Annotated in this window: 75 protein-coding genes, 3 tRNA genes and 3 rRNA genes (1 of these 81 only partly in view); 61 read left to right on the forward strand and 20 right to left on the reverse strand. The window is 42.6% G+C overall.

The window, feature by feature from the left end:
- Positions 1–201 precede the first annotated feature (201 nt).
- A tRNA-Met gene (locus tag HMPREF9009_RS06980) sits at positions 202–274 on the reverse strand.
- 237 nt (positions 275–511) lie between these two features.
- On the opposite strand from HMPREF9009_RS06980, the gene HMPREF9009_RS06985 reads away from it, so the two are divergent.
- The 4 genes from HMPREF9009_RS06985 (at position 512) to HMPREF9009_RS07000 (ending at position 5,036) form a co-directional block, all read left to right on the forward strand.
- Positions 512–1,102 (forward strand): TetR/AcrR family transcriptional regulator, encoded by a 591-nt coding sequence (locus HMPREF9009_RS06985; RefSeq protein ID WP_004299903.1) that lies wholly within the window; start codon positions 512–514, stop codon positions 1,100–1,102.
- Between the two features lie 16 nt (positions 1,103–1,118).
- The gene (fabG, locus tag HMPREF9009_RS06990; protein ID WP_004299904.1) at positions 1,119–1,865 is read left to right on the forward strand and encodes a 3-oxoacyl-[acyl-carrier-protein] reductase; all 747 of its coding nucleotides are present in this window, start codon (positions 1,119–1,121) and stop codon (positions 1,863–1,865) included.
- Between the two features lie 9 nt (positions 1,866–1,874).
- Positions 1,875–2,546, forward strand: a complete 672-nt coding sequence (locus tag HMPREF9009_RS06995) for an RluA family pseudouridine synthase (RefSeq protein WP_004299905.1) — start codon at positions 1,875–1,877, stop codon at positions 2,544–2,546.
- Between the two features lie 219 nt (positions 2,547–2,765).
- Positions 2,766–5,036 carry a GH92 family glycosyl hydrolase gene (locus HMPREF9009_RS07000; RefSeq protein WP_049701785.1) on the forward strand — a complete coding sequence of 757 codons (2,271 nt, stop codon included), beginning with the start codon at positions 2,766–2,768 and terminating at the stop codon, positions 5,034–5,036.
- Positions 5,037–5,337: 301 nt separating this feature from the next.
- Here HMPREF9009_RS07000 and HMPREF9009_RS07005 read toward each other — a convergent pair whose 3' ends face one another.
- The 5 genes from HMPREF9009_RS07005 to HMPREF9009_RS07025 form a co-directional block, all read right to left on the reverse strand.
- Entirely contained in the window at positions 5,338–6,498 is a 1,161-nt protein-coding gene (locus HMPREF9009_RS07005; protein WP_049701786.1) for a glycoside hydrolase family 130 protein, read from the reverse strand.
- Positions 6,499–6,976: 478 nt separating this feature from the next.
- A complete protein-coding gene (locus tag HMPREF9009_RS07010; protein WP_083444155.1) occupies positions 6,977–8,422 on the reverse strand; it encodes a glycoside hydrolase family 125 protein in 1,446 nt (481 codons plus the stop codon).
- 59 nt (positions 8,423–8,481) lie between these two features.
- A complete protein-coding gene (locus HMPREF9009_RS07015) occupies positions 8,482–9,639 on the reverse strand; it encodes a glycoside hydrolase family 76 protein (protein WP_049701788.1) in 1,158 nt (385 codons plus the stop codon).
- 52 nt (positions 9,640–9,691) lie between these two features.
- A complete protein-coding gene (locus HMPREF9009_RS07020) occupies positions 9,692–10,642 on the reverse strand; it encodes an endonuclease/exonuclease/phosphatase family protein (RefSeq protein WP_008645241.1) in 951 nt (316 codons plus the stop codon).
- A 53-nt stretch (positions 10,643–10,695) separates the two neighbouring features.
- On the reverse strand, positions 10,696–12,978 hold the full coding sequence (locus tag HMPREF9009_RS07025) for a GH92 family glycosyl hydrolase (RefSeq protein ID WP_008645242.1): 2,283 nt from the start codon (positions 12,976–12,978) through the stop codon (positions 10,696–10,698).
- A gap of 210 nt (positions 12,979–13,188) precedes the next feature.
- Between HMPREF9009_RS07025 and HMPREF9009_RS07030 the strand changes: the two genes are divergently transcribed.
- The 7 genes from HMPREF9009_RS07030 to HMPREF9009_RS07060 all read left to right on the forward strand — a co-directional run bounded on the left by HMPREF9009_RS07030 (position 13,189) and on the right by HMPREF9009_RS07060 (position 28,895).
- The gene (locus HMPREF9009_RS07030) at positions 13,189–17,229 is read left to right on the forward strand and encodes a hybrid sensor histidine kinase/response regulator transcription factor (protein WP_049701789.1); all 4,041 of its coding nucleotides are present in this window, start codon (positions 13,189–13,191) and stop codon (positions 17,227–17,229) included.
- Positions 17,230–17,417: 188 nt separating this feature from the next.
- The gene (locus HMPREF9009_RS07035) at positions 17,418–19,391 is read left to right on the forward strand and encodes a LamG-like jellyroll fold domain-containing protein (RefSeq protein ID WP_049701790.1); all 1,974 of its coding nucleotides are present in this window, start codon (positions 17,418–17,420) and stop codon (positions 19,389–19,391) included.
- An 18-nt stretch (positions 19,392–19,409) separates the two neighbouring features.
- On the forward strand, positions 19,410–20,657 hold the full coding sequence (locus HMPREF9009_RS07040; protein WP_049701791.1) for a SusE domain-containing protein: 1,248 nt from the start codon (positions 19,410–19,412) through the stop codon (positions 20,655–20,657).
- Between the two features lie 14 nt (positions 20,658–20,671).
- Positions 20,672–22,063, forward strand: a complete 1,392-nt coding sequence (locus HMPREF9009_RS07045) for a glycoside hydrolase family 76 protein (protein ID WP_004299916.1) — start codon at positions 20,672–20,674, stop codon at positions 22,061–22,063.
- 36 nt (positions 22,064–22,099) lie between these two features.
- Positions 22,100–25,345, forward strand: a complete 3,246-nt coding sequence (locus HMPREF9009_RS07050) for a SusC/RagA family TonB-linked outer membrane protein (RefSeq protein WP_004299917.1) — start codon at positions 22,100–22,102, stop codon at positions 25,343–25,345.
- Between the two features lie 13 nt (positions 25,346–25,358).
- Positions 25,359–27,287 (forward strand): RagB/SusD family nutrient uptake outer membrane protein, encoded by a 1,929-nt coding sequence (locus HMPREF9009_RS07055; protein ID WP_004299918.1) that lies wholly within the window; start codon positions 25,359–25,361, stop codon positions 27,285–27,287.
- A gap of 36 nt (positions 27,288–27,323) precedes the next feature.
- Positions 27,324–28,895: a LamG domain-containing protein gene (locus HMPREF9009_RS07060; protein ID WP_004324632.1), complete on the forward strand. Its 1,572-nt coding sequence runs from the start codon at positions 27,324–27,326 to the stop codon at positions 28,893–28,895.
- A gap of 119 nt (positions 28,896–29,014) precedes the next feature.
- Here the strand turns inward: HMPREF9009_RS07060 and HMPREF9009_RS25900 are convergent, their stop codons facing one another.
- From HMPREF9009_RS25900 to HMPREF9009_RS07075, 3 genes are all read right to left on the reverse strand, one after another.
- Positions 29,015–29,281, reverse strand: coding sequence for a hypothetical protein (locus tag HMPREF9009_RS25900; RefSeq protein WP_004299920.1), 267 nt, complete (start codon positions 29,279–29,281; stop codon positions 29,015–29,017).
- 274 nt (positions 29,282–29,555) lie between these two features.
- Entirely contained in the window at positions 29,556–31,112 is a 1,557-nt protein-coding gene (locus HMPREF9009_RS07070) for a sulfatase (protein ID WP_049701792.1), read from the reverse strand.
- Positions 31,113–31,327: 215 nt separating this feature from the next.
- On the reverse strand, positions 31,328–32,701 hold the full coding sequence (locus HMPREF9009_RS07075; RefSeq protein ID WP_004304936.1) for a sigma-54-dependent transcriptional regulator: 1,374 nt from the start codon (positions 32,699–32,701) through the stop codon (positions 31,328–31,330).
- Positions 32,702–32,788: 87 nt separating this feature from the next.
- On the opposite strand from HMPREF9009_RS07075, the gene HMPREF9009_RS07080 reads away from it, so the two are divergent.
- From HMPREF9009_RS07080 to rodA, 23 genes are all read left to right on the forward strand, one after another.
- Complete coding sequence (locus HMPREF9009_RS07080) at positions 32,789–33,628, forward strand: peptidylprolyl isomerase (RefSeq protein WP_049701793.1); 840 nt, start codon at positions 32,789–32,791, stop codon at positions 33,626–33,628.
- A gap of 5 nt (positions 33,629–33,633) precedes the next feature.
- The gene (locus tag HMPREF9009_RS07085; protein WP_004299932.1) at positions 33,634–34,872 is read left to right on the forward strand and encodes a M16 family metallopeptidase; all 1,239 of its coding nucleotides are present in this window, start codon (positions 33,634–33,636) and stop codon (positions 34,870–34,872) included.
- Positions 34,873–34,956: 84 nt separating this feature from the next.
- Positions 34,957–36,315 (forward strand): MATE family efflux transporter, encoded by a 1,359-nt coding sequence (locus HMPREF9009_RS07090; protein ID WP_049701794.1) that lies wholly within the window; start codon positions 34,957–34,959, stop codon positions 36,313–36,315.
- 34 nt (positions 36,316–36,349) lie between these two features.
- Entirely contained in the window at positions 36,350–38,680 is a 2,331-nt protein-coding gene (locus HMPREF9009_RS07095; protein WP_008997863.1) for a hybrid sensor histidine kinase/response regulator, read from the forward strand.
- Positions 38,681–38,745: 65 nt separating this feature from the next.
- Positions 38,746–39,321: an RNA polymerase sigma-70 factor gene (locus tag HMPREF9009_RS07100; RefSeq protein WP_004304929.1), complete on the forward strand. Its 576-nt coding sequence runs from the start codon at positions 38,746–38,748 to the stop codon at positions 39,319–39,321.
- A 33-nt stretch (positions 39,322–39,354) separates the two neighbouring features.
- The gene (locus HMPREF9009_RS07105; RefSeq protein ID WP_049701795.1) at positions 39,355–40,527 is read left to right on the forward strand and encodes a FecR family protein; all 1,173 of its coding nucleotides are present in this window, start codon (positions 39,355–39,357) and stop codon (positions 40,525–40,527) included.
- Between the two features lie 16 nt (positions 40,528–40,543).
- Positions 40,544–43,888, forward strand: coding sequence for a SusC/RagA family TonB-linked outer membrane protein (locus tag HMPREF9009_RS07110; protein ID WP_004304927.1), 3,345 nt, complete (start codon positions 40,544–40,546; stop codon positions 43,886–43,888).
- 20 nt (positions 43,889–43,908) lie between these two features.
- Positions 43,909–45,324 (forward strand): RagB/SusD family nutrient uptake outer membrane protein, encoded by a 1,416-nt coding sequence (locus HMPREF9009_RS07115; protein ID WP_004324639.1) that lies wholly within the window; start codon positions 43,909–43,911, stop codon positions 45,322–45,324.
- Positions 45,325–45,337: 13 nt separating this feature from the next.
- Entirely contained in the window at positions 45,338–45,793 is a 456-nt protein-coding gene (locus tag HMPREF9009_RS07120) for a hypothetical protein (RefSeq protein ID WP_004304925.1), read from the forward strand.
- Positions 45,794–45,805: 12 nt separating this feature from the next.
- The gene (locus HMPREF9009_RS07125) at positions 45,806–48,607 is read left to right on the forward strand and encodes a M16 family metallopeptidase (protein ID WP_004304924.1); all 2,802 of its coding nucleotides are present in this window, start codon (positions 45,806–45,808) and stop codon (positions 48,605–48,607) included.
- Positions 48,608–48,655: 48 nt separating this feature from the next.
- Positions 48,656–50,158 carry a hypothetical protein gene (locus tag HMPREF9009_RS07130; protein WP_225450265.1) on the forward strand — a complete coding sequence of 501 codons (1,503 nt, stop codon included), beginning with the start codon at positions 48,656–48,658 and terminating at the stop codon, positions 50,156–50,158.
- 100 nt (positions 50,159–50,258) lie between these two features.
- The gene (locus HMPREF9009_RS07135; protein ID WP_049701796.1) at positions 50,259–51,782 is read left to right on the forward strand and encodes a calcineurin-like phosphoesterase C-terminal domain-containing protein; all 1,524 of its coding nucleotides are present in this window, start codon (positions 50,259–50,261) and stop codon (positions 51,780–51,782) included.
- A gap of 269 nt (positions 51,783–52,051) precedes the next feature.
- Complete coding sequence (locus tag HMPREF9009_RS07140) at positions 52,052–56,563, forward strand: translocation/assembly module TamB domain-containing protein (RefSeq protein WP_049702292.1); 4,512 nt, start codon at positions 52,052–52,054, stop codon at positions 56,561–56,563.
- Positions 56,564–56,565: 2 nt separating this feature from the next.
- Positions 56,566–58,908 (forward strand): translocation and assembly module lipoprotein TamL, encoded by a 2,343-nt coding sequence (locus tag HMPREF9009_RS07145; RefSeq protein ID WP_009040283.1) that lies wholly within the window; start codon positions 56,566–56,568, stop codon positions 58,906–58,908.
- Positions 58,909–59,432: 524 nt separating this feature from the next.
- Entirely contained in the window at positions 59,433–60,344 is a 912-nt protein-coding gene (locus HMPREF9009_RS07155; protein WP_004304919.1) for a nucleotidyltransferase family protein, read from the forward strand.
- A 142-nt stretch (positions 60,345–60,486) separates the two neighbouring features.
- A complete protein-coding gene (locus HMPREF9009_RS07160) occupies positions 60,487–62,442 on the forward strand; it encodes an ABC-F family ATP-binding cassette domain-containing protein (RefSeq protein WP_049701797.1) in 1,956 nt (651 codons plus the stop codon).
- A 209-nt stretch (positions 62,443–62,651) separates the two neighbouring features.
- On the forward strand, positions 62,652–64,688 hold the full coding sequence (locus tag HMPREF9009_RS07165) for a M13 family metallopeptidase (RefSeq protein WP_004299939.1): 2,037 nt from the start codon (positions 62,652–62,654) through the stop codon (positions 64,686–64,688).
- A 151-nt stretch (positions 64,689–64,839) separates the two neighbouring features.
- Positions 64,840–66,363, forward strand: a complete 1,524-nt coding sequence (gene purH, locus HMPREF9009_RS07170) for a bifunctional phosphoribosylaminoimidazolecarboxamide formyltransferase/IMP cyclohydrolase (RefSeq protein WP_049701798.1) — start codon at positions 64,840–64,842, stop codon at positions 66,361–66,363.
- A 95-nt stretch (positions 66,364–66,458) separates the two neighbouring features.
- On the forward strand, positions 66,459–67,481 hold the full coding sequence (locus HMPREF9009_RS07175; protein WP_004299941.1) for a rod shape-determining protein: 1,023 nt from the start codon (positions 66,459–66,461) through the stop codon (positions 67,479–67,481).
- 7 nt (positions 67,482–67,488) lie between these two features.
- The gene (mreC, locus tag HMPREF9009_RS07180; protein ID WP_049701799.1) at positions 67,489–68,334 is read left to right on the forward strand and encodes a rod shape-determining protein MreC; all 846 of its coding nucleotides are present in this window, start codon (positions 67,489–67,491) and stop codon (positions 68,332–68,334) included.
- Positions 68,331–68,828 carry a rod shape-determining protein MreD gene (gene mreD, locus HMPREF9009_RS07185; protein WP_004299943.1) on the forward strand — a complete coding sequence of 166 codons (498 nt, stop codon included), beginning with the start codon at positions 68,331–68,333 and terminating at the stop codon, positions 68,826–68,828. The genes mreC and mreD overlap by 4 nt, the downstream gene beginning before the upstream one ends.
- A 2-nt stretch (positions 68,829–68,830) precedes the next feature.
- Entirely contained in the window at positions 68,831–70,693 is a 1,863-nt protein-coding gene (mrdA, locus tag HMPREF9009_RS07190) for a penicillin-binding protein 2 (protein WP_004324644.1), read from the forward strand.
- Complete coding sequence (gene rodA / locus HMPREF9009_RS07195; protein WP_008024621.1) at positions 70,674–72,131, forward strand: rod shape-determining protein RodA; 1,458 nt, start codon at positions 70,674–70,676, stop codon at positions 72,129–72,131. Before mrdA ends, rodA begins: the two co-directional genes overlap by 20 nt.
- A gap of 2 nt (positions 72,132–72,133) precedes the next feature.
- Here rodA and gldH read toward each other — a convergent pair whose 3' ends face one another.
- The 6 genes from gldH to HMPREF9009_RS07225 all read right to left on the reverse strand — a co-directional run bounded on the left by gldH (position 72,134) and on the right by HMPREF9009_RS07225 (position 79,220).
- On the reverse strand, positions 72,134–72,607 hold the full coding sequence (gene gldH / locus HMPREF9009_RS07200; RefSeq protein WP_004299946.1) for a gliding motility lipoprotein GldH: 474 nt from the start codon (positions 72,605–72,607) through the stop codon (positions 72,134–72,136).
- Positions 72,585–74,084 carry a PSP1 domain-containing protein gene (locus HMPREF9009_RS07205; protein WP_049701800.1) on the reverse strand — a complete coding sequence of 500 codons (1,500 nt, stop codon included), beginning with the start codon at positions 74,082–74,084 and terminating at the stop codon, positions 72,585–72,587. The genes gldH and HMPREF9009_RS07205 overlap by 23 nt, the downstream gene beginning before the upstream one ends.
- 15 nt (positions 74,085–74,099) lie before the next feature.
- Positions 74,100–75,224, reverse strand: coding sequence for a DNA polymerase III subunit (locus HMPREF9009_RS07210; RefSeq protein WP_004304908.1), 1,125 nt, complete (start codon positions 75,222–75,224; stop codon positions 74,100–74,102).
- 1 nt (position 75,225) lies between these two features.
- Positions 75,226–76,179, reverse strand: coding sequence for a methylenetetrahydrofolate reductase [NAD(P)H] (gene metF, locus HMPREF9009_RS07215; protein ID WP_004314397.1), 954 nt, complete (start codon positions 76,177–76,179; stop codon positions 75,226–75,228).
- 186 nt (positions 76,180–76,365) lie between these two features.
- The gene (locus HMPREF9009_RS07220) at positions 76,366–76,878 is read right to left on the reverse strand and encodes a ferritin-like domain-containing protein (RefSeq protein WP_004304906.1); all 513 of its coding nucleotides are present in this window, start codon (positions 76,876–76,878) and stop codon (positions 76,366–76,368) included.
- Positions 76,879–77,123: 245 nt separating this feature from the next.
- Positions 77,124–79,220: a BT4734/BF3469 family protein gene (locus tag HMPREF9009_RS07225; protein ID WP_049701801.1), complete on the reverse strand. Its 2,097-nt coding sequence runs from the start codon at positions 79,218–79,220 to the stop codon at positions 77,124–77,126.
- 138 nt (positions 79,221–79,358) lie between these two features.
- Between HMPREF9009_RS07225 and HMPREF9009_RS07230 the strand changes: the two genes are divergently transcribed.
- The 12 genes from HMPREF9009_RS07230 (at position 79,359) to der (ending at position 92,044) form a co-directional block, all read left to right on the forward strand.
- The gene (locus HMPREF9009_RS07230) at positions 79,359–79,796 is read left to right on the forward strand and encodes a DUF6078 family protein (protein ID WP_004304904.1); all 438 of its coding nucleotides are present in this window, start codon (positions 79,359–79,361) and stop codon (positions 79,794–79,796) included.
- A gap of 495 nt (positions 79,797–80,291) precedes the next feature.
- Positions 80,292–81,845, forward strand: a complete 1,554-nt coding sequence (locus HMPREF9009_RS07235; protein WP_049701802.1) for an ATP-binding protein — start codon at positions 80,292–80,294, stop codon at positions 81,843–81,845.
- 562 nt (positions 81,846–82,407) lie between these two features.
- Positions 82,408–83,936: ribosomal RNA gene (locus tag HMPREF9009_RS07245) — 16S ribosomal RNA — on the forward strand.
- A 205-nt stretch (positions 83,937–84,141) separates the two neighbouring features.
- A tRNA-Ile gene (locus tag HMPREF9009_RS07250) sits at positions 84,142–84,215 on the forward strand.
- A gap of 77 nt (positions 84,216–84,292) precedes the next feature.
- Positions 84,293–84,369, forward strand: a tRNA-Ala gene (locus HMPREF9009_RS07255).
- A gap of 157 nt (positions 84,370–84,526) precedes the next feature.
- A 23S ribosomal RNA gene (locus HMPREF9009_RS07260) occupies positions 84,527–87,406 on the forward strand.
- A gap of 120 nt (positions 87,407–87,526) precedes the next feature.
- Positions 87,527–87,637 (forward strand): 5S ribosomal RNA (rrf, locus tag HMPREF9009_RS07265).
- Together the 16S, 23S and 5S rRNA genes with 2 tRNA genes alongside form the textbook arrangement of a ribosomal RNA operon.
- Before the next feature lie 205 nt (positions 87,638–87,842).
- Positions 87,843–88,421 carry a YceD family protein gene (locus HMPREF9009_RS07270; RefSeq protein ID WP_004313594.1) on the forward strand — a complete coding sequence of 193 codons (579 nt, stop codon included), beginning with the start codon at positions 87,843–87,845 and terminating at the stop codon, positions 88,419–88,421.
- A 12-nt stretch (positions 88,422–88,433) separates the two neighbouring features.
- Entirely contained in the window at positions 88,434–88,619 is a 186-nt protein-coding gene (rpmF, locus tag HMPREF9009_RS07275) for a 50S ribosomal protein L32 (protein WP_004296852.1), read from the forward strand.
- An 87-nt stretch (positions 88,620–88,706) separates the two neighbouring features.
- Positions 88,707–89,714: a beta-ketoacyl-ACP synthase III gene (locus HMPREF9009_RS07280; protein ID WP_049701803.1), complete on the forward strand. Its 1,008-nt coding sequence runs from the start codon at positions 88,707–88,709 to the stop codon at positions 89,712–89,714.
- An 86-nt stretch (positions 89,715–89,800) separates the two neighbouring features.
- Complete coding sequence (gene era / locus HMPREF9009_RS07285; RefSeq protein WP_004308624.1) at positions 89,801–90,682, forward strand: GTPase Era; 882 nt, start codon at positions 89,801–89,803, stop codon at positions 90,680–90,682.
- Positions 90,683–90,730: 48 nt separating this feature from the next.
- The gene (gene der, locus HMPREF9009_RS07290; protein ID WP_004308625.1) at positions 90,731–92,044 is read left to right on the forward strand and encodes a ribosome biogenesis GTPase Der; all 1,314 of its coding nucleotides are present in this window, start codon (positions 90,731–90,733) and stop codon (positions 92,042–92,044) included.
- A gap of 138 nt (positions 92,045–92,182) precedes the next feature.
- Here der and lptB read toward each other — a convergent pair whose 3' ends face one another.
- Complete coding sequence (gene lptB / locus HMPREF9009_RS07295) at positions 92,183–92,944, reverse strand: LPS export ABC transporter ATP-binding protein (protein WP_004308626.1); 762 nt, start codon at positions 92,942–92,944, stop codon at positions 92,183–92,185.
- A gap of 75 nt (positions 92,945–93,019) precedes the next feature.
- On the opposite strand from lptB, the gene HMPREF9009_RS07300 reads away from it, so the two are divergent.
- Together HMPREF9009_RS07300 and HMPREF9009_RS07305 are read left to right on the forward strand one after the other, a co-directional pair.
- A complete protein-coding gene (locus HMPREF9009_RS07300; RefSeq protein ID WP_004308627.1) occupies positions 93,020–93,763 on the forward strand; it encodes an MlaE family ABC transporter permease in 744 nt (247 codons plus the stop codon).
- A complete protein-coding gene (locus HMPREF9009_RS07305; RefSeq protein WP_004308628.1) occupies positions 93,760–94,530 on the forward strand; it encodes an ABC transporter ATP-binding protein in 771 nt (256 codons plus the stop codon). The genes HMPREF9009_RS07300 and HMPREF9009_RS07305 overlap by 4 nt, the downstream gene beginning before the upstream one ends.
- 66 nt (positions 94,531–94,596) lie before the next feature.
- Here the strand turns inward: HMPREF9009_RS07305 and HMPREF9009_RS07310 are convergent, their stop codons facing one another.
- Positions 94,597–94,842: an RNA recognition motif domain-containing protein gene (locus HMPREF9009_RS07310; protein ID WP_004297160.1), complete on the reverse strand. Its 246-nt coding sequence runs from the start codon at positions 94,840–94,842 to the stop codon at positions 94,597–94,599.
- Between the two features lie 675 nt (positions 94,843–95,517).
- On the opposite strand from HMPREF9009_RS07310, the gene tig reads away from it, so the two are divergent.
- The 12 genes from tig (at position 95,518) to HMPREF9009_RS07370 (ending at position 112,112) form a co-directional block, all read left to right on the forward strand.
- The gene (gene tig / locus HMPREF9009_RS07315; protein ID WP_009038956.1) at positions 95,518–96,873 is read left to right on the forward strand and encodes a trigger factor; all 1,356 of its coding nucleotides are present in this window, start codon (positions 95,518–95,520) and stop codon (positions 96,871–96,873) included.
- 143 nt (positions 96,874–97,016) lie between these two features.
- The gene (gene clpP / locus HMPREF9009_RS07320) at positions 97,017–97,679 is read left to right on the forward strand and encodes an ATP-dependent Clp endopeptidase proteolytic subunit ClpP (RefSeq protein WP_004297164.1); all 663 of its coding nucleotides are present in this window, start codon (positions 97,017–97,019) and stop codon (positions 97,677–97,679) included.
- 2 nt (positions 97,680–97,681) lie between these two features.
- A complete protein-coding gene (gene clpX / locus HMPREF9009_RS07325) occupies positions 97,682–98,926 on the forward strand; it encodes an ATP-dependent Clp protease ATP-binding subunit ClpX (protein ID WP_008641838.1) in 1,245 nt (414 codons plus the stop codon).
- Between the two features lie 167 nt (positions 98,927–99,093).
- Positions 99,094–101,274 (forward strand): DNA helicase RecQ, encoded by a 2,181-nt coding sequence (recQ, locus tag HMPREF9009_RS07330; RefSeq protein WP_008020386.1) that lies wholly within the window; start codon positions 99,094–99,096, stop codon positions 101,272–101,274.
- A gap of 86 nt (positions 101,275–101,360) precedes the next feature.
- Positions 101,361–102,839 carry an IMP dehydrogenase gene (guaB, locus tag HMPREF9009_RS07335; RefSeq protein ID WP_008020388.1) on the forward strand — a complete coding sequence of 493 codons (1,479 nt, stop codon included), beginning with the start codon at positions 101,361–101,363 and terminating at the stop codon, positions 102,837–102,839.
- A gap of 142 nt (positions 102,840–102,981) precedes the next feature.
- On the forward strand, positions 102,982–104,526 hold the full coding sequence (locus tag HMPREF9009_RS07340; RefSeq protein ID WP_083444185.1) for a peptidylprolyl isomerase: 1,545 nt from the start codon (positions 102,982–102,984) through the stop codon (positions 104,524–104,526).
- Between the two features lie 54 nt (positions 104,527–104,580).
- The gene (locus HMPREF9009_RS07345) at positions 104,581–105,426 is read left to right on the forward strand and encodes a peptidylprolyl isomerase (RefSeq protein WP_009038960.1); all 846 of its coding nucleotides are present in this window, start codon (positions 104,581–104,583) and stop codon (positions 105,424–105,426) included.
- Positions 105,427–105,435: 9 nt separating this feature from the next.
- On the forward strand, positions 105,436–106,818 hold the full coding sequence (locus tag HMPREF9009_RS07350; protein WP_004314388.1) for a peptidylprolyl isomerase: 1,383 nt from the start codon (positions 105,436–105,438) through the stop codon (positions 106,816–106,818).
- 22 nt (positions 106,819–106,840) lie between these two features.
- Positions 106,841–108,607 (forward strand): OstA-like protein, encoded by a 1,767-nt coding sequence (locus HMPREF9009_RS07355; RefSeq protein ID WP_008020395.1) that lies wholly within the window; start codon positions 106,841–106,843, stop codon positions 108,605–108,607.
- 1 nt (position 108,608) lies between these two features.
- Positions 108,609–108,908, forward strand: coding sequence for a hypothetical protein (locus HMPREF9009_RS07360; protein ID WP_004314386.1), 300 nt, complete (start codon positions 108,609–108,611; stop codon positions 108,906–108,908).
- A gap of 17 nt (positions 108,909–108,925) precedes the next feature.
- Positions 108,926–110,821, forward strand: a complete 1,896-nt coding sequence (mutL, locus tag HMPREF9009_RS07365) for a DNA mismatch repair endonuclease MutL (RefSeq protein WP_049701804.1) — start codon at positions 108,926–108,928, stop codon at positions 110,819–110,821.
- A gap of 103 nt (positions 110,822–110,924) precedes the next feature.
- Positions 110,925–112,112 (forward strand): OmpA family protein, encoded by a 1,188-nt coding sequence (locus HMPREF9009_RS07370; protein WP_049701805.1) that lies wholly within the window; start codon positions 110,925–110,927, stop codon positions 112,110–112,112.
- 168 nt (positions 112,113–112,280) lie between these two features.
- On the opposite strand, the gene HMPREF9009_RS07375 is transcribed toward HMPREF9009_RS07370, so the two are convergent.
- The 3 genes from HMPREF9009_RS07375 to HMPREF9009_RS07385 form a co-directional block, all read right to left on the reverse strand.
- The gene (locus HMPREF9009_RS07375; RefSeq protein WP_049701806.1) at positions 112,281–112,694 is read right to left on the reverse strand and encodes a hypothetical protein; all 414 of its coding nucleotides are present in this window, start codon (positions 112,692–112,694) and stop codon (positions 112,281–112,283) included.
- A 166-nt stretch (positions 112,695–112,860) separates the two neighbouring features.
- Positions 112,861–113,562, reverse strand: coding sequence for a hypothetical protein (locus HMPREF9009_RS07380; RefSeq protein WP_004314382.1), 702 nt, complete (start codon positions 113,560–113,562; stop codon positions 112,861–112,863).
- 37 nt (positions 113,563–113,599) lie between these two features.
- Complete coding sequence (locus HMPREF9009_RS07385) at positions 113,600–114,058, reverse strand: hypothetical protein (RefSeq protein ID WP_008641854.1); 459 nt, start codon at positions 114,056–114,058, stop codon at positions 113,600–113,602.
- 281 nt (positions 114,059–114,339) lie between these two features.
- Between HMPREF9009_RS07385 and HMPREF9009_RS07390 the strand changes: the two genes are divergently transcribed.
- Positions 114,340–115,343: the start of a DUF2339 domain-containing protein gene (locus tag HMPREF9009_RS07390; RefSeq protein WP_049701807.1), read on the forward strand. Its footprint extends 1,420 nt past the window's final position; 1,004 of the gene's 2,424 nt are visible here — the first part of the coding sequence; it begins with the start codon at positions 114,340–114,342; the stop codon falls past the right edge of the window.

Here is a 115,343-nt window from a genome sequence, read left to right on the forward strand (position 1 = left end):
TCAGCCGGCTTTTGTATGGTGAATAACTAAATACTGCCTTGTTGATAGAAAAGGAATCTATATAGTTAATTGCTTTATTATAAGTAAATTAACCTGTTGATATCCTTGTTGATAACTGAAATTAGGTTGTGAATAAAGTCAGTAAAGAAGAGTCGTCATAAAAAAGAAGAACCGCATTTCTGCGATTCTTCTTATCTTTAGTTGCGGAGATCCGACTCGAACGAATGACCTTTGGGTTATGAGCCCAACGAGCTACCAACTGCTCCACTCCGCGATGTTTAACGGGTGCAAAGGTACGGCTTTTTTTGAAACAAACAAATAATTAGCTGAATATTTTTCGAGTAAATCATCATTTTTTTCTTATTTGGTTGAGAATGAATGAAATAATGATGAAACTTTTTCTTAGCACCTATTAATATACAAATGTTAATATTCTCTCTATTTTCTTGTATGGTCTAAAGAAAAGAATTACTTTTGCTCAAAATATTCAGCAATGTGCAATTTGTAACCTATGACCGTATCCAAGACAAAAGCCAAATTAGTAGATGTAGCCCGTCAGCTTTTTGCGAAGATGGGAGTAGAAAACACAACTATGAATGATATCGCTCTTGCTTCTAAAAAAGGTAGACGAACGCTCTATACTTATTTTAAAAGTAAGGATGAAATTTATTTGGCTGTTGTGGAATCGGAATTGGATATTCTGTCGGATATGATGAAGCGGGTGGCCGAGAAAAATATCTCACCGGACGAGAAATTGTTGGAGATGATATATACCCGGTTGGACGCGGTAAAAGAGGTGGTCTATCGAAACGGAACATTGCGTGCTTATTTCTTCCGTGATATATGGCGGGTGGAAAAAGTTCGCAAGAAGTTTGATGCAAAGGAAGTCCAGCTCTTTAAAGCCGTTCTTCTGGAAGGACAGGCAAAAGGAGTTTTCCATATTGACGATGTGGAGATGACTGCCGACTTGATACATTATTGTGTGAAAGGAATTGAAGTTCCTTATATTCGAGGCCATATAGGTGCACATCTGGATGAAGATACAAGAAATAGATATGTGTCCAACATTGTGTTTGGCGCACTGCATAGAACAGAAATTTAATTAAATAACTTTTAGTATGGGATTATTAGACGGAAAAACAGCCATTGTAACCGGTGCTGCTCGCGGTATTGGTAAGGCTATCGCTCTTAAGTTTGCTGCCGAAGGCGCGAACATCGCATTTACTGACCTTGTCATTGACGAAAATGCAGAAAATACAGCTAAAGAATTGGAAGCAATGGGCGTGAAAGCCAAAGGTTACGCTTCTAACGCGGCTAACTTTGAAGATACTGCAAAGGTCGTTGAAGAAATCCACAAGGACTTCGGACGGATCGATATATTGGTAAACAATGCCGGTATCACTCGTGACGGTTTGATGATGCGCATGAGCGAACAGCAATGGGATATGGTAATCAACGTGAACCTGAAGTCTGCATTTAACTTCATCCATGCTTGTACACCTATCATGATGCGTCAAAAAGCTGGTAGCATTATCAATATGGCCTCTGTTGTAGGTGTTCACGGAAATGCAGGACAGGCTAACTATGCTGCTTCCAAAGCAGGTATGATTGCATTGGCTAAGTCTATCGCACAAGAGTTGGGCTCTCGCGGCATCCGTGCCAACGCTATCGCTCCGGGATTCATCCTGACAGACATGACAGCTGCTCTTTCTGACGAAGTAAGAGCTGAATGGGCAAAGAAAATTCCTTTGCGTCGTGGTGGTACTCCTGAAGATGTGGCAAACATCGCTACCTTCCTGGCTTCTGATATGTCTTCTTATGTATCAGGTCAGGTGATTCAGGTAGATGGTGGTATGAATATGTAATCGAACAGAATGACTGTTGTATACGAAGACAACCATATCATTGTAGTCAACAAGACCGCTTCCGAGATTGTCCAGGCAGACAAGACGGGGGATACGCCGCTTTCGGAGACTGTGAAACAGTATCTGAAAGAGAAGTATCAGAAACCCGGAAATGTTTTCCTCGGTGTGACACACCGGCTGGACCGCCCCGTAAGCGGTCTTGTTATTTTTGCCAAAACGAGTAAGGCATTAACAAGGCTCAACGAAATGTTTCGCACCAGTGAGGTGAAAAAGACTTATTGGGCGGTTGTGAAAAATGCTCCGCAAGAACCGGAAGGTGAACTGGTACATTTTCTTGTACGTAATGAAAAGCAGAACAAAAGTTATGCATACGACAAAGAAGTGCCGAACAGCAAGAAAGCGATCTTGCATTACCGGTTGATCGGTCATTCGGAGAATTACTATTTGCTCGAAGTCGATTTAAAAACCGGGCGTCATCATCAGATTCGTTGTCAGCTGGCAAAAATGGGATGCCCTATCAAGGGAGATTTGAAATATGGCTCTCCACGCTCCAATCCGGATGGGAGCATTTGTCTGCATGCCCGGAGAGTACGGTTCATACATCCTGTCTCAAAAGAACTGATAGAGCTTGAAGCTCCTCTTCCCGAAGGGAATTTATGGAAAGGATTCGCCATAGATTAACACGGATTTCCACAGATTCATTTATTATGTTATTTAGTAGACGGTACGCAGTTTTTCTGTGGAAAACCGTGTAAATCTGTGGTTGGAACTTGCCAAAAGAGTAAACCTGCCTGCCATTTTTCTTGTAAACTCTAGCGACAGTTAGTTAATTCCTAAATAGGTAGTATATTTGCATCATTCGCTAACTATAATTTTCAATCATACCAAAGAAAAATACGAATGAAGGCATTTAAACTACTTGCACTTACTTCTTGTGTCTTGCTTGCAGCGGGAAATGGAGTAGCGCAACAGAACTATTCAAAAAGTGAAGGATTATTGCAGTACGTCGATCCGTATATCGGATCCGGTTATCATGGACACGTCTTTGTTGGGACGAGTGTTCCGTATGGAATGGTACAGCTGGGTCCTACCAATATCCATAAAGGTTGGGACTGGTGCTCGGGTTATCATTATTCCGATAGTATTTTAATTGGCTTTTCACATACCCATTTGAGCGGTACGGGCTGTACTGACTTATGTGATATTCTCATCATGCCATTGAATGAGATCCGTACTCCCAGAGGCAATCAGGATGATGTACGTGATGGGTATGCTTCCAGATATTCTCATGCGAATGAAATCGCCCGTCCCGAATATTACTCTTTGCTTCTCGACCGTTACAATATCAAAGCCGAGTTGACAGCTACAGATCGTGTAGGCTTCCATCGTTATACTTATCCTGAAGGAAAACCGGCTTCCATATTAATCGACTTACGTGAAGGAAACGGATCGAATGCTTACGACAGCTATATCCGTAAGGTAGATGATTATACAGTAGAGGGTTATCGTTATGTGAGAGGCTGGAGTCCTTCCCGCAAAGTTTATTTTGTGTTGAAAAGTGATAAGAAGATAGAGCAGTTTACTGCCTATGATGATAATAACCCGCAACCTTGGGACCAACTGAAAGTGGCATCGGTGAAGAGTGTCCTCACTTTTGGTAACGTGAAGGAAGTGAAGATAAAAGTCGCCCTTTCTTCTGTCAGCTGTGACAACGCAGCGATGAACCTGCAATCCGAACTTACTCACTGGGATTTTGATAAGGTGGTGGATATGAGTGCCGACCGATGGAATAAGCAACTGGAGAAGATGACAGTAGAGACTGATGATGAGGCTTCCAAACGTGTATTCTATACCGCCCATTATCATACTATGATTGCCCCTACGCTTTTTTGCGATGTGAATGGAGAGTATAGAGGGATGAATGACATGATTTACACAGACCCGAAGAAACCCAACTATACGACTCTTTCTTTATGGGATACCTACCGTGCATTAAATCCTTTGATGACTATTACTCAACCTGAAATGGTTGACCATGTAGTCAATTCGATGATTTCCATCTATCGTCAGCAGGACAAACTCCCTATCTGGCCTTTGATGAGTGGAGAGACCGATCAGATGCCGGGGTATAGCTCCGTGCCGGTGATTGCCGATGCATATCTGAAAGGATTTACCGGGTTCGATGCGGAAGAAGCATTGCAAGCAATGGTAGCTACGGCCACTTACGAGAAACAAAATGGTGTACCTTTTGTATTGGAAAAAGGATATATTCCTGCCGACAAGGTTCATGAAGCTACTTCTATAGCTATGGAATATGCAGTGGATGATTGGGGAATTGCCGCTATGGCTCGTAAAATGGGAAAGGCAGAAGATGCTGATACTTTCTCGAAGCGTGCTCATTATTACAAGAACTATTTCGATTCGTCTATCCATTTCATTCGCCCGAAATTGGAAGATGGTTCCTGGCGTACCCCTTATGACCCGGCACGTTCTATTCATACTGTTGGAGATTTCTGCGAAGGAAACGGATGGCAATATACTTTCTTTGTTCCACAAGACCCGTACGGGCTGATTGCCTTGTTTGGCGGTGACAAACCATTTACGACGAAACTTGATAATTTCTTCACCAACACAGACAGTATGGGCGAAGGTGCATCCAGCGATATAACCGGACTGATCGGACAATATGCGCACGGAAACGAACCGAGCCATCATGTTGCTTATCTTTATGCGTATGCCGGCGAACAATGGAAAACGGCGGAAAAGGTTCGTTTTATCATGAATGATTTTTATACGGACCAACCGGACGGTATCATCGGTAATGAGGATTGTGGTCAAATGTCTGCCTGGTATCTCCTTTCATCTATGGGACTTTATCAGGTAAACCCGTCGGATGGTGTATTTGTTTTCGGCAGCCCTTGTTTTAAGAAAGTAGAAGTGAAGGTACGTGGTGGTAACACTTTTACTGTAGAAGCACCCAATAACAGCAAAGAAAATATCTATATCCAGAAAGTGTATTTGAATGGTAAGCCTTATGATAAGAGTTATATCACTTATCAGGATATAATAAATGGCAGCACATTGAAGTTTGTAATGGGGAAAAAGCCTAATAAGAATTTTGGTAAGGCTCCGGCAAACAGACCGGTTGTTTTGAATAAGATAAATGGATAAAGATGGCTTACTTATAAAAGACAGCTAATTGTTGAAAGGAGGAAGAAGCCTCCGACAATGAAAGAATAAAGCTGGTTCTCAATATTCAATTCAGTTTTCAATAGGTATTATAAGGCTTTCCGATTGTAGCATTTAATTCTGCTTCGGAAAGCTTTATTTTATACTAGAAACGGCTGAAAAGCAAATCCTTAACAAGAACTTACTGTTTTCAGCCGTTTTGGGGAATATAGTTTTAAGAAATAAGTTAGTCCTGATTACATCTTTCCTTTAAAAAAGAATGTAATCAAGACTATTTTTATAACTATGGAAGCGGATCAGCCTTTGCCGGTCGTTTCGGATCATAAACGGCTACTCCTACTTTGGAGTCAGCACAACCATAATACAAATACCATTTGTTTTTGAAGTAGACCATTCCTTCTATAAATACGGTTCCATCCACATATTGCCCGCTCTTTTCAAAGCTATCCATCGGACGGAAGAACGGTTCATCGAGACGGGTGATAAAGCGGGTAGGATTATTGGCGTCGAAGAGTGCTTGTCCGGCAGCATAGACATTGGCGGTATAGCGTTTGTCACCTCTTCCTGAATGGTTCTTACCATTATAAAGAAGGACGATTCCTTTCGGAGTGTAGATAGCCGGAGGTCCACATTCGGTGAGATGGCTGTCAAAGTAGCCGTCACGGGGAGAAAACAACTTCTTTAGGGAACCGTCAATGTTGACAATCGGTGTCCAGTGGATTAAGTCATCGGAAGTAGCTGCGAATACATGCTCTTCTCCCCAGTACATAAAGTATTTCCCGTTGATTTTCTTGATAATCTGCTTCCCTTTAACAACCTCGGTCAGGATAGAGCCGGACTTACAACCCAGGTTGAAGAACTTTCCATCAAATGCTTTGGCAAAAGCAGGACCGTGTTTTGTCCAGTCTTTTAGGTTGCGAGAGGTCGCTACTGCCAGGCGAGGCACATGGCGATTCCATTGGGTGTACATCATTACATATAATCCGTCATCGGTTACGGCAATTCGTGGGTCTTCGCAGCCGCCGGGCCATTCCAACTCTTTTTGTGAATCATTATCCGGATAGAATACAGGAGTCTTTTCCCGTTGGAAATGTGTGCCGTCGGTAGAAGTGGCATAACCGAGGCGGGAAGTCCGGTGTCCGATACCGACACCTGATTTATCCTCTGCACGGTATAACACGACAATCTCACCATTGTAGAGTGTAGCAGCCGGATTGAATGTATCGTTCGATTCCCACGCAATAGAATCTTTGGTCAATGGACAGTAAAACTTGGTGTTTTCTATAGGAGATATTACCGGATTGACATTCTTTGGACGTTCGAAACCACCGAAAGCCCAATCGGGTAATTTGTTCTCTTTATGATTGGAGGACTGTCCGTAGGCAGTACAAGTCATCATGGTTGTAGCAAGTAGGAATAAAAAAGTTGATTTCATGTTGTTCATATTATATGGGTCATTTATTTTTTAGGAGTCATATAACTCCCTACATATAAATTGGAAAATAAATTAAATGCTGTCATCTGTCACCTGACTGGGCATAAATGATTGATTATAAATATACTGCAGTGTGACAGCATGATGTGACGGCAAGGTGACGACAACTTTGCTGTCACCTTGTTGTTGAAAGCAAGGATTTTATTGTTTCTCTGCTATGTGGATACTTATTTCTCTATCCGGATTGGTATTCAAGGATTATCAGCCTATTACAGAAGAGAGAGTTTCAGTACTTGAAACTAAAAGTTCTATTGCTTGAAACTTTTGTTTCGTCAGCGGGAAACTTTGGTTTCACTTACTTGAAACTATGGTTTCAAAGGCGTGAAACTAAAGTTCTTCAACCTTGAAACTACTTTGGAAGCGTAAGCTTCAAGGTTAGAAACAGTTATCTCATAAGCGGGAATACAATAAAAAACATAATAGAAGACTATTGGATACTATTCAGTAAGTCTACTTTTCCTTCATTTACGAGTTTTAGGATTAGTTCTCCGAATAGCGTATTTTGCCATGCAAACCAGGAACGAGTAAAGTTCTTCGGGTCGTTCTTGTGGAAAGATTCATGCATGAACCCTGTTCCGGCATCCGTATCCATTAGCATTTTGATGCAGGTCTTGATTTCTGCGTCGTTTTGACTGGTGAATGCTTTCATCATAATACTCATGGGCCAAATCATGTCATATCCGATGTGCGGACCGCCAATTCCTTCGCCGGCAGTACCTTTGAAGAAGTAAGGATTATCTTCGCTCCATACAAACTTACGGGTATTCTGATAAATAGGATCGTTCACTTTCACATCTCCAAGATAAGGCAGGGCAATGAGACTCGGCACATTGGCATCATCCATTAACAGTTGGTTGCCGAAACCATCTACTTCGAAAGCATAGATTTTGCCATATTTCGGATGATTGTAAACCGCATACTTTTTCAGGGCTGCTTCCACTTCGTTCGACAGTGTAGTACATTCTTTAGCTAAATCAGGTTTCTTGTTGACTGTATTCAGAATTTCGGCAGCTTTGCGCAATGAAGTTACAGCAAAGAAGTTGGACGGAACGAGGAACTGGAAAGTTGTAGCATCATCCGAAGGACGGAAAGCAGAAGCAATCAGTCCGACCGGCTTTACAGGATTACCCCAGCCGTCGTTGGTCATCGTATCGAGTGCACGTTCCGTTTTACGTTGGAAACGATAAGGACCTTTCGGATCTTCTTTTCGTTGCTGTTCCTTAAACGTTTTCAGAACCTTCGCGATGGCTGTAAGCCATTCGTCGGAGAATATACTGGCGTCTCCCGTCGTTTTCCAGTAATGATAAGCAAGACGGATAGGATAGCAGAGCGAGTCGATTTCCCATTTGCGTTCGTGCAGTTCGGGCTTCATGTCCGTAAGGTCGCTCATCCATTCGCCGCCTTCGGAATTCATGTTGAAAGCATTGGCATACGGGTCGATATTGATACACTTGAACTGACGTTTGATAACGCCGGCCAGCATCTTTTTCAGTTCCGCGTCTTTGTTGGCGAGTTGTACGTAAGGCCATACTTGTGCACCCGAATCGCGCAACCACATGGCGTGGATGTCGCCTGTATAAACAAACGTATCATCTTTGCCGTCAAAATGAACAGTAGTATCCAGGGTGTTCGGGAAACAGTTTTCGAACATCCATGCCAAGCGGGCATTCGTCAGCAGTTGCTTGATATGCGCAATCTGTTGTTCCACAGCTTGCGAGACAAACAGACGTTTCGATGCTTCCGGACGGTTCGTCTGATAGTTGTTGATTTGGGTATTATCTTGTTGGATGACAAAATCACTGTTCGTTATAGCCTGCATATTGCTAGCACCCAAGAGTGCTATGGACAAACAAAAGGCTTTAGTTATATTCATGGTAATAGTCTTTTTTTGTTGATTAGTATTGATTATGAAAGTGTTGCGGAGAAGAAGTGTTAAATCTCTGCAAAGAATTCAATCAGACAGGCATTGTCGAGCAGCCATTTATACTGCTCCTTGTTGTGTCCCGACCAATCCCTGCCTAATAATCCGTTTTCATCCCGGTAGTTTTCCCAGGCGTGAAGCGCATTCTCCACCATCGCATTGACATACGCCGGATTCTTGTCAATCTTATACAGAGCTTTCAGTCCTCTGAATAAGATTACGTTAAACCAGGCCATGTCTTTATGCACTTTGACAGTCGGGTCTTTCTTATCGGTTTTTGTGCGGAAAAAGGCATCTGTTCCTGCGGCTGTTTGCCGTGCATCGCGCAAATACTGTTCATCTCCTGTTTCCTCATAGAGTAATACACCCGCCTGAATCATCTGTCCACTGTTGTAGGCGTACTTCTCTTTGGAAACTTTCCCTTTCAGGTTGATGTTATCCCAGTAAAGATGGTCGGTAGGGTCGCATAGATGCTTTTTCGTCCAGGCATACGTCTCTTTTGCTTTTTCGAGGTATTTGGCATCCTTCGTCAGCCGGTACAACTTGACGCCGAGCACAGTAGACGGTGCATTGGAACAAGTATGTTTCGCTTCCTTCTGCTGTTCACACCAAAAGATGCCACCATCTATCTCGTCGCTCCATCCACTGTAGATATATTGATACAATGCAACGGCTTTTTCCAAAGATGTGGGTTTGTGAGTCAGTTGGTAATAATCGCAGTAATCCAGTGCAATCCAGATGTTATCGTCATAATAACGTCCGTGCTGCCCGTACTTGGTGGGGTATGACTGATAACAGGCCGGCAGGCGGCTGTTATCCCAATACTGTTCCATCCCCGGTAGAATTTTTTTCTCGAGAATCTTTTTGTACTTCTTGTTTTCGGTCGCTTTGTATAAAGCCACACAACCCGACATCATTCCGGAATACGGCCATAGAAAAGAAGCCTTCAGCGTTCCGTTCTGCTGCGTTCCGCCCGCCAGATAAGTAATTTTTTGGTCGGGATTGACAGGATACGTTTCTGCTAGTAGTCCGTCATTCGTCTGATAGAGATTCAATACATTAGATAGAATCGAGTCGGCAATAGAAAGATAACGGGTATTTCCCGGTGTCTTTCCCACTGCGGAGGTAAGGCAAAATAACATACAGGCTACAAAACATATATTTCTCATAGGAATATCGGGTTGTGTGGTGAAACTTTCAGGTTATAACTAGATACAAAGATTATTTCTGCTGACGCTGTTCGAACTCCAGTTCCACCTTTACGGGGAAATGGTCTGAAGGAGTGCGCGCCTGATAAGTCTTGATGTCGATTTCTTCCGGGCAATCGTTCGCCTGCTTCTTTTCTCCCTTGCCTACGATGCTGCGGTAAGTATCCGTCAGCACACCATATTTTTTCACATGGAAAGACGGAGAAACGAATACATGGTCGATACGGCTTTCCGTAAAGCTGTTCGGGTCGAAGTCGTTGAACGTGCCGTTGATAGCATAGCGGAAGCCGGCCTTCTCGTAAGAGTCGCATAACACCCCTTTGCTCACAAAAGCATCATAAGACTGGTGGGTCTGGTCGACATTGAAGTCTCCCGTCAGGATGGCTGGAAGCTCTTTGCCTTTGCCAAGTTCTTTCATCTTGTCCTGTACGAGGAACGCACTTTCCACGCGTGCCTTCTTGCCGATATGGTCCATGTGCAGGTTGAAGAAAAGGAACTCGAAGCCGGTATCTTTGCATTTGAAGTGTCCCCAACTGCAAATACGCGGCAACACGGCATCCCATCCTTTGCTCGGCACGTCGGGAGTTTCCGACAACCAAAAATCACCTTTCTCTATCACGTCAAACTTGTCTGTGCGATAGAAAATAGCAGAATGTTCACCTTTCTCTTTGCCGTCGTCGCGGCCTACACCGATATAATCATAACTAGGTAATGCTTCTTTCATATCTTTCAGTTGATGAATAAAGCACTCCTGCGTGCCGAAAATATCGAAATCGTGGTATTGCACTATTTGGGCAATGACCGGGTAACGTTGTCCCCAACCGTTTCCGTTGATTGAATCGCCACCGTTGGCGTTTCTCAAATTGTAGGAGGCAACGGTGATAGAAGTAGGCTGATAGTTACTTTGGCAACCGCAAAAGACGATCGCAACAAGGGCAATTAGTAAAAGGCTTTTCAGTTTCATGTTTTTATAGTTTGTTTGGTAGATAATTCATTGATCTCCAAAAGTACAATATTTTATTCAAACGAAAGAGAGTAAGGTACATCTTTTTCTGTGGTTCCCCGTTGTTTATTGGGCACGGGGCTCATTTGAAATTGAATATTAGCACCTTTAATCAGCTGGTCATGTGTAAGGAAATTGCGGGTTTGTGATTTCCCGTTTACTTTCATTTCCTTGATGTAGCGGTTATCAAGCTGGTTGTTATCTGCCTTGATCGTGATGGTCTTTCCGTTCTCCAGATGTAACTTCGCCGATTTGAAGAGCGGGGTTCCTATGATATATTCATCCGTTCCCGGGCAAACCGGATAGAAACCGAGTGCGGAGAATACATACCAGGCGGAAGTCTGTCCGTTGTCTTCGTCACCACAATAACCGTCGGGACGGGCGGTATATAGTTTGTTCATAATCTCACGTATCCAGTATTGAGCTTTCCAGGGCTCGCTTGAATAGTTGTAGAGATATACCATGTGCTGAATAGGCTGGTTGCCGTGTGCATATTGCCCCATGTTCATTACTTGCATTTCACGCATTTCGTGAATCATGCCGCGGCTTTCCATTCCCAGTTTACCCGGGATGACAAAGACGGAATCCATCATCGCGTTGAATTCTTTCTTGCCTCCCATCAGGTTGATAAGTCCTTGCGGGTCGTGGAATACGCAGAAGCTCCAGTGCCAGCTATTCCCTTCGCAAAATTCACCACTCCAATCCACTGCATCGAAATTCGGATTGAATACGCCTTTGTTATCTTTGCCAACCATCAGTTTGCGTTCCGGGTGATAGACATTTTTGTAGTTCAGCGCGTGTTTCTTATAAATGTCGATTTCGCTCTCCGGTTTACCGAGTTTCTTGCCTAATGTATAAATTGCCCAGTCGTTATATGCATACTCCAGTGTACGTGCAACGTTTTGTCCTATGCCGATATTGTTGGCAACATATCCTAGTTGGTTGTAAGATTCGTAACCGAGACGACCTGAAGCAGTCCCGCGAAGATGTGCATTTGCTCCATGTTTCAATGCTTCCCAAAGAGTTTCGATATCATATCCGCGCAATCCTTTGATGTAAGCGTCGGCCACTACGGAAGCCGAGTTGTTGCCTACCATACAATCCCGATGTCCCGGGCTGGCCCATTCCGGCAGGAAACCGCTTTCCTTGTAAGTATTTACTAGTCCCTCCTGCATCTTTTGATTCATTGACGGATACATCAGGTTGAGGAAAGGGAACAGGCAGCGGAACGTGTCCCAGAATCCGGTGTCGGTAAACATATAACCGGGACGCACTTCGCCGTTGTAGGGGCTGTAATGCATGACTTGTCCCTTAGCATCTATCTCGTAGAAACTGCGTGGAAAAAGCATGGAACGGTATAAACAGGAATAGAAGGTACGTAAATTATCGATATTATCGTCTTCTATCTCTATTTTACTCATTTCACGGTTCCAAATCTCTCTTCCGTTCGCTACCAGTTGGTCGAAACTGTTTTTGCCAAGCTCTTTGAGATTCAACTCCGCCTGTTCGGGGCTGATAAAGGAGGAAGCAACACGTGCGTGTACGATTTCTCCCTTTTTCGTGGCGAATCCGATCACGGCCCCTGTGTGGTTTCCTTTTGCTTCTGTTTCATTCGGAAGAATGTTGTTTTCGAAAACTGTGGAAACGAATGTGAACGGTTTGTCGAATTGAATCACGAAATAGTTTTTGAAGTTTTCCGGCACACCGCCGCTATTCTTGGTTGAATAGCCGATAATCTTGTTTTCTTCCGGAATCACTTTCACATAAGAACCTTTGTCGAAAGCGTCTACAATCACGTAGGCATTCTTTGTCTCCGGATACGTGAAACGGAACATGACGGCACGCTCCGTAGGAGCAAGCTCGGTTGTTACATCATGGTCGGCAAGGTATACCTTATAATAATAAGGTTTGGCAACTTCCGCTTTGTGAGAGAACCAACTGGCACGTCGGTCTTGGTCGAATACCAGTCCGCCGGTGATAGGCATGATGGCAAACTGCCCGTAGTCGTTCATCCAGGGACTGGGCTGATGTGTTTGTTTGAATCCCCGGATTTTGTCGGCATCATACGTGTACGCCCAACCGTCTCCCATTTTACCGGTCTGAGGTGTCCAGAAATTCATTCCCCACGGCAATGCCGTAGCCGGATACGTGTTTCCGGTAGACAGTTCAAACTTGGACTGAGTGCCTACCAGTGTGCTGACATAGTCTACCGGATTCTTAACGGCAGAAGATTGCAGGCTGTACAACACGGCACCTCCAAGAAATAGCAAGTGTTTAAATGAAAAATGTGTTTTCATGAACAAATGAATTTATAGATTTGAAAATAATTTCTACGACGAAAATAGGGAGAAAAGGAATGTGCTTCTAGTAATAGAGGGGCTAAATCGTTTCTTGTCGCTGAAATTAACTACTCTGGCACGGAGCTTTACTTATATTCCGGCCAAAAAAAAGCTCGGAATGTTTTTTTGTTTACCTTTGTCATATAGCAAATCTAAGAATAATACACTATGGGAAAACAGTTGGTTTTTATTCTATTCTTTTTTCTTAATCTGTTGATACATAACGCTTATGCTTATAATTTGAAGCAAGTTGCAGATAAAGAGTATATGTCTAATAGTTCGATTACATCTCTGTGCCAGGATGAGCGTGGATTGATGTGGATCGGGACCTGCGACGGGCTGAATATTTATGATGGACAGGAGATTGAGGAATTTAAGACTCGTGACAAGGAAGATTACTTATCTGGTAATCTGATTGACAATATTGTGTATACGGGCGAAGATATTTACTGGATTCAAACCTACTATGGGCTGAACCGTTTGAACCGGAAAACCAATACAATCACTCACTATAATGAATTTCAGAAACTCTTCTTTATGAATAAGGATAGTCATGGTAATCTGTTCATTATCCAGGATAGTAACTGCATTTATTATTATCATAAAAAAGAAGGAGTCTTCAAGAAAATCAATATCACGGGAATCCCGATTTCCGATATCGTAAACTTCTTTATCGACGGTAACAACCGGATGTGGGTAGTCATGAAAGGATATAACCGCTGTTATGATATACAGCAGGAAGCCGCATCGGGAGATATCACCCTGTTACCCCAGAAAACGAACCTGATTTATCAGACTTCCTTGATTTATTGTTTCAATGACGAGCAATCTCTTTATTACATAGACAAGGAATTTAATTTCTATGCTTTCCATATTCCGACCCAGAAGAATGAGTTTATTGCCAATCTGGGTAAGGAAATACAGGAACGTGGCAAAATTTCGTCCATCGTTCATTATCATAACAGCTATTTTGTGGGCTTTTTGATGGATGGTATTCTGCTGTTGGAGAAACAGAAGGAGACGAATCATTATCAAATTCAGTCGTTACCTATCAACAGCGGTGTATTCTGTCTCAAGAAAGACCGTTTTCAGGATGTTGTTTGGATTGGTACCGACGGGCAGGGTGTTTATCTTTATTCGAACCCGCTTTATTCTATCAAATCAATGGTGCTTAGCAATTATACCGAGAAAATAGAACGCCCCGTGCGTGCCATCTATCTTGATGATGAACGTACTTTCTGGGTGGGAACCAAAGGAAACGGAATTCTTAAAATCTATGATTACGAATTCGATAAAAACATCTCCGACTGTCGGGCGGAGGTGTTGACTACCTCTAATAGTGCTTTGAGTAGTAATGCCGTTTATTGTTTTGCCAAGAGCCACCGGAATTTGCTTTGGATAGGAGACGAAGAAGGATTAACTTATTATTCATATCGGGAAAAACGTATCAAGAGTATACCGATACGGATCGGTAACGAAGATTTTAAATACATCCATGGCATTTACGAAACAGCAGATTCCGAACTGTGGCTGGCGAGTGTCGGCATGGGAGTGGTGAAAGCTCGTATTGCCGGAACACCGGACAATCCGGTGATTGTGGATGCGCAACGTTACATCATCAATGACGGCGAACTGGGATCGAACTATTTCTTTACTATTTATGCGGAGAATGAAGCCAACCTGTTGTTTGGCAATAAAGGATATGGGGTATTCCGCTATAACGAAACGACGAATGGCCTGGAACCGGTGTCTACTCACAAATACGAAAACATGACCCTGAATAATATTCTCGCTATCAGTAAAGACAGCAGCAATAACTATCTTTTCGGAACGAGCTACGGATTGATAAAGTACACATCGGAAACCTCTTATCAGCTCTTCAATGCCAAGAATGGTTTCCTGAATAATACCATTCATGCAATTCTTAGAAACTCGTCCGACGACTTCTGGTTGAGCACCAATCTTGGATTAATCAATTTCGATACGAAAAGGAATGTCTTTCGTTCATACGGTTTTGGAGATGGTTTAAAGGTGGTAGAGTTTAGTGACGGAGCCGCTTTTCGGGATTCCCAGACTGGTACTCTGTTCTTTGGCGGAATCAATGGAGTCGTAGCTATCCGGGCGGATGGCCGTCCGGAGCAGCTTTATATGCCTCCTGTTTATTTTGATAAGCTGTCTATCTTCGGTGAACAATACAATCTGGGCGAATTTCTCACCCGGAAAAAAGAAACTGAAGTCTTGAATTTGCAGTATGACCAGAATTTCTTTTCTGTTTCATTTGCCTCTGTGGATTATCTGAATGGTAATAACTGTACCTATTTCTATAAACTAAAAGGATTGAGTGACCAATGGGTAAACAATGGTTCGGAAAGCGGAGTCTCTTTTACGAATATGGCTCCCGGCGAATATACCTTACTGGTGAAATATTACAATAGTGTCTTTGATAAAGAGAGTGATGTCTATTCTCTGGTGATTCGTATAGGTGATCCGTGGTATGCTTCCTGGTGGGCTTATTTGATTTATGCCCTGTGTCTGCTTTTACTGGCAGCCTTGCTGATACGTTCCTTTATCCTGCGCTCCAAACGTAAAAAGCAGGAATTGCTGAACGAGATAGAGAAACGCCATCAAAAGAATGTCTTTGAGTCCAAACTTCGTTTCTTTACTAATATCGCACATGAATTTTGTACTCCGCTGACTTTGATTTATGGTCCTTGCGGACGAATCCTTTCATCGAAGGGACTTAGTAAATTTGTCGTGGACTACGTACAGATGATTCAGACGAATGCGGAGCGTCTCAACAACCTGATTCATGAGTTGATCGAATTCCGTCGGATTGAAACGGGAAACAGGGAAGTGCGGGTTGAGTCATTGAATGTGTCTTCCATTGTGAAAGGAATAGCCAAAACGTTTGTTGAAATGGCTAAATCCAGAAACATCACTTTCTTGAGCAAGATACCCGAGCAGGTGATGTGGAACTCGGACAAAGGATTCCTGAATACAATTATTATTAATCTGATTTCTAATGCCTTTAAATATACTCCCGACGGACAGAGTATCAAGATTGAAGTGGATACGAGCCGGGAAAATATGCTGGCTCTTCGTGTAGCAAATGAAGGAAGTACCATCAAGGAAAAGGATTTTCAGTATATTTTTAATCGGTATGCCATTTTGGATAATTTCGAGAATCAGGATGAAAAGAACTTTTCACGGAATGGCCTGGGGCTGGCTATTTCTTATAATATGGCTAAGTTGCTGAATGGTACATTGAAAGTGGAAAACACTTCTGACGGATGGGTGATGTTTACATTAACCTTGCCGGTCATGGAGCTGACTACCGGAGTGTCGGAAACCAAACGACTGATGGCGGAATATATCCCCAAGATAGATACTCAACCGATATTGAAACTTCCCCAGTATGAGTTTGATAAGATGCGTCCTACGCTTTTGGTTGTCGATGATGAAATCGAAATGCTATGGTTTATTGGAGAAATCTTCTCGGCTGACTTCAATGTGGTAACCTTGCAAGATCCCGAACGGCTGGATCAGGTGATGAATGAGGTTTATCCGAATGTGATTATCTGTGATGTCATGATGCCGGGAATGGGTGGCATTGAACTGACCAGGCGGATTAAATCGGTGAAAGAGACGGCGCATATTCCTATTATTGTGGTTTCCGGACGACACGAGATGGAACAACAGATGGAAGCCCTTTCTGCCGGTGCGGAAATGTATATCACAAAACCGTTTAGTGCGGAGTATCTTCGTATCTCTGTCTGTCAGGTGATAGAACGGAAAGAGGTGTTGAAAAATTATTTCAGTTCGCCGATCAGTTCTTTTGAAAAGTCGGACGGGAAGTTGACGCATAAAGAGTCGAAGAAGTTCCTTCAGTCGGTTTTGAAGATTATCAATGATAATATAACGAACAAAGATTTGACTCCGCGTTATATCGCCGATCGACTGGCAATCAGTCCCCGGAGTCTTTATCGGAAGATGGAAGAGATAGGAGAGGATAGCCCGACCGATCTGATTAAGGAATGTCGTTTGCACATAGCGAAAGATTTATTGCTGACCACTAAAAAGACGATTGATGAAATTGTATTCGATTCGGGATTCTCGAACAAAGTTACTTTCTTTAAGGTGTTCCGTGAAAAGTATGAGTGCACGCCAAAAGAGTTTCGGATGAAACATTTGGAAGAGGTTCAGCAGTAGCCTGTGGCGGGAATTTTTAAAGAAAAAGAAGAAGTAAATATCCGTGTTAATATAGTAAATATCCGTGCCAAAAGGTAAAAAAGGATAGTTAATTTTCTTTTGGTAGAGTTTAGTGATTTTATCTTTGTCTCATCGAAGTTTTTAAGTAGATAAACTTGAAAAGTATTAATTTATTAATCTTTAATCTAATGAAAAGGAAACTTAGTTTTTTATTTCTTTCAGCATTGACCATTCCATTTTTTATGGGTTCGTGCAGTGATGATAAAGAAGAACAGGAAGTGAAACCGGCAACAGATCTGGTTGTCGATAATAATTCGGTGACACTACTACAAGGAGACGAAATTACGGTGAGTATCACCTCCGGTAATGGCGATTATTATGTGAAGCCATTTGATGAAAACGTGGCGACGGCTACAATCAATGGTAATAAGGTGACTATTAAAGCTACCGAAAATAGCCAGTTGGAAGAAAATAACCGTACGGAAACTACTATATTAATAGTAGATGGACGTAAGAAAGTGGCTAGAGTGCTGGTTCGGGTAGCAAAACTCTGGGATTTGACGGTAGATGCACCGGAAGAAGGTTTTGACCTTTTTATCGGTGAAAAGAGACTGGTGAAGATTTTGACCGGTAACGGAGATTATCAGATTTCCATACCGGAAGGTGCTGATAAGTTTTTGGAAGTGGGTGAACTATCCGGACAAGTTATTCCGTTGACTGCCAAGTTCGAGACTGGAGCCGATCCGGTAAATATTACGATAACAGATAAGAAAGGTAAGACAATCACTATTCCTGTGGTAGTGAACATCGTGGATCTGACACTGAAAAGTAATGAAGCCACTTTTGCCGAACCGGATGCCGAATCTCAATATATCTCTATTGAGAGAGGTAATGGCGGATATAGTTTCACTTATCAGGTGGGAGACGGCGAGCCTATTACGGATGCAACGATTGTGGAAGCTACTGAAAAAGAGAACCTGATTACCTTGAAACCCAAAGCTAGAGGTGATGTGAAAGTGATTGTGACAGACCAGAAAGGTTCTGTGGAGGAGATTGCGGTGAAAGTGAATCCATATAACCTTAAACTGGAAAATGATGCCACTTCTTTAATTATAGGTGGTTATGAAGCATCTACTGAAATTGCTATCGCTAGAGGAAATGGCGATTATAAGTTAGCACAGCTTACTGAGGACAATAAAGTCTATTTGAAAACAGCTGAATTGGTTACGGAAGACGGAACTACGAAGTTAAAACTGACAGGAAAGAAGCTCGGGACTACAACATTAGAGCTATCCGATGCAGCAGGTCAGAAGTTAACCTTACCAGTCTATGTGAATCCGGTATGTTATCGTTTGGAACATGATGTATGTTTCAAAATTGATATTAAAAAGTATGCAGAGTCACATCCGGAGGTGAAAAGTATGAATCAGCTTACTTTTGAGATTGTTTTCTATCCGACTTATACTCGTGCTATGCAATCGTTTATAGGTTTGGAAAGTGTTTTCTTGTTTCGCGCGGAAAATAAAAATGAGAATCCTCGTTTTGAAATAGCTACTAAAATTAATGGTAAAGATGATCCTCGTTTCCGTAGTCAGCAAACTATTCCTTGCGATAATCCAGAGGGTGGACGTAAAACTCCGGGTAAATGGTATCATGTCGCTATTGTATATGATGGAACGAAATCAAGCACCAAAGAGGCGTATAAAATGTATATCAACGGAGAAAGAGAAACGTTGACTCCTGCCGATAATTCCTATGAGGATTGTGCTCCCAACTCGTCTTTAAATCTGACGGATGTGGGTGGAAATGATAAGGCGTTGTTGATAGGACGTTCCGGAGATTCATATCGGGTAGGATATTGCAAAGTCTACCAGGCACGAATGTGGAAAAGAGCTTTGGACGAAAGTGAAATAAAAACGAATATGTGTAAAATACTTGATGCGGAAAAATATCCTGATTTGATGGGATATTGGGTATTTTCGAAAGGTATTGGAGGCACTACCGTTTTTGAGAACTGGGGAAATGGCGGTAACGGACTGGATGCGCAAGTTTGTCTGCAAAATATAAACGAAAATAAACCAGCCTGGGGAGCGGAACTTCCTGCAACTTATAATGGAGATAAGAGCCGCTTTGAACCAATTGAATGTCCTCATTCATACTAAAACTAGGAATATAATAATATGAGAAACAATATGATAACAAAAAAACTAATCAAATTTGCCCTGCTGTTTTTTCTTATCGGACTGACGGCTTGTGACAATAAACTGAATCCGGGATTTGATCCGGATGATTATGAACCGATTGTTCCGCCTGAACCTGTTAGAACAATGGATGCAATGGCTAGTGGCGAGCGGGTAGTACTTTCGGGTGCTTCGTTGACGGATATTGTTCTGAAATGGACGCCTACCGAGAAACACGGAAATACAGTATATCGTTATGAAGTATTGATTGATACGATCGGGGGAGACTTTACCAAACCGGTAGAAACGATTTTTTCTGACAATAACGGTTTGGAATCACAGTTGACTTTGACCCATTATCAGGCAAATACAATAGGTAAACTGGCTAAATTCCGTTGCAATACCAACGGTACACTGCGTTGGAAGGTGCGTGCTTATTGCGGATTGGATCAGGCTCTTAGTAGTCTGGAAGGCTATTTCGTGATCTTCATGATGGATGGCATCGATGATATGCCTGCTGAAAATGACCCGGTTTACATCACGGGTGTGGGTACGGAAGATGATGGTGATGAAGCGGAAGCACAACAAATGCTCCGTCAGAATGAAGGAATCTATCAGACTTTCACTCAGTTGAAAGCCAACCAGCCATTTATATTTATGTCTACTGTAGAAGGTCGCAAATGCTATTATTATGTAGACGACAACGGAGTGTTGCGTGAGCGTAATGATGGTGAAGACTATACAGTTACGGTTCCTCAATCAGGCATCTACCGGATTACCATCAATATGGGTGAACAAACGATCAGTTACGATGAAATAGGAGCTGTATATCTTTATAACCATTCGGGTGGGTATAGACAGGATTTCAACTATCTGGGATATGGCAAATGGGGTGTGAAGAATTATACTGCCCGGAAACAAACGGAAAGTTGGGCAGGAAGCGGTGAAACCCGTCATAGCTTTAAGATGGAAATCAACGGAACAACCTACCGTTGGGGACATAAGGAGAAAGATAAAGGGCAACCGAATCTGACTACCGACAACAGCTATTATAATTTATATCAACTGGCATTGGGCACAGATCCATGGGATTACAGTTTCCGTTTCTGCGACGAATTACTGCAATGGGGCGAAAAGCAGGGAAATGTCTATTATGCTACGGTGAAAACCGATGTAACCCTCTATTTCAATGCAGAGTTTGGAACGTACACCCACCGTTGGGTAGCTTCGGAAACGAATGAAGATTAAAACTGAATAATAATATGAAGAACTATATAGTATCATTATCAAAAAGAGCTTTGTTGTTAAGCGGTGCACTGGCAATATTTACAGCTTGTGACGACGGCGATCTGGGAGACATCTACAAAGGTAATTCATCCGGTGAATATGTGTCGGATGTGAACTGGACAGATGCAGCCGACAAAAGTACGGGAACTTATATCAAATATTTCTATGAGAATGCCAGCGGACGGGATACCTTTTGCGGAAGCATTTACTGGGAAAAACCGAATACACCGGAAACCGGAGAACCGGCAAGCACGGGCGGTAGCGGCGGATGGTCGCAGGGACATGCATTGGACATCGTGATCGATGCTTATATCCGTCACGCAAACAATCCCGAATATCAAGCTCATTTGTATGAAAACATCATGAAACCTTTCCTGCCGGCTTTTGATGACTGGAATGAACATTGCGGTTATGGTGGCAAAGACTTCTGGAATAACTTCTATGATGATATGGAATGGATGGCACTGTCTTGTCTGCGGGTTTATGAATTGACTGGCGATCAGGATTACTACAGTGCGTTGATGAAGATGTGGAACCATATCAAGGGAGCGAAGAATGACTATAAAGGGGTAGGAGGAATGGCATGGAAAACGGATGCGCCGGCTTCACGTATGTCTTGTTCCAATGGTCCCGGTTGCCTTCTGGCTATGAAATTGTATCAACTTACCGTTAAGGAGGCTAAAGACGGCTGGGAAGAGCAGGCTGCTTATTACCTGAACTTCGCCAAAGAGGTATACAACTGGATGACGGCTTATCTGTGTGATATTTCCACCGGACAGGTATATGATAATCTTAGTATTAAAGATGACGGAACACCGGGAGATCCTGATAAAGTAGCCTTGTCTTATAATCAGGGAACATTTATGGCGGCTGCCCTGGAGCTGTACAACGCTACAGGTGAGGATGAATATCTTCGTAATGCGGTTGCTTTCGGCTCTTACCAGGTGAATAAGAAAATGGATTCCAACTATCCGGTATTCAGTGGTGAAGGAAATTCGGGAGATAATCTTTTATTCCGTGGAATATTTGTCCGTTACTTCCTGGATATGGTGAAACAGCCGACTAACAGCCTTTATCCGGAAAAGACCAAGAATAAGTTTATCGCTGCATTGCGCAGCTGTTCTGATGTGCTTTGGACGTTGGCTCATCCCGAAGGCTATTATGTGTGGGAGTACGATTGGGCAAAAGCACCGACCTTCGGTAATCGTGACAACAGGGAAGATCGCCTGACAATTTCCTTGAATGCGGAAGTCCCGGGAGCAACAATGATTGAAATCCGTGCCCGTTATGAAGACTGGGTGCAAGGTAAAGCAACGGAAAAGGCCAACTGGGTCGGACCGGATTTCGGTAAGAAAGCAGAGGAATAAGATTGATTTATTACACATAGAAAATCGAAAAGAAAGATGATACATATAAAAAGAAATATTTGTCTGGTGGCTGTTTCTTGCACTCTTCTTGCAGGTATACCTTTGCAGGGTGTGGCGCAAACGGGAAGAACGGCAAAGGTGCAGGCCACACAAAGTAATAAAATAACAGTGTCGGGTACGGTATTGGACAAGACGACAAATGACCCGTTGATCGGTGTGTCTGTTGTCGTGAAAGGGGTGGCCAATGCAGGTACGATTACAGATATGGATGGTAAGTTTACATTGAAACTGCCTTATGCGGAAGCTCCGTTGGTGTTTTCTTACCTAGGTTACCAGCCGCAGGAAATTGTTCCCGGTGCAAAGAAGGAACTGACTGTCTTACTACAGGAAGATACGAAAGCCTTGCAGGAAGTGGTTGTGGTAGGTTATACCAAACAACGTAAAGAAACGATGATCGGTTCTGTTGCTACCATCACGACAAAAGATCTGACGCAAAGTCCTACTGCCAATATCAACAATGCGCTTGCCGGACGTCTGCCGGGGTTGATTGTAAACCAGTATGCGGGTGGTGAACCGGGTGTGGATCAAAGTGAATTGTTTATCCGTGGTAAGGCAACTTACGGTAACCAGAGTGCCATTGTCATTGTCGATGGAATCGAACGTGACATGAGTTACCTCGCACCGGATGAAATTGAAACATTCACTATCCTGAAAGATGCTTCGGCCACTGCCGCTTATGGTATCCGTGGTGCAAATGGTGTAATCGTTATTACTACCAAACGTGGTAAGGCAGCGGAAAAGGCAACCGTGAACCTGAAAGCCTCTATCGGTATTAACCAGCCGATCGGTTTCCCCGAATATTTAGGCTCTGCCGATTATGCAACTTTATATAATGAAGCCAGATTGAACGATGCCAAGATGACGGGCGCAGACATCAGCAGTTTGAACCTTTTCTCTCAACAGGCGATTGACAATTTCCGCCGTGCGAAAGGAGACAACTCCGATGGTTTGGGATATGACTGGGATTATTATGATTTTGCCTTCAAACCCGGTTTGCAGGAAGATGTCAGCCTCTCCATCCGTGGAGGTACGGACAAGGTACGTTATTATGTATTGGCCAATTACTTTTCACAAGGCGGTAACTACAAATATTCGAATGCCGGTGAATATGACTCGCAAACCAAGTTCACCCGTTACAACTTCCGTTCGAACATCGATATCAACATTAATCGTTATTTGAGTACCCGTTTGGATTTGGGGGCCCGTATTACCGACCGTAATGCACCGGGTACAACAGCCGGTCGCCTGATGACCATCTGTGCTACCCAGCCTCCATATCTGCCCATCCTGGTGGAAGAAAATGCGCATCCGCAGAATGAGGAATACATTCAGCAAAATCCTCGTGGAATGCTTTATGGTGACAATATCTACCGTTACAATCTTCTGGGTGAATTGAGCCGTACCGGTTATCTGAATGAAAAGAACACGTATCTGAATGGTAGTTTTGCCATGAATCTGGATATGGAATTTCTGACGAAAGGATTAAAAGCGGAAGTGATGTTCTCTTATGATGCTTCTGAAGGACGCTGGATTAATCGCAAACTGGATACTTACAAAGACGGTTATCGTGAATATCCGAAATATGCGACGTTTATGCCGATCGAAGGTTCGGATGCTTATATGGCAGGCGGACACTATACGGGTGCTTACAAAACGGGTAACAAATATGATATTGACCAGACTATTGGCAACGGATTCAGTCATAACGCTTCTGACGGACGTACTTATATACAGGCACGTTTGGATTACAACCGTTTGTTTAGCAACCGCCACGAAGTGACCGCCATGTTATTGGCAAACCGTGGTAACCGTACTGTTAACAATGAACTGGCTTATCATAGCCAGGGTATCACCGGACGCTTTGCTTATTATTATAATCAGAAGTATCTGATGGAATTTAACTTCGGTTACAATGGTTCCGAAAACTTCGCTCCGGGCAAACGTTACGGGTTCTTCCCAGCTGGTTCAATCGGTTGGGTAGTCTCTGAAGAGGAATTTATGAAAAAGGCTTCCTGGATTGACTTCCTGAAAGTAAGAGCCTCCTATGGTTTGGTAGGTAGTGACAATGTCAGCAGCCGTTTCCCATATCTGGCTTTCTACGGTGGTGGCAGTGGTTATGATTTCGGTAATAACTTTGGTACGAATGTAGGCGGTACTTCCGAAGGTAATCTGGCTAATGCGAATCTGACTTGGGAGAAAGCCCGTAAACTGAATGTCGGTATTGACTTTACTACCCTGAACCAACGTTTGGCATTGACGATAGATGCATTTTATGAATATCGTTTTGACATTATTACAGATATGAATAGTGACGGTATCATGGGATATCCGGATATTGTAGGTAAAGATGCAGCTTTACAGAATCTGGGTGAAGTAAGCAACCGCGGTGTGGATATCGAATTGAGCTGGAATGATAAGATTGGAAAGGATTTCCGTTACTATATTCGTCCGAACCTGACTTTCTCCCGCAACCGTTTGGAATATAAAGCGGAAGTTGCCCGCAAGAACTCCTGGCGTAAAGAAACCGGTAAACGTTTATACGAAAACTTCGTTTATGTGTTCGATCATTTTGTAGCCGATCAGGAAGAGGCTGACCGTTTGAACAAGATCGGTTATCAGCCGTGGGGACAATTAATTCCGGGAGATGTTGTTTATAAGGATTTGGATCGTAACGGAGTGATTGATGATGAAGACCGTACAGCAATGGGAAATCCGCGTAGTCCGGAACTGATGTTCGGTATTCCTTTCGGTTTCCAGTATAAGAACTTTGATTTTAGTGTATTATTGCAAGGTGCGACAAAATCATCTATTCTGTTGAATGGGGCTGCTGTATTTGACTTCCCGCAATTTGAACAAGATAAGATCGGACGTGTGAAGAAAATGCATCTGGACCGTTGGACACCGGAAACGGCTGCTACTGCCAAATATCCGGCATTGCATTATGGAACACATGATAACAACAAGAATGGAAACAGTAGTTTGTTTTTGTATGATGCTTCCTACCTGCGTCTTAAGAATGTGGAAATTGGTTACAATGTATCACCCAAATTATTACGTAAATTCCATGTGCAACAGGCACGTATCTATGTACAAGGTCTGAATCTGTTGACTTTTGATAAACTGGGTGATGTGGATATAGATCCGGAAACGAAATCCGGAGACGGAGCTTCCTGGTATCCTATTCAAAAGGTATTCAATTTTGGTATTGATATAACATTCTAAATAAGATAGAAATATGAAAAAGTTATATAGATTTTCAGCAATTGCTTTATTGGTCCTGCCGTTGGTCTTTACTTCATGTAGCGATTACCTGGATCGGGACGATGATGATAATATTACGGAAGCGGACGTTTTTGCCCGTTACGAAAAAGTGAACGGACTGGTTTCCGACGTATACGCGGCTGCAAAGAAAGCAGACCGTCCGCTGGTGTTCTTCGAGCACTTCAGCAACAGTGCCATTACGGACGAATGTGAAGGAACCAACGTAGAGGGAAACATTACGAATAACTTCAATAACGGTGCCTGGAACCCGAATTCTTTGCCCGGTAGTGTAGGGCAATATTGGGAAGCTCTTTATGAAGGAATCCGTAAAGCGAACCTGATTATAGAAAATGTACAGAAGTATAACACGCCCGACAACCCACAGCAGGATGGTGATCTTCGCAACCGTATCGGTGAGATGTATTTCATGCGTGGTTATTTCCACATGCTGTTATTGCGTATGTATGGCGAAGCTCCTTATATTGACCGTGTGATTAATGCCGGAGATAATATGGACTTCAAGAAAGAATCTGTTCATTCGATGGTTGAAAAGATTGTGACGGATGCGCAAACTGCTTATGGCATGGTTCCTAATAAATATGTGAAAACTTCCGAGAATTTTGGGCGTGTGGATAAGGGAGCCTGTCTGGGATTGATTTCTTTTGTTCGCTGGGTAGCGGCTACTCCGTTGTGGAACGGTGCTTCTCAATATGGATACAACTTGCGTCGTGTGTTTGAAAATGAGTATGCTTATGATGCTACTCGTTGGAGAAAAGCCAAAGAAGCGGCTAAAGCCGTTCTGGATTTCGAAGTCGGCGGAACCAAGCGTTATTCTCTCTATACGAAACATGATGCAAATGATTTCAAGGATCCGGCTGACGGTAATCTGAATGACAGCCGTGTATATGCTCGTTTGTGGGATATGTTTTATGATATGGATGCCTTTGCCAATGAGTATGTGTTCTTTATGACGAAGAGCAAGGATCAGGCATGGCAGGGTGATATTTATCCGCCCAGCCGTGAGGGAAGTTCGCGCCAGCAACCGGTGCAGGAACAAGTGGATGAATACGAATATATCGTAGGTGATTATGGCTATCCGGTATATTCGGCAGAAGCCCGCAAAGGTGGCTATGATGATACTAATCCGTATGTGAAAGGTACTCGTGACCCGCGTTTCTATCGTGATGTAATTTATCACGGAGCTCCTTACCGTAATAATAAGAACGAGTCGAAAACGATCAATACGGCGAGTGGTTCCGATAAGATTGGTGCTACCAATGCAACTACTACCGGTTATTATTTACGTAAATTCCAACAGGAGTCATGGAACAAATCCGGTAACTTCAGTATCAATGCGCCCGCCATCTGGCGTCTTCCGGAGTTTATTTATATTTATGCAGAGGCTTGTAATGAATTGGGCGAGGATATCGATGAAGCTTATAAATTGGTGAATACGGTTCGTGAACGTTCTTTTATGAAACCGATGCCGCCGGAAGTAAAGACTAATCAACAGTTGATGCGTGAATACATTCAGCGCGAACGTCGCGTGGAACTTTTTTATGAAGGAAAACGTCCGTGGACTTGCCGCTTGTATCTGGAACCCACCAGTAAGGAAGAGCTAGCAAAGGAAAGCCTTTGGAAATCGAGCGGGAGTGACAATTCAAAACGTACACAGAAATACTGGGCTGCCAATAACGGTGCATTGCCCCGTTGCCAGCGAATGATTAACGGAATGCGTCCGGTGCAGGATGAGAATGGGGCCATTACGGTTGACGGTGTGAAATATAGAATGGAGCGTTTCTGCGTGGAAGAACGTACGTTCTCTATTCAGCATTATCTGTTCCCGATTCGCCAGAGTGAGTTGCAGAAGACACCGACCATTGAACAAAATCCCGGATGGTAAACCGGTAGGAATGTATAACTTTAAAAAGAAAATCAGATGAAACGAATCTATACATATATGTGTCTGTTGCTTTTGTCGGTATTATCGTTTGCCGTTACAGGTTGTGATGACGATGATGACGACGATGTGGCTAAAGACTTGATAGAGTTGATTGTGAACAAACCGGTAATACGTATCGGGCAGAATGAGGAAGCCAAAGTGAATGTAGTGGTTGGAAACGGAAACTATACCGTGAGAAGTTTCAACACTGCCATTGCAACGGCTACCGTTTCCGGCGAATTGATAACTGTAAAAAGTGGCTCACAGAATGGGGCCACTACCGTCGAAGTAATGGATGGAGAAGGAGTAGTTGCCAATATTTCTGTGAATGTAGGTGTATTTGAATTGGAAGTGAATGAACCGGAGGTGATCTTGGAAGTTGCCGGTGAAAAGCAACTGATTGTTAGCATGGGAAACTTTTCCAGCAATGATGAATTGTCTTATGAGGTGGAGGATGAAACGGTTGTCAGCATGGTTAATACAGATCAGTTCCGTCCTTTCTATACTTTGACAGGTTTGAAGAACGGACATACAACAGTGACTTTTACAGACCATAAAGGAAAACAGGCAGTGGTTCAGGTGACGGTAAATCCGATTTCTATCGATGTCTCCAACCTGACACCGAGAGTGGGAGTCAACAATAAGATCATGATTACGGTAGAAAAAGGGAACGGAGGTTATAGTCTGACAGCAGAGGATGAAGAGATTGTAGCTATTCAGCAGGTGGATGACACTCGTTTCAATTTAATAGGTAAAAAAGCGGGTATCACTACCGTGTTTGTCAGAGACGAAGCGGAACAGGAATTAAGTCTGACCGTTACGGTGGTACAGGCAGATAAAGTAGCGAACCTAGGTAGCGGTAATTACTTTAAAGTACCGTTTGAATATAATGGTACGGCAGATGAATCGCTAAAGAATTTGAGTACGATCACATTTGAGGCTCGTTTCAATATTGAGTCGTTGAATGGCAATGACAATGGAAATGCCCGGATTAATACGGTGATGGGTATAGAGAAGAAATTCCTGCTGCGTGTCGACGTGCATAAGGGAGGAAGCAATGATGAAGAACGTTTCCTTCAGCTTGCTGCAGATGATAAAGGTAGTATTCGCTATGAGGGCTCTACTAAGATAGAAACCAATAAGTGGTATGATGTGGCTGTGGTATTGGATAATAGTAAGAGCGGAAGCGAACGGATTGCATTGTATGTAAATGGTGTCAGAGAAACGCTTCAATTATCAAACGGTACGCCGGATGATTTGAAAGAGATCAATCTTACTTCTGATTTCTACATCGGCCAGTCTGATGGTAAACGCCGGTTGAACGGAGCTATCAGTTATGCCCGTATTTGGACAAAAGCCTTGTCGGATCAACAGATCTCCGAGCAGAGCGGCAAGTTGTTGAGTGAGGATAAGGATGGAATGGTAGCTAATTGGTTATTCAATAATGGAAATGGTAATACCAAGACATTTGTGTCCTTGGCAGGAAAGAGCTTCGAAGCAGAGGCGGCAAATATTGTTTCAAGTTGGAAAACAGATCCGATATTGGAAACAAGTGCTCCTACAGAATGATTGTAAGAAGATAGGATAATAAAAAAGCCATCCCCGGAATAGACGAAAGTAGGGATGGCTTTTTTTGTAGTGTGCTTACTATTCTTCGGCAGACTATGTCCTGCATGTTGTTGGCAAGGTTATTCCTTGACAGGCTCAGCCGGTTTGTCTTTTGATGTAGTGTCTGTGACAACTGTATCATTGACATTGGCGGCGAGTGCAACCAGTGATGCCTTTGCAGGCGCGTCTTCTTTAGTTACAGTATCTTTTACTACTGTATCATTGACAACTGTTGCATTGATTTCTGTCGGGGCTGTCACAGCTTCTGCAGAACTCTGAGCCTTTACAAGGAATGAACCACCACAAACAAACATAAACATTGCTACTACTAATACTAATTTTTTCATAATCGTTTGCTTTAATGATTATTAGACATATGTTTTCAATTCTCTACCTTTGTGTTAAGGAATCGGTTATTGCTTTTCGCTAACGCCTAATTAAAGATCAAAGCGCGTGCCAAAATTAGATAATGTATGATAAGTGATTGATAAATAAGGGAATGAGGAAGATGATGCCAATTAGGATAGTGGGGAAGTATGTGTGGAGTGTGTGGAAACTGTGGCGGGGAGTGTGGAATTATTCCACACTCCCCGCCACAGTTCTTTTATTTAGGTAATCTATTTACTTAATTTCATCCGGCCAGGGACAAGGTTTACCTGTCGCTTTGAAAGTCGGTCGTTGTGCATCTACTTTTCTTAGAAAGTTGCCCAGCTCTTTAGAAAGTTTCTTCACGATGTCCGGATGCTGTGCACTAAGGTCGTTGCTTTCTCCTATATCATCAGGTATGTTGAATAACTCTTTCTTTCCTGTTCCATAGTAATAAATCAATTTCCAGTCACCGTTTCGAACGGCACAATTAAAGTTGATTCCGGGACCGTCATTTCCCCAGTTGTTAGGCATATTCCAGAAAAGACTCCGACCCTTAGCTGGGTTGCCTGTCTGTTTCAGCAGAGGGATGAAACTGATACCGTCTATCGGTTGAACTGTCTGGTAGTTCTTGACACCTGCTATTTCAAGAATAGTAGGGTAGAAGTCTTCTATCAACAAGTAGTTGTTGCATTTGCTTCCCGGAGCTACTACTCCCGGCCAACTGACAATCATCGGTTCGCGGATACCGCCTTCATAAGTAGAACCTTTACCACTGTTCAATGGATAATTCTGTGTATGCAGCTTGCCGTCACGCCATCCGGATTCGGATGCAAGTCCTCCGTTATCACTCATAAAAATGATAATAGTGTTGTTGGCTTCTCCATTCTTTTCCAGCCAGTTCATTAAATCACCTAAACTTTTATCCATTCCTTCAATCAGTGTGGCATAAGCAGCTTCATGGTCTGTCATTCCTTTTTTCTTGTACTTCTCATAGAAGCGCATATCTTTGTTCAAAGGAATGTGGATGGCATATTGCGACATATACAAATAGAAAGGCTGATTATACTTTTTCGCTTTATCCAGTGCTTTAATGGCTTCCAACGTCAATGCTTCAGTTACAAAGGTTTCCGTTCCCCAATATTTCTCTAATCCGGGAACAGACATCAGTGATACCGCTTTCCCATCTTTGGTATGTCCGTAGTTCTCTTCTCCCAGGTAACTGGCAAGTCCACCGGCCGCATGTCCGGCAATATTTACCTCGAATCCCCAATGATGCGGATCTTCCCCTGGAGTATCTATCGCTCCGAAATGGGCTTTTCCACAATGTATAGTATGATAACCGCTGTTCTTTAGCAGTTGCACGAAGGAGGTTCCTACGAAAGTATGATTAGTGCCGGACACTTGACTTACTCCATTGTAATTCCAGTCAGGGACTGCCAGAATGCTATCTTTACGGTCTGTCATTGTATTCTTTTGCAGAGTCCAGTTAGTTACTCGGTGACGTGCGGCGTTGGTTCCGGTGATGAGGCTGCACCGGGTAGGAGAACTGATACTGTTGGCATACGCTTGAGTAAACATCATTCCCTGTTTTGCTAACCGCTCCATATTGGGAGTCTCGTACAATTCGTTATAGTGTGTCTTCTGTGTCCAGAATGGGAGTGAAGTATCCTGCCATCCCATATCGTCTACCATAAAGAGAATGATATTCGGACGTTTGTCCGCGCGTTCTATTTGCATATTGCTTTGTGCTTGCAGATTGGTTACTGCGAGTGGCACAAATGCAAGGGGTAATAATGTTTTTTTATTCATGGGGGTCATTTTATTCTATGGAATATGCATTAAAATTAATAATATCTGGTAATGCGATAGATTCGGTTAAAGATAAGTTCGAGCACTACAAAAAGGAATCATTTCTCACCGTGATGAGAATAAATACTCATAGTAATGAGAACTTTTTCTCATCGCATTGAGAAAATTTTCTCATAGGCATGAGAACACTTGAGAAAATGCAAGAACGTAACTTGTTACAAATCAATATTGTATAATTTCAATTTATTATATAAAGTCTTTCGATCAATATTCAGTAATTGCGCTGCTTTACTCTTATTGTTTCCTGTTTGGCGTAGCGCCTCCAAAATATGCTCTTTTTCAGTCTCTTCATTGCGTAATGCAATGCTCGTATTGCTGGATGCAGGAGTTTCTAAAAGCTCGGTCCCCAATTCCAATAAAGTAATGAAACTGCTTTGTGCCAATAAAGTTGCTCTTTTGACGATGTTCTTCATTTGGCGCAAGTTTCCCGGCCAATGATAATTCATTAAAGCTTGCGATGCTTTTGCATCGAAACCTATCAGGTGTTTATCCAGTTCCTTGTTTGCCTGATCGAGGAAGAAATTGGCAAAGAGCAGAATATCTTCTTTCCGTTCTTTCAGATCGGGCATACGGAGGGTAAATTCATTGATACGATGATAAAGGTCTTCACGGAAAGTACCTTTTTCAATGGCTTGTTCCAGATTCTCATTGGTGGCAGATACCAGACGAATATCTACCGATATCTCCTGTGTAGAACCTACCGGACGTATTTTTCTCTCTTGCAAGGCACGAAGCAGTTGTATCTGCACTTCATAACTAAGGTTTCCGATCTCATCCAGAAAGATAGTACCACCGTTGGCTGCAACGAAAGCCCCCGTTTTATCTGTCAGAGCACCTGTAAACGAACCTTTCACATGACCGAAAAATTCGGAAGCAGCCAGTTCTTTGGGGATAGATCCACAATCTACGGCAATAAACGGTTTATCGTTTCGTTTGCTAAGTTGATGAATACGGTGCGCCACATACTCTTTTCCTGTTCCGCTGGAACCGTTGATAAGTACGGACATATTGGTCGGAGCTACCAGACCTACATAATTGTAGAGTTGTTTGGCTGCATCACTTTCTCCTTCCAGATAAGCACGATGATTTTCTGTTGAATCTTTAGATGAAGTAGAAGCACCTTTTTTAGAAGAAGATTTAGCAACGTTATGAGTAGCAGGACTCTTTTCAGACTGCAGACATTCAGAAATTTTCTTCAGTAATTCTTCCGGATTTACCGGTTTGGCTATATAATCACGTGCTCCCAGTTTCATTGCCTGTACGGCGGATTGTATATCCGCATAGCCAGTCATGATGATTAAAGGAATGTCCATGCCTTGTTCATTCATCCATTTCAGCAGATCGATACCTTCGTGGTCGGGTAGTCGCAGGTCTGATAAAATCAGATCGACGTTTTGGCTTTCGATATGTTTTCGGGCGCGGGCAATATTACTCACTGATGATACTTCAAAGCCCTTTTTGCCTAGCCAGGTTTTTAGCATCATTCCAAAAGTGATATCATCTTCAACGATCAATATGGAGCTCATCATGTCAGGTTTTGATTCTTTTAAGTCACAAAGGTAAGAGGATTTAGGCGAAAGTGGTATATTTGCAAACTTAAATTAAATAAAAGTGTTATGAAAAAGATTCTATTGATAATATTAACCATATCGTTTAGCGGACTTACTGCCTGCAAAACCGGAACAAAAAAAGGAGGAGACATGGATAAAGAAACGTTGGTAAAGATTGAGACAACTGTAGGAGATATCGAGGTGAAACTATATAATGAGACACCGAAACATCGTGATAATTTTATCAAACTGGTGAAGGACGGTGTTTATGAAGGCACACTGTTTCATCGTGTTATCAAAGATTTTATGATTCAGGCTGGTGACCCGGACTCAAAGAATGCACCGAAAGGAAAAATGCTGGGTACGGGAGATGTAGGTTATACTGTTCCCGCTGAATTTGTATATCCTAAATATTTCCATAAGAAAGGTGCCTTGTCCGCTGCCCGTCAGGGAGATAATGTGAACCCGAAGAAAGAATCTTCCGGTTGTCAGTTCTATATCGTGACAGGTAAGGTGTTCAATGACTCTACCTTGCTGGGTATGGAAAGCCAGATGAATGAGAATAAGATTAATGTTATTTTCAATACGCTGGCACAGAAACACATGAAGGAAATTTATAAGATGCGAAAAGCAAATGACGAAAACGGTCTTTATGATTTGCAGGAAAAGTTGTTTGCAGAGGCACAGGAAATGGCAGCTAAACAACCGGAATTTCATTTCACTCCGGAACAGATTGAAGCCTATACAACGGTGGGAGGAACTCCGCATCTGGATGGCGAATATACTGTGTTCGGTGAAGTAGTGAAAGGTCTGGATATTGTGGCTAAAATCCAGCAGGTGAAAACCGACCGTAGCGATCGTCCCGAAGAAGATGTAAAAATAACAAAGGTGACAATACTTGACTGAAATATATGAAAATCAACAGGCATATTCTTGATAATGGGTTACGTCTGGTACATTCGCAGGACGAAAGTACGCAGATGGTTGCCCTTAATATATTATATAATGTGGGAGCTCGCGACGAAGATCCCGAACATACCGGTTTTGCCCATTTGTTCGAACACCTGATGTTCGGAGGGTCGGTGAATATTCCCGATTATGATATGCCGCTTCAATTGGCGGGTGGAGAGAATAATGCCTGGACGAATAATGATATAACCAATTACTACCTCACTGTACCTCGTCAGAATGTAGAAACCGGCTTTTGGTTGGAATCCGACCGGATGTTGAGTCTTGATTTTAGCGAACGGAGTCTGGAGGTACAGCGGGGAGTAGTAATGGAAGAATTCAAACAGCGATGTTTGAATCAGCCTTATGGGGATATCGGACATCTTTTGCGTCCTCTGGCTTATCAGACGCATCCTTATCAATGGCCTACTATCGGAAAAGAGTTGTCGCATATTGCCAATGCTACGCTGGAAGAAGTGAAGGCATTCTTTTTCCGTTTTTATGCTCCTAATAATGCCATATTAGCTGTGACCGGTAATATCTCTTTCGAAGAGGCGGTTGCTTTGACAGAAAAATGGTTCGGCTCTATTCCTCGTCGGGAAGTTCCTCAACGGAACCTGCCACAAGAACAGGAACAGACGGAAGAACGGCGGCTGACGGTAGAGAGAAATGTTCCTCTCGATTCTTTATTTATGGCATACCACATGCCTGCCCATTGCCATCCGGATTATTATGCATTTGATATTTTGTCGGATGTGTTGAGCAACGGACGTTCCAGCCGGTTGAACCAGCGTTTGGTACAACAGAAACAATTATTTTCGAGTATAGATGCTTATATTTCCGGCAGTGTAGATGCGGGGTTATTCCATATTAGTGGTAAACCTTCGGCAGGTGTCACCCTGGAACAGGCGGAAGCGGCAGTGCGGGAAGAACTGGAACTGTTGCAGCAAGAATTGGTTGACGAACAGGAACTGGAAAAAGTGAAGAACAAATTTGAGTCCACCCAGATATTCGGCAACATCAATTATTTGAATGTGGCAACCAACCTGGCTTGGTACGAATTGCTTGGCCGGGCGGAGGACATGGAAAAAGAGGTCGATCGTTATCGGTCTGTCACGGCTGAACAATTGCGGGCGGTAGCTCAATCTGCTTTCCGTAAGGAGAACGGAGTAATACTATATTATAAGAAACAACAAAATTAAATTCTCCCTTTTTATAATCTATCAGTGAAAGGGGAAAGTCCCTTTGCCTGAAAATGGAGATACGTTTAGGTAACGGAAAAGTAAATGAGACATATTTATAGTACATATAAAGAGCATTATAAAGCACTAATTTTTCTCGGACTGCCGATTGTGATCGGTCAAATAGGAGTAATCGTTCTTGGATTTGCGGATACGTTAATGATCGGGCATCATAGTACGATTGAGCTGGGAGCAGCTTCCTTCGTCAATAATGTGTTCAATCTGGCGATTATTTTCAGTACGGGTTTTTCGTATGGGCTGACTCCCATTGTGGGAGGTTTGTATGGAACCCGCCAGTATGCCCCTGCGGGACAGGCTTTACGCAACAGTTTGCTGGCAAACCTGATGGTTGCATTGCTGCTGACTGTCTGTATGACTGTTCTTTATCTAAATATAGAACGTCTCGGACAGCCGGAAGAATTGATTCCCCTGATTAAACCGTATTACCTTGTTTTGCTCGCTTCACTAGTGTTTGTCATGCTTTTCAATGGATTCAAGCAGTTTACAGACGGAATTACGGATACAAAAACCGCTATGTGGATATTGCTTGGTGGAAATGTCTTGAATATCATAGGAAACTATATCCTGATTTATGGAAAGCTCGGATTGCCCGAGTTAGGTCTGTTGGGAGCAGGTGTCAGCACGCTGTTCTCGCGTATCGTGATGGTGATTATATTTATCATCATCTTTATGCGTAGTCCGCGTTTTGTCCGCTATAAGATTGGCTTTTTCCGTTTGGGATGGTCACGAGCTGTATTTGGGCATTTGAATGGTCTCGGATGGCCGGTTGCTTTTCAAATGGGAATGGAGACAGCCTCCTTTAGTCTAAGTGCGATCATGATCGGTTGGCTGGGTACTATCGCTCTGGCTTCTCATCAGGTTATGCTGGCTATTTCGCAGTTTACATTTATGATGTATTACGGTATGGGTGCTGCTGTGGCTGTTCGTGTCAGTAACTTCAAAGGTCAGAATGATATCATTAATGTACGTCGTTCTGCCTATGCAGGTTTTCATCTGATGATGACATTGGGCGTTGTGCTTTCTTTGATTGTCTTCCTTTGCCGGAATTACTTGGGAGGCTGGTTTACCGACAGTCAGGAAGTGGCTGCTATGGTGACCTCTCTAATCTTCCCTTTCCTCGTTTACCAGTTTGGCGACGGACTGCAGATTACTTTCGCCAATGCTTTGCGTGGAATTTCAGATGTAAAACTAATGATGGTTATCGCCTTTATCGCCTATTTCGTTATTTCGCTTCCCGTAGGATATTTCTGCGGCTTTGTAATGGGATGGGGGATAGTAGGTGTCTGGATGGCATTTCCTTTTGGTCTGACGAGTGCGGGACTAATGCTCTGGTGGCGTTTCCACTACATGACAAAACTCCCCGAACCCCACCCCAAAACCTAATACTTAATACTTAATACTTAAAACTTTTATCCCAATGGCTTCCTTCCGTTTTACAAAGTTGAAAATAACCGCCGGTTACACTTTGTTACTGGCGATCCTCCTTTTCTCGCTGGTGTTTGTACATCGTGAGATGGAAGCATTGTCGGCAGCCGACGATCAGCAGAACTTAAGAACTGATAGTCTATTGACCCTTCTCCACGAGAAAGATCAAAACACGATTCAGATGTTGCGGGTGCTAAGTGAGGCAAACGACAGCCTTCTCTCTGCTTCGGAAATCGAAGAAATCATATCCGAACAGGATTCTGTGATTACCCAGCAACGGGTACAACATCGGGTCATCACCAAACGTGACTCGTTAATCACTACTCCTAAAAAGAAGGGATTCTTCAAACGACTCGCCGAAGTGTTTTCCCCTTCTAAACAAGACAGTGCCGTATTAGTAAATACATCGTTGGAAGTAGCCACTGATACCATTCTCCAACCGACCACTTCTAAAGATTCTCTTCAGCAGAAAATCCGCATGGCTACCGAAGAAAAACGGTTGCAACGGAGGAAAACAATCCGACGTACCAGTACAAAGTACCAGCGGATGAATACGCAGTTGACGGCACGGATGGATAGCTTGATTAAACAGTATGAGGAAGAAATGACCTTGCGTGCCCGTCAGGATGCCGAACTTCAGCAGGAAGTGAGGATGCGGTCGGCACGTATCATCGGCGGTATCGCGGTTGGTGCCGTACTATTATCGGCTTTTTTCCTGATATTGATTATGCGGGATATTTCCCGTAGCAACCGTTACCGCCAGCAATTGGAGGTGGCGAATAAACGGGCGGAAGATTTGCTGATCGCCCGTGAAAAATTAATGCTTGCCATTACCCATGATTTTAAAGCTCCGTTAGGCTCAATTATGGGATATACCGAACTCCTGTCCCGATTGACAGAAGATGAACGGCAACGATTCTACCTCGACAATATGAAAAGTTCTTCAGAACATTTATTGAAGTTAGTCAGTGACTTGCTTGATTTCCACCGGCTTGATCTCAATAAAGCGGAAGTGAATCGCGTAACCTTTAACCCTTCCCAGCTATTCGACGAAATTTATGTCAGTTTCGAACCTTTGACCGCTGCCAAAGGTTTAGCCTTGCAATGTCACGTCGTCCCGGAACTGAATGGAAGATATATCAGTGATCCTTTGCGACTCCGGCAAATTGTGAACAACCTTTTGTCCAATGCCGTAAAGTTTACTCAAAAAGGAGAAATTAGCCTGACAGCCAGTTATGATTCTTCTAAGTTAACCATCGCCATTGCCGATACAGGAAAAGGAATGGCATCAGAAGATCGTGAACGTATCTTCCAAGAATTTACACGTCTTTCCGGTGCGCAGGGGGAAGAAGGTTTCGGACTCGGACTCTCTATTGTGAAGAAATTGGTAACTTTGCTTGAAGGAACCATTGACGTGCAAAGCACATTAGGAAAAGGGAGCTGTTTTACTGTAACTTTACCTCTTTATCCGGTAGGTAAATTCCTTGCAGAGAGCGAATCTCCGGAAAGTGAATCTTCGGAGAATGAAAGTCCATACGCTCCCAAACAGTCGGCTGCCATTCCTCCCATGAAAGTCATTCGTGTGCTTTTGATTGATGACGATAAGATTCAGCTGAATCTGACTGCCGCCATGTTGAAACAGCATGGTATTGATGCAGTGTGCTGTGAACAGCTGGAACAGCTGATTGAACAACTTCGCTCTTCCGTCTTCGATGTATTGCTGACAGATATACAAATGCCTGCCATTAACGGGTTTGATCTGGTAAAACTATTACGGGCTTCTAATATACCACAAGCAAAAACAATCCCTGTTATTGCTGTGACTGCCCGTAGTGAAATGGATAAAGCCGCTTTACATGAACATGGTTTTGCCGGTTGTTTGCATAAACCGTTTACAGTAAAGGAATTGTTGCTAACAGTAAATGAAGGTCAACTTTCGGCCGATGAAGCGCATATAACAGAAGATATGCAACTAAATGTAAATGCCCTCACTTCTTTTTCGGAGGATGATCCTGAAGCTACACATTCCATTATCCAAACATTTATAGAGGAAACACAAAAGAGTGCTGACCGGATGGTGCAGGCATTAAATGCTAAGGAGGTGGATGAAATAGCTGCAATAGCTCACAAACTTCTTCCTCTTTTTACATTGATTGGAGCTGGGAATGCTGTAATTCTACTGAGTTGGTTGGAGGCAAGGCGTGGGGAGGACTTTTCTACGGAAATAAATGAAAAGGTTGAGAGCATTCTTCAAGAAATTCAGAAAATCCTGAAAGAGGTAAACGGTGTAGAGTGTTCGAATATTCTTAATTCTGAAATATGATTTAATGTTTATTTATTGTTTTTTTCTATCGTTTATTTCTATATTTGCTGTCTAAAACTTGCTAAATGATACGTGAACCTGGTTTTTCTATTAATCGGAAAGATATATTTGAAAGATTGTTCAGTGATTATTACGGGATATTAGTATGTTATGCTCAAAAATATACGAAACGTGAAGATATAGCTGAAGATATCGTACAAGATGTATTTGCATCTTTGTGGGAAGAAAATCGTATATTTCCTTCGCAAGCGAATTTTCGTTCATTTCTTTATATTTCGATAAGAAATGCGGCTTTTGATTATTTGCGACATCAAAATGTAGAAAGTCGTTATATTGAAGAAGCTTTGACTGCAAATCGTTTCTTGTCGGATGATTCTTTTCAGAAAGAAGAAGTTTTTCGCTTACTATTTAAACAGATTGATTTACTTCCGGAACGTTGTCGGGAAATATTCTTGTTACATCTGGAAGGTTATGATAATGATGCTATTGCTAAAAAATTATCGTTGTCAATAGAAACTGTTAAAACTCAAAAGAAACGTGCAATGAAAACTCTTCGGAACAATCTGAAAGAGAAATTGCAAAAAAAATATCCAGATACCTCATTTTTTATTCTTTTCTTGTACCTCGATTTATATCTATAATCGTTTGTGTAATACAAATGATAATTAGATAGTATGGAGATTGAAAAACTAATTGTTAAATACTTGGTCGGGTGTTTATCTAAAGAAGAAGACCAAATTCTAAAAAAATGGTTGCAAGAGGATGAATCTCATCTGCGTTTTTTTCAGAAAATCAGCTTGGATAAGACTGCTGTTGAGGATTATCGTCAATATCATCGTTTTGATGCTAAATCGGATGAGGCTTTCCGTAAAGTATGGACCTCTTTACATAAGGGAACTAGAAGGATATCAACGCAAAGAAAAATAGGCTTTTTTTCTCGTCGTTGGTTGAAGATTGCTTGTGCTCTACTGATATTGCTATTTTCTGTAGGGGGAGGACTCTATTTTTACTATGAGGCATCACGAATAACTCCTGGAGAGTCAAAAGCAATATTGACTTTAGAAGATGGTAGTGCTAAACAATTGAAAAAATCAGGGCAAGAACATTGGATTTATATAGGTGATACACCTATTGCAAGAGAGTATGATGGGATGATTGTTTATCATATCCCAGAAACATCAAAAGTGGAAATAAGTCAACAGAATACTTTGTCTGTTCCTCGTGGAGGAGAATTTCGATTAACTTTATCAGATGGAACAAGGGTACATTTGAATTCTTTATCAGAGTTGAAATATCCGGTTAGTTTTAAAGGTATGAATGAACGAACTGTAGAATTGAAAGGGGAGGCCTTTTTTGAAATAGCGAAAGATTCATTACATCCATTTAAAGTAGAAACTCAAGGAATTTTGATACAGCAGTTTGGGACGGCGTTTAATGTGAAGTCTCGTGTGAAAGGAAAAGTTGAAGTTGCTTTAGTGCAGGGTAGCATTGGAATTTATACTCAATCTCAAAAGTTGCATAAACTATCACCAGGACAGCTAGCCATATGGGATGCTTCTACGGATCTTTTATCAGTTGAAAATAAAGATTTGTTATTAAATACCGCTTGGCATTCTAATCGTTTTATTTTTTATGATGAGAGTCTGGGAAGTCTGATGGAAGAACTTGCATTGTGGTATAATGTAGATGTTGATTTCTTAGATAAATCATTGAAAGAACTTCATTTCACAGGCAGTTTATATCGATATGACGATATAGCTGTCATTTTGAATGCTATCGAAGAGACAGTAAATGTTGACTTTAAGATTTCCGGACTTCGTATTAAAATTGATCGGAAGAATAAATAATAATATATAAGTGATTATGAGAATTCTAATTATTATAATGTTGCTATGTACAACATTAGTCCCTAATTACCTGTATGCCATTTCTCATGAAAATTATAGTGAGGAATCGTTCTTGTTCGTTGGTGAAGATTATATGCAAGAGAATTATAAGGTAACGTTACATTTGAGTGGTGTTTCTGTTAGTACATTGTTTAATGAGATCCAAAAACAGACCAAACTGGATTTTGTTTATAATACAGAATTATTGGAGACTATAACACCGATTTCCGTTACGGCAGAAAAGGAATCAGTTTTTGATGTTTTGAATCGTTTGTTTAATGGAACAGGTTTTATTTTTAAAAAGTCTGGCAATATTATCACTGTTAATAAAAAAGAAGAACTACAGCAGGATGATAAATTCTTAGTAACAGGAGAAGTAAAGGATGATACCGGTGAACCATTAGTCGGTGTAACTATACAACAAAAGGATACTCGTAATATTACGATAACGGATATGGATGGACGCTATTCAATTCAAGTGTCTAGTAAGGCAGAGGCTTTTTTAACTTTTTCATTTGTGGGGATGAAAACGAAAACAGTACCCGTTAAGGGAAGAGTACTTAATGTAAAACTTGTTCAGGATGCGATTTCTATTGATGATGTCGTGGTTGTAGGAGCGTATGGTACAGCACAAAAGAGGCTAGACCAAGTCGGTAGTGCTTTTCAAGTGAATGCTGACCAGTTAAAAGCATTACCAGCTTTACGAGTGGATAAAATGTTGGATGGCTTGATTCCGGGAGTGAAAATTGATCCGAATACAGATTCACCGGATAATACACGTGCACGTTACAATGTAAGGGTTCGTGGAGATGCTTCTCTATCTGCTTCGAACGAGCCATTGTGGGTTGTGGATGGGACTCCTATTTATACAGGTGAACATACTAATTTGATTCCTGGAATGAGTACGACTATCAGTCCGTTATCTTTTATCAATCCTGATGATATTGAGTCAATAACAGTATTGAAGGATGCTACGGCAACTTCCATTTACGGAGCGAATGGTGCAAACGGAGTCATATTGATAACAACTAAAAAAGGAAAAGAAGGTGACTTGCGTATTCATTTAACGGCTCAATATGGAGTTGCAAAGATTGATAAGAGTACTAGTCCGAAAGTTCTGAATGCCAATCAATATCTAATGTTAGCTAAGGAAGCTTATCAAAATGCAGGGAACGATTTAAAATACTTTCCCTATACTGATAATGAAATGAACAAATACAGCCTTACAAATACAGATTGGACAGATGTGTTTTATGATACCGCTAATACTTTTCAAACAAATTTATCTTTAATGGGAGGGGCTCGGAATACAGCGTATTATTTATCAGCTTCTTATTTAGAGAATACAGCAACGGTGAAAGGGAATAAACAACAGCGTTTTTCTATTCGTTCTAATTTGGATTTTACTTTTCTTCGAAAGTTTAAGGTCTCGGTTGATCTTGCTACTTCTTATAATGTGAATGATTTGTTTAATCCAGGAAGGGATTATTATGAGTACTTACCGATATTCGAACCATATAATGAAGATGGAACTTTTCGTCTTTACAATAAGGTTATATCCGGAAAAGAAACGGATGGAAGTCCTAAATGGTCGGAGAACCGTTTCTTGAACAGTGTAGCGGAAAGGGAAGAGAATATTTATAATCAAAAGACTTTATATACGAATGCCAATTTAATGTTGAGATATGATATTCTTTCAGGGTTATCTTACACAGGACAATTTGGTGTTGATTATCAGTCAGGTAAGGAAGAAATTTATTATGCTCGTACTAATTGGTCCGGAATGACGAGCGCTGATGGTCCGATAGGTTATTCCACTAGAAACTCATTAAATATGATGAACTGGACTACTGTACATCGCATTAATTATAAGCAGTCTTTTGATAAACATGATATAAGTGGATTATTGGGGATTGAGGCTGGTTCACAGGACTATGTGACACTTGGAGTTACAGGGTCAGGCTTCATTAATGATCATATTCAAGATGTGTCTTATGCAAAAGAGCGTAAAGGGACTAATACTAGTAAGACGAAACGCAAAGCTTCTATGTTAGGGCAGCTTAGTTATTCTTACGATCATCGATATTATGTGACATTAAATGGACGTAGAGACGGAAATTCACAATTTGGGTCAGATGTACGCTGGGCTAATTTTGGTTCTATAGGAGTTTCTTGGAATGTTCAGAATGAGAGTTTTTACAATATTCCATGGATGAATATTTTGAAAATAAAAGCTAGTTATGGGGCAAATGGAAATTCCCGCTTAGGTTCTCAGGAAGCTCTTGGCTTATATTCTTATGGGGAAAGTTATTCTTATGCAGGAGAAATAGGTGGTGTTATGTCGGGGTGTCCAAACAGCCGTTTGAGTTGGGAAACTACTTATATGACAAATATAGGTGTTCGTGTACGCTTGTTCGATCGTTTGGATATAGAAGTTGAAGGGTATCATAATAAGACAACTAATTTGTTGAGTAATTTAGATGTTTCTCGAACGACAGGTGATACTCGTGTGTATAGAAATGTAGGAACAATATTAAATAAAGGGATTGAAGTGACTATAACTAGTCACAATTTCCGGCCGAAGAAAGATGGTGATTTCAGTTGGTTAACTGATCTGAATCTAGCACATAATAGTAATAAACTCTTAGAGCTATATAATGGCATTCAGAAAAATATGGGTGAGATGGTTTGGAGGGAAGGATATGACATACATACATATAACTTAGTGCGCTGGGCTGGAGTTGATCCTCGTGACGGAGCACCTTTGTGGTATGATGCAAAAGGGAATATAACACGGATTTACAGTACGGATAACCGTGTCCCGTATAAGAGTTCAACTCCTGTCCTAGCTGGTGGCTTGACAAATACTTTAACGTACAAAGATTTTAGTTTGCGCTTTATGTTCAATTATTCAATAGGAGGCTACGGATTTACATCTTTCGGTAGGGCAAGTAATTCGGATGGGTTGAATATAATGACGGAAAATCAGTCTATTGACCAGTTGAATCGTTGGCAAAAATCCGGCGATTTAGTGCTGAACCCTAAACCAATATGGGGTGTCTCTACTCAGTCGGTGATGAACTCTACCCGTTATTTGTATAACAAAACTCAGGTTCGTTTGCAGAATCTAGTATTTTCCTATCGAATTCCCCGGACAATTCTACATTCGACTGGCTTAAAAGATTGTTCTATTTCTTTAATTGGAGATAATTTATGGGTCTGGACCCCTTATTCGGGAAAGGATCATAATTCTTATAAAACATGTATGAGTGGTTATCCGATGGAAAGATATTTCTCGATAGCACTAAATGTAGGATTATAATTAAATAGGTTTAAGATAACATGAAAAAAAGAATATATCTACTAGTCGGTGCTTTATGCATCATTATGCAATTGGTTAGCAGTTGTACCAATTTTTTAGAAGTTGAAGAAAAAGGAAAAACAACAATCCCTTCATTCCTTTCAGATCCTGACGGACTTAATGCAGGGCTGGTTGGCGCATATAATAAGATGTATGCTTATTATGACAATGAGTTTACAAAATATCCGGATGTTGCCGGAAATATGTTGTCAATGAAGTATGTCTCTGCAGGAGCAGATATGCTTGATCAGTATAATTTTACTTCTGATGCTTTACAAGAGACAGGAGCTGTAGGGTATATTTGGCGTAAAATATATGAAGCCTTGGCAAATGTGAATAATGTAATTCAATATCAGCCTCAGGTGATTTCAGCTTATCCGAATGCAAAGGATATGTGTCAACGTATTCTCGGAGAAGCTTTATTCTTGAGGGCATTGTGCCATTTCGATTTATGTAGGGTATATGCACAACCTTATAATTACACGTCAGATGCTTCACATTTAGGAGTTCCTATTCTATTAAAAACTCCAGGTCCCGATGATAATGTTTCCAGGGAGAGTGTTAAGAAAGTATATTTACAAATTTTAGCAGATTTGGAACGAGCTGCCGATTGTTTCAGGGGCATTGAATCAAGTGGAATATATTATGCTTCTTTACAAGCGGTCAACGCATTATATTCGAGAGTCTATTTGTATATGGAAGATTGGAATAACGCCCTGAAGTATGCAAAACTGGCAATTGGGACAGGGAAACTGTCTCAAGGAGATACCTATTTAAATATGTACCAGGATCTTTCTACTACGGGAGAAGCTATCTTTCGATTGAATGGAATAGATCAATCAGGAAAATTAAAGGCTTTTTATGATGCTTCCTGTGTTCCTGCAGATACATTATTTACGTTGTTCGATGAAGGGGATATCCGTCTTGGCTTACTTAGAAATAAAGATGGAATAGCTTATTGTTCCAAATATTATTCTCTAAAACAGCCAGATAATCAAGTGAATAGGGATGATCCATTTGTTTTCCGTCTTTCCGAAATGTATATGAATGCTGCTGAAGCAGCTTGGCATCTGAAAGATTATACAGCTGCTTCCGGATATCTTAAATCTATTTTGGAGCGTGCTGTAGATACAGACTATGCAGTCAATACACTTAGTCAATATTCAGACGCAAAACTGATACAACTGATAGAGAAGGAACGTGTAAAGGAACTCTGTTTTGAGGGACATAACTTCTTTGACATTATACGCTGGAAGCAGGATCTTAAACGTGAGGAAAATACGAATTCTTCAGTGGAAAAGATCGTTTATCCTAGTGATTATTTTGTATTGCCTATTCCGCAAGTAGAATTGAATGCGAATACAAATATGCAACCCAATCCGACAGTAAACAATTAAAAATAAATCATTTATGAGATCACTATACTTTATATTACTAATAAGCTGCCTTTGGGCATGTACTACTGATGAGAAAGAGCCTTATGATACGCCTTTTATTCATATTATGACAGATAAAGGTGTATCTAAAGTTATTGTCAAGTCGGATGTGAATAACATTAATACTTATAGTGTGTATCTGAGTTCGAAACCTCTGACTGAGAATCTGGAAGTGAACTATCAAGTCATAGTAGGAGATGGTCTGAAATCCGGTGTTGATTTTGAACTGGTAACAAAGGGTAGTACATTAACTTTTCTACCGGGTATTTATGATATGCCCATACGCATCCGATGGATGCCAAATCATTTAGATGAGAACAAAGACAATACAATAACCATTCGTTTGACTGGCAATAATCAAGGACTGACTATGGGGCTTCCAGGTCCCGACGGTTTACAGCGCGAACTGGTGATAGAGAAACAGAATTAATGAAGGAGTAGAATGAAAAAGTTTTTATGGCTGATTTTTATAGGCTTATTGCTAAGCCCTGTTGTATACGGGCAATCATCGGAGTTCTTACAGTATGATAAGAATCTGATTGTAAGAAAACTGGATAATGGATTAACCTATTATATTTACCCGAATACGAATCCCAAAGGGGAAGCCGTTTATCGTTTGTTTGTGAAGGCTGGTTCCGTCATGGAGAAGGAGAATCAACGAGGATTGGCTCATTTCCTAGAACACATGGCATTTAATGGTAGTTATCATTTCCCCTCTGATGGTATGGTTCGTTTCTTAGAGTCGAAAGGAGCCAAATTCGGGAAAGATTTAAACGCGCACACCTCGTTTAATGAGACTGTGTATAAATTGCAGTTGCCTTCATCCAATCCTCAAATGGTAGATTCAACATTAACTATCTTAGCTGATTGGGCAGGCGGGCTTTCTATCGATTCAATGCAGGTAGAAAAAGAACGTGGAGTTATACTTTCGGAATGGTTGTCGAAGAGAGATGCCAAACGCGATAGTGATACAGCTTTTCTATTGGAGCTTCTGAATAGTTCGCACTATTCCGAACGAATGACTATTGGTGATACGGCTGTCATTAGAAACTGTAAACGAGAGGATATTCTGGATTATTATCAAACATGGTATCATCCTTCACTAATGGCTGTGGCCGTTGTAGGTGATATAAATCCTGAACAGGTTGAGACGCTTATAAAGGAGAAATTCGGGAAACTATCGTCTCTTGCCTCTCCTATTTGGAAGCAATGCCACATTCCTGTTTATAAAAAGGAAGCGGTAAAGATACTTACCAATGAATCGCTGAAAACAATAGAATTGGATATGATTCAGTTGCTGCCACTTTCAAAACCGGTTCAGACAGCAAAGGATTATAAGGCTTATTTGACCCGAACATTATTGAATCGCCTTTTTAAGATGCGAATGAATGCTTGGGCTTTTGAAAATCCTTCTTATAGGAAAGCCAGTATTCAGTACTCAAGTTTTCTGAATGCAACTGGAGTATTGCTATGTTCGGTAGAACTACTACCTGGGAAAATGGAAAAAGGTATTTCGGAGTTTATTGCACAGCAACAGCAAATCTTTCGTTATGGGTTTACTGAGACAGAAATAGAACGTGCCAAAAAGGTTATTTATAATAACTTGGAGAATAAACTTCAAAATCAGCAAAATCCTGCTTCCGTTGAATTAATGAACGATATTTATGCCGATTTTTATGTAGGAAACAGATTTACCTCATTACAAGAAGAGTATCGATTAGTTCAACGATATTTTCCAGAACTAGACTCTGTTGCTTTGGTTAGGAATTTGGCAAAAGTATATTCACCCCAAAAGATGCATTATCTATTGCGAGCAAATGAAAAAGCTAATAAGGAAGTGAATGGAGATGCGACTTTGATGTCAATTATAAAAGAAGCCAGAAAACAATCTTCGAAACGGTATAATAAATATTTTTCTGTACCGGATGAATTATGCCAATTACCGTCGGGGGGACATATTGTCAGAGAAGAAAATATACCAGAGATAGGAGCTGTGTCTCTTTGGCTAAATAATGGCACGCGCATTATATTTAAGTCTTCAGAACTCGATAAGGGGAAGGTGTTGTTGACTGGTTTTCGGAAAGGAGGGCTTTATTCTTTAGATTCTTTACATTATTATACAGGTCTATTCGCTCCCAGTATTATTTCACTTTCTGGAGCCGGAAATTTTTCAAGGGATGCATTGAACTATTTTCTGGCAGGAAACTCTGCTTCTATGCGTCTACTTGTTGATAAGACACGTACTGGGCTAGCTGGAGTATCGCAGGTAAAGGATATGGAAACAATGTTTCAACTACTCTATACCAAATGGATGTACCCCCAGTTGGATACAGCAATTTGTAAACAAACAATAGAGAAGACAAAAGAAAATTATCGTGTCAAGCAAAAAAGTCCGACGGAGTTTTTTCAGGAAGAACTAATGTGGCTTTTGAACGGACGAAATTACACAAATACAATACTTTCTGATTCTTTAATAACACGATATGTAAAGCAAGAGGATATGCTTCCTCTATTCAATCGTTTTTATGGTGCAGCGAAAGATTACACATTTGTTATTTTGGGAGACTGTACTATACAGGATATAAAGCCGTTAATCACTACATATATCGGTGGATTACCTAAAGGATCGAATGATACGGATTGGTGTTATACAGAACGTAATATACCTTATAAATCCTGTTCATTGATACGTCACACGGGGGATTCTCCTAAAGCATCAGTTTCATTGATTTTCCAGCAAGACAGTTTGTTAGAGGAGTTTAGCTCATTCACATTGAAATCGAATGTGATGAAAGCGATGTTGCGCACTTGTTTACTTAACCGTTTGCGTGAGGAAATGGGAAAAGTCTATAGTGTAAGCGTAGCTTCGAGTGCGGGTTTATATCCTTCTTTCTTATCACGAACGATGATTGGATTTGTCTGCTTGCCAGAGGATGTTGATAGTTTGGTTAATGCTACACAAGAAGAATTACAAAGACTTTATGAATATCCGGAATCATTTGACGGTATATTAACGGATGTTAAACGTAATCTTTTGAAAGATTTTGAATTGGATAAACAAAAAAACTCTTTTTGGACTTCTTGGATTCGCAATTCCATATTCAATCAACAGGAGGATTGGAAATATCTGAATAATTATGCACAAACAGTAAATAGTATAACAGCAAAAGATATTTCTTCTTTTGCAAAATCTTTATTGAGCACTACTCCCATGATAAAAGCTGTGCTTTACCCTAAAAATTAGTAATAATATGATTGTATAACAGGACTCCGGTCCACAAATATTTATGGTATGAATAGAATGAAAGATTTATTTTGGATGGCAGTAATTGTTTTGTTTGCTGCGTTTTCATCTTGTTCGGATGACAAGAATGATGGGACAGATGAAGGAGTTGAAGCTAAGCTGTTAACCTTTGGGTTTTATGCTGAAGATAATTCAAGTATATTATCAGATGATTATATAGCTACCCTATCTTCCACAACAGCTAAGGTTACTATGCCTGCATTTATAGATAAAAGTGCACTTGTCGCTCGCTTTACGACGAACGATGGTAATATCGTCTTGGTAGATGGAGTTACACAAGTTAGTGGTGCTACTGCCAATGATTTTACAGCTCCTGTAGATTACATTGTTAGTAATGGAAAACAGAATGTAAAGTATACGATAACAGTTGCTAAGTCTTCTAATATGGCTTGGGTAAGAATGCCGGACTTTACAGCGACATCAGTTTTCAGTGGATCTGTTTTAAAAATAAACCCGGTGGATCAAGTTCCATATCTTGGTTTTAAACTAAAAGAAGAAGAGAAAATGGCTGTCATAAAACTTGTTGATGGTACAACTTGGACAGCAGTTGGTTCTTTAGAAGGCTTTGGAGGAGAAGTTAGTTTGTCAAATTATGATTTTGATATTGACAAGGATGGAATTCCTTATGTCGTTTATTCTGATAACAGTGCTACCACAGTTGCAGGTGCTGCGTCTTTAATGAAATGGAATGGGACTACCTGGAATTATGTAGGTAATCAAGGATTTGTAAATGCTCAATCTCAGCAATTACATTTAAGAGTATTAGATAATGGAGAGACTATTGTTTCACAAGTGAACAATAGCAACAAAGTTTCTTTTCCAAGGCGAGTGTTAGTTATGTCTATTTATCAGAACAGTTGGGCGAGTAGTGAATTACCACTTTTGGCTTCCGGGACTCCAATCTATAATTGTAATCTTGCTAAGACAGAGCATGCTGCCTATCTGTTGGTGGTTAACCGTGGGGCAGTAGCAGGCGTAAATTATGGTCATTCAGTATATGAATATAAAAATGGAACATGGAGTATTCTATTAAATAACTATGTAGAACCAAATGCTACTCAGACTGGTATTGTTGGATTGGATATTGAAGCAGAAGAAAATGGTACACTTTATATCTTAACAAGTGATGATGCAGTGACATCAGGTGTGTATAACTTGAGACTAAAGAAATATGATCCGGTAACAAAACAATGGTCCACAGTAGGAGGAAATCCATTGCCTTTGGATTTTAAAACCTCAACTTCAACTTCAGTGGCCATATCAATAGCTCCTGATGGTACTCCTTTTGTTGCCTACAGAGATGAACAAGATCAAGATTATCCAAAGGTTATTTATTTGGATAATGAAACTAAGCAATGGTCAGATCCTCATAAATTAGCAGATATTGCTTCTAGTAATTTGAATATAGCTTTCTCCTCCACAGGAGTTGGATATATTTCATTTACAGATGACAATAACCATGCTATAGTTTTTAAATATACAGATAAGTAAACGTTATGCTTTTAATAAAATAATGTAAATGCGAGGAAGGGTATAGATGGTTTTTATCTTAATATATCCTTCCTTGTTTTTATATTAATAAGATGAAAAAATGAAAAAGTTCATGATTATATATATATTCTTCTTATTAGGCAGTTTTGTTTCCACAAAATGTTTGGCTCAAGATGTTGCTTGGATAGAAGGTTGTGTCTATGAAGATGGTAATCAAAATGGGATTCAGGACAAAGGAGAAAAAGGTATTTCGGGAATAGCCATATCTAATGGAGATACTGTTCTACTTGCAGATAAACAGGGACATTTCAGAATCAGACTTTCTAAGGGAAACAGTATCTTCCCGATTCTTCCGAATAATTGGACACTATTGTCTAATCAAATAGTAAATTCAGGATTTTATTATTGGAATAGTCATGGGGATACCGAGACGCAACAAATCAATTTTGGATTGAATAAGAAAAAGGTAAATAAGCATTTCTCAATAAACGCAATAGGAGATGTACAAGTCGGTAATTCTCAGGAGTTGGATTATGCTTCCCGTTCTTTATGGCCAGAACTTTTGCAAGCAGATTCGTCTTCGTTCAATATATTTTTAGGTGATTTAGTGAATAACAATTTAAATTTATTTCCCGCTATCAAACAGATGATGGAACTATTGCCTGTACAATCATGGACAGTTATAGGTAATCACGATCGGGATGCTGATTCTATAAGGATTAATCAAACCTTTTCATATAATACAGCTTTTGGATCAGCGACTTATGCTTTTAACGAAGGAAACGTACATTTTATTGTTCTAAATAATGTCTATGGTAAAGGAACACGTTCTTATGTAGGGAAGATTTCTGATAGTCAATTGCGCTTTGTCTCAAATGATCTGAAACTTGTACCTAAAAATGCTCAGATCGTACTTTGTATGCATATTCCATTAGTACATACTACTAATTCATCCGCATTGATTGAAATATTAGAAGGACGAGGGAATGTTTTAGCTTTGACTGGGCACATGCATCAGGTGGAGAGGAATTTTTTACATGGTCAGGATGTTTGTGTACATGAATTAGTAACAGGGGCTTCTTGTGGTTTCTGGTGGGTGGGAGAAAAGGATTGGGAAGGTATTCCGTCTGCTTTGATGCAATGTGGTACTCCTCGTAATTATTTTGTTTTTGATTTTACAGAGAAAGACTATTCTTTCCGGTATAAGGGCATAGGGATGGATGCTTCCCGACAGATGAATATTTGGATTGCAGGTATTGACTCGACAGATGTTTATATCGATGAATTGAGAAACAAACACCAGGGAGAAATGCTTGTAACTGTTTATGGAGCTTCAGATAGTACAATAGTACGTTGTCGTTTGGATAATGGTGAATGGTTATTATGTGAGAGGAAAGAAGAACTTGATGTGAATGTAGCAAGGGTGAGAAGTTGGAATCAGCTAAAAATATATCCAACTCGTTTCAATCGTAGAAATCCGTTCAGAAGGCAATTTTCTCCTCAAATCTGGGGACTACAATTACCTAAAGAGTGCTGCGAAGGTGTTCATTTGATCGCTGTTGAAGCTTCTGATCAATGGGGATTTAAAGCTAGTGGCGAACGCTGCTTTTATTATCAAAGATAGTATTTTTTAAGGAATTCTGTATATCTGTAAATAGAGCCAATATCTGTCTTATTAGACAATCGGATACATTGGGTAATATGACTAACAAGTAACTTCATCTTTTTTATTATGATATAAATGAAGCAATATAAGTCGCTGCTTTTGGTGAAGTCAGAAAAAACAGAATACTTATATTTCTTTTGTTGCAGAACATTTTGCTCCTGTCGTCAACCTTTTTTCGGAATAATTTGTTTACTTTGTGTCACCTTATTTACACTGACACATTTTACATGAAACGAAAATGGATACGTTGGGTAAGCTGGATACTGCTTACTCCTATAATACTCTTTGTAATACTAATGGTATTGCTTTATGTTCCTCCCGTTCAGAATCTTTTGCGTCGGGAGGTTACTGCATACGCCTCTAAAGTAACCGGCATGCAGATTCAGGTGGAGCGGATAGACCTTCGTTTCCCACTTAATCTGTTGGTACGTGGCGTGGAGGTCATTCAACAGCCGGACACCCTTTTGTCTTTAGAAAGCCTCAATGTCCGTGTACAGGCATGGCCGTTGATAAAAGGAAAAGTTGAAGTGGATGAAGTGACTTTGAGCCGGGTAGCCGTTAATTCAGCCGATTTGATGGAGGGAATGAAGATTAAAGGCGTTTTGGGACGTTTCTTCCTGCAAAGTCATGGCGTCGATCTGTCTAATGAACTAGCGGTAATCAATCAGGTCGAACTATCCGACACTCACATGCAGCTACTGATGAATGATACCACAACTACGCCCAAAGATACCACAGCTTCTGCTCCGATCAACTGGAAAGTAGCTCTTCATCAGTTGAAATTGAAAAATGTATCGTTCGGCATGCAACTTCCTGCTGATTCCATGCGTATGACGGCCCATATTGGAGAAGCGGCCATCAATAATGCTCAAGCAGATTTGAAGAATCAATACTACGACTTGAAGAAGTTCTTATTATCGGGAACCTCCGCCAGCTATGATACCGGAACTGCTCAACCGACAGAGGGCTTCGACGCTTCTCATATTGCCGTTCGGGATATTCGCATCGCTCTGGATTCCTTGCTGTATAAAGGGAGGGATATGAACGCAGTCATTCGTGAATTTACCATGAACGAACGCTCCGGATTGAGCGTCACTGCCCTGACGGGTAGAGCCTACTCCAATGATTCTGTTATCTGTGTTCCCAGTTTGAAACTGAACACTCCACATTCTGAAATCGATTTATCTGCACATACCTATTGGGAACTGGTCAACATCCCGACTACGGGCCGCTTATCTGCCCGTCTCAATGCCTATATTGGCAAAGAAGACGTCATGCTATTTGCCGGTGCTCTACCTGAAAGCTTCAAAGAAGCCTATCCATTCCGCCCGCTCGTCATCCGTGCCGGTACGGATGGCAATCTGAAAGAAATGCAGATTTCCCGCTTTACAGTAGACCTGCCAGGGGCTTTTGCATTGGAGGGCGGTGGTCTTTTGGAAAACCTCGCCGACAGCCTCACACGCACCGGAACCATCGGTCTGAAAATGACCACTCAAAACCTAAACTTCCTGACCGCTCTGTCGGGAGAAGCCCCTAATGGCACGCTTGTTATTCCTGACAGTATGAATCTGGTGGCGAAAGTGGATATCAAAGGTCCTGAATATAAAGCAAATCTCCGTTTGAAAGAAGGACAAGGAGCTATGGATGTGAATGCGGCCTTAAATACCGCTACCGAAGTCTATAAGGCTGATCTGAAAATAGACAATCTGCAACTTCATAGTTTCCTCCCGAAAGACTCTATCTATGAACTTTCTCTCTCGGCTGCAGCTAATGGTCGTGGATTAGATGTCATGTCCTACCATTCATTTGCCAAATTGAATCTTGCATTAGATCAACTTCATTATGCTAAATACCATCTTTCCGATCTTGATCTGACGGGAGAACTTAAAGGCGCATTGGTCACTGCACATCTGACAAGCGATAATGCTTTATTGAAAATGATAACAGATGCTGAATATAATCTGGCACACAGTTACCCCGACGGTAAAATAACGATTGATGTTACTCAACTGGATTTGCATGAACTGGGAATTATGCCGCAGTCAATGAAGCGTCCGTTGACTTTTAACTTAGTTGCCGAAGCCCGTCGGGATTTAGTTTCGGCACATTTAATCTCCGGTGATATGAAACTCGACTTGAGCGCACGCTCCGGTGTTAATCCTTTAATTCGCCAATCTACTCATTTTGTGGATGTATTGATGAAGCAGATTGATGAGAAAGCATTGAATCACGCTGAATTGCGTAAGGCGTTACCGACGGCAGTTTTCTCTTTCTCTGCAGGGCAAGAAAACCCCTTGGCGTATTTTCTGGCTACTAAAAAGATTGCTTACCATGATGCTTCAGTGAAATTTGGAACGGCTCCTAATTGGGGAATTAATGGAAAAGCCGCTATTCATGCTTTGAAAGTAGACACCTTGCAACTGGACACGATTTTCTTTACAGTCAAACAAGATACCACACTCATGAAATTGCGTGCCGGTGTTATTAACGGACCGAAGAATCCGCAATTCTCCTTCTCTACTACACTGACAGGAGAGATTCGTGACCGGGATGCAGAACTGCTGGTAGATTTTAAGAATGGAAAAGGAGAAACGGGCGTACTGCTCGGTGTCAATGCACGTCCTTTGTTTGAAGGGCAAGGAAAAGGCGATGGATTAGCTTTCACATTAATCCCGGAAGAACCGATTATCGCCTTCCAGAAATTCCATTTTAATGAGAATCACAACTGGATTTATGTGCATAAGAATATGCGTGTATACGCTAATGTAGATATGTGGGATGATGAAGGAATGGGATTCCGTGTACATTCGGTGCGGGGGGACACTGTTTCTTTACAGAATATTGATGTCGAAATCCGACGAATCAGTTTAGCCGAATTAAGTAAAGTACTACCTTACTTCCCGGAAATAACCGGTTTATTCTCTGCGGAAGCACACTACGTGCAGACTGAAAAAGATCTTCAACTCTCGGTTGAATCATCTATTGACGAGCTGACTTATGAACGTCAACGAATTGGTGATGTGACATTAGGAGCTACCTGGTTGCCGGGTGAACAAGGAAAACAATATCTTAACGCTTATCTGAATCATGACAATGTGGAAGTGATGGTGGCAGATGGCAAATTGGTTCCAACCCGGACAGGAAAAGATAGTTTGGAAGTAAATGCTACTCTGGAACACTTCCCGCTTCGTGTAGCGAACGTATTCATTCCCGATCAGATGGTTACATTAGCCGGTGATATGGATGGTAATCTGAACATTACCGGTAGCACCGAACAACCTTTGATTAATGGCGAACTAATATTGGATAGTGTTACTGTCCTTTCCCGGCAGTATGGGGCTAACTTCCGGTTCGACAACCGCCCGGTGCAGATAAAGAATAATCGTTTGGAATTTGATAAGTTCGCTATTTATACAACAGGAAAGAATCCATTTACGATTGACGGATCTGTTGATTTCAGAGATATGTCCCGGCCAATGGCAAATCTGAATCTGCTGGCGCAGAACTATACGCTTCTGGATGCCAAACGTACCCGTGAAAGTCTGGTTTACGGAAAAGTATATGCTGATTTCCGGGCAACGGTGAAAGGTCCGTTAGACGGATTGAACATGCGTGGAAACATGAGCTTGTTGGGCAATACAGATGTTTCTTATATATTGACCGATTCACCGTTGACTGTGCAGGACCGTTTGGGAAGTTTGGTAACCTTTACTTCATTTAGTGACACCACGACGGTTGTTCAGCAAGAAGTGCCGACCGTTTCTTTAGGCGGGCTGGATATGGTGATGATGGTACACATCGACCCGTCCGTTCGTTTGAAAGTCGATTTGGACGCAAGCAATGACAATCGTGTTGAATTGGAGGGAGGAGGTGATCTCTCAATGAAATACACTCCGCAAGGAGATCTGACATTAACCGGACGCTATACGTTGAGCGGTGGTTTGATGAAATATGCTTTGCCTGTCATCGCTGCCAAAGAATTTGCTATCGATAACGGCAGCTATGTGGAATGGACGGGAAATCCTATGGACCCGATGCTGAACTTCAAAGCAACCGACCGTATCCGCGCTTCTGTCTCCGAAGGAGAGAATGGCGGAACACGTATGGTTAATTTCGATGTGTCCATCGTCGTCAAGAACCGACTGGATAATCTTTCTTTCGCCTTTGACGTATCTGCCCCCGAAGACGCAACCATACAAAATGAATTGACGGCTATGGGCGCGGAAGAGAGAGGTAAACAGGCTCTATATATCATGGTTATGAAAACCTACCTTGGCACCGGACCGATTGGTGGCGGAGGTGGTGGACTGGGTAAACTGAATATGGGTTCTGCATTGAACTCCGTATTAAGTAGCCAAATCAACTCATTGATGGGGAACCTGAAAAATGCCAGTGTTTCTGTCGGTATCGAAGACCACGATCTGTCGGATACGGGTGGTAAGCGTACGGATTACAGTTTCCGTTATTCACAACGTCTCTTCAATAACCGTTTCCAGATTGTAATCGGAGGTAAAGTTTCTACGGGTGAGAATGCGACCAATGACGCAGAATCTTTCATCGATAACATCTCTCTGGAATATCGTTTGGATAGAACCGGAACCCGTTATGTTCGTCTGTTCTACGATAAAAACTACGAAAGTGTACTCGAAGGAGAGATTACGGAAACCGGAGTCGGTCTGGTACTTCGCAAGAAGCTGGATAAACTTAGCGAACTGTTCATCTTTAAGAAAAAGAAGTAAACATGAAAGGTATATATAGTAACATATTAATAAGTTGTCTGATGGGTATCATCTTATTTTCGGGTTGTTCGGTGACAAAGCATCTGCCCGAAGGGGAGGTACTTTATACAGGAGGAAAAACTGTCATACAGAATAAATCGACAACACCGGTAGGAGGGACGGCTCTGACAGAGATTGAGGCGGCCCTTGATAAAACTCCCAGTACGAAGATGTTGGGAGGGCTTCTGCCTATTCCTTTTAAGATGTGGATGTACAATGACTTTGTGAAATATAAAAAAGGATTTGGAAAGTGGATGTTCAACCGTCTGGCTGCTAACCCTCCGGTATTTATTTCCACTGTCAATCCGGAGGTCCGCATCAAGGTGGCTACAAACTTGCTCCGTGATTATGGTTACTTCAATGGGAAAGTGACTTATGAAACATTGGTCGATAAGAAAGACAGCCTGAAAGCAAGTATCCTGTATACGGTAGACATGAAGAATCCTTATTTTATAGATACGGTTTATTATCAGCGCTTCACTCCTCAAACGTTGCGCATTATGGAACGGGGACGTCGAATGTCTTATATAAGTCCCGGCGAGCAGTTTAACGTGGTCGATCTGGATGAAGAGCGTACCCGTATCAGTACGCTGTTGCGTAACCGGGGATATTTTTACTTCCGTCCCGATTATATGACTTATCAGGCAGATACGACATTGGTTCCCGGTGGACATATCAGCCTTCGTCTGATTCCCGTTCCGGGATTACCCGCTGCGGCACAACGTCCTTACTATGTAGGAGATGCTTCTGTTTACCTGTTTGGCAAGAATGGTGAGGCGCCCAATGACAGCATGATGTATAAGAATCTGAATATACATTATTATAAGAAATTGCAGGTACGTCCGAATATGCTTTATCGTTGGTTGAACTATCAACAGTTTGTGCGGAATGCACAGATGCGGGCTTCCAATCGCACTCGTCTTTACAGTCAGTATCGACAGGAGCAGGTGCAGGAGAAACTTAGCCAGTTGGGAATCTTCAGTTATCTGGATTTACAATATGCTCCGAAAGATACGACAGCCGTTTGTGATACGCTGAACGTAACCATGCAGGCCACGTTTGCCAAGCCGCTGGACGCCGAACTGGAATTGAATGTCGTAACCAAAAGTAACGACCAAACCGGTCCCGGGGCATCATTCGGCGTCACCCGGAACAATGTATTCGGAGGTGGCGAAAGCTGGAACGTGAAGCTGAAAGGCTCTTATGAATGGCAAACCGGCGGAGGAGAAAAAAGCTCTTTAATGAACAGCTGGGAGATGGGAGTTTCTACCTCTCTGACTTTCCCGCGCGTGGTTTTCCCGCATTGGGGGAAAAGGGAGTTTGACTTCCCGGCTACCACTACATTCCGTTTATACATCGACCAGTTGAACCGTGCCAGGTATTATAAACTGTTGTCATTCGGCGGAAATGCTACCTACGATTTCCAACCGACACGTACAAGCCGTCATAGTATTACCCCTTTCAAACTGACATTCAACGTCCTTCAACACCAATCGGAAGAATTCAGGGAAATTGCCGATGCTAATCCTGCATTATATATCAGTTTGAAAGACCAGTTTATTCCTGCTATGGAATATACCTATACCTATGATAATGCTTCCGCACGCGGTATTAAAAATCCGATTTGGTGGCAATCGACTGTAACCTCTGCCGGTAACCTGACCTCGGTGATTTACCGTGCTTTCGGTCAGTCTTTCAGCAAAGAGGACAAACGTTTGCTGAACGTCCCTTTCGCGCAGTTTGTGAAACTGAATACGGAATTCCGCCATTTGTGGAATATGGACAAGAATAATAAGATTGCTTCCCGTGTAGCTTTGGGTGCTCTCTTCGCCTACGGTAATGCAACGATAGCCCCTTACAGCGAACAATTCTATGTGGGTGGTGCCAACAGCATCCGCGCTTTTACGGTACGTAGCATCGGCCCGGGCGGATACCATCCGGCAGAAAGCCGCTACTCTTACCTCGACCAGACGGGTACTTTCCGTTTTGAGGCAAATGTAGAATATCGTTTCCGTATCTTTAAGAGCATTTGGGGAGCCACTTTCCTGGATGCAGGAAACGTCTGGTTGATGCGCAAGGATGAGGCCCGTCCCAATTCACAACTCGAACTGAAAACGTTCCCGAAACAGATCGCTTTGGGCACCGGTGTCGGTATTCGTTATGATATGGATATTCTTGTGTTCCGTCTTGATTTCGGTATTCCTTTGCATCTGCCTTACGATACAGAACGAAGCGGATATTACAATGTCACAGGATCCTTTATGAAGAATCTGGGAATACATTTTGCTATCGGTTATCCCTTCTAACGTTCTTTCTTTGTCTTGAAACAAAGAAAGAACCAAAGAAAATTCAAGGCTGCGTTTTTCCGGCTACTCCGGTGTTCTCTCCGGCTAAAGGGCAGAAACTCGCTTCGCTCAAACAGTCTGCCCTTTTTAACGCTGGAGAAAACGCCTGCGCTTAACGCCGGAAAAACGAGGCCGATCCCCTTTCGGCGTGTTTGCTGCATAGGTTAATGAATTACCGGATTTCTTGATTTGTCATTGATGTACTTTTGATTCTGCATAGGTTTACATGCCGAAAGGTTTTCCGACCTACTTTTTTCTCCGTTAAGCGAACACCCGTAACGAAGCGTTAAAAAGGGCAGATTGTTTGAGCGAAGCGAGTTTCTGCCCTTTAGCGTAGTGAAGGGTGTGAGTAGGAGAAAAAAGTCAGTCTTGAATTTTTCTTTGTTTCTTTCTTTTGTTTCAAGACAAAAGAAAGAAAGTTTTTGTAAATTTGCAACGAAATCTGATGCCGTTGACATCACTAACCTTTTAATATTACACAATTTATGAAACCAACTTTATTCTTATTGGCGGCCGGTATGGGTAGCCGTTATGGAGGCTTGAAGCAATTAGACGGACTGGGTCCTAATGGCGAAACTATTATGGATTACTCAATCTATGATGCTATCAATGCCGGATTTGGCAAACTTGTATTTGTAATCCGCAAAGATTTTGAACAAGATTTCCGTGATAAAATTATTTCCAAATACGAAGGTCACATTCCTTGCGAACTGGTATTTCAATCAATCGACGATCTTCCGGAAGGCTTTACTTGCCCGGCAGACCGTACCAAACCTTGGGGTACTAACCATGCAGTAATGATGGGTGCTGATGTGATTAAAGAACCGTTTGCAGTGATAAACTGTGATGACTTCTATGGTCGCGATTCTTTCCAGGTAATGGGAAAATTCCTTTCTGCTCTTCCTGAAAATTCAAAGAACGTTTATTCGATGGTAGGTTTCCGTGTAGGAAATACATTGAGCGAAAGCGGTACGGTATCTCGTGGTATCTGTAGTACAGATGCTAAAGGATTGTTGACATCTGTAGTAGAACGTACGAAGATTCAGCGTCTGGACGGTGAAGTGAAATATATTGATGATAATGGTGAATGGACGGCTACTCCCGACACGACTCCGGTAAGTATGAACTTCTGGGGATTCACTCCTGATTACTTCGCTTACAGCCAGGAATTCTTCAAGACTTTCCTAAGCGATCCGAAGAATATGGAAAATCTGAAGAGCGAGTTCTTCATCCCATTGATGGTAGATAAATTAATTAATGACGGAACTGCTACTGTTGAAGTACTGGATACTACCAGCAAATGGTTTGGCGTCACTTATCCGGAAGACCGTCAGAGCGTAGTAGACAAGATTCAGGCATTGGTAGATGCCGGTGAATATCCTGCTAAGTTGTTCTAAAGAAGAGCCATTGATTAAGATAGAGAGCAGTCATTCATAAGAATGACTGCTTTTTTTGTTTTTCATAACGTATCATACTAAGTAGTATCTAATAAATATTCAGTATCTTTGCAGTCCAAAATGTTATAAATCAGAAGCAGAAGTGATTTCAGTAGAAGGATTATCAGTAGAATTTAATGCGACGCCGCTTTTTGAGGACGTCAGCTATGTAATTAATAAGAAAGACCGCATTGCGTTGGTTGGCAAGAACGGTGCCGGCAAATCGACCATGCTGAAAATATTAGCCGGCTTGCAGTCGCCGACACATGGCATTGTAGCCACTCCGAAAGATGTAACCATCGGATATTTGCCACAGGTCATGATTCTCTCCGACAACCGGACGGTGATGGGAGAGGCAGAACTGGCATTCGAACATATATTTGAGCTTCAGGCGAAGTTGGAACGGATGAATCAGGAACTGGCGGAACGGACAGACTATGATTCGGAAGAATATCATCAGTTGATAGACCGTTTCACGCATGAAAACGACCGCTTCCTGATGATGGGCGGTACGAACTTTCAGGCGGAAATCGAACGGACACTTCTTGGATTGGGATTCAGCCGGGAAGATTTTGAGCGCCCTACTTCGGAGTTTTCCGGTGGATGGCGTATGCGTATCGAATTGGCAAAACTGCTTTTACGACGCCCGGACGTGCTTTTGCTCGATGAGCCGACCAATCACCTTGATATTGAAAGTATCCAATGGTTGGAAAACTTTTTGTCTACACGTGCCAATGCAGTCGTATTAGTCAGCCATGACCGTGCTTTCCTGAATAACGTAACTACCCGCACCATCGAAATTACTTGCGGTCAGATTTACGACTACAAAGTGAAGTACGATGAATTTGTAGTCTTGCGTAAAGAACGCCGTGAGCAACAGCTCCGTGCTTACGAAAATCAGCAGAAACAAATACAAGATACGGAAGATTTTATTGAACGCTTCCGTTATAAAGCAACGAAGGCCGTACAGGTGCAAAGCCGTATCAAGCAACTGGAAAAGATAGACCGCATCGAAGTGGACGAGGAAGATAATTCCGCCTTGCGTTTAAAATTCCCTCCAGCCAGTCGTAGCGGAAACTATCCTGTGATTTGCGAAGATGTGCGCAAAGCGTATGGCAGCCATGTCGTTTTCCATGATGTCAACCTGACTATCAACAGGGGAGAGAAAGTGGCTTTCGTCGGAAAGAACGGAGAGGGTAAGTCTACCTTGGTGAAATGTATCATGGACGAAATTGATTTCGAAGGCAAACTAACGATCGGACATAATGTACAAATCGGTTATTTTGCGCAGAACCAGGCACAAATGTTGGATGAGAACCTGACTGTATTCGATACGATTGACCGAGTAGCGACAGGAGATATCCGTCTGAAGATACGTGATATACTGGGAGCTTTCATGTTTGGAGGCGAAGCTTCGGATAAAAAGGTGAAAGTCCTTTCCGGAGGAGAACGTACGCGATTGGCGATGATTAAACTTCTGCTGGAACCCGTAAATCTACTGATTCTGGACGAACCGACCAATCATTTGGATATGCGTTCGAAAGATGTTTTGAAGGAAGCTATCCGCGAATTTGACGGAACAGTGATTCTTGTCAGCCACGACCGTGATTTTCTGGATGGACTTGCGACTAAAGTATATGAGTTTGGCGGTGGACTTGTAAAAGAACACCTTGGAGGTATCTATGAATTCTTGCAAAAGAAAAAGATAGATAGCTTGAACGAGCTTCAGAAAGGAGCGGGATTGTCGGCTTCTCCTACGGCTTCAGCTAAAGGTAATGAACCTGAAACCGGTCAGCCTTCGGAGAATAAGCTCTCTTACGAAGCCCAGAAAGAACTTAATAAGAAGATTAAGAAACTCGAACGTCAGGTGGCGGACTGCGAAGCCTCAATAGAGGAAACCGAATCCGCGATTGCTATCGTGGAAGCGAAGATGGCAACCCCCGAAGGAGCTTCGGATATGCAGCTCTATGAACGGCATCAAAAACTGAAACAGCAGTTGGATACAATCGTTGAAGAGTGGGAGCGGGTTTCGATGGAACTGGAAGAAACGAAAAATTAGAACAAAACGCATACTTCCGGGCACTATGTGAGAGAAACGTTATACCTTGGTAGAAGGTATTCCTGGCGGGTATCTGTTTCTCGGTGTCGAAACAGGTGTTTCTCGTTGAGGAACGAGGCGTTCCTCGGTGTCGGTCACCTTCCTCCTCGGTGCCGGACTGCGGGTAGGATGATTGTTGATTAGAGAGACTATTTAATTATTTATACAATATGAAAGTAACCAAGTATTTACCAATTCTTGCCGTATGCCTTATGACAACAGGATGTAACAGTAAGAAAGAGGCCGTGCTGACGTCCGGTATCGACCTTGCTAATCTGGATACCACGGCTATGCCGGGTACAAGTTTTTATCAATATGCCTGTGGAGGTTGGGTGAAAGATCATCCGCTGACAGACGAGTATTCACGTTTCGGTACATTCGACATGTTGCGCGAAAACAGTCGTGAACAACTGAAAGCATTGATTGCCGAATTGGCAGCGAAGAAAGATAATGCACCGGGCAGTGCTGCGCAGAAAGTAGGCGATCTTTATAATATCGCAATGGATAGCGTGAAGCTGAACCAGGAAGGTGTAGCTCCGATCAAAGCAGAACTGGCAGCCATTGACGCTCTCAAGGATAAAGGAGAAATCTATGCATATATCGCAGAGAGCCAGAAGAAAGGCATCCGTCCTTACTTCACCATGTTCGTAAGTGCGGATGATATGAACAGTTCCATGAATATCGTACAGACCTATCAAGGTGGTATCGGAATGGGACAGCGTGACTATTATCTGGAGAATGACGAGCAGACTAAAAACATTCGTAATAAATATCAGGAACATATCGCCAAAATGTTCCAGTTGGCAGGTTATGATGAGGCTACTGCACAGAAAGCTGTGAAAGCAGTGATGAACATCGAAACTCGCCTGGCGAAAGCGGCTCGTTCACAAGTGGAATTGCGTGATCCTCATGCTAATTATAACAAGATGGATAGGGCGACGCTGAAAAAGAACTTCCCTACTTTTGACTGGGATACTTATTTCACTGTTTCCGGTTTGAAAGATTTGGAAGAAGTGAACGTAGGTCAGCCTGCTGCCATGAAGGAAGTAGCCGATGTGATTAATACCGTATCACTGGACGATCAGAAATTGTACCTCCAATGGGGATTGATAGATGCTGCTGCTTCTTATCTAAGCGATGATTTTGAAGCACAAAACTTCGACTTCTACAGCAGGACAATGTCTGGTAAGAAAGAAATGCAACCTCGCTGGAAACGTTCCGTGAGCACCGTAGATGGTGTTCTTGGCGAAGTGGTAGGACAGATGTATGTAGAGAAGTACTTCCCGGCTGCTGCCAAAGAACGTATGGTTACACTGGTGAAGAACCTGCAAACTTCTTTAGGAGAACGTATCAAAGGTTTGGAATGGATGAGTGAACCGACCAAAGAAAAAGCGTTGGAGAAACTGGCAACCTTCCATGTAAAAATAGGTTATCCTGATAAATGGAAAGATTACTCCGCACTGGAGATCAAAGATGATTCTTACTGGGCAAATATCGAGCGTGCCAACGAATGGGATTACAACGAAATGATTGCCAAAGCCGGCAAACCGGTAGACAAGGATGAATGGTTGATGACTCCTCAAACAGTGAACGCTTATTATAACCCGACTACCAATGAAATCTGCTTCCCGGCAGCTATCCTGCAACCTCCGTTCTTCGATATGAATGCGGACGATGCTATGAACTACGGTGCAATCGGCGTGGTAATCGGCCATGAGATGACTCATGGATTTGACGATCAGGGACGTCAATATGACAAAGACGGAAACCTGAAAGACTGGTGGACAGAAGAAGATGCTAAAAAGTTCGAAGAACGGGCACAGGTGATGGTTAACTTCTTTGACAGCATCGAAGTTGCTCCGGGCGTACACGCAAACGGTAGCCTGACACTTGGAGAGAACATCGCCGACCACGGAGGTTTGCAAGTTTCTTTCCAGGCATTCAAGAATGCAACAGAAGCCGCACCGCTGGAAATTGTTGACGGATTTACTCCGGAACAACGTTTCTTCCTGGCTTACGCTAATGTGTGGGCAGGAAATATCCGTCCGGAAGAAATTCTCCGATTAACCAAACTTGATCCTCACTCATTAGGCAAATGGCGTGTGGACGGTGCTCTTCCTCATATCCAAAATTGGTATGAAGCATTCAAAATCACCGAACAGGATTCGATGTTCGTACCTAAAGAAAAACGAGTATCTATCTGGTAATAGTTTTTGAATAGAGAACATATATGCGAAGAGGCGTTGATTTTCCGTTGAGGAGAGTCAACGCTTTTTTTTATTAATTCACACCTTATTTATTACGTACGATAAACAATATTTCGTAACTTTGCACACCAAATACTTAATAAGCAATTCAATGTCAGAGTCTAAAAGAATAAAAACTGCATTGGTATCTGTATACCATAAAGAAGGTTTGGATGAAATTATTACCAAACTTTATGAAGAGGGAGTAGAGTTTTTGTCGACAGGCGGAACTCGTCAGTTTATTGAATCATTGGGATATCCTTGCAAGGCAGTGGAAGATTTGACCACTTATCCTTCTATTCTCGGTGGTAGAGTAAAGACATTACATCCGAAAATTTTCGGAGGTATTCTTTGTCGTCGTGGTCTGGAACAGGATATGCAACAGATTGAGAAATATGAAATTCCCGAGATAGATCTGGTTATTGTTGATTTGTATCCGTTCGAAGCTACCGTAGCTTCCGGTGCATCTGAAGCAGACATTATTGAAAAAATCGATATAGGCGGAATCTCACTGATTCGTGCCGCAGCCAAGAACTATAACGATGTAATCATCGTAGCTTCTCAAGCTCAATACAAACCATTATTGGATATGTTGATGGAGCACGGCGCTACTTCTTCACTTGAAGAACGTCGCTGGATGGCTAAAGAAGCATTTGCCGTTTCTTCTCACTACGATTCGGCTATTTTCAATTATTTCGATGCCGGCGAAGGTTCTGCTTTCCGTTGCTCTGTTAATAGCCAGAAGCAACTTCGTTACGGTGAAAACCCACATCAGAAAGGTTATTTCTACGGAAATCTGGAAGCAATGTTCGACCAGATTCACGGAAAAGAAATCTCTTATAACAATCTTCTCGACATCAACGCAGCCGTTGACCTGATCGACGAATTTGATGACCTCACTTTCGCTATCCTGAAACACAACAACGCTTGCGGATTAGCTTCCCGTGCTACAGTTTTAGAAGCTTGGAAAGACGCATTGGCCGGTGATCCGGTTTCTGCTTTCGGCGGTGTATTGATTACGAATGGTGTCATCGACAAAGAAGCTGCGGAAGAAATCAACAAGATTTTCTTCGAAGTGATTATCGCGCCGGATTATGATGTGGATGCACTCGAAATCCTGGGACAGAAAAAGAACCGCATCATCCTCGTTCGTAAAGAAGCTAAATTGCCTAAAAAGCAATTCCGTGCTTTACTGAATGGCGTATTGGTGCAGGATAAAGATACTAATATTGAAACGGTAGCCGACCTGAAAACCGTGACAGACAAAGCTCCTACTCCGGAAGAAGTGGAAGATATGTTGTTTGCCAACAAAATTGTAAAGAACAGCAAATCCAACGCCATCGTATTGGCAAAGGATAAACAACTTCTTGCAAGCGGTGTAGGACAGACTTCACGTGTAGACGCATTGAAACAAGCAATTGAAAAAGCCAAATCATTCGGTTTTGATCTGAATGGTGCAGTGATGGCTTCCGATGCTTTCTTCCCGTTCCCCGACTGTGTGGAAATTGCAGATAAAGAAGGTATTACGGCTGTTATCCAACCGGGAGGTTCGGTAAAAGACGATTTATCCTTTGCTTATTGCAATGAGCATGGTATGGCGATGGTGACTACCGGTATCCGTCATTTTAAACACTAATATTAATGAAGAATGAAGAACTAATAATGAAGAATGACTGCACGTGACAGCATCCTCATTCTTAATTCTTCATTCTTAATTCTTCATTTAAAAATATGGGATTATTTTCTTTTACACAAGAGATAGCAATGGACTTGGGCACAGCCAATACTATCATCATCACGAACGGAAAAATCGTGGTGGATGAGCCTTCGGTTGTAGCTCTGGATCGCCGTACAGAAAAGATGATTGCCGTGGGGGAAAAGGCGAAGTTGATGCATGAAAAAACCCACGAAAACATACGTACCATCCGTCCGTTGAGAGACGGAGTGATTGCCGACTTCTATGCTTGCGAGCAGATGATGCGCGGTTTGATAAAGCAGGTGAATACTCGCAACCATTTGTTTTCACCTTCTCTTCGCATGGTGATTGGTGTTCCTTCGGGAAGTACGGAAGTCGAACTCCGTGCTGTCCGTGACTCTGCGGAACATGCCGGCGGTCGTGATGTTTATTTGATTTTCGAGCCGATGGCTGCGGCAATCGGTATCGGCATCGACGTAGAAGCTCCGGAAGGAAACATGATTGTCGATATAGGTGGTGGATCTACGGAAATTGCCGTTATCTCTTTGGGAGGTATCGTTTCCAACAACTCCATCCGCACAGCCGGTGATGACCTGACAGAGGATATTCGCGAATATATGAGCCGTCAGCACAATGTGAAAGTCAGCGAGCGTATGGCAGAACGTATCAAAATCAATGTAGGTGCTGCTTTAACCGAACTGGGTGATGATGCTCCGGAAGATTATATCGTTCACGGGCCGAACCGTATCACAGCTCTTCCGATGGAGGTGCCTGTATGCTACCAGGAAGTAGCCCACTGTCTGGAGAAATCAATTTCAAAGATCGAAACTGCTATCTTGAGTGCATTGGAAAATACACCTCCTGAACTGTATGCTGATATTGTGCACAATGGTATCTATCTCTCCGGAGGTGGTGCATTGCTTCGCGGACTGGATAAGAGATTGACCGATAAGATCAACATTCCTTTCCATATTGCGGAAGATCCTTTGCATGCAGTTGCCAAAGGTACAGGAGTGGCATTGAAGAACGTAGACCGTTTCTCTTTCTTAATGAGATAAACCGGGGATGAGGAATTTATTAAACTTCCTTCTGAAATACAATTACTGGTTCCTCTTCATCTTATTGGAGGTAGCCAGTTTTGTTTTGTTATTTCGGTTCAACCGTTATCAGCAGAGTGCATTCTTCACTTCTGCCAATACGGTTGTGGGGGCGGTTTATGAAGTTTCGGGAGGGATTTCCTCTTATTTTCATCTGAAATCAGTCAACGAAGATCTATTGGATCGAAACATGGTGCTCGAACAACAGATCACTAATCTGGAAAAAGCATTGAGAGAGCAGCAGCTCGATTCTATGGCAATCAACAGCATCCGGCAGATGCCGCAAGCGGATTATCAGTTGTTTAAAGCGCATGTGATAAAGAACAGTTTGAATCTGGTTGATAATTATATCACGCTCGATAAAGGTTCCTCTTCCGGTATTCGCTCCGAAATGGGAGTGGTGGATGGTAATGGGATTGTAGGGATTGTTTATGAAACCTCTCCTTCCTACTCGGTGGTGATTTCGGTACTGAACAGCAAGTCGAATATCAGTTGCAAGATTATCGGCAGTGATTATTTCGGCTACCTGAAATGGGAACATGGAGATTCGCGCTATGCTTATCTGAAAGACTTGCCTCGTCATGCAGAGTTTAATTTGGGAGATACAGTCGTTACCAGTGGTTTCTCCACCGTCTTTCCCGAAGGTATAATGGTGGGGACGGTAGATGATATGTCCGACTCTAATGACGGACTTTCCTATCTGTTGAAAATCAAGCTGGCTACTGATTTCGGTAAGTTGAGTGACGTTCGGGTGGTAGCCCGGACAGGTCAGGAAGAACAGAAGAAACTTGAAAATAAGGTGATGAAAGAATGATTATTACTTATATACATAGAATCGGATGGTTTATCGGCTTGGTACTTCTTCAGGTGCTAATCCTTAATAGTGTACATATTGCCGGCTATGCTACTCCTTTTCTCTATATCTATTTTATTCTGAAATTCAGCTCCGGTACTTCCCGGAATGAACTGATGTTGTGGGCTTTTTTCTTCGGGCTGACCATTGATATATTCTCCGATACTCCGGGAATGAATGCGGCAGCTACCGTATTGCTTGCCTTTCTCCGTCCTTCTTTGCTTCGTCTGTTCATGCCCCGTGATAATCCGGACAGCCTTATTCCCTCTTTCAAGACGATGGGAATCAGTCCTTTCTTAAAATATACTACTGCAAGTGTTTTTGTGCACAGTCTGGCATTACTCTCCATTGAGTTCTTCTCATTTACCAGCATTTGGCTGTTACTGTTGCGAGTGCTTCTTTGCACTATTCTGACTGTAACCTGTATCATAGCTATAGAAGGGATTAAGAAGTAACGATGGCAAAAGATTATATCTTAGAGAAGCGCAAATTTGTAATCGGAGGCATTGCTATCTCCATTGTTTTGATTTATCTGATACGTCTTTTTGTATTGCAGATCACGACCGATGACTACAAGAAGAATGCTGACAGTAACGCTTTTTTGAATAAGATCCAATACCCCTCGCGTGGTGCTATTTATGACCGGACCGGTAAATTGCTGGTATTCAACCAGCCGGCATACGACATAACGATCGTGCCAAAGGAAATAGAGAATCTGGACACACTCGATTTATGCCAATCGTTGAATATCACCCGTGCGCAGTTTCTCAAAATAATGAGCGACATGAAAGACCGTCGTCGCAATCCGGGCTATTCCCGCTATACCAACCAGTTGTTTATGTCGCAACTTTCGGCGGAAGAATGTGGTGTCTTTCAAGAAAAGCTGTTTAAGTTTCGTGGTTTTTATATCCAACGGCGTACCATCCGCCAATATTCGTACAATGCTGCCGCCCATGCTTTGGGAGATATCGGAGAAGTCTCCGCAAAAGAAATGGAAGCGGATGAAGAAGGATATTACATCCGTGGGGATTATGTCGGCAAGTTAGGAGTCGAGAAATCGTATGAAAAGTATCTGCGTGGCGAGAAAGGAATTGAGATTCTGCTTCGCGATGCGCACGGTCGTATCCAGGGACATTATATGGATGGTGAATATGACCGTCCTTCCGTTCCCGGCAAGAACCTGACATTGAGTTTGGATATTGACTTACAGATGCTGGGCGAACGTTTATTAAAGAATAAGATTGGAAGCATTGTGGCTATTGAACCGGAGACCGGAGAAATCCTTTGTCTGGTATCCTCTCCCAATTATGACCCGCATTTGATGATTGGGCGCCAGCGTGGCAAGAACCATCTGGCCTTGCAACGTGATATGACCAAACCGCTTTTGAATCGTGCCCTGATGGGAGTGTATCCTCCGGGATCTACGTTCAAAACAGCGCAAGGACTGACGTTTCTGCAAGAAGGAATCATCACCGAACAAAGTCCGGCATTCCCTTGCTCACATGGATTCCATTACGGAAGATTGACAGTAGGCTGTCATGCTCACGGATCTCCCTTGCCATTGATTCCGGCTATTGCTACATCGTGCAACTCCTATTTCTGTTGGGGATTGTTCCGTATGTTTGGCGATCGTAAATACGGTTCGCCACAAAACGCCATTACGGTCTGGAAAGACCACATGGTTTCGCAAGGATTTGGCTACAAACTGGGAGTTGATTTGCCGGGAGAGAAACGGGGCTTGATTCCGAATGCGCAGTTCTACGATAAAGCCTATCGCGGACATTGGAACGGACTGACAGTAATCAGTATCTCTATCGGACAGGGGGAAATTCTATCCACTCCCCTTCAGATTGCTAACCTGGGAGCAACGATTGCTAACAGAGGATACTTTGTGACACCGCATATTGTAAAGGAAATCCAAGATAATCAGTTGGACAGCATCTATCGCGTACCACGTTATACCACTATTGAGAAAAGACATTATGAATCAGTCGTAGAAGGGATGCGTGGCGCAGCCACCGGAGGAACTTGTCGTATGCTGTCAGTGATGGTTCCGGATTTGGAAGCCTGTGGAAAAACGGGTACTGCGCAGAACCGCGGACACGACCACTCGGTATTTATGGGCTTTGCTCCGATGAACAAACCGAAGATAGCTATTGCTGTCTATGTAGAGAACGGCGGATGGGGGGCTACTTACGGAGTTCCTTTCGGCGCACTGATGATGGAACAGTATTTGAAAGGCAAGCTCTCGCCGGAGAACGAGTTGAGGGCGGAAGAATTTAGTAACAGAGTGATATTATATGGTAACGAGGAACGATAGTTTGTGGAAAACGCTGGACTGGGTAACGATTTTTATTTACCTGCTCCTGATTGTTGGCGGATGGTTTAGCGTCTGCGGAGCCAGCTATGACTATGGCGAACGCGACTTCCTCGACTTCTCGACCCGTGCCGGCAAGCAGTTTGTGTGGATTATCTGTTCCTTCGGGCTCGGATTCGTGCTGTTGATGCTGGAAGACCGTATGTATGATATGTTCGCGTACATTATATATGTGGGGATGATTCTCTTGCTCATTGTTACCATCTTCATAGCACCGGACACCAAAGGGTCACGCTCGTGGCTTGTCATGGGGCCTGTGAGCCTGCAACCCGCCGAGTTTGCCAAGTTCGCTACGGCCTTGGCGTTGGCTAAATACATGAACTCTTATTCATTTAGTATCAAGAAAGAAAAGTGTGCCTTTATCCTGGGATTCATCATTCTTCTTCCGATGTTATTGATTATCGGTCAGCGGGAGACAGGGTCCGCATTGGTTTATCTTGCTTTTTTTCTGGTTCTTTATCGTGAAGGAATGCCGGGGGTAGTGCTTTTTGCGGGCGTATGTGCGGTAATCTACTTTGTGGTCGGCATCCGTTTTGATGAAGTCTTTATCGCCGATACTCCTACACCACTGGGAGAATTTATCGTATTACTATTGATCTTATTATTTGCCGGTGGTATGGTGTGGGTATATCGTAAGAAATGGTCTGCTACCCGCAATATCATTGGTGGAAGTTTGGCTATATTACTGATTGCTTATTTAATATCCGAATATTGGGTGCATTTTAGCCTCGTTTGGGTGCAATGGACGCTTTGTATTGTGGTGATAGGCTATCTGATTTATTTGGCATTAAGTGAGCGGCAGCGTACTTATTTCCTGATTGCCCTGTTTACAATCGGTTCTGTCGGCTTCCTGTATTCCAGCAATTATGTATTTGATAATGTGCTCGAACCTCACCAGCAAGTCCGTATCAAAGTAGTGCTCGGTTTGGAAGAAGATTTGACCGGTGCCGGATACAACGTGAATCAGTCCAAGATTGCCATCGGTTCCGGTGGGTTGACAGGAAAAGGGTTCCTGAATGGTACGCAAACAAAATTAAAGTACGTGCCCGAACAGGATACCGACTTTATATTCTGTACAGTGGGTGAGGAGCAAGGATTTGTCGGTTCGGCTGCTGTCTTGTTGGCTTTCCTGATTTTGATCTTACGATTAATCTTCCTGTCCGAGCGGCAGACTTCCAACTTTGGGCGGGTTTATGGATATTCGGTCGTCAGTATTTTCCTTTTCCACTTATTTATTAATATCGGTATGGTACTGGGGTTAACTCCGGTTATCGGTATTCCATTGCCTTTCTTCAGCTATGGAGGTTCTTCTTTATGGGGATTTACGATATTGCTGTTTATCTTCCTGCGCATTGATGCGGGACGTGGCAGAAGACTTTAATCTTACTGCTTCTCAATACGGATACCTACATCGCTCAATCCTTGTAACTTTTCATCTTTCATTCCGCTCATAATTTTAATAGTATAATTTGCAGGATGTAAAGGGCGAACAGATGTAATAAAAGTTTCCGATTGGTAAATGCTTCCCCATCCGTGTCCCGTCCATCTTCCGGTAGAGTCAGCTAGGCAGAAAGCAATGGTATCAGTGCGCCATACCGTAGAATCCTGTAGATTCTGACTGATAAATAAATGGAGGTCATGATAAGGATATTCGATACTGTTGCGGACTTCCGCAAAAAGCCGGAGAGTAGTGGGAACGCTGTCAGTTATGGGAATCTGAAAAGAGAGTGTATCACTCTTTCCCCATCCCTTGTTGGGAAGGGATTGATAAGAGTGATACACCGTATGTTCATTGCAGGCTGTCAGTAAGCAAGCGCTGAATAGACTCAATATACTATTCTTGAGTAGGCTTTTCATTAGTTGACTGTTTCTCCTGATTCTGATTTTTTTCCGGTCTGGAAGGACGCTCGTGGTTGGGACGACGTTCTTGACGTTCCTGTCCTTGCTGTTCGCGTTGACGGTCTTGTTGCTGCGGACGTTCCTGACCTTGCGGACGTTCCTGATTTGATCCTCTTTCCGGACGTCTGTTTTCGTTGTTCCGTCCCTGGTTCTGTCCTCTGTTCCGGTTGTTGTTATTGTTATTTCTCGGGCGGTTGTCTCTTTCCCCTCTGTTGCCGTTTTCTGACTGTTGCGGGCGGTTTTCATTTTCCCGTTGAGGTTGTTGCGGACGATTGCCGCCTTCTGCTTGCTGTTGCGGGCGGTTTCCGTTATTATTGTTTCCTTTCTTCTTCTTTTTATTATTCCGGTTAGCATTATTGCCGCCCTCTTTATTATTCCGGCTGCGGTCGAAACGGGTAACACTTTCCTGTTCCAGCAAGTCAACAGGTTTTCTCGGTTCCGGTTTCTTTTCTTCTTCGAGCAAGCTGTCCGGTTTCATCCCTTTCTTATTCATGGAGATTACTTCAAACGCACGTTTGCCGCTGATGGTGACCAGGTTGGCAGGGAAGTTTTTATCCGTAGAATAAGAAACCTGATTGCTTAGAATATCCGCTTTGAAGAAATAGAACGTACCATCCTTCGTTTCCAGTTCTATCTCTCTCGAAGGGAGACGTTTTTGAGCTTCCACGTAACAGTCCACCTCATAATTCAGGCAGCATTTTAGCTTGGCACATTGTCCGGCAAGTTTCTGCGGATTTAATGAGATGTCCTGAAAACGGGCTGCACTGGTAGAAACAGAGACGAAGCTCGTCATCCACGTAGCGCAGCAAAGTTCGCGTCCGCAAGGGCCGATACCGCCGATGCGTCCTGCTTCCTGACGGGCACCGATTTGTTTCATTTCGATACGTACGCGGAATGCTTCGGCCAATACTTTAATCAGTTGCCGGAAGTCTACCCGCTCATCGGCGATATAGTAGAAAATAGCTTTGTTGCCATCCCCTTGATACTCCACGTCTCCGATTTTCATATCCAGATTGAGATTCAACGCAATCTGACGCGCACGAATCATCGTAGCGTGTTCTTTGGCTTTGGCTTCGTTGAACTTTTCCATATCTACCGGTTTGGCTTTCCGATAGACACGCTTGATTTCCGTATCTGCTTTGAAGTTTGCTTTCTTCATTTGCAGGGGAACGAGCCGGCCGGTCAATGTAACCACACCGATGTCATGGCCGGGAGCCGCTTCAACGGCAACTACATCTCCTTTTTCCAGTTTAATCTTGTTGCTGTTCCGAAAATATCCCTTCCGGGTATTTTTGAATTGCACTTCCACCATGTCACTCTCTTCCGCATTGCCCGGAATGTCCGCCAGCCAATCGTAGGTGTTCAGCTTTTTATCTTGTCGGGAGCATCCTTTGCAGCAAAGGCCGCCGCTTCCATTATGAAGTTTATATTCCATAAGTTTATATATTTATTATTGCTTCAACAGTACAATCATCTTCAGCGAGAAGTCGAAGAATACCATTTTAGCATTTACATTCTGTTCTATATGTAGTTGCGCTTCGCTTAATTCGTCCATGATACCCATCACATTCCGTTCGTTGACAAAAGGCGCAAAGCGGGTTGCAAAATTCTGTTCATTAATTGTCATATACGTCAAATTGCGCTGGTGCAAGTTGAAGATAAAATTCTCCCGAATCATGCGCTGGCAATATTCCAGGAAGTTCTTCTGACGTTCACGTCCCATACCCGCCACTTGTTCGCTCCACATTTTCATCTCCCTGATTTTCCGTTGGTAAGACAACCGCATCAGGCTGACAAACAAGTCAAAAAACAACTGGTTCTCTTCATTCAAATGAATTGTTTCGAGTGCCTTGATAAAATTCCCGTTTGCCAGATGGGCAATGGAAATACTGTCGGCAGGCAAAATGTTATATTTCGTCTGTAATACCCGGTCGATGCTGGCTTCATCAATCTTCCGTACATTCATGCGCTGGGTACGGCTTAGGATAGTGGGCAGAATCATGTCCGGCGCTTCCGATACCAATAAGAAAACCGTTTTTTCGGGCGGTTCCTCAAGCAACTTCAGCAGTTTGTTGGCACACACCGGATGCATTTTTTCCGGCAGCCATACAATTGTAATTTTAAATCCCCCTTCACTGGATTTCAAACTAAGTTTTTTCAGAATCTCGTCACTCTCTTTGGCATAGATCAATGCTTGTGAGTTCTCCGCATCCATCTCTCCTAACCAGTGATTGAGATTAAAGTAAGGATGATTGATAACAAACGGTCGCCAGTCGGCTATATAATCATCGCATACTTCCTTTTTCCCCTTTGCGCTTTTCACGATAGGGAATACGAAATGTACGTCGGGATGCACCAGTTTATTGAATTTCACGCAGGACGGACACGTTCCGCAGGCATCAGTCTCCCCCCGATTGGTGCAACTGATGTAACGTGCGTATGCAATAGCCAACGGCATTTTCCCGACCCCTTCCGGTCCGCAAATAAGCTGGGCATGTGGAATACGCCCCTCATTCACTTCCTGAATGAGCCGTTGCTTGATTTCTTCTTGTCCGATTACGTCTCTGAAAAACATATCAATAAATGATTTTGGCTACTTCTTTGATACTGTCTACTGCTCCGATAGAGTAGAAATGAATACTCGGCACTCCGTGAGCCATCAACTCCTTGCACTGGGCTACACACCATTCGATACCTACCTGCTCGGCTTCCGCGTCATTCTTGCATTTCAAAGCCTCTTTCACCAAGTCTTCCGGCAAGTCCACTTTGAAAGTCTTTGGAATCATGCTCAATTGAGACAGCTTCTTGAACGGTTTGATTCCCGGAATGATAGGTATATTGATATCTGCCGCCTTCGCCTGCTCCACAAATTCAAAATATTTCCTGTTATCGTAGAACAACTGTGTCACGGCATATTCCGCCCCGTTCTCCACTTTTTTCTTCAGCCAGTAAAGGTCAGTCTCGATATTAGGCGCTTCTTCGTGCTTCTCCGGATAACAAGCCACCCCGTAAGAAAATGGCGTACTGCTGACTTTCATCTCCGAACCATCCACAAAAATACCTTTATTGAAATTATTGATTTGCTCCTGCAACTCGATAGCATGATGATAACCGTCACCTTCCGGTGTAAATACCGACTCATGTTTCGCTTTGTCACCACGCAACACCAGTAATTCCGTGATATTCAGAAATTGCAGGTCGAGCAACACATACTCGGTTTCTTCACGGGTGAATCCGCTGCACAAAATATGCGGGACTACCGTAATATTGTATTTGTTCTGGATGGCGGCAGCCACGGCAACCGTTCCTGGACGCCTTCTCAAGCGGTTTCTCTGAAACAATCCGTTACCGAGGTCTTTATACACATATTCGCTGCGGTGAGTAGTGATATTGATATATTTCGGGTCAAATTCCCGAAGCGTATCGATTGTTTGATATAACTTTTCTATTCCCGTTCCTTTCAGCGGTGGAAGTATCTCGAAAGAAAAAGCAGTTTTCTTGTTGCTATGTATTAAATCAATTACTTTCATTCTTTTTTTGCTAATGTTCGTTATCTACTTGGATTAAACGTGCATATTGGGACAAAAATACGAAAAAAGAAAGATTTCTTCTTGATTTACTCTAAAATAGTTTTGTTTTTATCGTACTATAATAGATAAAAGAGGGAATATCCCCTGCAGGATACACCCTCTTTTGCCTAATTATTATATTAGAATTTACTTGTCGAGGAATGATTTCTTCATTCTGGCGATGTCCGTCAGATAATCTTGTAAATCCTGTTCATGTTCTTCCTCTTCGGCAAGAATATGTTTGGCGATGTCGCAGGTAGTGAAATCTTTCCCATTGGTAAAATCTGCAATTTCCTGATAACGAAGGATTGCGCAGCGTTCGGAAGCTACATTGTCTTTCAGCAAACTGACAGAGTCGAACCCCTGCGGAGCATCATATTTGCATCTTGCCAACTCAAACCATTGCTTAGGGTCGAGCACCGGAACTCCTTCCAACTCAATGATACGGTCAGCGAGCAGTTGCGCATGTCTGCGCTCTTCTTCGGCATGTTCCTCAAATTCACCCTGTACATCGGCGCGCATGGCACCTTCCACTACTAATGCACCTACCCAATATTGATAGTATGCCAACCATTCTTCAGCTAATGCTGCGTTCAACTGTGCGATCAAACTTTCTACATCTAGTTTCCCTTGTAGAATTTTTACACTTTCTCTAGCCATAATTTTTATGTTTAGGTTACTATGTTTAAGTTGCCTATGTAACAGGCAGGGGAGATTTTTGTTTATGGCTCATTGAGAATTTAACAGAAAGATAGCTTTACCTACACATAAGTTTGTAAAGTGCTGTTTTATCTGCCACCTGCAACGAAATTGAATTATCTTATTGAAAATAAACGTATTACAGCGCTGCAGATACCTGTTGCAGATGCGTTGCAGATGTAGTATCTGCAACGCATCTGTTGGTCTTATAAAACTCGTACAACATGGTAGACAGTACCTCTGTGTACACGTTTCGACGGGATTTCATGTTTACGGAGAACTCGCCCGAACACACTTACCCGCTTGTTTGACAACGGTATGGCACTGTTTTTCTTTATATCTTCCAAAATCTCCGCCGGTGAGAGCCATTCACCGTCCTCTTTCTCTTTGGCCGGACGGAAATAACGGTAAAACAACTGTTCTTCGAGTGAAACTTGTTCAAATTCACGGTTGCTTCTGGTCATAATCTGTTCTTCGGACTGGTCGAACCAGTAACGTTCGCCATGATCGAGCTCATACATGGCCTGCGCATAAAGCTGTTCATAATCTATCGCCTTGTTTGTATCTATCGTTCCGGTTACTTCGATACAGATAAAGCGGCGGCTGCCCGTAGGGTCGGTCAGCAAATCCTTTTGGTTGCTCGTTGCGATGAATGAAGCATAACGGCGCATTTCAAGTACGGCGTTTCCATAAGGCTTGCGCATATTTACAATCGGTTTTTGCAGGATATGTTTCAGGTATCCTTGTTGGGTGGCGCTGATCTGGTCGAACTCGTCAATGTTGATGAGCGCAAAACGATTGAGATACAATTCGGCATCCGTCTTTCGTGAGAAATCGATGCTGTCCGTATAGTATGCACGCATGGCGGGCGGGATGAGGCTGCGGCAGAATGTCGATTTACGGCAACCTTGCGGGCCTACCAGCAGGGGCGAAACATTATTCGCATATTTCTTATCTGTCCCGCGCCAGTGCATGACCATGTTGAGAAACCAGCGGTGAAACAAGTCTACCCAATGCTTGTTTTCGCAGGGAACGGTTTGTGCCAGTCCGCGGATACGGTCTTTGCCGTCCCAGACGGGGAGATGGTAGAGGAAATCTTCCAACGGATTGAATACGGGGATGCGGTTGGAGTAGATATACCGGCTTATGTCCCTGTCCCATAGCGGAATACCTTCGGCTTGCGCATCTAGTGCGATACTGTTCAGCACCCGTTTGTTGATAGGATTGAAGTAAAAATGGAATGAGTTCCGTTCGCGGTATTCCACTTCTCCCACTTGGGTGTTGTAACGGAATTCGTAGCGCCTGTTCATAAACTCCTCTGTCTGGAGTGAGAGGTACTGTTCTTTCCCTAAGCTGCTCTTCTTTCCGAACCCTTTTTGTTCTTCATATACATTCTTGACCAACTGGCGGATGAGCACCTCTTGACGGCGCAGGTAATAGTGGAAAATAGTACGTTTCACCGTTTCCTCTTCGGGAATGCCCGAATGGAAGCAGTTGACTGCCAGTTGTGTCACCATAGCCTGAAAGTCTTCCCCTCTTTCGGGTGCACCTTCATCTTCCGCTTCGTAGATTTCTTCATGGGTCTTTCTCAAAGCCGCTTCGAAAAGCATGAATACAGCGCGCTCCGTGTCATATCCCGGTACGGCCCGTGTCAACGGTGACTTTTCCGAGCGTACCGCTTCCCGATAAGTCAGTTCTTCGGGCATCCCTGACGGTTGCGAGAGATAAAACGGAACGGAATCCGGTCTGTACATAAGTTCCGGGTCGTATGACAGTCGTGAATACTGTTCCAGACTAGGCTCTTTGGGTAAAATGCTGAACGGAATTTGCGGCTGATAGCATTTCACGGCCAAACGATAGGCATGCGCGTGAAATATCTCCGCTTCTTCTCTTTTCTGTGGAAGCGAATTGTCAGGGCGGGTAAATTTCGCCCATATTTTCACTGTCCGTCCGCTTGAACCGGTAAAGACGCAGTGAGTCTGCGGCTGTTCCCATGCCAATTGTTTTACTAATGCAATCTCCGGGCCGCCTGACAACGGTCCGACGGTCAGTTCTACTATTCCGTTATAACTTTTCATTTGTTTTCCACCTTCCGCCCTGCGGAATTCCGCAGCCGGAAGAATCTTCGGAAGCTTGTCTGCTTCGTAGCAGCGTGAGTCGGGCAGGGAATATCGCAACACTTCTCTGAAAGCGGACACAGGCTGTGTCTTTGTTTCTGTCCGTGTTTTTCCTATCCACGTTTCCATATCCATTGTAGTCAGCGCAGTAGTTTTGTCCTTGTCTCTTAATTGAGTGATTTTCATCTTTTGTTTTGTTAATAATATTCTGCTAAGTTAGTCATATTTGCCCGCTCTTGCAAATAAACATGGATATTTTATCTGTTTATCCTTTTTATCCGTACATTTGTAGAATTTAATAACAATAAAAACCGATAAACAGCAATGAAAGAACCATTCGATTATTCCATCGTTCCTTATACTTTCGGCTTGTGTGCAGCCGAAGAATGTCCGCGTGCCACGACTTGTCTGCGGCATATCGCCTTAGAGTATGCTCCGGCGGAGCGGGTTTTCCTGTCAATAATGAATCCCAACCGGCTGAAAGCGATGAAAAGTGCTTGTGATTATTACCGTTCCAATGAGAAAGTGCGTTATGCACGCGGCTTTATGCGTACGATTAGTGCTCTTACGGTTCGTGTGGCAGATACCTTTCGCTATCGTATGATTGAATATATGGGTAGAAAGAACTATTATTTGAAACGTAGGGGAGACATGAACCTTAGTCCGGTCGAACAACGGCGGATTATTGCCGTAGCCAAGGAGCTTGGCGTTAGTCTGGATGAGTATTTCGACGGTTACGTGGAGGATTATAACTGGGGTTAGTCTTGTATATCTCCTTCTCTGAAAATCTTTAGCTACGGTTTCGCTGTCGTTTCTCTATATGGAAACTCCAGTGTCTCTAGCGGGAAACGCTAGTATCTCTGGCTGGAAACTCTCGTTTCCATGCGCGGAAACTGTAGTTTCCCGCCTGGGAACCGGAGTTCTGACGCAGGAAACGAGCGCTTCAATGATAGGAAAATAAACTTTGATGCTTGGTGTGCAACATTTCTTCTTACCGCTGTGTTGCAGATGTTTTTATCTGCAACGTATCTGCAACGGTATCTGCAACGCTATAATTGTTTATCAGTCAGTTTGTTATTTCGATTTTGTTGCAGGTGGCAGATGTTTTTTTATTTTTCAAACTTTATTGTAGGGAAAATTAGAGGTAATAGTGGCTTGAGGAAAAGAATCTTTTAACCTTGCGTGAGAAGGAGTTCTATTAAAAATATATATCTTTGCAAGACAGGTGACTGGCGTTAATTTATAAAAGCAGAGATTATGAGCAATAAAATTTATCCTATCGGCATTCAGAATTTCGAAAAGATTCGTAATGACGGTTATTTCTATATTGATAAGACGGCATTGATGTATCAAATGGTCAAGACCGGAAGTTATTACTTCTTGAGTCGTCCGCGCCGTTTTGGAAAGAGTCTGCTCATTTCTACCTTGGAGGCTTATTTCCAAGGGAAAAAGGAACTGTTTGAAGGATTGGCTGTGGAAAAGTTGGAAAAGGATTGGATAAAGCATCCTATATTGCATCTCGACCTTAATATTGAGAAGTATGACACGCCGGAAAGTCTGGATAAAATATTGAATGATAATCTTGAATATTGGGAAAGCCAATACGGCACCCGTCCGTCTGAAACATCCTTTTCCCTGCGCTTTGCCGGTATCATTCAGCGTGCTTGCGAAAAGACGGGGCAACGTGTAGTTATTCTGGTAGATGAGTATGACAAACCTATGTTACAAGCCATTGGCAATGAAGAACTTCAAAAGCAATTCCGAAATACCCTGAAGCCATTTTATGGCGCTTTGAAAACGAAGGACGGGTATATAAAGTTTGCTCTGCTCACCGGCGTGACAAAGTTTGGCAAAGTCAGTGTATTCAGTGACTTGAACAATCTGGATGATATTTCAATGTGGAATGAGTATGTCGAAATTTGTGGTGTCAGCGAGCGTGAAATCCATGAAAATCTGGAAGCGGAACTACATGAATTTGCAGCAGCACGTGGAATAACGTATGATAAACTCTGTGAAGATTTGAGAGAGTGTTATGATGGCTATCATTTTACGCACAATTCAATCGGCATGTACAACCCGTTCAGTCTGCTGAACGCTTTCAAGCGTAAAGAGTTTGGTAGTTATTGGTTTGAAACGGGTACGCCTACCTATTTGGTGAAATTGCTAAAAAAACATCATTATGACCTGGAGCGGATGGCACATGAAGAGACCGATGTCCAAGTGTTGAACAGTATAGATTCTGAATCCACCAATCCCATCCCGGTAATTTATCAGAGTGGATACCTAACCATCAAGGGGTATGATGAAGAATTTGGAATGTATCGCTTGGGTTTCCCCAATCGCGAAGTGGAAGAAGGTTTTATCCGCTTCCTGCTTCCTTTTTATGCGAACGTAAATAAGGTCGAGTCGCCTTTTGAGATTCAGAAGTTTGTTCGTGAAGTGCGTTCCGGTGATTATAACTCTTTCTTCCACCGCCTGCAAAGCTTCTTTGCAGACACTACTTACGAAGTGATTCGGGATCAGGAACTACATTACGAAAATGTTCTTTTTATCGTTTTTAAACTGCTAGGTTTCTACACCAAGGTAGAGTATCATACGAGTGAAGGGCGCATTGATCTTGTCTTGCAGACTGATAAATTTATTTATATAATGGAATTTAAACTGAATGGCACAGCAGAAGAGGCTTTGCAACAGATTAACGATAAGCATTATGCTTTACCTTTCGAGACGGATGAGCGAAAACTTTTTAAAATAGGAGTAAATTTTAGCGCAGAAACTCGTAATATCGAAAAGTGGATCGTGGAATCTTGAATGTATATAGAATTTCTGTTAGGTATAGGAAAATAGAACTTACATTTGAGTGCACTATATAATAATGTATAGGTGTTCCATATAAGGATGTGTCTATCTGAAAAAACATACTCTATGACATCGTTATCAATCAATGAGTTACAAAAAAAGTTTCAAGAAAGAACCGAAAAATAGTCAGATATATTTGGATGTTATTGATAAGTTGTCTACTTTTGCACCCGCTTTGCTAGAGAGACAGAGCCTAATGGTTGACATTCTGCTACAAGATTAAGGCATCAGAAAATAAAAACAAAAAAAACTTCGAAAAAGTTTGGAAGTTATCTGAAAAAGTCCTTATCTTTGCATCCGCTTTCGCAAAGAAAGCAGGCGCGGCGGAAGCCACGTTAGTTCTTTGAAATATTGATAAACAATACAAGTAGTACAAGTAAAAAATAGAACCGTCAATACTTGTCCGAGAGAGTAGCGATACGATTGAAGATAATAGGTATTTGAATAAGGTCAATAAATTTACGGCATCCTGAACAGAGCAAAAAATCATCTTAACAGATGAAAAGATACTTTTACAATGAAGAGTTTGATCCTGGCTCAGGATGAACGCTAGCTACAGGCTTAACACATGCAAGTCGAGGGGCAGCATTTTAGTTTGCTTGCAAACTAAAGATGGCGACCGGCGCACGGGTGAGTAACACGTATCCAACCTGCCGATAACTCGGGGATAGCCTTTCGAAAGAAAGATTAATATCCGATGGTATATTAAAACCGCATGGTTTTACTATTAAAGAATTTCGGTTATCGATGGGGATGCGTTCCATTAGTTTGTTGGCGGGGTAACGGCCCACCAAGACTACGATGGATAGGGGTTCTGAGAGGAAGGTCCCCCACATTGGAACTGAGACACGGTCCAAACTCCTACGGGAGGCAGCAGTGAGGAATATTGGTCAATGGACGAGAGTCTGAACCAGCCAAGTAGCGTGAAGGATGACTGCCCTATGGGTTGTAAACTTCTTTTATATGGGAATAAAGTATTCCACGTGTGGGATTTTGTATGTACCATATGAATAAGGATCGGCTAACTCCGTGCCAGCAGCCGCGGTAATACGGAGGATCCGAGCGTTATCCGGATTTATTGGGTTTAAAGGGAGCGTAGGTGGATTGTTAAGTCAGTTGTGAAAGTTTGCGGCTCAACCGTAAAATTGCAGTTGAAACTGGCAGTCTTGAGTACAGTAGAGGTGGGCGGAATTCGTGGTGTAGCGGTGAAATGCTTAGATATCACGAAGAACTCCGATTGCGAAGGCAGCTCACTAGACTGCAACTGACACTGATGCTCGAAAGTGTGGGTATCAAACAGGATTAGATACCCTGGTAGTCCACACAGTAAACGATGAATACTCGCTGTTTGCGATATACAGTAAGCGGCCAAGCGAAAGCATTAAGTATTCCACCTGGGGAGTACGCCGGCAACGGTGAAACTCAAAGGAATTGACGGGGGCCCGCACAAGCGGAGGAACATGTGGTTTAATTCGATGATACGCGAGGAACCTTACCCGGGCTTAAATTGCATTTGAATAATCTGGAAACAGGTTAGCCGCAAGGCAAATGTGAAGGTGCTGCATGGTTGTCGTCAGCTCGTGCCGTGAGGTGTCGGCTTAAGTGCCATAACGAGCGCAACCCTTATCTTTAGTTACTAACAGGTCATGCTGAGGACTCTAGAGAGACTGCCGTCGTAAGATGTGAGGAAGGTGGGGATGACGTCAAATCAGCACGGCCCTTACGTCCGGGGCTACACACGTGTTACAATGGGGGGTACAGAAGGCAGCTACCTGGCGACAGGATGCTAATCCCAAAAACCTCTCTCAGTTCGGATCGAAGTCTGCAACCCGACTTCGTGAAGCTGGATTCGCTAGTAATCGCGCATCAGCCATGGCGCGGTGAATACGTTCCCGGGCCTTGTACACACCGCCCGTCAAGCCATGAAAGCCGGGGGTACCTGAAGTACGTAACCGCAAGGAGCGTCCTAGGGTAAAACTGGTAATTGGGGCTAAGTCGTAACAAGGTAGCCGTACCGGAAGGTGCGGCTGGAACACCTCCTTTCTGGAGCGATGTCGTAAGCGATGCTGTTACATGAATAATGTAAACCAAGTCATCGTAAAAATAGTGACTTTAAAGGTTCTGTTTTTTGTACTACTGGTACTTGTTTATTTATAATATATAGATCAACCATCTATAGAAGTATAGATAGAGATAAACAAGAGAAAAAAGAAGCCGAGTCTAGACGAAAGGTAGACAAGGTTGAACTAGTCCTATAGCTCAGTTGGTTAGAGCGCTACACTGATAATGTAGAGGTCGGCAGTTCAACTCTGCCTGGGACTACTTCGAGAATGTTGATGATTGTGTGGTAGTTGTAAGTTTCACTCTCAACTCTCCATTCTCCACTCTCAACTTATTCCGGGGGATTAGCTCAGCTGGCTAGAGCATCTGCCTTGCACGCAGAGGGTCAACGGTTCGAATCCGTTATTCTCCACCATCTCTGAAAAGAGAAACGATCTTTGACATGATGTACAAAAAGTAAAATTAAAAGTAAGAGCTAAAAGTATATATCAAACCGTACGTGTTCGAGTATGCAATATTGACAGCCGGAAGCAATTCCACAATCAATACCAATACGCGAATAAAACGTTTGAAAGAAAGTAAGCAAGGGCGCATGGCGGATGCCTTGGCTCTCGGAGGCGATGAAGGACGTGATAAGCTGCGATAAGCTTCGGGAAGGTGCAAATAACCTTTGATCCGAAGATTTCCGAATGGGACAACCCGTCATTCTGAAGGAATGACATCTTGCATAGCAAGAGGCTAACGCAGGGAACTGAAACATCTTAGTACCTGCAGGAAAAGAAAATAATAATGATTCCCCAAGTAGTGGCGAGCGAACGGGGATTAGCCCAAACCAATGTTGTTACGGCAATATTGGGGTTGTAGGACCACGATGTCGCAAGAACTTTAGTGAGAAGAATTCTTTGGAAAATGAAACCATAGACGGTGATAGTCCGGTATTCGAAGCTAAACGAAGCGTAGTGGTATCCTGAGTAGCGCGGGACACGAGGAATCTTGCGTGAATCTGCCGGGACCATCCGGTAAGGCTAAATACTCCCGAGAGACCGATAGCGAACCAGTACTGTGAAGGAAAGGTGAAAAGCACTTCGAATAGAAGAGTGAAATAGTCCCTGAAACCGTGCGCCTACAAGCGGTCGGAGCAGCGTAAGTTGTGACGGCGTGCCTTTTGCATAATGAACCTACGAGTTACTTTTTCCGGCAAGGTTAAGCATTTCAAAATGTGTAGCCGAAGCGAAAGCGAGTCTGAACAGGGCGATTAGTCGGAAGGAGTAGACGCGAAACCAAGTGATCTACCCTTGGTCAGGTTGAAGGTTAGGTAACACTAACTGGAGGACCGAACCGATAAGCGTTGAAAAGCTTCCGGATGAACTGAGGGTGGGGGTGAAAGGCTAATCAAACTTGGAGATAGCTCGTACTCCCCGAAATGCATTTAGGTGCAGCCTTGGGAATTACTACTGTGAGGTAGAGCGACTGATAAGATGCGAGGGCTTCACCGCCTATCAAGTCTTGATAAACTCCGAATGCGCAGTAGTTCGATCCCAGGAGTGAGGGCATGGGTGCTAAGGTCCATGTCCTAAAGGAGAAGAATCCGGACCATCAGCTAAGGTCCCGAAATAATTGCTAAGTTGAACTAACGAAGTCAGATTGCTAAGACAGCTAGGATGTTGGCTTGGAAGCAGCCATTCATTTAAAGAGTGCGTAACAGCTCACTAGTCGAGGAGTTTGGCGTGGATAATAATCGGGCATTAAGCAATTTACCGAAGCTATGGGATCAGTAATGATCGGTAGGGGAGCATTCCACTCTGCGTCGAAGGTGAAGCGTGAGCTTTGCTGGAGCGTGTGGAAAAGCAAATGTAGGTATAAGTAACGATAAAGGGGGTGAGAAACCCCCTCGCCGAAAGACTAAGGTTTCCTGATCAACGCTAATCGGATCAGGGTTAGTCGGGTCCTAAGGCTCAGCCGAACGGTGAGGCCGATGGCAGAACAGGTTAATATTCCTGTACTACCTTAAGGAGTGACGTGGAGACGGAGCAGTGATAGCGCCGCGGACTGACGGAATAGTCCGTTGAAGGGTGTAGATGTTGATCTTTGCAGGCAAATCCACAAAGAGAGTCGAACCTGATAGTATGGAACGTTCTTCGGAACAATCCAATAGTGCGTGTAAACATACTCCCAAGAAAATCCGCTAAACTTAATCTTTAAGGTACCCGTACCGCAAACGGACACACGTAGTCGGGTTGAATATACTAAGGCGCTTGAGTGATTCACGGTTAAGGAACTAGGCAAATTGACCCTGTAACTTCGGGATAAAGGGTCCCAACGAGAGTTGGGCGCAGAGAATAGGTCCAGGCAACTGTTTAACAAAAACACAGGGCTGTGCAAAATTGAAAGATTACGTATACAGCCTGACACCTGCCCGGTGCTGGAAGGTTAAGAGGAGATGTCATCGCAAGAGAAGCATTGAATTGAAGCCCCAGTAAACGGCGGCCGTAACTATAACGGTCCTAAGGTAGCGAAATTCCTTGTCGGGTAAGTTCCGACCTGCACGAATGGTGTAATGATCTGGACACTGTCTCAACCGTGAGCTCAGTGAAATTGTAGTATCGGTGAAGATGCCGATTACCCGCGATGGGACGAAAAGACCCCGTGAACCTTTACTATAGCTTAACATTGAATTTGGGTAATTGATGTGTAGGATAGGCCGGAGACTTCGAAGCAGGTACGCCAGTATTTGTGGAGTCGCTGTTGAAATACGGCCCTTTGATTATTTGAGTTCTAACTCGTAGTTGCGAGGACACTGTTTGGTGGGTAGTTTGACTGGGGTGGTCGCCTCCAAAAGTGTAACGGAGGCTTCTAAAGGTGCCCTCAGGACGATTGGTAACCGTCCGTAGAGTGTAATGGCATAAGGGCGCTTGACTGGGAGACAGACAAGTCGATCAGGTAGGAAACTAGAGCATAGTGATCCGGTGTTTCCGCATGGAAGGGACATCGCTCAAAGGATAAAAGGTACTCCGGGGATAACAGGCTGATCCCTCCCAAGAGCTCATATCGACGGAGGGGTTTGGCACCTCGATGTCGGCTCGTCACATCCTGGGGCTGGAGAAGGTCCCAAGGGTTGGGCTGTTCGCCCATTAAAGTGGCACGCGAGCTGGGTTCAGAACGTCGTGAGACAGTTCGGTCTCTATCTATCGTGGGCGTATGAAATTTGCGTGGCTCTGACACTAGTACGAGAGGACCGTGTTGGACTGACCGCTGGTTTACCAGTTGTGCCGCCAGGTGCATCGCTGGGTATCTAAGTCGGGATTGGATAAGTGCTGAAAGCATCTAAGTACGAAGCCAGCCACAAGATTAGATTTCTTAGGGTCGTTAAAGACGATGACGTTGATAGGATGCAGGTGTAAAGGTGGTAACATCAAAGCCGAGCATTACTAATTGCCCGTTCACTTTCTTTCAAATATGTACCGGTTGGGTATATACGTTTAGCGGATTACTGATACAGAAACTGGAAACAGAGAACAGAAACATAGTAGTAATAACTTGAGATTTTACTTTTCATCATGTCATAACCTTATTCAGGTGGTTATAGCACGAGGGTTCCACCTCTTCCCATTCCGAACAGAGAAGTTAAGCCTCGTCACGCCGATGGTACTGCGTAACAGTGGGAGAGTAGGTAGCCGCCGTTTTAAAGAAGCCTCGCTTGTCTATTGACGGGCGAGGCTTTCTGTTTTTTATTACTTTGGTATTTATACCGCCCTTTTTAGCAGATACAAACCTCATAATACCTATTAAAAAAGTGAATATTTACTGATAATTTGTATGTTATGAGGATATTTATTTGTATCTTTGTCGCCCGAATTGTAAGCTAACGATTTAAAAAAGAGAGAAGCTTTGGGAAAATTTGATAAATACAAAATTGACTTGAAAGGTATGCAAGCAGACTCTGCTAAGTATGAGTTTGTATTGGATAACCTTTACTTCGCTCACATTGATGGTCCTGAAGTTCAGAAAGGAAAGGTCAATGTTACATTGACTGTGAAAAGAACCTCTCGTGCTTTCGAGCTGAGTTTCCAAACTGACGGTATGGTATGGGTACCATGCGACCGTTGTCTGGATGATATGGAGCTACCTATCAGTTCTTCTGATAAACTGATGGTAAAGTTTGGTCATGAATATGCAGAAGAAGGTGACAACCTGATTGTGATTCCCGAGGAAGAAGGGGAAATCAACGTTGCATGGTTCATGTATGAATTTGTTGCACTGTCTATTCCGATGAAGCATGTACATGCTCCCGGTAAGTGTAATAAAGCGGTAACTAGTAAATTGAACAAGCATTTGAAAACAAATGCAAATGAGGATAGCGATGATACTTTCGACACAGGTGGAGATGACATCGTAATTGAGGAAGAAGTGGAGGAACAAATTGATCCTCGCTGGAATGAATTAAAAAAAATATTAGATAATAATTAAAGTTTTAAGAAAATGGCACATCCTAAGAGAAGACAATCAAGTACGAGACAAGCGAAGAGAAGAACTCATGATAAGGCAGTAGCTCCTACATTGGCTATTTGTCCGAATTGCGGCGAATGGCACGTTTACCACACAGTATGTGGTGCTTGTGGCTATTACAGAGGTAAGCTCGCTATTGAGAAAGAAGCAGCTGTATAATTAGTACAGTTATACTGAAAACAGCCTGAGGGTAAAGCTCTCCGGCTGCTTTAAGTATTATAGTATTGCTAATTTAAAATAGGTTTGATGGAAAAAATAAATGCAGTAATCACAGGAGTCGGCGGGTATGTTCCCGATTATATCTTAACTAACGACGAGATATCAAAAATGGTGGATACCAACGACGAATGGATTATGACTCGTATCGGAGTAAAGGAGAGACATATTCTGAATGAGGAAGGATTAGGTAGTTCATACATGGCACGCAAAGCTGCCAAACAGTTGATGAAGAAAACTGGTGCTAATCCTGATGACATTGATTTAGTTATTGTCGCTACCACTACTCCTGACTATCACTTCCCTTCTACAGCTTCTATTCTTTGTGATAAACTCGGACTAAAGAATGCTTTTGCCTTCGACTTGCAGGCTGCTTGTAGCGGTTTCCTGTATTTGATGGAGACAGCTGCTAATTTCATCCGTTCGGGAAGATATAAGAAAATTATCATTGTCGGTGCCGATAAGATGTCGTCAATGGTTAACTATACAGATCGTGCTACATGCCCTATCTTTGGTGACGGTGCTGCTGCCTTTATGGTGGAACCGACTACGGAAGATTACGGAATCATGGATTCGATACTGAGAACTGATGGCAAAGGATTGCCTTTCCTCCACATGAAAGCTGGTGGTTCGGTTTGTCCTCCGTCTTATTTCACAGTAGACAATAAAATGCACTATTTGCACCAGGAAGGAAGAACAGTGTTTAAATATGCTGTATCCAACATGTCGGATGTATCTGCTGCTATTGCAGAAAAGAATGGTCTGACGAAAGATAATATCAACTGGATTGTTCCGCATCAGGCGAATGTCCGCATTATCGAAGCCGTGGCTCACCGTATGGAGGTGCCAATGGATAAAGTGTTGGTAAATATTGAGCATTACGGTAACACCAGTGCTGCTACTCTTCCTTTGTGTATCTGGGATTATGAAGATAAACTCAAGAAAGGTGATAATATCATTTTCACTGCATTCGGTGCCGGATTTACATGGGGCGCAGTTTACGTGAAATGGGGTTATGACGGAAAAAAGGAATCGTAACGTAAGTTACTGAACTATAACACTCAAAAACGCATCCTATTTCGATTCGATGCGTTTTTTTGTCTCAACCAATAAAATGAAGAGAAATGCATAAAGCAGGTTTTGTAAACATTGTAGGAAATCCGAATGTCGGAAAATCGACATTGATGAATGTCTTGGTGGGTGAACGTATTTCGATCGCTACTTTCAAGGCGCAGACAACTCGTCACCGGATTATGGGAATCTATAATACGGATGAAATGCAGATTGTTTTTTCTGATACTCCGGGAGTATTGAAGCCCAATTATAAACTACAGGAGTCGATGCTGAATTTTTCTACTTCGGCATTGACGGATGCGGATATCTTGCTTTATGTGACTGACGTGGTGGAGACGCCGGATAAGAATAATGAGTTTATGGAGAAGGTACGCCAGATGACGGTGCCTGTGCTCCTGCTCATCAATAAGATAGATCTTACAGATCAGGAAAAACTGGTAAAGCTGGTGGAAGATTGGAAAGAACTGCTTCCCCAAGCCGAAATTATTCCGATTTCTGCTACATCGAAGTTCAATGTGGACTATGTGATGAAGCGAATCAAAGAACTGTTGCCCGATTCTCCTCCTTATTTTGGAAAGGATCAGTGGACGGACAAGCCTGCCCGTTTCTTCGTGAATGAGATTATCCGGGAAAAGATTCTGCTCTACTACGACAAGGAGATTCCTTATTCGGTGGAAGTGGTCGTAGAGGAGTTTAAGGAAGAGCCGAAGAAGATTCATATTCGTGCGGTGATTAACGTGGAACGTGATTCGCAGAAAGGAATTATTATCGGTAAACAGGGCAAGGCGTTGAAGAAGGTAGCTACCGAGGCTCGCCGCGAACTGGAACGTTTCTTTGGAAAGACTATTTTCCTCGAAACGTATGTGAAAGTGGATAAGGATTGGCGTAGTTCGGATAAGGAGCTGCGTAATTTTGGTTATCAGTTAGATTAAGAGTATTCATGCGACTGTGATAGTCGTGAAAAAACAAGGTATTGAACTATGGGTAATTTAGTTGCAATTGTAGGACGCCCGAATGTGGGCAAGTCTACCTTATTTAACCGTCTGACGAAGACTCGTCAGGCTATTGTGAATGAAGAAGCGGGTACAACCCGCGACAGACAATATGGCAAGTCCGAGTGGCTGGGCCGTGAGTTCTCCGTGGTGGATACCGGCGGATGGGTGGTTAATTCGGATGATGTTTTTGAAGAGGAAATCCGCAAGCAGGTATTATTGGCAGTGGATGAAGCGGACGTTATTTTGTTCGTTGTGGATGTGATGAACGGAGTGACCGATCTGGATATGCAGGTAGCGGCTATTCTGCGCCGTGCTAATAGTCCGGTGATTATGGTTGCCAATAAAACGGACAATCATGATTTACAGTATAACGCTCCCGAGTTTTATAAACTGGGATTGGGCGATCCGTATTGTGTTTCTGCCATGACAGGAAGTGGTACGGGTGATTTGATGGATTTGATTGTCAGCAATTTCAAGAAGGAGTCTTCTGAAATCCTGGATGATGATATTCCTCGTTTTGCTGTGGTAGGACGCCCGAATGCCGGAAAGTCTTCCATTGTAAACGCGTTTATTGGGGAAGAACGTAATATCGTGACAGAGATTGCAGGGACTACCCGTGACTCGATCTACACTCGTTACAATAAATTCGGATTTGATTTTTACCTGGTAGATACGGCAGGTATCCGTAAGAAAAACAAGGTAAATGAAGACTTGGAATATTATTCGGTGATTCGTTCGATTCGTGCCATCGAAGGTTCGGATGTTTGTATTCTGATGTTGGATGCAACGAGGGGTGTTGAGAGCCAGGACTTGAATATCTTTTCTCTGATTCAGAAGAACCAGAAAGGATTGGTAGTCGTGATTAATAAATGGGACTTGGTGGAAGATAAATCAGTGAAAGTGCAGAAGACATTTGAGGAAGCTGTCCGTTCACGTTTTGCTCCGTTTGTCGATTTCCCGATCATCTTTGCTTCTGCGTTGACCAAACAACGTATTCTGAAAGTGCTGGAAGAAGCACGTAATGTATATGAGAACCGGACGACAAAGATTCCGACAGCTCGTTTGAATGAAGAAATGCTCCCGCTGATCGAGGCTTATCCGCCTCCCTCAAATAAAGGTAAGTATATCAAGATTAAATATATCACACAGTTGCCGAATACGCAAGTGCCTTCATTTGTCTATTTTGCCAACTTGCCGCAGTATGTGAAGGATCCGTACAAACGTTTCCTCGAAAATAAGATGCGTGAGAAATGGAATCTGACAGGTACTCCGGTTAATATTTATATTCGACAGAAGTAAAGTTCACCACAGATTAACACAGATTTCCACAGATTAAAAATAAAAAACGGGCTAATCAATTTACAAGTTTTGTATCATTTGATTAGCCCGTATTCTTTATGAAATATCAGTGGAAATCTGTGTTAATCTGTGGTGAATCTATTTCTCCAACTGGAAATCTTTTCTGCGTAAAACGAAGCTGTTACTCAAGTATTTTTCACGCACAATCTGATTCTCCGATAATTCTTCCGGTGTTCCCTGGAAAAGAATCTTTCCTTCGAACAGCAGATAGGCGCGGTCGGTGATACTAAGTGTCTCCTGTACGTTGTGGTCGGTAATCAGGATTCCGATATTCTTATCTTTCAGCTTCCAAACAATTTGCTGGATATCTTCTACGGCAATCGGGTCTACACCGGCAAAAGGTTCGTCAAGCATGATGAATTTGGGGTCGATGGCAAGACAACGGGCAATCTCCGTACGGCGGCGTTCACCTCCGGACAACTGGTTACCTTTGTTTTTGCGTACCTTTTGCAGACGGAATTCTGCTATCAGGCTTTCGAGTTTTTCCTTTTGATATTCTTTGGGCTTGTTAGTCATTTCCAGTACGGCGGCGATATTATCTTCCACACTCATCTGGCGGAAAACGGAAGCTTCCTGTGCAAGGTAGCCGATTCCCGTTTGCGCTCGTTTGTAAACCGGATATTTGGTAATCTCCAGGTCGTCGAGGAAAATACGTCCTTCATTCGGAGTAATCAGCCCTACGGTCATATAGAATGAAGTCGTCTTACCGGCACCGTTCGGTCCCAGCAAACCTACAATCTCACCTTGCTTCACATTGATGGAAACGTGGCTCACAACGGTTCGTTTACCGTACTTCTTAACCAGGTCTTCCGTGCGGAGCACCATCTTGCTTTCTTCCATATTCTAGTTATTTTGCGGCAAATGTAGTAAAAATAAGCTGAAATAATGTACATTTGCAGACAAATAGTGTGAGTTATGATAAAAGCATTGAGAACCGTCGGGAGATATTTCATGCTGATGGGACGGACTTTTTCCCGTCCCGAACGTATGCGTATGTTCTTCCGGCAATACCTTAACGAGTTGGAGCAACTAGGTGTGAACTCCATCGGCATCGTGCTGTTGATTTCGTTTTTCATCGGCGCGGTTATTACCATCCAGATCAAGTTGAATATCGAAAGTCCGTGGATGCCTCGCTGGACAGTGGGGTATGTGACACGTGAAATTATGTTGCTGGAATTTTCTTCCTCTATCATGTGTTTGATTCTTGCGGGAAAAGTAGGATCGAATATCGCTTCGGAATTAGGAACGATGCGGGTGACGCAGCAGATTGACGCGCTCGAAATTATGGGTATCAATTCGGCAAACTACCTGATTCTGCCTAAGATTACGGCGATGGTAACTGTGATTCCTATTTTAGTGACGTTCAGTATCTTTGCCGGAATTATCGGTGCCTTTTGTACCTGTTGGTTTGCCGGGGTGATGAATGCGGTCGATCTGGAATATGGATTGCAATATATGTTTGTGGAGTGGTTTATTTGGGCCGGTATCATCAAATCCCTCTTTTTCGCGTTTATTATTGCAAGTGTGTCTGCTTTCTTCGGATATACGGTGGATGGTGGATCGATTGCTGTGGGAAAGGCTTCTACGGATGCCGTAGTATCCAGCAGTGTATTGATTCTGTTTGCGGATTTGATATTAACTAAACTTTTGATGGGATGATTGAGATTAAAGGACTTTATAAATCATTTGATGATAAAACGGTATTGAGTGATATCAATGCTAGTTTTGAAAATGGAAAGACGAACTTGATTATCGGTCAGAGTGGCTCCGGTAAGACGGTATTGATGAAGTGTATTGTAGGATTGCTTACTCCGGAGAAGGGGGAAGTCTTATATGACGGACGCAACCTTGTCTTGATGGGGAAGAAGGAGAAAAAGATGCTTCGCAAGGAGATGGGGATGATTTTCCAGAGTGCGGCTCTGTTTGACTCGATGACGGTGTTGGACAATGTGATGTTTCCGTTGAATATGTTTAGCAATGATACTTTGCGTGAGCGTACCAAACGGGCGATGTTCTGCTTGGATCGTGTGAATCTGGGGGAGGCGAAAGATAAGTTTCCGGGAGAAATCAGTGGGGGGATGCAGAAACGTGTGGCTATTGCACGTGCGATTGCCCTGAATCCGCAATATTTGTTTTGCGATGAACCGAACTCGGGACTTGATCCGAAAACGTCATTGGTGATTGATGATCTGATTCATGATATTACGCAGGAATATAATATGACGACCATTATCAATACGCATGATATGAATTCTGTATTGGGAATTGGCGAGAAAGTGATTTATATTTATGAAGGACATAAAGAGTGGGAAGGGACAAAAGATGATATCTTTACCTCTACCAACGAACGATTGAATAACTTTATCTTTGCTTCAGACTTGCTCCGTAAAGTGAAGGACGTGGAAGTGCAAGGAATGGAAGGGTAATAAAAAAACTTCTGTCATCGGGGTGACAGAAGTTTCTTTTTTTCTTAGCTATATTAGCGTCGGCAATTAAGCTCTAGGTCTAGCTTCTTTAACTACCATTGTACGGCCCATGTATTCAGCTCCGTTCAATTCAGCAATAGCTTTTGCAGCTGCAGCGTCGTCTTCCATTTCGATGAAAGCGAATCCTTTGGATTTACCGGTTTCACGGTCCATAACAACTTTAACTGATGATACTGCTCCGTAATCTTCCATCACTTGTTGCAGATCTCCTTCCTTAACACGGTAGTTAAGGTTTCCAACATAAATGTTCATAATGAAAATGATAAAAAATAAATAAATGAATAAAACTCTCTGGACAGATGGTTACTAATAAAAAGATTAAAACGACAGAGAGTTTACAAATGCGTTTCGTAACGGAAGTAAAAACCTTGTAATCAAATCGAGAAACTAATGGTCCATCAATCCGCAGCAAAGAAAAGAATAATTTTTGGATTAACCATCTTTTTGGAAGGTTAATTTGCGGATTATCAGAAAAAAAAGTTCTTTCCTTTTCTCTTGAAAGAAAAGAAAGAACCAAAGAAAAGTTGGAGAAAGCCCTCACGCTCGGTATCCTCAAGCGAGCTTGTGGCTACACTCACTAAATCGGGCTTTTCAAGGCTGACTTTTTTCTCCTACTCGCTTCCTTCACTTCGCTAAAGGGCAGAAACTCGCTTCGCTCAAACAGTCTGCCCTTCTTAACGCTTCGTTACGGGCGCTCGCTTGACGGAGAAAAAAGTAGGCCGGGGGACCTGCGGCGTGGTCGTTGCTGATGGTTTATTGTTGTTTATATATGAGGAATTGATGAAATAATTAATAAAAGATGTGTGAAAGATGGGTGGCGTTGCTGAAATAAATCTGCAATGTCTTTTGAAATTTGAAAGATTAGCACTAATTTTGCACCCTCTTTGAGTATAGAACAAAGTATAAATCAAATAAATAATTGTCAGAATGAACGTTTCATTACAAAACATTGACAAAGTAAGCGCAGAGCTTACTGTAAAGCTTGAGAAAGCAGATTATCAGGAGAAAGTAGACAAAGAGTTGAAATCACTCCGTCAGAAGGCACAGATTCCGGGATTCCGTAAAGGTATGGTGCCGACAAGTCTTATTAAAAAGATGTATGGTAAATCGGTGATTGCAGAGGTTGTGAATAAGGCATTGCAAGAAGCTGTTTACAATTATATTAAAGATAATAAGGTGAATATGTTGGGTGAGCCGTTGCCTAACGAAGAAAAGCAGCAGAATATTGATTTCGATACAATGGAAGAGTTCGATTTCGTGTTCGATATCGCTTTGGCACCTGAATTTAAAGCAGAAGTAAGCGCTAAAGATAAAGTAGATTATTATTCTATCGAAGTTTCTGAAGAAATGATCGACAACCAGGTGAAGATGTACACTCAACGCACTGGTAAGTATGATAAGGTAGACGCTTACGAAGATAATGATATGTTGAAAGGTCTGCTGGCACAGTTGGACGAAGAAGGCAATACAAAAGAAGGTGGTATTCAGGTAGAAGCTGCTGTGTTGATGCCTGCTTATATGAAGAATGACGATCAGAAAGCTATTTTTGCTAACGCAAAAGTAAATGATGTATTGGTGTTCAATCCGAATGTTGCTTATGACGGACATGCTGCTGAACTGGGTTCTTTGTTGAAGATCGACAAGGAAATCGCGAAAGATGTTAAGTCTGACTTTAGCTTCCAGGTAGAAGAAATCACTCGTTTTGTTCCGGGTGAATTGACACAGGAAGTGTTCGACCAGGCATTCGGCGAAGGTGTTGTGAAGACTGAAGAGGAATTCCGCGCTAAGATTAAAGAAGAAATTGCAGCAAGATTTGTTGCTGACAGCGATTATAAGTTCCTGATCGATATTCGCAAAGTGATGATGGAAAAAGTAGGTAAGTTGGAATTCTCTGACGCTCTGCTGAAACGTATCATGTTGCTGAATAACGAAGAAAAGGGCGAAGAATATGTTGCTGAAAACTATGATAAGAGCATCGAGGAACTGACTTGGCACCTGATTAAGGAACAGTTGGTTGAAGCAAACGAAATCAAAGTAGAACAGGAAGATGTTCTGAAGATGGCTAGAGAAACAACGAAGGCACAGTTTGCTCAATACGGTATGTTGTCTATCCCTGATGATGTGCTTGATAACTATGCACAGGAGATGTTGAAGAAGAAAGAAACTATCAATAATTTGGTAAGTCGTGTTGTAGAAGTGAAGCTGGCTGCTGCTCTGAAAGCGCAGGTTACTTTGGAAAACAAGAACGTTTCAATCGAAGAATTCAATAAGATGTTTGAATAATCATTCGGTTGAATAGAATATAAAGTCACAGAAACACAGAGTTTTTATAAAATTATAACTCTGTGTTTTTTTGTGTCTCTGTATTCTTTTTCGTTTCTTTGTACTTACGTTTATTTTTAATTTATAAGAAAGGAACAATTAACATGGATGATTTTAGAAAATACGCAACCAAGCATTTAGGAATGAATGGCATGGTATTGGATGATGTGATTAAATCGCAGGCCGGGTATTTGAATCCCTATATTCTGGAAGAAAGACAGTTGAACGTTACTCAACTCGACGTTTTCTCCCGTTTGATGATGGACCGCATCATTTTCCTCGGTACACAAGTAGATGACTATACAGCGAATACGCTTCAGGCACAGTTGCTGTATCTGGATTCTGTTGATCCGGGTAAGGATATCTCTATCTATATCAACTCTCCGGGCGGAAGTGTATATGCCGGACTGGGCATTTATGATACGATGCAGTTTATTTCAAGTGATGTTGCTACCATCTGTACAGGTATGGCAGCTTCAATGGCGGCTGTATTGCTTGTTGCCGGTGCTGAAGGCAAACGTTCTGCGTTGCCTCATTCACGTGTGATGATTCACCAGCCGATGGGTGGTGCGCAAGGACAAGCGTCGGACATTGAAATCACAGCTCGTGAGATTCAGAAATTGAAGAAAGAACTTTATACGATCATCGCCGATCATTCGCATACTGATTTTGATAAAGTATGGGCGGACTCTGACCGCGACTACTGGATGACAGCTCAGGAAGCGAAAGAATACGGTATGATTGATGAGGTATTGATTAAGAAATAAAAATGGCTGATTCAAAGACAAAGAAAAGGTGTAGCTTTTGTGGACGGTCGGAGAATGAAGTCGGATTCCTGATTACGGGAATGAACGGCTATATCTGCGACAGTTGTGCTACCCAGGCTTATGAGATTACTCAGGAGGCATTGGGCGAAGGCAAGAAAAGCGCGGGAGCTACCAAACTCAATTTAAAAGAACTGCCCAAACCGGTAGAAATCAAGAAATTCCTCGACCAGTATGTGATCGGACAGGATGATGCAAAACGCTTCCTTTCCGTATCGGTCTATAACCATTATAAACGTCTGTTGCAAAAAGACAGCGGGGATGATGTGGAGATTGAAAAGTCGAACATTATTATGGTAGGTAGTACCGGAACCGGAAAAACGTTGCTTGCACGTACGATTGCCAAGTTGCTGCACGTGCCGTTTACTATTGTAGACGCTACGGTGCTGACAGAGGCCGGTTATGTAGGCGAAGATATCGAAAGTATTTTAACCCGTTTGCTTCAGGTGGCAGATTATAATGTACCTGAAGCGGAACAGGGTATTGTGTTTATCGACGAGATCGACAAGATAGCCCGCAAAGGAGATAACCCTTCCATCACTCGCGATGTGAGCGGTGAAGGTGTACAGCAGGGATTGCTGAAATTACTCGAAGGTTCTGTTGTGAACGTACCTCCCCAGGGTGGTCGTAAGCATCCGGACCAGAAGATGATTCCGGTAAATACCAAAAATATTCTCTTTATCTGTGGCGGCGCTTTCGATGGTATCGAAAAGAAGATTGCCCAACGGTTGAATACACATGTCGTAGGTTATACGGCGTCGCAGAAAACAGCGACGGTGGACAAGAATAACATGATGCAGTATATCGCTCCGCAGGATTTGAAGTCATTCGGACTGATTCCCGAAATTATCGGTCGTCTTCCGGTACTGACCTATTTGAATCCGCTGGATCGGAATGCGCTTCGTGCTATCCTCACCGAACCGAAAAACTCTATCATCAAGCAGTATATCAAACTGTTTGAAATGGATGGTATCAAGCTCACATTTGAAGATGCTGTCTTCGAATATATCGTCGATAAGGCGGTGGAATATAAGCTGGGTGCCCGTGGATTGCGCTCTATTGTGGAGACAATCATGATGGATGTCATGTTTGAAATCCCTTCAGAGGACAAAAAAGAGTATAAGGTGACGCTGGATTATGCAAAGATGCAACTGGAAAAAGCGAATATGGCACGACTGCAAACTGCTTAAAATCAAAGAGTAAGGCTACAAAAGATGATCGTAACTGTATTTTCTTAAAAATATTAGTCGCATTTTGCTTGGTAATTACGAAGTTGTTTATAACTTTGTTTGGCTCTCTTGAAGGAGGGAGCCTACTAAAGTTAAACCATGAACTGAATAAAACAACCTAAGTTAAGATGGCAAGGAAGATTAATTTAACAGATGAACTGAAGAAGTGTTTCGGATTTAATAAGTTCAAGGGAAACCAGGAAGCGATCATTAATAACTTGCTCGATGGTAAAGATACCTTTGTACTGATGCCTACCGGTGGCGGGAAATCTTTATGCTATCAGCTACCTTCGCTCTTGATGGAAGGTACGGCAATTGTAATTTCTCCGCTTATTGCGTTGATGAAGAATCAAGTGGATGCAATGCGCAATTTCAGTGAAGAAGATGGCGTCGCCCATTTTATCAATTCTTCATTAAACAAAGGCGCGATAGACCAAGTGAGGTCGGACATCCTTGCCGGAAAGACAAAATTGCTATATGTGGCGCCGGAATCGCTGACGAAAGAAGAAAATGTAGAATTTTTGCGTTCGGTGAAAATTTCGTTCTATGCAGTAGACGAAGCTCACTGTATTTCTGAATGGGGACATGACTTCCGACCGGAATACCGGCGGATTCGCCCTATTATCAACGAAATAGGAAAGGCTCCGTTGATTGCGTTGACCGCAACAGCGACACCAAAGGTGCAGCATGATATCCAGAAAAATCTGGGAATGGTAGATGCTCAAGTTTTCAAATCGTCGTTCAACCGTCCAAACCTTTATTATGAGGTACGCGCGAAGACCGCTAATATTGACAGGGATATTATCAAGTTTATCAAAAACAATCCGGAAAAATCGGGCATTATCTATTGCCTTAGTCGGAAAAAAGTAGAGGAACTTGCTGAAATCCTTCAGGCAAACGGTATCAATGCGCGTCCTTATCATGCCGGGATGGATTCGTTGGCGAGGACTAAGAATCAGGATGATTTCCTGATGGAAAAAGTGGACGTTATTGTAGCAACTATCGCTTTCGGTATGGGAATCGACAAGCCGGATGTAAGGTTTGTGATTCACTACGATATTCCAAAGAGTCTGGAAGGGTATTACCAGGAGACCGGACGTGCCGGTAGAGATGGCGGTGAAGGTCAGTGCATAACCTTTTATACAAACAAAGACTTGCAGAAACTGGAGAAGTTCATGCAAGGAAAACCTGTGGCAGAGCAGGAAATTGGCAAGCAGCTTCTGTTGGAAACCGCTGCTTATGCCGAATCTTCCGTATGCCGGCGCAAGACGTTGCTGCATTATTTCGGCGAAGAATATACGGAAGAAAATTGTGGAAATTGTGACAACTGTTTAAACCCTAAAAAACAAGTGGAGGCTCAAGAGTTATTGTGTGCCGTGATTGAAGCGATTATCGCGGTGAAAGAAAATTTTAAGGCAGATTATATTATAGACATACTACAAGGTAAAGAAACTTCCGAAGTACAGGCGCATTTGCATGAAGACCTCGAAGTCTTCGGCTCCGGTATGGGCGAAGAGGATAAAACATGGAACGCAGTGATTCGTCAAGCACTGATCGCAGGTTACTTGAGCAAGGATGTGGAACATTACGGACTCCTGAAAGTGACGGAGGAAGGACACAAGTTCTTGAAGAAGCCGAAGTCATTCAAGATTACCGAAGACAACGACTTTGAAGAGACAGAAGAAGAAGTTCCGGCACGTGGCGGTGGTTCCTGTGCGGTAGACCCTGCTCTTTATTCTATGTTGAAGGACTTGCGGAAGAAACTCTCGAAGAAACTGGAAGTGCCGCCTTATGTGATCTTCCAGGATCCGTCTTTGGAAGCGATGGCTACCATTTATCCGGTGACATTGGATGAATTGCAGAATATACCGGGTGTAGGAGCCGGAAAAGCAAAACGTTACGGTGAAGAGTTCTGTAAATTAATCAAACGCCACTGTGAAGAGAATGAAATAGAACGTCCCGAAGACTTGCGGGTACGTACGGTTGCCAATAAATCAAAGATGAAAGTAGCTATCATTCAGGCAATTGACCGTAAAGTGGCGTTAGATGATATCGCTCTTTCTAAAGGTATCGAATTTGGTGAACTCCTGGATGAAGTGGAAGCTATCGTCTATTCGGGAACCAAACTGAATATCGATTATTTCCTGGAAGAAATCATGGATGAAGATCACATGCTCGATATCTACGATTATTTCAAGGAATCTACCACTGATAAGATTGATGATGCGCTTGATGAATTAGGCGATGACTTCACTGAAGAGGAAGTTCGCTTGGTACGTATTAAGTTCATCTCTGAAATGGCCAATTAAAAAAGCGAAAAAAATAAGCGTGCAGGTATGCAGTTTTGAATAAAAACCGTATATTTGCACGCAATAATTTTTAAACGCATAGCCCTATGTCATTTATTGCTGATAAGATTGTAATGGATGGGTTAACTTACGACGACGTATTGTTGATCCCCGCTTATTCTGAAGTTTTACCGCGCACTGTCGATCTCTCGACTAAGTTTTCAAAAAACATTGAGTTAAAAATTCCTTTTGTGACGGCTGCCATGGATACGGTTACCGAAGCGAAAATGGCTATTGCCATTGCTCGTGAGGGTGGTATCGGCGTGATTCACAAAAATATGTCTATCGAAGAACAGGCAAGACAAGTTGCTATTGTAAAGCGTGCCGAAAATGGTATGATTTATGATCCTGTAACTATTAAAAGAGGTTCTACTGTGCAGGATGCACTGGACATCATGGCGGAATATAAAATCGGTGGTATCCCTGTGGTAGATGATGAAGGTTATTTGGTGGGTATTGTTACCAACAGAGATTTGCGTTTCGAAAGAGACATGGCTAAACATATTGATCTTGTCATGACTCCGAAAGAAAGATTGGTAACTACAAACCAGTCTACTGATCTAGAATCTGCTGCACAGATTCTTCAGAAACATAAGATCGAGAAACTTCCGATTGTCGGAATGGACGGAAAGTTGATCGGTCTTGTTACTTATAAAGATATTACAAAAGCAAAAGATAAACCGATGGCTTGTAAAGATGCCAAAGGTCGTTTGCGTGTAGCTGCCGGTGTAGGTGTGACTGCCGATACGCTGGATCGTATGCAAGCATTGGTAGATGCCGGTGCGGATGCAATTGTGATTGATACGGCTCACGGACACTCTATGTTTGTGATTGAAAAACTGAAAGAAGCTAAGAAACGCTTCCCGAACATTGATATCGTAGTGGGTAATATTGCTACCGGAGAAGCTGCAAAAGCTTTGGTAGAAGCAGGAGCGGATGCAGTGAAAGTCGGTATCGGTCCGGGTTCTATCTGTACCACTCGTGTGGTTGCCGGTGTAGGTGTTCCACAGTTGTCTGCTGTCTATGATGTAGCAAAAGCCTTGAAGGGTACAGGTATTCCCTTGATTGCCGATGGTGGATTGCGTTATTCGGGCGATGTCGTGAAAGCGTTGGCTGCCGGTGGATATTGTGTAATGATCGGATCGTTGGTTGCCGGAACAGAAGAGTCTCCGGGCGACACAATCATTTTCAATGGTCGTAAATTCAAATCCTATCGTGGTATGGGATCGTTGGAAGCGATGGAGAACGGTTCGAAAGACCGTTACTTCCAGAGCGGAACTGCTGATGTGAAGAAGCTGGTTCCGGAAGGAATTGCTGCCCGTGTTCCTTATAAAGGTACACTTTTCGAGGTTGTCTATCAGTTGTCAGGTGGTTTGCGTGCAGGTATGGGATACTGCGGTGCTGCCAATATTGATAAACTTCATGATGCTAAGTTTACCCGCATTACCAATGCAGGTGTAATGGAAAGCCATCCGCACGACGTGACGATTACTAGTGAATCGCCTAACTATAGCCGTCCGGAATAATAGATAGATACGGTGAACTATTAACGGTGAACGGTGAACAGGCTGTATTGTCAGCAAGGTGTTCACTGCTCACCGTTTGTTGTTTATCTGTTATTGCCTCTGTGATGTTTGTTGTTTATTGTTTGGAAAATAAAAAATGATGATGAAAAGAAGCCTGTTGTTGGGATGTATTTCTCTCTTTGTTGTCGCGGTCTTTGCGCAAGAAGATCCGGTATTGATGCGTGTTAACGGAAGAGAGGTACTCCGTTCGGAATTTGAAAATGCATACCGCCGTTATGCAGAACGCTCAAATGCCCAGCTTTCACCAAAAGAGTATGCGGCACTTTTCGCTCAATCAAAGTTGAAGGTGGAAGCAGCCAGGGCTGCCGGACTTGATACGACTGCAGTTTTCCGTAAACAACACGAGAAGCGTCGGACAGAATTGGTAGAATCTTATCTGATTGACAAACAAGTGATGGATAGTTGTGCCCGTGTCTTGTATCAGAAGATGGGATTGAAAGCACGTAACGGCCGGGTGCAAGTCATGCAAATTTTTAAACGTTTACCGCAGACGGTGACTTCCCGTCATTTGGAAGAAGAAAAAGCCCGGATGGATTCTATATACCGGGTGATACAGAATCAGCCGGATTTGAATTTTAACCGTTTGGTGGAAATCTATTCGGATGATAAGCAGAGTAGATGGATAGAAGGTCTGGAGACAACGAGTGAATTTGAGGATGTCGCTTTCTCTTTGGCGAAAGCTGCGGTATCACAGCCATTCTTCACTCCTGAAGGGATTCATATCTTGAAAGTGATTGACCGGGAGGAAGCATTTGCTTATGAAAATGTCAGTGGCAGGTTGATAGAGCGGTTACGGCGTAAGGAAATTTTAGACAAAGGCACGGCAGCGATGCTCGACCGATTAAAAAGGTCATGGCAGTATACCCCGAATCAGGCAGCAATGGAAGAACTGTTAACGAAAGGCCGGACAGAACAAAATCTCTTTACGATTGATGGACAGGCATATACCGGAGCTATGTTCACGCGTTTTGCCTCTTCTCATCCTCAAGCTGTCAAACGCCAGTTGGAAGGGTTTATTGCTAAATCATTATTGGATTATGAAAGCCGGAATATAGATAAAAAGCATCCGGAAATTCGTGTTGCCTTGCGGGAATCTGACGAAAACTATTTGGTAAAAGAAATCACACGGCAGAAAATAGAGTTGCCTGCCATTAATGACCGGGCCGGATTGGCTACCTATTTCAAATTTCATTCGTCGGATTATCGGTGGGAGAGTCCCCGGTATAGAGGAGTCGTGCTTCATTGCGTTGATAAAAAGACGGCAAAGCAAGCTAAAAAAATGCTGAAGAAAGTGCCGGAAAAAGAGTGGGCGGACCAGCTTCGGCAAACTTTTAATACATCCGGGACGGAAAAGATACAGGTTGAACAAGGTATTTTTGCCGACGGAGACAATAAATATATAGATAAACTGGTTTTTAAGAAGGGTGGTTTCGAACCCGTAATGTCTTATCCTTTTACCATTGTTGTAGGCGAAAAAATGAAAGGACCGGATGATTATCGGGAAGTAATTGAACAGGTGCGAAAGGATTATCGAAGCTATCTTGACACGTGCTGGGCGCGGGAATTGAGGGAGTTTGGTAAGGTTGAAATAAACCAAGAGGTTTTAAAAACAGTTAATAATAACTGATGTAACCGATTATTCACTATCTTCGTACCTTAAATAAGTAGATTTTAGTTGCCAATGCGAATATTAGTCCTCTTACTGATTACCCTTCTTGGTTGTGGAGCGTGCAAGGAACAGCGCGACCACAAAGGAAAGACTCCTTTGGTAGAGGTGGACGGTAACTTTTTATATAAAGAAGATTTGATGTCCGTGCTTCCGGTCGGATTGTCAAAAGATGATAGTATTCTCTTCACCGAACATTATATTCGTAGTTGGGCGGAAGAGATTTTATTATATGAGAAAGCTGCGAACAATATTCCCGATAATGTGGATGTAGACAAACTAGTGGAGAATTATCGGAAAGCGTTGATTATGCATACTTATCAGCAGGAGTTGATAAACCAGAAGCTGTCGAATGATATTTCCGAACAAGAGATCGCAGAATATTACGGAAAAAACAAAGAACTGTTTAAGCTGGAAACCCCGTTGATTAAGGGATTGTTTATCAAAGTGCCGTTGACGGCTCCCCAGCTGAACAATGTGCGCAGGTGGTATAAGTCGGAAAAACAGGATGCTGTCGAGAGCCTGGAAAAATATAGCTTGCAGAATGCAGTGAAATACGAATACTTCTATGACAAATGGGTGTCCGTGACTGATGTACTGGATATGATTCCATTAAAAGTAGAGGCACCGGAAGAGTACGTAGACAAACACCGTCAGGTAGAATTGAAAGATACGGCCTATTATTATTTCCTGAATGTGAGCGATTATCGCGGAATTGGTGAAGAGAAACCGTATGAATTTGCCCGTTCGGAAGTGAAAGACTTACTGGTTAATCAGAAACGGGTGAGCTTTATGGAACAGGTAAAGAACGACTTGTATCAGCAGGCAGTAAGTAAGAAGAAGATTATATATAATTATTAAATACAAAGAATGAAGAAGTTTGTGAACTTTAGATTTGTTGTTACCCTTGTCCTGGCAATATTTGCTAATGTGGCAACCTATGCACAAGATAATGTGGTTGATGAAGTAGTTTGGGTAGTAGGTGACGAAGCTATTTTGAAATCAGATGTAGAAGAGGCCCGTATGGATGCCTTGTATAATGGACGCAGATTTGACGGCGATCCTTATTGTGTAATTCCTGAAGAGATTGCTGTGCAGAAGTTGTTCCTGCATCAGGCAAAGTTGGACAGTATCGAGGTTTCCGAAGCGGAAATCATCCAGCGTGTGGATATGATGACCAACATGTACATCCAGCAGATCGGTTCCAGAGAGAAGATGGAGGAGTATTTCAATAAAACTTCCACCCAGATTCGTGAGACGCTGCGTGATAATGCACGTGACGGATTGACCGTTCAGAAGATGCAGCAGAAACTGGTAGGAGAAATCAAAGTGACTCCGGCAGAAGTACGCCGTTATTTTAAAGACCTTCCACAAGATAGTATTCCTTACATTCCGACACAGGTAGAAGTGCAGATCATTACTTTACAACCGAAAATTCCTATCTCGGAGATTGAGGATGTAAAAAAGACGTTGCGTGATTATACGGATCGTGTGACAAAAGGAGAAATCGACTTCTCTACATTGGCGCGTTTGTATTCGGAAGACAAGGCATCTGCCATTAAAGGTGGTGAATGTGGATTCATGGGACGTGGTATGATGGACCCTGCTTATGCGAATGTAGCGTTCAGTTTGCAAGATCCGAAGAAAGTTTCTAAGATTGTGGAGTCGGAATTTGGTTTCCACATTATCCAGTTGATTGAAAAACGTGGTGACCGTGTCAACACTCGCCATATCTTGTTGCGTCCGAAAGTATCGGAAAAAGAACTGACCGAGGCTTGTGCCCGTCTGGATTCTATTGCTGATGATATTCGTGCCAACAAATTTACATTTGATGATGCGGCTGCCGTTATCTCACAGGATAAAGATACTCGTAACAACCATGGTATTATGGTGAACATCAATGAAAATTCAGGTGTGACTACTTCTAAGTTCCAGATGCAGGATCTTCCTCAAGACGTTGCTAAAGTAGTGGATAAGATGAATGTAGGCGAAATTTCCAAAGCCTTTACAATGATTAATGAGAAGGATGGAAAAGAAGTATGTGCTATCGTGAAGTTGAAAGCAAAAATCAACGGTCATAAAGCAACCATTGCAGAAGACTATCAGGACTTGAAAGAAATTGTGATGGACAAACGCCGTGAAGAGATGTTGCAGAAATGGATTCTGGACAAACAGAAACATACTTATGTACGCATCAACGAAAACTGGCAGAAGTGTGACTTCAAGTATCCGGGTTGGGTCAAGAAGGACTGATGTAACCTTGCTTTGATTTTATATGCTGAAAACAAATAAGAAAAATAAACAACAAGACAGGCATAGATGGCTCCTTATAGGCTTTCTATGCCTGTTTGGTGTATGTCTTGTAGCACAAGTGAGGCCAACGGGACAGAAACCTGTAACAGGGGATTCAATTAAATCGGCTGCGGATACGTCTAAGTCGGCTTCAAAAGCCAAAACACCGGCAGGCAATAAGAAACAATCGGACAACAAGAAACAACCGGAGAATAAAAAGACCAAAGTTTATCTGCTTCATGCTGATGAAGGTCAGGCGGATAAGTTGGCGCGTCCGGATGTGCAGGTATTGATTGGTAACGTGAAATTGCGCCATGACAGTATGTATATGTACTGTGACAGTGCACTGATTTTTGAGAAAACCAACTCTGTGGAGGCCTTCAGTAATGTACGTATGGAACAGGGAGACACTTTGTTCATCTACGGTGATTATCTTTATTATGACGGCATGACGCAAATAGCGCAGCTTCGTGAAAATGTGAAGATGATTAACCGGAACACCACCCTGTTGACAGATAGCTTGAATTACGACCGTCTCTACGACCTCGGATATTATTTCGAGGGAGGAACCTTGATGGATGAAGAGAATGTATTGACTTCCGATTGGGGAGAATACAGTCCTGCAACAAAACAGTCGGTATTCAATCATGATGTGAAGTTGGTAAACCCAAAGTTTGTGTTGACTTCCGATACATTAAGGTATAATACGGAAAGCAAAATCGCAGTTATTCTCGGACCTTCCAATATCGTCAGTGATAATAATCATATCTATTCGGAACGGGGATTTTATAACACAATGACCGAACAAGCCGAATTGTTAGACCGTTCGGTACTGACCAATCAGGGAAAGAAACTGGTAGGCGACAGTCTGTTCTATGACCGTATCATCGGTTATGGCGAGGCGTTCGATAATGTGAAGATGACAGATTCCATTAATAAGAATATGCTGACGGGTGATTATTGTTTCTATAATGAATTGACAGACTCCGCGTTTGCGACGAAACGTGCGGTGGCAATCGACTACTCGCAAGGGCCTGACAGTCTTTTTATGCATGGCGATACATTGCAGTTGGTGTCTTACAACCTGAATACCGATTCCGTTTTCCGGTTGATGAAAGCTTATCACAAGGTACGTATGTATCGTACGGATGTTCAGGGAGTATGTGACTCACTGGTCTATAATTCGAAGGATTCCTGTATGACCATGTATACCGACCCTATTCTTTGGAATGAAGGGCAGCAACTACTTGGCGAGCAGATCAAGATTTATATGAATGACAGCACGATTGACTGGGCGCACATCATCAACCAGGCGTTGACGGTGGAAATGAAAGATTCTATTCATTATAACCAAGTGTCCGGCAAAGAGATGAAAGCCTATTTCATTAATGGAGATATGCGTCATATTGAAGTGATTGGTAATGTGTTGACCGCTTTCTATCCGGAAGAAAAAGACAGTACGATGACCGGATTTAATTGTCTGGAAGGTAGTGTGCTTCATCTTTATATGAAGGATAAGAAGATGGAAAAAGGACTGTTTATCGGTAAATCCAACGGAACGATGTATCCGATGGACCAGATACCGCCTGATAAATTACGTCTTCCCACTTTTGCCTGGTTCGACTATGTCCGTCCGCTGAATAAGGATGATATCTTTAACTGGCGGGGTAAGCGTGCGGGTGATACACTGAAACCGACCACCGACCGGCGACCCAAAACAGAAAAGCGAAACTTAATAAATATGAAGTAGTATGGGAATGTTTAACTCAATGAGAAAGCCCCGTGGCTTTAATCATCAATACATTTATGTAGACGAGCGGAAAGAAAAGCTCGCAAAGATGGAGGAGAACGCCAAACGTGACTTGGGGATGCTTCCGGAAAAGGAATTTAATCCGGAGGATATTCGCGGTAAGTTCATTGAAGGTACTACGCATTTGAAAAGAAGAAAAGCGAGTGGCCGCAAACCGGTCTCTTTCGGAATCATACTGATAATCATTGCTTTCCTTCTTTATCTGTGGCATTATTTGGCGACAGGAAGCTGGAACTTTTAATTATTAATTTACGAAGAATGAGCGATATAATTCATTTGTTACCTGATTCGGTAGCTAACCAGATTGCTGCCGGTGAAGTGATACAACGTCCCGCGTCTGTCATCAAGGAGCTAGTGGAGAATGCGATTGATGCAGATGCACAAAATATACATGTATTGGTGACTGATGCAGGTAAAACCAGCATTCAGGTGATTGATGATGGAAAAGGAATGTCCGAAACGGATGCCCGTCTTTCTTTTGAGCGACATGCCACTTCTAAGATACGTCAAGCGGCGGATCTGTTTGCTTTGCGTACAATGGGATTTCGCGGAGAGGCATTGGCTTCTATCGCTGCTGTGGCACAGGTAGAGTTAAAGACACGTCCGGAATCGGAAGAGTTGGGCACGAAGCTGGTGATTGCAGGCTCTCAAGTGGAAAGCCAAGAGGCTGTGTCCTGTTCTAAAGGAAGTAACTTCTCTGTAAAGAACCTATTCTTTAATGTACCTGCCCGTCGTAAATTTCTAAAGGCTAATTCAACGGAATTGAGTAACATCCTTGCCGAATTTGAACGGATCGCTTTGGTGCATCCGGAGGTTGCCTTTTCGCTTTATAGTAATGATTCGGAGTTATTCAATCTTCCAGTATCACAATTACGCCAACGTATCCTTGCTATTTTCGGTAAGAAGCTCAATCAGCAGTTACTGAACATAGAGGTCAATACTACCATGGTGAAAATCTCCGGATACGTAGCCAAGCCGGAGACTGCCCGTAAGAAAGGGGCACATCAGTATTTCTTTGTCAACGGGCGTTATATGCGTCATCCTTATTTTCATAAGGCAGTCATGGAGGCTTATGAACAGTTGATTCCCACCGGTGAACAGATTTCCTACTTTATCTATTTCGATGTAGATCCGGCTAATATTGACGTGAATATCCATCCGACAAAGACTGAAATCAAGTTTGAAAATGAACAGGCCATTTGGCAGATACTTTCAGCATCCGTGAAGGAGTCGTTGGGTAAATTCAGTGCGATCCCTTCTATTGATTTTGATACGGAAGACATGCCTGACATTCCGGCATTTGAGGAAAAGATATCTTCCGAGCCTCCGAAGATACATTATAATACAGACTATAATCCGTTTAAAGTCTCTACTGGTGGTGGCGGGTCGTACAGCCGTTCGAAAGTGGAATGGGAAGATTTGTACGGAGGGCTGACGAAAGCCAGTAAGATGAACAATCCGCAGCCGGAACCCGAAATGAATTGGGAGGATTCTTCTATTGGGAGTGAACCGGCTTTCGTTGAAGAAAAGATGGAGACGGTCGTATCTGCTGCTTCTTCCACTTTGTATGCCAGTGAACCGGTTATGGAAAAAGGAAATCAGCATTTGCAGTTTAAAGGGCGGTTTATTCTGACTTCAGTTAAATCCGGTCTGATGCTAATTGATCAGCATCGGGCACACATACGGGTACTTTTTGACCGCTATATGGTGCAGATCCAACAGAAGCAGGGGGTATCACAAGGTGTTCTGTTCCCGGAAATATTACAATTACCGGCTTCCGAGGCTGCTGTACTGCAAAGTATTATGGATGATTTGTCTGCGGTCGGTTTTGATTTGAGTAATCTGGGAGGCGGTAGCTATGCCATTAATGGTATTCCTTCGGGGATTGAAGGGCTGAATCCGGTGGAACTGGTGCGTAATATGCTGCATACAGCGATGGAAAAAGGAAGTGATGTCAAGGAAGAAATCCAAAGTATTCTGGCATTAACATTGGCCCGTGCAGCGGCTATTGTTTACGGACAGGTGTTGAGTAATGAAGAAATGGTAAGCCTTGTAGATAACCTTTTTGCCTGTCCCTCACCGAATTACACCCCTGATGGGAAAACTGTTTTGACAACAATCAAGGAGGAAGACATCGAAAGATTATTCAAATAAAACAAATAATTTCATCTTTTTCTAAAACCTTTTAGTTCAGTTCGTGTTATTTAAATAGTTCAACAAAGAAAAAGATTTAAATAACCACTTAACTATTAGGTATATGAAAAAGATTCTGATGTTGCTGGCATTTGCCAGCGTTGCGTCTGTCGCTTCTGCGCAGCAGACAATGACTGTAACTGAATACGAAGTGATTCAGGTACAAGATAAATATCAAGTAATAACTAATCCTTTCTGGAGTAACTGGTTCTTCTCTATAGGAGGCGGCGCCCAGGTGCTATATGGAAACAATGACCATATCGGCAAATTCAGAGACCGTGTTGCTCCTACATTTAACGTGTCTGTCGGCAAATGGGTAACTCCTGGATTCGGACTGCGTTTGCAATACAGCGGACTGCAGGCAAAAGGATTCACTACCAGCGAAACTGCTAATTATGTAGTGGGTGGTCCGAGAGAAGACGGTTCTTACAAACAAAGATGGGACTACATGAACTTGCATGGTGATTTGATGATTAACTTGAACGCACTTTTTGGTGGATACAATCCGAACCGTGTATATGAAATTATCCCTTATATAGGTGCCGGTTGGGCTCATGCTTATTCTCGTCCTCACACTAACTCCGCTACTTTCAATGCAGGTATTATCAACCGCTTCCGTTTGTCGAATGCTGTTGACTTGAATCTGGAGTTGAGTGCAACAGGTCTGGAAGGCAAGTTTGACGGAGAACATGGAGGTAGACCCGATTATGATGGTATCTTAGGTGCTACCCTCGGTGTGACTTATTACTTCCCTACTCGCGGATTCCAACGTCCTACTCCACAGATTATCTCTGAACTCGAATTGAATCAGATGCGTAATCAGATGAATGCAATGGCGGCAGCTAATATGCAATTGCAACAACAGTTGGCAAATGCACAACAACCAGTAGAAGTAGAAGATACTGAAGAAGTTGTTATCACAGATACTAACATTGCTCCGCGTACCGTATTCTTCAAGATCGGTTCTGATAAATTATCTCCGCAAGAAGAAATGAACTTGTCATATCTTGCCAGCAAGATAAAAGAATCTCCGAATGCTACATACACAATCAACGGATATGCTGACTCTGCAACCGGTACTCCTGCTTTCAATCAGAAGTTAAGTTTGGAACGTGCACAGGTTGTTAAAGACTTGTTAGTTAAGAAGTATGGCATCTCTGCCGATAGACTGAAAGTTGCAGCCGGTGGTGGTGTTGACAAATTCGGTCAACCGATTCTGAACCGTGTAGTATTGGTAGAATCTGCACAGTAATAAAAAGTAAAAAAGCGATTTCAGCATTCAGCGATTCTCTGTAATCGCTTGCTGGAAAGGAAAAGCGGCTGAAAGCGAACCCTGAAAAGAGAGGTTCATGCTTTCAGCCGCCTTTTTTATATCTGTTATTTGGGGGTATCTCCTCTGATATTTTGTTTTTGTTTTAGTTTATTTGACAGGCTGATAATCTCTGAATTTTCCATAAAATCTTGGGGTCGGCACATAAATAGGTTGACTGGGAATACCGATATTTTGCAGTTTGCCTTCCTGACGGAGTCGGCGAATATGAATCATGGCTGTGGAACGTACCATCCCTGTGATGCCTTGAAAGTCGGAACGTTGCATAATCTGATGATCGCTGAAATACTCTTTTAGCCGCATGTCTATCTCTATTTCCGATAATTTGGCAGAGTGCTTGACTCGCTTCATTTGCTTTGTTTTTATATATCCGACAGATTGTTTCAGCTTCTTGTCCGAACGAAACTGTATCGCTTTTAATTTTACTTTTGAATTTCTGCGGGGAGTATCTGCAGAGATCTGTTCTCTGTTCAATCGGATTTTTAATCCGATTGCTTTGAGCATCAGGATTTTCAATTCGAACTATATATTAAAGTATAGGTGTATTGCGGATTATAAATCCTGATACTCGGAGAACGGCGGATTGCAAATCCGCCGGGACGCCGGGACGCATAATGTTTGGTAACTAGCTAACCTTCCGCTGTTATTTTTTCTAAGTATATGTCCTTCTTTAGCTAAATATCGGCAATGAGACTTTCAAATTAGGATATTTGTCACCCAATTGTTTCAAGAAGTCATTGCCAATGATAATATCCTGTATTGTTTCTTGTGGATCTGTCGGAATCTCCGGGATATTTGTAAATATCAGACAGGAGTAGATAATGAGTTCAACAGGTTTCTCATCGGTTTGCAATGAAAGTTTGTATGCTTTCACGTTGTTTCCTCTGGCTTGTGCCTGTGCTTGTACTTGTCCCTCCATAGGAATTGCGATGAGACGGGAATTTTCAAGACGCGCCTGATTGAATACAAAATGATTGTCGATTTCTCCATCTGTGTCTGTATCGAATAGGTGCAGATTGTCTCCGCTCAATACCAGATATTTGGGAGTTTGTACGGTATTGAAACGTACAGTTCCTAAAGTGGCCATTCCTTTCAGCTTATCTTTCATCCCGTCTTTGAGTGCGGATGCTACACCATATTCATTGCTGGCATAGTTGAAAGCGTCAATTTTTTCTTCTCCCATAGCTTCTTTCAGGAAAGATAAATCAGAGTTTAAGCAGAGTTTTTTATACTGTTCTGCATTTGCAAATTCAGCTTTGAAATCGGTGTTGTTCACTACTTGTGCCTGTTGCGAGTTTTTGTTTTTCATGTAAAACCAGTATCCTAGATATAGAACAATGAAAATGACCGGAATAAAGGTGTAAATAGACATAGTTTGTACTTTTTAATGTTATTAATAATGGTTTGTTTTATACTTCCACGGGTTTCACTTCTTTCTTTTTTCCAGGAATACATCCCCAAATGATAAGGGCAATTATAAGAAGTCCGACAGCTTTACCACCATAACGGGAATAGAAACCGACCTTGTTCAACTTCTCTCCATCCAAATTATTTTCTTTTAGGATGGTAGCCAGTTGTTCTTCCGTCAGTTCATAGTAAGTGTCTTCCTTTTCGCAATAGCCGACCAGGCGAGGCTCTTTCTCTATGTATAGAGGGAGAAGGTAAGCGATGTTGAACTCCTGATGGAAAGTTGCCAGATCAATGTAGTTTCCATCGTCTGTTTGGTACTCTTCGGTATCAGGCAAATCTGCTACTTTGGTTAATACTTCGCGGTCGCCGAAAGGGATTTTTAAACCACGTGCGGATACTGTTTGGCAAGATAAGAAAAGAATGCCGCCAAGTGCAAATAGAAATTTAAGGTGCTTCATGCTTCTTGTGTTTAAGTGAATAATTTGTGTGATTTTTATTGATATTGTGGCAAAGATAGGAAAAAGAAGAATAAAAGCCGTATAATTGTTTGAAATTTGTAAGCTCTATTCTTTTTTATAAAATGAGGAGATTTTTTTCCTGATTTAGAGGATTTGTATCCTGATTTATGCAATTGATGTAAAATTGCATTGTTGGGATAATCCAAATAATTTAATAACAATTGATTGGAGCTATTAATAATTATCTATATTTGTGCTATAGAACTCAAATCTGGAATATTATGGACGACTTTAATACCGTATATGCACTACTCGTTTTAGTTATGTTATTTATTTTATTGAGTAGGTTGGACAATCGCTTCGGAAAGATAGAGAAAGAGTTGAATGAGATAAAGAAACGGATGGAAGATTATCTCAAGGTTCAGCAAAATTCTGTTGCTGAAGCCTCCAAGCCGAAAGAGGAAATATCAGAAAAAGAAACAAAAGATATTCCTGTGATGCCTCAAGCGGCAGAGCATGTTAAGGCAGTAAAGACCGGACAACGAGAAGAGGCTGTTCAGGAAAAACACGAACCGGTTGTTGAAGCAGTTGTCCGTGAGACATTGGAAAAGACGCCTGAAAAGACGCTTGAAACAAGAATGGAGGAAGTTTGCGTAGAGGCTGTTCGGAAGGAATCCGCTGAATCTTCGACTGTGCCAGTTGTACCGGTTACTCCGGCTACTCCGGTTGTTCCGGTTGCCCCGACTGTTCCGAAACAAAAGAAGCAGGTGAACTATGAAAAATTCATCGGTGAGAATCTTTTCGGAAAGATTGGTATCCTTATATTTGTAATCGGTGTAGGTTTCTTTGTAAAGTATGCCATTGATAAAAACTGGATTAATGAAACCTTCCGTACCGTGCTTGGTTTCTTGACGGGAGCTGTATTGCTGGCTGTTGCCGAACGGTTGCAAAAGAAATACCGAACCTTCAGTTCGCTGCTTGCGGGTGGTGCTTTCGCTGTGTTCTATCTTACAGTTGCCATTGCTTTCCATTATTATCATATTTTCTCGCAGACTATGGCCTTTATCATTCTGATTGGTGTCACAGTGTTTATGTCTATTCTGTCTGTGGTATATAATCGGCGTGAGTTGGCTATCATTTCTCTTGTAGGAGGATTCCTTGCGCCATTCATAGTGAGTAGCGGGGAAGGAAGTTATTTGGTACTGTTCACTTACGTGAGCATATTAAACTTGGGTATGTTCGGACTTTCCATTTATAAAAAGTGGAGTGAACTTCCAATGATTTC

Origin of the sequence: Bacteroides sp. 3_1_13 (assembly GCF_001185845.1) — a bacterium.
GTDB lineage: Bacteria > Bacteroidota > Bacteroidia > Bacteroidales > Bacteroidaceae > Bacteroides > Bacteroides xylanisolvens.

Coding starts and splice junctions, on each gene's coding strand:
- tig (WP_009038956.1), top strand. CDS start 95,518: ATGAACGTTTCATTACAAAACATTGACAAAGTAAGCGCAGAGCTTACT.
- HMPREF9009_RS07135 (WP_049701796.1), top strand. CDS start 50,259: ATGAAAAAGTTCATGATTATATATATATTCTTCTTATTAGGCAGTTTT.
- HMPREF9009_RS07300 (WP_004308627.1), top strand. CDS start 93,020: ATGATAAAAGCATTGAGAACCGTCGGGAGATATTTCATGCTGATGGGA.
- HMPREF9009_RS07385 (WP_008641854.1), bottom strand. CDS start 114,058: ATGAAGCACCTTAAATTTCTATTTGCACTTGGCGGCATTCTTTTCTTA.
- HMPREF9009_RS07310 (WP_004297160.1), bottom strand. CDS start 94,842: ATGAACATTTATGTTGGAAACCTTAACTACCGTGTTAAGGAAGGAGAT.
- HMPREF9009_RS07355 (WP_008020395.1), top strand. CDS start 106,841: ATGCTGAAAACAAATAAGAAAAATAAACAACAAGACAGGCATAGATGG.
- clpX (WP_008641838.1), top strand. CDS start 97,682: ATGGCTGATTCAAAGACAAAGAAAAGGTGTAGCTTTTGTGGACGGTCG.
- HMPREF9009_RS07000 (WP_049701785.1), top strand. CDS start 2,766: ATGAAGGCATTTAAACTACTTGCACTTACTTCTTGTGTCTTGCTTGCA.
- HMPREF9009_RS07100 (WP_004304929.1), top strand. CDS start 38,746: ATGATACGTGAACCTGGTTTTTCTATTAATCGGAAAGATATATTTGAA.
- HMPREF9009_RS07035 (WP_049701790.1), top strand. CDS start 17,418: ATGAAAAGGAAACTTAGTTTTTTATTTCTTTCAGCATTGACCATTCCA.
- HMPREF9009_RS07120 (WP_004304925.1), top strand. CDS start 45,338: ATGAGATCACTATACTTTATATTACTAATAAGCTGCCTTTGGGCATGT.
- guaB (WP_008020388.1), top strand. CDS start 101,361: ATGTCATTTATTGCTGATAAGATTGTAATGGATGGGTTAACTTACGAC.
- purH (WP_049701798.1), top strand. CDS start 64,840: ATGTCAGAGTCTAAAAGAATAAAAACTGCATTGGTATCTGTATACCAT.
- HMPREF9009_RS07060 (WP_004324632.1), top strand. CDS start 27,324: ATGAAACGAATCTATACATATATGTGTCTGTTGCTTTTGTCGGTATTA.
- HMPREF9009_RS07345 (WP_009038960.1), top strand. CDS start 104,581: ATGCGAATATTAGTCCTCTTACTGATTACCCTTCTTGGTTGTGGAGCG.
- HMPREF9009_RS07205 (WP_049701800.1), bottom strand. CDS start 74,084: ATGGAATATAAACTTCATAATGGAAGCGGCGGCCTTTGCTGCAAAGGA.
- HMPREF9009_RS07040 (WP_049701791.1), top strand. CDS start 19,410: ATGAGAAACAATATGATAACAAAAAAACTAATCAAATTTGCCCTGCTG.
- HMPREF9009_RS07110 (WP_004304927.1), top strand. CDS start 40,544: ATGAGAATTCTAATTATTATAATGTTGCTATGTACAACATTAGTCCCT.
- HMPREF9009_RS07085 (WP_004299932.1), top strand. CDS start 33,634: ATGAAAATCAACAGGCATATTCTTGATAATGGGTTACGTCTGGTACAT.
- HMPREF9009_RS07375 (WP_049701806.1), bottom strand. CDS start 112,694: ATGCTCAAAGCAATCGGATTAAAAATCCGATTGAACAGAGAACAGATC.
- HMPREF9009_RS07025 (WP_008645242.1), bottom strand. CDS start 12,978: ATGAAAACACATTTTTCATTTAAACACTTGCTATTTCTTGGAGGTGCC.
- HMPREF9009_RS07380 (WP_004314382.1), bottom strand. CDS start 113,562: ATGTCTATTTACACCTTTATTCCGGTCATTTTCATTGTTCTATATCTA.
- rpmF (WP_004296852.1), top strand. CDS start 88,434: ATGGCACATCCTAAGAGAAGACAATCAAGTACGAGACAAGCGAAGAGA.
- HMPREF9009_RS07115 (WP_004324639.1), top strand. CDS start 43,909: ATGAAAAAAAGAATATATCTACTAGTCGGTGCTTTATGCATCATTATG.
- HMPREF9009_RS07095 (WP_008997863.1), top strand. CDS start 36,350: ATGGCTTCCTTCCGTTTTACAAAGTTGAAAATAACCGCCGGTTACACT.
- metF (WP_004314397.1), bottom strand. CDS start 76,179: ATGAAAGTAATTGATTTAATACATAGCAACAAGAAAACTGCTTTTTCT.
- HMPREF9009_RS07165 (WP_004299939.1), top strand. CDS start 62,652: ATGAAAGTAACCAAGTATTTACCAATTCTTGCCGTATGCCTTATGACA.
- gldH (WP_004299946.1), bottom strand. CDS start 72,607: ATGAAAAGCCTACTCAAGAATAGTATATTGAGTCTATTCAGCGCTTGC.
- HMPREF9009_RS07175 (WP_004299941.1), top strand. CDS start 66,459: ATGGGATTATTTTCTTTTACACAAGAGATAGCAATGGACTTGGGCACA.
- HMPREF9009_RS07015 (WP_049701788.1), bottom strand. CDS start 9,639: ATGAGAAATATATGTTTTGTAGCCTGTATGTTATTTTGCCTTACCTCC.
- HMPREF9009_RS07235 (WP_049701802.1), top strand. CDS start 80,292: ATGAGCAATAAAATTTATCCTATCGGCATTCAGAATTTCGAAAAGATT.
- era (WP_004308624.1), top strand. CDS start 89,801: ATGCATAAAGCAGGTTTTGTAAACATTGTAGGAAATCCGAATGTCGGA.
- HMPREF9009_RS07220 (WP_004304906.1), bottom strand. CDS start 76,878: ATGGCTAGAGAAAGTGTAAAAATTCTACAAGGGAAACTAGATGTAGAA.
- lptB (WP_004308626.1), bottom strand. CDS start 92,944: ATGGAAGAAAGCAAGATGGTGCTCCGCACGGAAGACCTGGTTAAGAAG.
- mrdA (WP_004324644.1), top strand. CDS start 68,831: ATGGCAAAAGATTATATCTTAGAGAAGCGCAAATTTGTAATCGGAGGC.
- HMPREF9009_RS07050 (WP_004299917.1), top strand. CDS start 22,100: ATGATACATATAAAAAGAAATATTTGTCTGGTGGCTGTTTCTTGCACT.
- HMPREF9009_RS07090 (WP_049701794.1), top strand. CDS start 34,957: ATGAGACATATTTATAGTACATATAAAGAGCATTATAAAGCACTAATT.
- HMPREF9009_RS07005 (WP_049701786.1), bottom strand. CDS start 6,498: ATGAACAACATGAAATCAACTTTTTTATTCCTACTTGCTACAACCATG.
- HMPREF9009_RS07080 (WP_049701793.1), top strand. CDS start 32,789: ATGAAAAAGATTCTATTGATAATATTAACCATATCGTTTAGCGGACTT.
- HMPREF9009_RS07070 (WP_049701792.1), bottom strand. CDS start 31,112: ATGAATAAAAAAACATTATTACCCCTTGCATTTGTGCCACTCGCAGTA.
- HMPREF9009_RS07125 (WP_004304924.1), top strand. CDS start 45,806: ATGAAAAAGTTTTTATGGCTGATTTTTATAGGCTTATTGCTAAGCCCT.
- HMPREF9009_RS07145 (WP_009040283.1), top strand. CDS start 56,566: ATGAAAGGTATATATAGTAACATATTAATAAGTTGTCTGATGGGTATC.
- rodA (WP_008024621.1), top strand. CDS start 70,674: ATGGTAACGAGGAACGATAGTTTGTGGAAAACGCTGGACTGGGTAACG.
- HMPREF9009_RS07020 (WP_008645241.1), bottom strand. CDS start 10,642: ATGAAACTGAAAAGCCTTTTACTAATTGCCCTTGTTGCGATCGTCTTT.
- HMPREF9009_RS07130 (WP_225450265.1), top strand. CDS start 48,656: ATGAATAGAATGAAAGATTTATTTTGGATGGCAGTAATTGTTTTGTTT.
- HMPREF9009_RS06995 (WP_004299905.1), top strand. CDS start 1,875: ATGACTGTTGTATACGAAGACAACCATATCATTGTAGTCAACAAGACC.
- clpP (WP_004297164.1), top strand. CDS start 97,017: ATGGATGATTTTAGAAAATACGCAACCAAGCATTTAGGAATGAATGGC.
- HMPREF9009_RS07030 (WP_049701789.1), top strand. CDS start 13,189: ATGGGAAAACAGTTGGTTTTTATTCTATTCTTTTTTCTTAATCTGTTG.
- HMPREF9009_RS07370 (WP_049701805.1), top strand. CDS start 110,925: ATGAAAAAGATTCTGATGTTGCTGGCATTTGCCAGCGTTGCGTCTGTC.
- HMPREF9009_RS07140 (WP_049702292.1), top strand. CDS start 52,052: ATGAAACGAAAATGGATACGTTGGGTAAGCTGGATACTGCTTACTCCT.
- HMPREF9009_RS25900 (WP_004299920.1), bottom strand. CDS start 29,281: ATGAAAAAATTAGTATTAGTAGTAGCAATGTTTATGTTTGTTTGTGGT.
- recQ (WP_008020386.1), top strand. CDS start 99,094: ATGGCAAGGAAGATTAATTTAACAGATGAACTGAAGAAGTGTTTCGGA.
- HMPREF9009_RS07230 (WP_004304904.1), top strand. CDS start 79,359: ATGAAAGAACCATTCGATTATTCCATCGTTCCTTATACTTTCGGCTTG.
- HMPREF9009_RS07225 (WP_049701801.1), bottom strand. CDS start 79,220: ATGAAAATCACTCAATTAAGAGACAAGGACAAAACTACTGCGCTGACT.
- HMPREF9009_RS07350 (WP_004314388.1), top strand. CDS start 105,436: ATGAAGAAGTTTGTGAACTTTAGATTTGTTGTTACCCTTGTCCTGGCA.
- mreD (WP_004299943.1), top strand. CDS start 68,331: ATGATTATTACTTATATACATAGAATCGGATGGTTTATCGGCTTGGTA.
- HMPREF9009_RS07210 (WP_004304908.1), bottom strand. CDS start 75,224: ATGTTTTTCAGAGACGTAATCGGACAAGAAGAAATCAAGCAACGGCTC.
- HMPREF9009_RS07155 (WP_004304919.1), top strand. CDS start 59,433: ATGAAACCAACTTTATTCTTATTGGCGGCCGGTATGGGTAGCCGTTAT.
- HMPREF9009_RS07105 (WP_049701795.1), top strand. CDS start 39,355: ATGGAGATTGAAAAACTAATTGTTAAATACTTGGTCGGGTGTTTATCT.
- fabG (WP_004299904.1), top strand. CDS start 1,119: ATGGGATTATTAGACGGAAAAACAGCCATTGTAACCGGTGCTGCTCGC.
- HMPREF9009_RS07280 (WP_049701803.1), top strand. CDS start 88,707: ATGGAAAAAATAAATGCAGTAATCACAGGAGTCGGCGGGTATGTTCCC.
- mreC (WP_049701799.1), top strand. CDS start 67,489: ATGAGGAATTTATTAAACTTCCTTCTGAAATACAATTACTGGTTCCTC.
- HMPREF9009_RS07305 (WP_004308628.1), top strand. CDS start 93,760: ATGATTGAGATTAAAGGACTTTATAAATCATTTGATGATAAAACGGTA.
- HMPREF9009_RS07010 (WP_083444155.1), bottom strand. CDS start 8,422: ATGAATATAACTAAAGCCTTTTGTTTGTCCATAGCACTCTTGGGTGCT.
- mutL (WP_049701804.1), top strand. CDS start 108,926: ATGAGCGATATAATTCATTTGTTACCTGATTCGGTAGCTAACCAGATT.
- HMPREF9009_RS07075 (WP_004304936.1), bottom strand. CDS start 32,701: ATGATGAGCTCCATATTGATCGTTGAAGATGATATCACTTTTGGAATG.
- HMPREF9009_RS07055 (WP_004299918.1), top strand. CDS start 25,359: ATGAAAAAGTTATATAGATTTTCAGCAATTGCTTTATTGGTCCTGCCG.
- HMPREF9009_RS07360 (WP_004314386.1), top strand. CDS start 108,609: ATGGGAATGTTTAACTCAATGAGAAAGCCCCGTGGCTTTAATCATCAA.
- HMPREF9009_RS07045 (WP_004299916.1), top strand. CDS start 20,672: ATGAAGAACTATATAGTATCATTATCAAAAAGAGCTTTGTTGTTAAGC.
- der (WP_004308625.1), top strand. CDS start 90,731: ATGGGTAATTTAGTTGCAATTGTAGGACGCCCGAATGTGGGCAAGTCT.
- HMPREF9009_RS06985 (WP_004299903.1), top strand. CDS start 512: ATGACCGTATCCAAGACAAAAGCCAAATTAGTAGATGTAGCCCGTCAG.
- HMPREF9009_RS07340 (WP_083444185.1), top strand. CDS start 102,982: ATGAAAAGAAGCCTGTTGTTGGGATGTATTTCTCTCTTTGTTGTCGCG.